This is a genomic window from Caulobacter sp. GW821-FHT12D05, assembly GCF_058807295.1.
Window position 1 is genome coordinate 894,670 of sequence record NZ_JBXAQO010000003.1, and the last position, 111,124, is coordinate 1,005,793.

A 111,124-nucleotide genomic window follows, 5' to 3' on the forward strand; every position below is an offset into this window, starting at 1 on the left:
CGTCCCACTCGACCACCAGCAGGTAGCCCTTGGGCGAACCCTTCAGCAGGTCCAGCGCCCGCAGGGTCGCGGCGCGGGTGTCGATCTGGTCGTTCTCGGTCACCACGATGGGGCGGGCGTTGGCCGCCGGGGCGTCTTCGAGCTTGGCGTAGATCGGGCGGTTGTTGGCCTTGGCCAGCTGGTCGAAGCCCGTGCCCGCCGCCGTCAGCTGCTGGCCGATCTTGGCGCGGCCGGTGCCGAACAGCACGTCGACGCCGTCGCCGAAGCGGGGCTTGAAGGCCTGCTGGAAGATCTCGCCCCACTTGTTGCGATCGTTCGAGTGGGCATAGGTCGCCGCCGGCGTGGCGTCGGTGATCGGCTGGGAGGTGACGACGCCCGTGCGAAGCCCGCGCTCCTCGGCGTATTCCAGCAGGGTCTTGGTCGGCGCGCCGTCGGCCTTGCCGCGCACGCCTTCGGGGCCCTGGCTGATCACGCCGTTGTGGGTCTTCACGCCGGTCATGATCGCCGACATGCCGTTGGCCGAGTCCGAGACGAACTGGTCGACCGGCGTGGTGTCGCTGAGGCCCAGGTTCGGCCACTGCTGGACGTGCAGCTTCAGCGGCTGGCCATAACCCAGCAGGCTGGCGGCGTTGACCGACGGCACCCCACCGGCGTCGGCCAGGAAGACGATGACGTTCTTGGCTTTGGGAGCCTCAGCCAGCGCCGGGGAGGCGAGCGCCAGCGACAGCAGCGAGGCGGCGGCGAAAAGACCTCTGAACATAGGCGTCTCCCAAGCGAACATGTATCGATGGGAAGGCCTTCTAACCGCTGCCGGGCGCGGTTGGTGTGAAAGAAGTGCGACAGCGAGGCCGGCTATTGCCGGACCCCGCCCTTGGTGTTGAAGCACCGCCGCCGGCCCAGCTCGCTGCCGCAGAACCCCGGCTCCTCCGTGCCCGCGTGCAGCATCACATACTGGTCGCGCCGGCACTGGAACCAGGCGTGCTGGAAGGGGATGTGGTCGACGTCCTGGTGGAACACCGGGCGCTGGTCGACGGTGTAGAACCGCACCATGCTGGACAGGCCGCCGAAGCTGCCGCGCCCGTTGACGATGCCGCAGATCTGGCCCCTTCGCGTGGCCCACACCGCGCCCAGCTCCAGCGGGCTGCGCTGGTCCAGCCGGGTCTCCAGATTGGCGTGGACGATGCGCCACTCGGCCTGGGCCCGGGGACGGTAGCGGGCCGCCTGCTCGGCCGAGGGCGGGGGCAGCAGGGCGTTCTCGCGCTCGAACTGCAGGAAGTCGACGCCGGTGAAGGCCATCGCCCACAGCGTCCCGGCCACCGCCACCGTCGAGATGGCCAGCGCCACCCACGAGCGCCGCACCTTGCGTGTCCCGAAGTCCTTGATCGCCACGACGTCGTCTCCCCTGATCAGCGTCGTGCTTATGAGATTACAAGTCTAAACTAATTACAATCGTAATTGTGTGTGGCGTCGACGGTGGGGCGACCTCCGGCGCGGGGGTGTCCAACCTTGGGTTCAATGCTATGCAGCGACCCTCGTACCGGGGGAATCCATGCGTCTTTCAAGCCAGCTTTCGCGCGCGCAGATCGAGACGCTCGCCTTCGCCGCCATCGTCACGATCGTGCCGATCCTGCTGTGCGGCTTCATGTTCGGGTTCGACATCCCGCTGGCCTCGGCCAAGTTCTGGAGCAATCCCAAGAACGACATGCTGGCCATGACCACGGCCTACGAGGCCTATGTCCGCCAGCCCTGGGGCTTCCCCCTGACCATGATCTCGGGTCTGACGCCCAAGCCGGTGTCGATCGTGTTCAGCGACAGCATTCCCTGGCTGTCCCTGGTGCTGAAGGCCTCGGGCCTGGGGCCGGTGTTCAACCCGCTGGGCGTCTTCCTGATGCTCTGCTACCCGCTGCAGGCCTGGGGCATGATCGCCCTGTTGCGGTCGCTGGGCGTGAAGAGCCGGGTCGCCCTGGTGCTGGGCGGTTTCCTGGCGCTGCTGTTCCCCAGCTGGATCGCCCGCCAGTTCGGCCATATCGCCCTGTGCGGCCACTGGCTGCTCTTGTTTGCCTTGAGCGTGACCGTCTCGTCGGTGCGCGAGGGCCTGACGCCCCGCCGGATCGGGTGGTTCGCCGCCCTGGCGGCGCTGGCCACCGGCGTCCACGCCTACCACCTGCCGCCGATCGCCGCCTGCTTCGGCGCGGCCCTGCTGTCGGAGCTGCTGCAGCGCCGGGCCGGCGCGTGGAAGCGCGTCGCCATCGCCGCCGTCGCCGTGCTGGCCGCCGTGGCGGCCTCGGCCGTGGTGCTGGGCTATGTCGGCGCGGCCCAAGTGTCCGCCGGCGCGGACGGCCTGGGCTATTACGCGATGAACCTGCTGGGTCCCGTGTGGCCGCAGGGCTCGAACCTGTTCGGCCAGACCTGGACCGGCGCCTGGTTCAAGGGGACCCTGGCCCCGAACGGCGAGTATTTCGAGGGCTTCCAGTTCCTGGGCGTCGGGTCGCTGCTGCTGGTGGCGACCATGCTGGGCCTGGCGATCCGCGACCGCCTGGCTGGCCGCCGCCCCGAGCCCGGCTTCTGGCTGCGCTGGACGCCGCTGATCCTGGCCATGCTGGTCCTGACGGTCTGGTCGATCGGCTGGTCGGTCTATGCCGGCAAGGCGCTGCTGGTCACCTTCCCCAAGCCGGACGGCAAGGTCGCCGACCTGCTGTCGATCTTCCGCGCCCATGGCCGGTTCTTCTGGGCGCCGGGCTATCTGGTCCTGGCCCTGGGCATCGCCGCCGTCGCCCGCCTGCCGGGACGCGTCGGCCTGGCCGTCCTGGCCGCAGCCCTGGCCGTGCAGGCCTATGACAGCAGCCCGGTGCGCCAGGGCGTGCGGACGACCTTCGCCGTCCCCGACGAGCTGGACATCCCGCAGGCCCTGATCAACGCCCCGGCGATCCGCGGCCGGACCTGGACGTTCCGCCCGACCTATTTCTGCTCGAACTCGCCGCTGGACCTGCGCGGCGTCGCCCAGCTGGTGAGGACGGCGGCCCGCAGCGGCGGCACGACCAACACCTTCGGCACCGCCCGCAACAACGACCTGCCCTGCGACGTCATCGACCCGACCCTGGTCCAGGACGCCGCGCCGGGCGATCGCCGCATCACCGTGATCATGGGCGGCGGCGCGATGGAGGGCGGGGTGCTGGAGACCGTGAACCAGCGCCACGACTGCTACCGCTTCAAGCGCGGGGTGCTGTGCGGCCGCGACCTGGGCGGGATCGCCGGGCTGGAGCCGATGGAGCCCGGCCAGCTGGGCGCCAAGGCCCAGCTGCTGTCGGTGCGTCTGGACCAGCCGCTGACCGCGCCGGTGCTGGGTGAAGGCTGGTCGAAGCTGGATCCGGGCGGCAAGGGCATCTGGACCCTGGCCCACAAGGCGACCTTCACCCTGACGCCGCCGGCGACCCTGAAGCCCGGCCCGTTCCAGGTGGACATCGTCGCCATCGGCTTCTCGGACCAGCCCCTGCGGCCCCAAGCCCTGACCCTGTATGCCGAGGGGCGGCGCCTGGAGACCCACGCCGTCGATCCGACCGCCTTCATCCTCTACCGCTTCACCGTGCCCAAGGACGTGGTCAAGCCGGGCCAGCCGATCCGGTTCACGCTGGACGTCCCTGACGCCCGCGTGTCCAGCATGGACCCGCGGATGCTGGGCGTGGCGGTGCAGGAGATCCGCCTGGCTCAGTAGGGGGCGGGCTGCTCTTAAGCCTTCTTGCGGGCGACCACGGCGATCGACATGCCGAACGGCAGGCCGGCGCCCGTCGCCAGCGGGCCTTCCAGGGCGAAGACGGCCGTCAGCGCCTTGTTCAGCCACGCCGGCGGCATGGCGTCGTCGGCGCTCTCGTCGCCCAGCAGGCGCTTGAGTACGCGCTGGGCCGCCGCCGGCGCGAACAGCAGGGTGTTGAAGTAGGTGGCCGCTTCGATCTCCAGCCCCGCGTTCTCGAACAGCGCCCGGTAGGCGGGCAGCTGGTAGCGGCGCTTGTGGTGATGCAGCACGTCGTGGTGGCCCCACATCCACTGATAGGCCGGCACCGTGGTCAGGATCGCTCCGCCCGGCTTGGCCAGCCGCGCCAGGGCCGCCACCGCGCCGGCGTCGTCGTCGACATGCTCGACCACGTCGAAGGCGCAGACCAGGTCGAAGGTCTCGGGCGCGAACGGCAGGCCGTCGGGCAGCAGGCCGTGCTCCACCGGCTGGCCCAGGCGCTCGGCGGCGTATTCGCGGGAGTCCTGGTCGGGCTCGACGGCGCTGACCGTGCCGAACTCGCGCAACAGCGGCACGTTGCCGCCCGCGCCGCAGCCGACCTCCAGGATCCGGGCGCCGGCCGGGACGCCGGTGCGGGCGATCAGGCGGCGCAGGATCCCGCGCCGGGCCACGAACCACCAGTGCTCGGTCTCCAGCTCGCGGATGCGTTCGTAGATCAGGCGTTCCATGCGGCCCCCTTGTCGGTCGGAGCGCCCTTGTGCGCGAACACCCAGAAATGGCTCAGCAGGAACAGCACGCCGGTATAGCTGACCGCCGCCGCGCCCTGCGCCGCCACGCTCCAGATCGCGCCGTGCGGCGGCAGCAGCAGGGTCGCCAGGGCCAGCACGCCCTGGTTCAGCGCGAAGGCGACGCCCACGGCGACCGCGTAACGCAGCGGGGCCGAGCGGTTGGTCGTGCGGGCCTTGAACACGAAGAACTTGGACAGCAGGAAGCTGACGCAGATGCCGATCGCATAGCCGATGGCGTTGGCCAGATGCGGATCGACATGCAGGCCCACGTCCAGGGCCACGATGATCGAGAAGCCGACCAGGGTGTTGAGCACCCCGGCCAGGCCATACCGCAGGGCCGAGGCCAGGAAGGCCCGGCGCTCGGGGGTCAGCAGACTGTGCGACATCACGCGTCAGGGCCTTGGCCGTCGAAGCCGTGACGGTCCATGACCACGTACAGCGGGCGGCCCTTCACCTCCTGATAGATGCGGGCCACGTATTCGCCCAGCGAGCCGATGGCCAGCATCTGGATCGCGAAGCCCGTCAGGATCACCACCATCAACGACGGATAACCGGGGACGTTGTTGCCCTGCAGCAGGGTGCGGGCCACCAGGAACGCCGCCGCCAGGGCCGCCAGCACGCCGGCGATCAGGCCGACATAGCTCCACACCCGGATCGGCGCGGTGCTGAACGAGGTGATGCCGTCCAGGGCGAAGTTCCAGAGCTTCCAGTAGCGGAACGAGCTGGTCCCGGCCGCGCGCTCGGGGCGGGCGTAGGGGATGGCCTCTTGCTTGAAGCCGACCCAGGCGAACAGGCCCTTCATGAAGCGGTTGCGCTCGGGCAGCTGGCGCAGCACCTCGACCACCCGCTTATCCATCAGCCGGTAGTCGCCGGCGTTGTAGGGCAGGTCGACATCCGACAGGCGGTTGAAGGCGCGATAGAAGCCCTGGGCCGTCAGGCGCTTGAGGAAGCTGTCGGCGCTGCGGTCGACGCGGACGCCATAGGCGACGTCGGCCCCGTTCTCCCAGGCGGCGATGAACTGGCCGATCAACTCGGGCGGGTCCTGCAGGTCGCAGTCGATCGGCACCACCATGTCGCCGGTCGTGGCGTCCAGCCCGGCCGACATCGCGGTCTCCTTGCCGAAGTTGCGGGCCAGGTTGATGACCTTGATCTTCGGGTTGCGCTGGTGATGGCGCAGCAGCACCGCCAGGGTGTGGTCGCGGCTGCCGTCATTGACGCAGACGATCTCGTAGTCGACGCCCAGCTTGGCCAGCTCGTCCTCGATCCGGTCGAAGAACAGGTCGAGGACTTCCTGCTCGTTATAGCAGGGGGCGACGATCGAAAGGCGCTTGCCGGCGCGGGTACGCGTGACCGGAGCGGGTACGACTACGGGTATAGGCGACTGAACCATAGCTCTGGTTTAGCCGCGTTGCGGGCAAAGGGGGAGGGGTCTACTTCGCGATGAGCCGCGCGACGGCGTAACCGACCATGGCTGCCAGCATGGTGGCGACGGCGCCCCAGGCGATGTCGACCAGGGTCAGCTTCGTCGACCAGGTCCGCAAGGTCGCCTGATTGGTCAGGTCGTAGGTGGCGTAGGCGACCGCCCCCAGCACCAGCCCGCCGACGGCGGCGCGGGAGAGGCTGGCCTCCTTCAGCGCCGGCGCGACGGCCAGCACCACCAGGCCGACCGCATAGACCAGGTAGAAGGCCACGGCCGCGCCCATCCGGGGCTTGGCGGCCAGCAGGTCGCCAAGGGCCGGGCGATAGATCCGCTCGACCATCAGGCTCAGCCACACGAAGTCCAGCGCGACGAACGCGACCAGCGAGGCGGCATAGGCGGCCAGCATTCTCATGACGAACTCCATCCGGGGACGATGCGAGGGTTACGCGCCAAAAAACCGATCGGATGCATCCATCCGTTCGCCGGCTTCGCCCGTAACCGTCTTCGAACCAGGGAGACTTCCGATGCAGGCTGGCCCGTCCGACTCCAAAGTTGCCCCGCAGCGGATCGCCGTGATCGGGGCCGGCATATCGGGCCTGTCCTGCGCCTGGCTGCTGAGCCAGCGCCACGACGTCACCCTGTTCGAGGCCGGCGACCGCCTGGGCGGCCATGCCCACACCGTCGAGGTCGCCACGCCGCGCGGCCCGATCCCGGTCGACATGGGCTTCATCGTCTATAACGAGGTCAACTATCCCAACCTGACGGCGCTGTTTAAGCACCTGAGCGTCCCGACCAAGCCGGCCGACATGTCGCTGGCCATCTCGCTGGACGACGGGGCGCTGGAATATGGCAGCAAGAGCCTGGCCTCGCTGTTCGCCCAGCCGGGGGCGTGGCTGCGCCCGCGCTTCTGGTCGATGCTGCGCGACCTGCACCGCTTCTACCGCACCGCGCCGGGGCACCTGGCGACGCTCGACCCGGTGGTGTCGCTGAGCGAGTACCTGCGCGAGAACGACTATGGCGCGGCGCTCAGCCAGGACCACCTGCTGCCGATGGCGGCGGCGATCTGGTCGGCCAGCATCGAAGGGGCTGGCGAGCACCCGGCGGCGGCCTTCATCCGGTTCTTCGAGAACCATGACCTGCTGCGCTTCGTCGGTCGCCGCAGCTGGCGCACCGTGGACGGCGGCAGCCGGCGCTATGTCGAAAGCCTGGAGCGCGCGTTCAGCGGCCGCCTGCGGCTGTCGGCCCGCATCCAGGCCGTGCGTCGCACCGAGGATGGCGTGCGCATCCTCGAGGCCGACGGCAGCGAGACCGGCTTCGACCAGGTGGTGTTCGCCACCCACGCCCCGACCACCCTGTCGCTGCTGGCCGACGCCGACGCCCGCGAGCAGGCCCTGCTGGGCGCGTTCCGCTACACAACCAACGAGGTCGTCCTGCACCGCGACCGCCGCCTGATGCCGCAGCGGCGGATGGCCTGGGCCAGCTGGAACCATCTGGGTCGCCGCGACGACCCCGCCAGCGGCTGCGTCAGCTACTGGATGAACCACCTGCAAAGCCTGCCCCAGACCCCGCCGCTGTTCGTCACCCTGAACCCGCACATCCAGCCCCGCGAGGAACTGGTGCACGAGGTCCGCAGCTTCGAGCACCCGCACTATGACGCCGCCGCGTTGACCGCCCAGCGCGACCTGTGGGCGCTGCAAGGCGTGCGCCGGGCCTGGTTCTGCGGGGCCTGGTTCGGGGCGGGCTTCCACGAGGACGGCCTGCAATCGGGTCTGGCGGTGGCCGAGCAACTGGGCGGCGTGCGCCGGCCCTGGACCGTCGACGACGAGAGCGGCCGGATCTTCGTCGGACCCGGACCGGGCCTGGTCGAGTTCGCCAGGGCCGCCTGACCATGGGCGCCTCGGCTCTGTACCAAGGGGTCGTGACCCACGCGCGGTTCTCGCCGCGCCGCCATCGGCTGCGCTATCGCATCTTCATGCTGCTGCTGGACCTGGACGAGCTGTCGTCGGTGCTGGGGCGGCTGAAGCTGCTGGCCGCCGGGCGTTTCGGCCTGCTGTCGTTCCGCGCCGCCGACCACGGCGACCGTACCGGTAGCGACCTCAAGGCCTATGCGCAGGGCGTCTTGGCCGAGGCCGGCATCGTCGCCGACGGCCCGGTGCGGCTGCTCTGCATGCCGCGCATCCTGGGCTACGGCTTCAACCCGCTCAGCCTCTATTTCTGCCATCGCGCCGACGGCGAGCTGGCGGCGATCCTCTACGAGGTGCGCAACACCTTCGGTGAGCGGCACAGCTATCTGGCGGCGGTCCCCGTCCAAGGCGCAATGGTGCGCCAGACCGCGCCCAAGCGCTTCTACGTCTCGCCGTTCATGGACATGGATCTGGCCTACGACTTCGAGATCAGCCCGCCCGGCGAGGCGGTGTCGGTCACCGTCGGCGTCCGTCGGGGCGATGATCCCGTACTGACCGCTACCTTCTGGGGCCAGCGCTCGGCCCTGACCGACGCGGGCCTGCTGAAGGCCTGGCTGCGCCACCCGCTGCTGAGCTTCAAGGTCATCGCCGGCATCCACTGGGAAGCCGTCCGCATCCTGGCGCGCGGCATCGGCCTGCGCCGCCGCCCGCCGCCGCCCGCTCACCCCGTCACGCTGGGAAAGCCGGCGTGAGCTGTTTTTAGTCCAATCCTGGCTTCGTCCCGTATCATGGCCATGCATGCGATTCAGGCACGTTCCTCAGGCATCCGGAGACCCCGCGCGGTGAGCGCCTCGCGGGACTTCGACGGCTGCGTGACGCGGATCGCCCTGGACGGCGATCGCGAGGCCTTCGTGCGGCTGTTCGACCACTATGCCCCGCGTGTGAAGGCGCTCCTGGTCCGCACCGGCTCAAACCCCGTGGCCGCCGAGGAACTGGCGCAGGAGACCCTGCTGGCCGTCTGGCGCAAGGCCCACCTGTTCGATCCCACCCGCGCCTCGGCCGCGGCCTGGATCTTCACCATCGCCCGCAACCTGCGCATCGACAGCATCCGCCGCAGCGACCGCGCCGTCTATGCCGAGGACCAGGCCCCGCCCGGCGACGACCCGCCCCAACCTGACGCCATCCTGGCCGGCGTGCAGGACGGCCAGCGCGTCCGGGCCGCCATGGCCTCCCTCAACCCCGACCAGGCCCAGGCGATCGAGATGGCCTTCTTCCACGAACAGACCCACACCCAGATTTCCGAAGCCCTGGGCGTGCCGCTGGGCACCATCAAGGCCAGGATCCGGTTCGGCATGATGAAGCTGCGCGCCTTCATCGAGCGCGAAGCGGGAGGCCGGTCATGAGCCTGCGCCGCCTGCCCAGCGAGGAGCGTCTCCTCGCCTACGCCGCCGGGACCCTCAGTCCGCCCGAAGCCGTGGTCGTCGCCACCCACCTGGCCTTGCGCCCGCAGAGCCGCGCCTGGACCCAGCTGGGCGAGGCGGTCGGCGGGGCGATGCTGGACGACTTGGCGCCGCTGGCCCTGAACGAGCGCGCGCGCGACGACGTCCTGGCGCGGCTGGACATGGCCACGCCCGTTCCGGCGCCGGAGATCGTGAAGGGCAGTGACCCCACGCTCCCCGAACCGCTGCGCCACTTCCCCCTGAGCCGCTGGCGTTGGGTCGGCCCCGGCGTGCAGGTGCGCGACGTACTGGGCCCTCGCGACGGCGACAGCCGGGTGATCATGCTGCGCATCGCGCCGGGCCAATGCACCCCGGTCCACACCCACGGCGGCGTCGAACTGACCTGCGTGATCGAAGGCGCCTACGCCACCAACGACGGCGTGTTCGAACCCGGCGACTTCGAAGAAGCCGACGCCAGCATCACTCACCAGCAACGGGTGGTCTCGCCCAAGCCTTGCCTGTGCGTGGCGGCCCTGGACGGCCAGATCCAGCTGCCGGGGCGGCTGGGCCGCTGGCTGGCGCCGTTCGTGAAACTCTAGAGCCCCGCCGTCAGCAGCCCGTCCTGCTTGATCGCCTTCATGCACACCGTGCTCGTATAGCGCTGCACGCCGGGCAGCTGGCTGAGGTCCTTGCGCAGCAGGTGGTCCAGGTCGGCGACGTCGGCCGCCACGATGCGCAGCAGGTAGTCGCCGTCGCCGGCCGTCGAGTGGCACTCGGTGATGGCCGGGTGGCGCAGGACGGCCGCTTCGAACGCCTCGGCGCGGGCGAACTCGACCGTGGCCAGGGCGTAGACGGTCAGGCCCTTGCCGACGGCCTTGGCGTCGATGCGGGCGCGGTAGCCGGTGATGACGCCCTGCTTTTCCAGGGCCTGGACGCGCGACCAGCAGGGCGACTTGGACAGGCCTACCCGCTCGGCCAGGGCCGCGAACGAGATGCGGGCGTCGGCCTCCAGGATGCGGAGGATCGACAGGTCGACACGGCTGAGGATGGACATTCGTTCTGTCTGTGGCGGCTGGATCGGAACATTGTTCTAGCCCGCTCGCCATCGCCCGCGCAAACGAGGACAATGTGCCGTCGCGAACAGCCTAGGGTTCTTCCATGGCGCAAGACATGACCTACGCGCGGTACCTCGCGCTCGACACCCTGCTGGCGGCGCAACAGCCGCAGAGCGATCGGCACGACGAACTGCTGTTCATCGTCATCCACCAGACCAAGGAGCTGTGGCTCAAGGAGATCATCCACGAGGTCGGCCTGGCCATGCGGCTGATCGCGGCGGGCGATGTCGAGCCGGCCTACAAGGCCCTGGCGCGGGTGTCGCGGATCCAGACGGTGATGACCCTGTCGTGGGACATCCTGGCGACCATGACGCCGGCCGATTACCTGAGTTTCCGGGGCTCGCTGGGGACCAGCTCGGGCTTCCAGTCGGCCCAGTTTCGCACCCTGGAATATATGCTGGGCCTGAAGGACCAGAGCTTCCTGAAGTTCCAGGAGGAGGGCTCGGACGGCCTCGCTTTGCTGCAGGCGGCGCTGGCCGCGCCCAGCCTCTACGACGTCGCCATCGCCCAGCTGCCGCGGCACGGGCTGACGGTTCCGGACGCGGCTTTGCATCGCGACTTCACCCAGGCCTATGTCCCGTCCGAAGCGGTCGAGGCCGCCTGGCTGGAGGTTTATCGTGACCCGCAGCGCTATTGGGAGCTGTACCAGCTGGCCGAGAAGCTGGTCGACCTGGACGACGCCCTGGTCACCTGGCGCCACAAGCATGTGCTGACCGTCGAGCGGATCATCGGCGGGCGGCCAGGCACGGGGGGCACCGACGGGATCGGCTACCTGGCCTCGACCCTGCGGCGGCGGGCGTTCCCGGAGCTGTGGACGCTGCGGGGCAAGCTCTGATGACCGCGCGCAAGGATCTCTTTTCGCGGGCGCTGGGTGTCCCCGGCCGACTGCATATGGCCGCTCACAGCCACCATCTGTGGCCGGACGTGACGCTGGACGCCCAGGTCGATGTCTGGCGCGACGCCGCCATGCTGGCCGACCACAAGTGGGACAAGGCGCTGGGCGAGGTCTATCCGGCGGCGCAAGGCCTGGTCGCCCGCGAGCTGAACTTGCCGTCGCCGGACTCTGTGGTCTTCGCGCCCAACACCCATACCCTGCTGGCGGTGCTGAAGTCGGCTGTGACGCGCAAGCCGGTCCGCATCCTGTCGACCGACGGCGAGTTCCACTCGTTCCGCCGCCAGGCCCAGCGCTGGGTCGAGGCCGGCGAGATCGAACTGACCCTGGTGGAGAGCGAGCGACCGGACTTCGCCGAGCGGTTCATCAACGCCGCGCGCACGGGGCAGTACGACCTGATCTTCGTCAGCCACGTGTTCTTCAAGATCGGTTTCGTCTTCGACCGGGTCTGGGAGCTGGCCGAGCTGTCCAAGCCTGAAGGCCCGTGGCTGGTCGTCGACGGCTATCACGGCTTCCGAGCCGTGCCGACGGACCTGTCAGCCGTGGCGGACCGGGTGTTCTACCTGGCCGGCGGCTACAAATACGCCATGGCCGGGGAGGGGGCGGCGTTCCTGCATGCGCCGCCGGGCTTTGGCCCGCGCCCGGTGCTGACCGGATGGTACGCCGAGTTCGGCGACCTGGAAGGCCCGCCGGGCGGGGTGGGCTACACCACCGACGCCCAGCGCTTCATGGGCGCGACGTTCGACCCGTCGGGGCTCTATCGCTTCGTAGCGGCCGGCCGGATGCTGGAGGCGGAAGGCCTGACCACGGCGGCGATCGCGGCGTATGTGGGTGGGCTGATGCGGAGCCTTGTGGCCGCCGACCCGCTGAAGGGCGCGCTGGTGCTGAACCCGCCGGAGAGCGGCCCGCAGGCGCGGTTCCTGGCGCTGCGGCATGAAAAAGCCAGCGCCTGGAAACAGGCGCTGGCCGAAAAGGGTGTCGTGGTCGATGTCCGCGATGACGTGCTGCGGATCGGCCTCTCCGTCTATCACGACGAGGCCGATCTCACGGCGTTTTGCGCGGCGTGCGCGGAGCTGGAGGCTTAAGCCGCCAGACGCTCCAGCGCCTTCAGCATGCTGCCCATGGCTTCGTGCACGGGCAGGCCGTCGCGTTCGTAGTTGCCGGTCTCGAAGATCTGCAGCAGGTCGGCGCGGGCGCGGCTGACGCGGCTCTTGACCGTGCCGACGGCGACGCCGATGACCTCGGCCGCCTCTTCGTACGAGAACCCGCCGGCGCCGATCAGTATCAGCGCTTCACGTTGGCTCTCGGGCAGCATCATCATGGCCTGGCGCAGGTCGTCCAGGGCGATGGCGCTGTCGAAATTGGTGTTGGCCACCAGGGTGCGTTCGGCGGTTTCCTGGTCCAGGCCCACCGAGCGCCAGCTGCGGCGCTTGTCGGAATAGAACTGGTTGCGCAGGATCATGAAGGTCCAGGCCTTCATGTTGGTGCCCATGGTGAAGCTGTTGCGGCTGGCCCAGGCCTTGGCGACGGCGTCCTGCGCCAGATCGTCGGCGGCGGTGGCGTCGCCGCACAGCGAGCGGGCGAACGCGCGCAGGTGCGGGATCAGGGCGATCAGATCGCGTTCGAAGGTCTTTTGGTCTTGATGGTCCATCACGGCCCCCTTCGGGAAGAAACACTCAAGCTCAAAACGGAACGGGAGAGCTAAGGTTCCAGCCGAGGGGCAAATGAGGTCCTCGTTTCGAGTCTTTAGTAGTCCTCGTCGACCACGGCCGGGGTCGCGTAGATGATCGGCATGACGCAGCCGCGATAGCCGGTCGGCGGAGCCGGGACCTTGATGCGCTGCATCAGGTCGCCGGCCGCGACGCGGAAGGTCTGCGTGGGCTGCGAGGCCAGCACCTCCACCGAGCCGACCTGGCCCCACGGGGCGACGTCGAACCGCACGATCGCCCAGCCGCCGACGCGGCGCTCGGCATAGGCCGGCGGGTAGGGCATGACCTCGGGCAGCGGGACCTTCTTCAAGGGGCAGGCGTCGCCGGGGCGTTCGAAGGACGAGGCGTCGGGACGCTTGGTGGCCGGCGAGGCCTTCAGGCCGGCCTTGAACACCGCGTGGCAGCCGGTGCGCGGCGAGCCCGTCTGGAAGCGGCTTTCGGCGACCGAGGCGGCCGCGGCGTCGGCGAAGGCTTGTTCGCCGTGCTGGGTGACGATGCGGATATTGCGCACGGCGCCGTCGGCGTCGATGTCGTAGGTCATGCCCGCCCAGGCCGGGTCGACGGTGCGGTCGCCGAAGGGACGGATGTCCGGATAGGCGATGTTCTGCGGCCGGCGGCGCGGGGTCTGTCCGCAGTTGCCCAGCGCGTCCAGGGCCTTGCGCACATAGGCCGGCGTGTTGCGCCACTCGGCGATCTGGGCCTGCAGCAGCTGGGCGGGCGAGGCCAGCTCCAGCGGAACGACGGTGGCCGTCAGCGGTAGCTTGCAGGCCGAGGCCGGAGCGCCGGGCGCGAACCGCCAGCTGGCGATGAGGGCGGCCTGGCTGTCTATCGCCCGGGGCGTGCCGGGTTTCAGGTCGATCACCCGGCCTTCGGCATCGACCCCGAAGGTGTAACGCTCGGGCGCGGGCGAGCCGAACTGGCCCTCGATCGAGACGTAGCTCTGCTGCGTCCGGATCGGCACGGGCGCGCCCTCGAGCAGGCGGGCCTGGCCCTTGCCGCAGGTAAAGGTGGTCGGCGTCGGGCCGTAGGTGACCAACTGCGGCTGGGGTTTGGGCGGTGGCGGCGGGATGACGGCGTGCGCTGCGGCAGGCGTCAGGAAGGCCAGGGCCACAAGCAGCATGCCGCGCATTGAACGCTCCGCGATCTAAGGTTGAGGTTATCTCCTCACATCGCGGCGTTCGGTCAAGTGAAGGTTTCTAAGCCGCGCGCCGGATCGCCTCGCCCAGGCGGCCCAGGCTGTAGGGCTTGGGCAGGAACGGATCGTTGGCGGGCGGGCGGCGGCCCGAGGTCAGCAGGCAGCGCACCGCCGGGCGACGGCGGTGGATCTCGTCGGCCAGTTCCAGGCCGCTCATGCCGGGCATGTCGATGTCGGTGAAGACGACGCCGACCTCCTGGTGGTCTTCCATGACCTCCAGAGCCTCGCTGGCGTCGGCGGCTTCGTAGACGGTGAAGCCCTCGTCGCGCAGGGCCTCGGCGGCGCTCATCCGGACAAGCGGTTCGTCTTCGACGACGAGAACGACTTGCAGGCTCATGGCCGGGCCTCCAAGGCGCGGCCCAGGGCCTGCAACAGCTCCCACGGCGCGATCGGCTTGGCGACGAACTCCGAGCGGCTGACGCCTTCGCTGGGGAAGCGGTGGGCGCAGCGGGCCGAGACATAGACCACCGGCAGGCCCGGATCGGTCATCCGCGCCCGGTGGGCCAGGTCGAAGCCGTCGGCTCCGGCGCCCAGATTGATGTCCGTGACCAGGGCGGAGAGCGGCTCGCTGCCCAGGCGCAACAGCGCCTCGTCGGCGTCGGCGGCGACCCGCACGCGATATCCCGCCGCCGCGAGCATGGCCTGACTCATCGCCCGCAGGGCGGCGTTGTCTTCGACCAGGAGCACCGAAATCTGTTCCATGCTCATCCTCCTGAGCAATGGAATGTGTGAAGTGCTAGCTGGTTTCAGGTCTACTAGAATTAATTTCTTGTAAATACTGGTTAATATTTGGAATTTGACCGACTAATCGAGTGGAGGCTCGTCGTTTTCCGGCGAGCCCTTCACCGGCTCAGCCGCCTCGATCGCGTGCTTGGCCGGCTGGTCCAGGACCGCGCCGAAACCCAGCAGCACCGAGGCCAGCATCAGTCCGCCTTTGGCCTTCGACCCGAACCGGTGGGCCAGCCACGCGACCAGCGGGGCCAGCACCACCAGGGCGGCGAACGCGATCAGATATTGCAGCCAGATAGCCATGTTGTCCTAGGTAGGGCGTTGTTGACGCCGGCCAACGGGTCGCCTCTCAAAGTCCCAGCAGCCCCGTCGCCAGCAGCAGGGCCGCGTTCTCGCTGGTCTGGCCCTCGTTGGAGGCCCAGGAGCCGTCGTTCTCGCAGGCGTCGACGAAGCACTTGGCCGGCGGGGTCTTGGCGTCGATCAGGACCTTCAGGCGTGGATCGGCGCCGGGCGCGCCGCCGTTGGGGCCGCCGCTGGCCCAACCCGGCATGACCACGCCCCAGACCCGGCAGGTCCAGTGATAGGGCCGCCGCGTGGCGCGCTCGCCGTGACCGGTGACGAAGCTGTGGTCCAGGGTGTTGCAGCCCAGCACGTAGTCCATTAGGCGCTGAGCGGTGTCGCGGGCAGACGCTTCGCCCAGTTCGGCGGCGAACAGGCAGATGACGGCGGTGTTCAGCGCCACTTCGACCGAGCCCCAGTAATAGGCTTCTGGCCGGGCCGAGAAGCCGTACGGATCGGCCCGGACGTCGGCGGCGAGGGCTTTGGCCGTCTCGACGATCGCCGCGCGGGCCACGGCGGCGGCCTCGCCCTTGCCGCGCGCCAGGCTCATCGTTCCTAGCACCTGGGGCGAAGGCCAGAAGAACGGGAAGACGCCGATCGCCTTCAAGGTCTCCGCCGCCCGCGCGCCCAGCGCGGCGTCGCCGGTGGCCGCGGACATCTCGCAGGTCGCCCACAGGATCTCCTGGCGCGGATCGGGATCGGCGTAGTTGACGTCGTTGCGCATGACCTCAGGATTGGCTTCCAGCCAGGTCCAGGCGCGCTGGGCGGCGGCGCGGCAGCGCGCGGCGAAGGCGGGGTCCAGCGAGGCGAACACCCGGGCGGCCTGCATCATCGCCCCGACGAACACGCCCGCGTCCAGGCTGCCGCCCGCCTGGACCACGCGCGGATGCGGATCGCGCTCGGGCGGCTGGCCCCAGGCATAGACATTGGGTCCGGAGTCGACCTTGTGCAGCACCGAACCGTCGGGGTTCTGCATCTTCAGCAGCCACTCCAGCCCCCAGCGGGCCTGCTGCAGCAGGTCGGGAAGGTCGGGATAGAGGGGCGTGATCCCCAGCTTCAGCGCGCCGGCCTGGGCGGGGCGCAGTTCGTGCAGCCACATCATCTGGCTGACGCTGATCGCCGCCATGTGGGTCCACTTGCCGTAGTCGCCGGCGTTGTACCAGCCGCCGGTCAGGTCGCGGGTCTGGCCGTCGACGATCAGTGCGGCCTCGTCGCGATGGCCGGCGGCGTGGCGGATGCCGGTCACCGGATCGTCGATCGCCACGCTGGCGCGGATCAGGAAGAAGGCGCGGGCGGCGTCGCGGACCAGCGGTCCGTACAGCCCCTCGGCCACGCCGAACGGTGCGGAGGCCTGCTCGCCCACCTTCACGCGATAGCGGCCGGGCTTGGTCAGGGCCGAGAAGTCGCCCGTCCGCACATGCTCGCCGGCGGTGACGGTCAGGTCGTGGACCTTGTCGTCCAGCCTGCCGGTGAAGATGGGCTTGCCGGTCAGGGTCTCGACCGTGAAGGCGCGTGGGACGATGTCGCCGGGCGCGGCGGTCAGGACGAACCGCTTGGCCGCGCCGGGGGCGTAGCCCACCTGGTTCAGCTTCGGTCCCGGCGTGGAGGGCGCGGCGTGGGCGCAGCCGGCCTGCGCCGCCGCCAGCAGGCCGATCGCGCCGCCAGCCGCCTGACGACGGGTGATCCCCTTGTGGGTCTTCGACATGCCGCCTCCCGCGTGGTTGGCGGACGCTAGCGTGCGGTCGAGTTGGCGACAATCTCCGGTGGAGACATGGGCGCCGGTTCAGCTCACCGTGAACGTCGCCGCGCCGACGTCGCCACCACCCACGACCACCACGCCGTCGCGATGCCGCAGATGCCCTCCGCCCAGGGCCGCGAAGGACACGCCCTTGCCGGCCAGGCCCACGCCGCGCTTGAAGCTGGCGCGCTTGGGGTCACCGCTCCCGGCCGGGACGATCTCCACCGCCCCGTTGACCCCGACCGCCAGCACCGAGCCCGGTTTCAGGATCGGCTCCAGCGACACCGTTCCGGCGCCGGCCAGTCCTGGCTTCTGGCGGAACTGCGTCGTCGGCAGCGGGCCCGCGCCCACCAGCAGCCGATCGCCGTCATGGCGCAGGAAGCGCCCCGGCCGATCCAGCGGGCTGAACCGGTCCGGGACCTCGCCCGCCCCCACCGGAACCCCGAAGTCCGGCGTCCCGTCGGGCTTGTAGTACAGCCGCTGCACGCGCGTGTGGCGGTTGGGGTCGAACAGGGGATCGCCCTTGATCTCCTTGTAGTCGCGGCCGTGATAGACGAGGACGTCGCGGCCCTGCTCGTCGACGGTGAAAGAGTTGTGGCCCGGCCCCCAGATCTTTGTCTCCTCGCAGGTCTTGAAGACCGGCTCGGGCGACTTGCTCCAGACATCGGGCGACATCAGGTCCGCGTCCTCGTCGGCGCTCAGCAGGCCCAGGCAGTAGCGGTCGTCGGTGGCGCTGGCCGAGTAGCTGATGAACAGCTTGCCGTTGCGGTGCAGCGGGGCGGGGCCCTCGGCGACCTTGAAGCCGCGGATCTCCCAGTCCAGCGTCGGCACGGTCAGGCGCGCCGGCGGCCGGGCCAGGGTGGTCGGGGTCTTCAGGGGCGCCAGATAGAGGTTGCTGTTAGTCTTGATGCCCGGCTCGGCCTGGGCCCACAGGATGTAGCGCACGCCCTTGTGGCTGAAGACCGTCGAGTCCAGCGTGAAGGTGTCCCAGGGGGTCTGGAACTGGCCGACGGCCTCCCAGCGGCCGGTCATCGGATCCTTGTCCAGGCAGCGCAGCACATAGGTGCGGATATGGAACGGCTCGCCCGCGTCGCCGGCCGCGAAATACATGTGCCAGCGGCCGTCGATCTCGTGCAGCTCGGGCGCCCAGATATAGCCGCCCAGCTTGCCGGTCTTGGGCCTGCGCCAGATCACCGCCTCCTTGGCGGTGGAGAGGCCCGCCAGGGTGGGCGACCGGCGAATGGCCAGGCGGTCGTACTCCGGCACCGAGGCGGTCATGTAGTACAGGCCGTCGTGGTGCTTGAAGATCAGGGCGTCGGCCCGCTGGCGCACCAGCGGGTTCGACGGAATGGCGGGCGAGATGCGGGCGGCGGCGGGGCCGGCTGCCGCGAGGACGCTTGCGCCGGCCAGCATCGTCCGGCGGTTGAGGTCGAGGGTCATGCGCTTGGTCTCCTCGATCAGAACGAATACCGCAGGCCGACCGCGAAGGTGCGGCTGAGGATGGTCGAGCCGAAGTTGTCGGTGGTCGGCCCGCCGGCGTCGCCGAAGGCATAGTACGACTGGCTCATCTCGTCGGTCAGGTTCACCGCGTCGAAGGTCACCGAGATGTTCGGACGCACCTGGTAGCTGAGCTGGAAGTCCAGGCTCTTTTCCGGGCGACGCCAGATGCCGATCGGGTTGGCGAACAGGGCGGCTTCGTTGTTGTTCAGGAAGTCGTCGCGCCAGACATACGACAGGCGGGCGCCGATCGGGCCGCGCTCATAGGCCAGGGTGACGTTGTACGAGAAGTTCGACACCCCGAAGAACGAGGTCCGCTGCTGGCCGGTGATATTGCCGGCGGCGTCGGTCGAGGGGACGTTCTGCGACGACTCCAGCTTGGTCAGGCTGGCCTGCACGCCCAGGCCCTTCAGCACGTCGGGCAGGTAGTCGGGGAAATAGACCAGGCCGACCTCGAAGCCCTTCAGCACGCCGTCCGAGGCGTTGACCGGCTGGGTGATGACGAACGAGTTGGTGTTCTGGCCGCTGTTGGCGATGGTCTGGCGGCGGCGCAGGCCGACGACCAGCCCGTCGATCTCGCGCCGGAAGACCGTGCCGTAGAGGGCGCTGCCAGGCTGGAAGTACCACTCGGCGGTCAGGTCGTAGTTGGTCGCGCGCGTGGCTGCCAGGTCCGGATTGCCGCCCGTGCCCGAGCCGTAGCCGACATTGGTCAGGTCGCCGGTCAGGTTGTAGTTCGGATTGAGGTCCGTGAAGTTGGGCCGGCGTAGGGTCTTGCCGTAGTTGAAGCGCAGCGTGAAAGTCTTTGCCAGGTCGTAACGGACCGTGACGCTGGGCAGCAGGTCGCTCACCTTGGCGGTGTCCAGCTTGCGCGCGCCGGTCAGCTGGTCGTTGAAGGCCATGTCGGTAATGACGCTGACATAACGCAGGCCGGCCTGGGCCTTCAGCGGGCGGCCGAACAGGTCCTGCTCGAAATCGGCCTGGACGTAGGCGGCGGTGGTGGCCTCGTCGACGCTGAAGTTCTTGAACAGCCGCAGCTGGTCGGTGGTCTTGAAGTTGGGATTGACCGTCTTGTACAGCGCCCGGATCTCGGTGGCGTGGTCGTGCAGATAGTAGCCGTTGGCCAGCACCCACGAGGTCGGCACGTCGGCCTGGCCGTCGAAGAAGCCCTCGTTGGTGAACTGCAGGCCCTTGTCCAGGGTGCTGAGCGGCCGGCCCAGGAAGCCGTCCTGGGTGCGCTGGGATTCCGAGGCCCCGCGGAAGTCGTAACGGCCGCCGAACTTGACGGTGCGTAGCGGCCCCCAGTCGGCGTCATAGGTCCCGTCGAACGACAGGGTGATGGCGTCGCCTTCGTTCTTGTTGGCGTTGTCGTAGAACTGGGCGACGTTCCACTGCGCCGGGTCTTTCAGCAGGGCGTTGTTGTCGAACTTGAACGCCGTCACCCCGTTGCCCGGGTTGAAGTCGACCGTGATCGAGTTGGCCACCCGGTCGGTGCGCATGGCCAGGAACTGGCTGCTGTAGGTGCTGTCCTGATAGGCGAAGTCGGCCGTCAGGTGCAGGCGATCGCCGACCTCCCACTTGCCGTTCAGGGCGTACACGAAACTATCGGTCTTGGCGGTGGTCAGGTCGCCGCTGTTGAAGCCATAGACCGCGCCGACGGTCCGGGTCTTCATGATGTTGGTGTCGGGGAACAGGGTGTAGGTCGAGGCCGGGTTCGGGCCCAGGTTCCCCCACCAGTCGACAAACGAGAACAGCAGGCTGTTGAAGGTCTTGTTGCGGTAGCCGTCGTAGAAGAACTCGAAGGTGTATTCGCTGCGGTCGTTCGGAGCCCATTGCAGGGCGGCGTTGACGGCCGGGCGCTTGCGGTCGCCGTAGAAGTCGCTGGCGAACACCGCGTCGCGTGACAGCAGATAGGGCGTGGCGACGCCGTTGATGGTCAGGGTCGAGCCGGCCTTGCTGGGCAGGCCGCTGTTGCTGCCCGGCACCCACAGCTGCTGGCCGGGCGCGCGGCCGTCGGTGGGCTGGATGCGTTCCAGCGGCGTCCAGCCGGCGGCCGGCGTGGCGGTCATGAACGGCACCACGGCCCCGGCCGTGACGCTCTGGTCGCGGAACTTGGTGCGGGCGAAGCTGACGCTGAGCAAAGCCCCGACGTCGCCGGCGTTGGTGGTCCAGCGGTTGCTGACCAGGGCGCTCAGGTTGGGGTTAAACTTGTCGGCCTGCTCGTGCCAGATGCCGCGCGCGGCCAGCGAGAAGGCGGGGCCCTGGAAGTCGAAGGGGCGGCGGGTCTGGACGTCGACCTGGCCGGCGATGCCGGTCTCGATCTGCTCGGCGGCCCGGGTCTTGTAGACGTCGATGCGCTTGACCAGGTTGGCCGGGATGTCCTGCAGGGCCAGCTGGCGGCCAGAGGCCGTGAAGACGTTGCGGCCGTTCCAGGTGGTGGTGATGTCGGGCAGGCCGCGGATCGAGATGGCCGAAGCCTCGCCGCCCGAGCGGTTGGTGACCTGCACGCCAGCGACCCGCTGCAGGGCCTCGACGACGTTGTTGTCGGGCAGCTTGCCGATGTCCTCGGCGACGACGGATTCGACGACCTGGGTTGCTTGGCGCTTTACCGCGAGGCCCTTCTCCAGGCTGGCGCGGATGCCGCGCACCACGACCTCCTCGACCTGGTTGTCATTGGACTGGGTGGCGGTGGGAGCGGCGTCGGCGGCTTGGGCGTTGGCGCCGGTGGCGGCGCCCAGAACCAGCGCGGCGGCGCCGGCCGAAAGCAGCCAATAGGCGCGCGGAGTCGTGGACCGGTTGGTCATTGGTGTTCCCTCCCTGAATTACACGGCCTCCGTCTGCGCGGCGGCTTCATTTGTATTATTGTCGGACAATATAGGTTTCGACAAGAGGGTTTGCGAGGGAGGGGTTTGGCTGGCGGCGGAGAAAGGTGCTTAAACGCTGGGTTTGAAAGCGCGAGCCAGGCTGCGAAGCCTAGTCGGACAAATTGTCCTGGCCAGTTGTCTGTCCTCGTGCGAGCGGCCGTAAAGGCGCGTGGACGCTACGGAAACTCGGCGTTTTGGCCGGGGTTCAGAGGAGTGAAATCGGATTTGTCAGGGGATAGGCCGGCGCACCAAACCCTCTCTCTAAGAGAGAGGGAGCGTTCATGACTTCCGGAAGAACCCGTGGATCCGCTCGGCCAGGGCCTGGCTGACGCCCTCGACCTTCACCAGGTCCTCGACGCTGGCCCGACCCACGCCCTTGGCGGAGCCGAACGCATGCAGCAGCGCCTTCTTGCGTCCCGGACCCACGCCCTCGATCTCGTCGAGCGGGTTCTTCTTTAGGTCCATGGATCGGCGGGTGCGGTGCGCCCCGATCGCGAACCGGTGGGCCTCGTCGCGCAGGCGTTGCAGGTAGTAGAGCACGGGCGACTTCGGTTCGAGCATGAACGGCGTCTGGCCGGGGATGAAGAACCGCTCCAGGCCGGCGTCGCGGTCCGGGCCCTTGGCGACCCCCACGACGGCGATGTCGTCGACGCCCAGGTCGGCCATGATCTCCAGCGCCGCATCCAGCTGGCCCTTGCCGCCGTCGACCAGGACAAGGTCGGGGCGGTTGGCGTCGTCGCCGTCTTCCTCTTCCTTGACCAGGCGCGAGAAGCGGCGCTTCAGCACCTCCTTCATCATGCCGTAGTCGTCGCCGGGCGTGAGCTCGGTGCTCTTGATGTTGAACTTGCGGTACTGGCCTTTCATGAAGCCTTCCGGCCCGGCCACGATCATGCCGCCGACGGCGTTGGTGCCCTGGATGTGGCTGTTGTCGTAGACCTCGATCCGCTCGGGCGGGGCTTCCAGCTTGAAGGCCTCGCAGACCCCGGCCAGCAGCTTGGTCTGGGCGCTGCCCTCGGCCATTTTCCGGCCCAAGGCCTCCCGGGCATTGGTCAGGGCGTGACCGACCAGGTCGGCCTTCTCGCCGCGCTTGGGCACGCTGATCTCGACCTTGCGGCCGCTCTTCAGGGCGAAGGCTTCGGAGAGGAGGTCGGTCTCGGCCGGCTGGAGGTTGGCCAGGATCAGGCGCGGGATCGGCTTGTCGTCGTAGAACTGGCCCAGGAACGCGGTCAGGATCCGCTGTTCCTCGGTGGTGGTCTCGTCCTCGGATTCATCGGCATTGCCGGTCACCCGCGGGAAGTAGGCGCGGTTGCCCCAGTTCTGGCCGGCGCGGAAGAAGAACACCTGCACGCAGGCCTGGCCGCCCTCGACGTGCAGGGCGACGACGTCGGCCTCGTCCACGGTCTCGGGGTTGATCTGGGTCTCCTGCGCGACGCTGGAGAGGGCGCGGATGCGGTCGCGCAGGCGGGCGGCGCGTTCGAACTCCAGCTCCTCGGCGGCGGCCTCCATCTCCTTGGCCATGGTCGCCATCACCGCACGGGACTTGCCGCGCAGGAAGGCTTCGGCCTGGTCGACCAGCGCCTGGTAGTCGTCCTTGCCGATCAGGCCGGTGCAGGGGGCGGCGCAGCGCTTGATCTGGTGCAGCATGCAGGGCCGGTCGCGGGCGTCGTAGACGCTGTCGCTGCACGAGCGGAGCAGGAACGCTTTCTGCAGGGTGTTCAGCGTGCGGTTCACCGCCCAGGCGCTGGCGAACGGCCCGAAATAGTCGCCCTTGATCGTGTGGGCGCCGCGGTGCTTGCGCAGCTGGGGCGCGTCGTGGTCGCGGCGGATGACGATCTCGGGGAAGCTCTTGTCGTCGCGCAGCAGCACGTTGAAGCGCGGCTTCAGCTGCTTGATCAGGTTGATCTCGAGCAGCAGGGCGTCGGCTTCGGTGCGGGTGGTGACGAACTCCATCGACCGCGTCGCGTCGACCATGTGGGCGATGCGGTTGGTATGGAAGCGGCCCTGGGCGTACTGCACCACGCGCTTCTTCAGGCTCTTGGCCTTGCCGACGTACAGCACCTCGTCGGCGTCGCCGATCATGCGGTAGACGCCCGGCGCGTCAGGCAGGCGCGTGACCTCGTCCTTGATCAGGGCGGCGCCGATCAGGCGGGGGGAGGCGTCGGTGTCGGTGGTGGTGTCGGTCACGGAGGGAGATATAGGCGAGTCCCGGACGTTCAGCGATCTTCCAGGGTGTGGAAGATACGCAGGATGATCACGTTTTGAGGCTGCACGTCGTACTGGATCACGTAGCTTGTCGCGCCGAAGGGAACGATAAGTTCGCGGAGGTTCTCTGGGATCGAACGGCCGCGTTCTGGGAATTCGCCTAGGGATCTATAGGCCGTGATGATGGTTTCGACCGCCCGGTGCGTGACGTGCGGCGCGCGCTCCTCCAGCCACTGCCTGAGGCGGTCCAAGTCACGTCTCGCCGTCGGCGAGAATCGACAGTCCTCATTTCCGGATGCGAGGGCGAGGCTCCGGCGGAGGAAGTTCGGCGTCGGTTCCCCAGGACCGCATCCACCGCTCGATGTCCTCAAGGGGAATACCGCCATTGCGGAGGGTCTCATCCGCCTCGCGCCGGAGCTCCGCCCAATAGGCGTCGTCTTCCCTGCGGGCGTCGAGACGGGTCTGGGGGCGATCACCATCGGCCATGTTCTGACTATGTTCCATCCATGGTTTGTCGTCAACGCGCTCCGGCGCTATGACGCGCTTCATGACCACGCGCAGCCTCTTTGTCACGCCGCTCTATGAAGCCTCTCTCGCCGGCGAGAAGGACTTCGAGACCTTCATCGACGAGCTGCACGACGCCTGCATCGCCATCGCCGAGGACGACGACGCCGGCCAGGCCTGGGCCTACAACAAGGGCTATCTGGGCTACACGTCCTACGCCTCGCTGAACGACCTGCCGCAGCGCGACAGCCTGTTCGCCGACCTCAAGAAGAAGCTCGACAAGCACGCCGCCGCCTTCGCCAAGGAGCTGCGTTTCGACCTGGGCGCGGGCAAGCTGGTCATGGACAGCTTCTGGATCAACATCCTGGAGACCGGCGGGCAGCACACCGGCCACATCCACCCCCACAGCGTCATTTCCGGCACGGTCTATGTGACCATCCCGCCGGGCGCCTCGGCCATCAAGTTCGAGGACCCGCGCCTGCCGATGATGATGGCGGCGCCCACCCGCGAGGCCGACGCGCCGGAAGGCCTGCAGCCGTTTGTCTATGTCCAGCCGTCGCCCGGCGCGATCCTGATGTGGGAGAGCTGGCTGCGCCACGAGGTGACGCCCAACCAGGCCGACGAGCAGCGCATCAGCATCAGCTTCAACTACGCCTGGCGGTAGGGCGAATGTCCTTCGGAACCGTTCGGTAAGCGCGGCGCGACTAGAGTGCGCCTCCACCCCGGGGGCGAACCGTGCCGCAACATGTCCAACAGCTCTGGTTCGGCGGCCTGTATCTGGCCGTACTGACGCTCGTTGGTGTGTGGATCCTGCTCGGCGGAAATCCGCACCCGTTCAAGCCGCCGTTCTGGCCCAATGCCAGCTTCCACGGCTATGCCTGCTACGACGCCTGTAAAGACCATCGGCGCGCCTATGCCTGGGCCGAGCGCGAGGGCGTGACCGACCCCGCCGAGTGCCGCCACCTCTCCCGCGCCTTCTCGGAAGGCTGCAAGGCCTGGGTCCGCGACCGCGCGCCATCCGCGTCGTGATGATCAACGGTTAAGCCGGGAAACTTGACTGGACACTCGAGGGTTGCGGCCCTCGAAGGAGACCCGTCATGGCTCAAGCGCCAGATCACGCCCCCGACCATTCCGGCGACGCTCTCATCATCCAGAAAGTCCAGCCGTTCGGTGAGGGGCAGATCGTCCTGACCACGCCGTCGCTGGACCCGGACGGTCGGCTGGAGGATCGCCACTCGGCCTATCACGAGAACCGCTCGCCGCCGCTGGTCTGGACGCCGGTAGACCACGTGGCCGCCTACGCCATTATCGTCGAGGACCCCGACGCGCCGCGCGAGCATCCGTTCGTGCACTGGCTGATCTGGAACATCCCGGGCGAGGCGACCAGCCTGCCCGAGGGCCTGCCGAACGAGGCCGGGCTGGGCCGGATCGGCGGCGCGACCCAGGGCGTCAACGGCGCGGGCAAGATCGGCTGGTACGGGCCGCGCCCGCCGCCGGGCCACGGCCTGCACCGCTATCACTTCCAGATCTTCGCCCTGGCCGCGCGCCTGACCTTCGGCCCCAACGTCCCGATGGAGACCCTGGTCAGCGCCCTGAAGGGCGACACCCTGGCCGAGGGCCTGCTGGTGGCGACCTATGAGGCGCCCGAAACGCAGTAGAGCCTACGGCCCGCAGGTCCAGGTCCCCTCGATAACCCGCTTGGCGCCGTCGGCCCGGTCGTAGGTCAGCGCAGCGGGGTAGGGCGGAGACTCGCCGCCGCCGGTGGGCTTGCCGGTGATGGCGATCTTGATGGTCTTGCCCTGGCCGCTGAAGGTCGTGCCGTTGACCATGGCGTCGTAGCCGCCGGGCGCGACGATGCGCTCGACATAGGTTCCGACCTTCACCAGGCCGTAGCCTGGCTCCTTGATGCCCGAGAAGCCCATGGCGTAGAGCAGCGGATCGCTCCCGCCGCTGTTGAAGCTGCAGCCCAGCTCGCCCTTCAGGGAATTGGCCTCGAAGTCGGCCCGCAGCAGGGGCGACAGCTGGATCTGCGAGCCGTCGCCGCCGACGGTCCCATTCGAGGGCACGCCGTCGTTCGGCGCTGCGGTGACGGGCGCGGGCACGGCCGGCGCCACGGCCGGGGTGCGCACCTCGTCCGGCGCGGGCGGGGCGGCGGGCTGGTCCTCGGTCTTCTGTTGCGAGCAGGCGCTGAGCGCCAGGGCGGCGGCGATCACGGCGGCGAAGCGGTAGGTCATGGCGTCCCCCAATATCGTTGAGAACGACGTTAGACGGTCGCAGGCTCCGCCGCCACCGCACTCGCCTTCCAGCCTCTCTCCAGGACCCAGGCGGCGATCGCCAGCCACAGCAGGCCCAGGAACGCGTGGCCGCGCTGCCAGTAGCCGACGTCATAGCCGGTGCGGATGTTCCACACGCCGGTCAGCAGGGCGAAGACCAGGAACAGGCCGAAGAACCAGCCCAGCGAGAAGTGGGCCAGCCGCCGATAGCCCGGCTTGCCCCACAGCGCCCACGCGGTGAACAGCGGCGCGAACTGCATGGCCAGGCCCACCCCGCAGGCGCGGTGCATGGGGTCTGGCCAGTGGAACACGCCGGCGAAGAAGGCTCCCAGTCCCGTCAGCGCCACGAACAGGCCCGCGAAGGCCGAGACCCGCCGCCGGCCGCCGGCCTTTTCCAGCGCATGGGCAAAGCCCGCCCCGGCCAAGAGGCCCGCGATACCCGCGATCATCATGCCGTAGTTGAAGACCTCGGGCAGGGGCGCCTTGGGGCCGCCCAGCTCGCTGATGAACTGGGCGCCGGCGTCGAAGCCGGGGAACAGCCGCTGGGCGATCCACACGTCGGCCACCATGATGGCCGGCGCGATCACGCCGATCTTCAGGAAGGCGCCGGTGCGGACGGTCAACGCTTGGATTCCGAGGTCACAAAAGAAGAGGGCGGCAGAATCCCTTCCGCCGCCCTTCGGGTCAACAGCGCTTTGAAGCGAAGTTTACTTCGCGGCCGATGGGTGACCGGCCGGGGCGAAGACGTTGCCGAAGAAGTCGCCCTTCTTCCACACCGGGCGCGCCGGGGCGTTGGCCAGCTCGCGGGCGATCTCGTAGTTCACCAGGGCGAACTTGGCGGCCGCCTGGTAGTCGATCGGCTGGTTCAGGTCGTCACCCGGGTGGTGGTAGTTGGTCTTCAGGAAGGTGGTGAAGGCCTTCTCGCCGCCGTTCTGGAAGCCGGTCATCAGGAACACCGAAGGGATGCCCTGCTCGACGAAGCGGTAGTGGTCCGAGCGGGTGAATAGGCCTTCTTCCGGCAGCGGGTCGCCCGACAGCGCCACGCCCACGCGGGCGCCGGCGTGCTTGACGGCGTCGCCCACGGTCGAGCGGTCGGCGCCGAACGCGATCACGTCGGTGAACGGGTACAGCAGCACCGGCATGTCCAGGTTCACGTCGGCGGCGATATTGGCCTTCGGCACGGTCGGGTTGTTGGCGAAGTAGTCCGAGCCGACCAGGCCCTTCTCTTCACCCGTCACGGCCAGCAGGATGATCGAGCGCTTGGGGCGCATCTTGCTGTTCTTGAAGCCGCGCGCGACCTCCAGCAGCGTCGCGATGCCCGAGGCGTTGTCCAGGGCGCCGTTGTTGATGCGGTCCTCGCCCGGCTTGGCGTTGTCCTTGATGCCGATGTGGTCAAGGTGCGCCGACAGGATGATGGTCTGGGCCTTCAGCGTCGGGTCCGAACCCTCGATGACGCCGACGACGTTGCTGCTTTCGCGCTTCTCGATCTCGGTCTTCAGGCTGATCTTGACCTTGCCCGGCAGGGCGAAGCCCTTGACCGCGCCGGCCGGGGTCTCGGCCTGTTCCAGGATGGTCGCCAGAGGCGTGGCCGAACCGGCGAACAGCTTCTCGGCGCCGGTCAGGCTGATGGTGGCCAGCGACGGGGCCGACGGCGCGCGGATGGCGCCGACGTCCTGGGCGTTGCGCCAGATCACCCGCCATTCCTTCATGCCCGCCAGGCCGCGCGCGAACGGACGGCGCTTTTCGCTGCTGGTGGTCGGGATGATCAGCACGCCCACGGCGCCGCGCTTGGCGGCCTCGACGCGCTTGGTGTTGGGGTTGCTGAAGTGGGCGCGTTCCTCGGTCTGGATCGAGGTCGGGGCGCCGGTCAGGATGACGACGACCTTACCCTTCACGTCCAGGCCCGCGTAGTCGTCGCGACCGCGCGAGGGATCGACCACGCCAAAGCCCGCGAACACCAGCGGCGCGTCGACATTGACGTCGGCGGCCTGGGCCTGAGAGCCGGGCAGGTAGTCTTCACCGTACTTCAGGGCGACGGCCTGGCCGTCGGCGCCGATGACGCTGATCGCGCCGTCGGTGGCCGGGCGGTGGGCCAGCAGCGGAACGTGCTGCTGGTAGCTGACGCCGGTGGTCAGCTTGTCGCCGGCCGGCTTGACGCCCAGCAGGGCGTATTGGGCGGCGACATAGTTGGCGGCGATGTCGTAGCCGCGCGTGCCGGCCTCGCGGCCTTCCATGGCGTCGTCGGCCAGGAAGGTCATGTGAGCCTTGATGGCCTCGGCCGACGGCGTGAAGTCCGAAGCCGGAGCGGCTTTCTTAGCAGCGGCCGGAGCCGGCTTGGCGGGCGTGGCGGCGAGGACCGGTTGAGCGGCCATGAGCAGGGCGGCGCTGGCGAGCGCGGCGCGGCGCGTAAACGACATGTCTGTGATGAGCCTTCTTGAAAGGCAGGCCGCCCCCGGCCCGCGTCAGGGGGCGAACCATGTCGGCGCTGTGACGGCTTGTCGAGACGCGCGGACCTGAACGTTTTGTAATGTTGGGCAGGATTTCCCGCCGCGAACGGCGTTCTCGCAACAGGGCTCGCGCGGCGGGCGAGGCCAAGGCCAGCAACGGCCCCCGCCGGTTCGGTTAGCGGCAGATTCACCCTGTTCGCAACCTCGATCTGGGGCCCCGAAACATGGTTAACCCGCGTAAAAAATTATGACCAAGGTGTGAATTTTACCATTTTTGGTTGCAACCGCTTAACCCAACCGGCGCGATAACCAACGTCAACAACGGCAATTCCTTTGGGGGACAAACCGATGCAGGCAATTTCGATCGCAGCCTCCGGCATGATGGCCGCCGCCGACCGCCTCCACGCCTCGGCCCAACGCGTGGCATCGGCGGACGCCCAGGCCGATCGCGCCCAGACCCTCGGGGACGTCGACTACGTCAACGAGCGCGTCCAACAGATCGGCGCCGCCACCGACTTCAAGGCTAATGCGGCGGTGATCCGCACGGCCGACGAAATGACCGGAGCCCTGCTCAACCTCAAGGTCTGAGCCGGTTCCTGAGCAGGGCCTTTAGGCCCGCTCCCACGTAGTTAGAGCCCGGTCAGCCGGTGCGGTCTCTGCCGCAGCGGATGGGCTCTAGCGGCCGGACGCCCAAAGCGCGCCCCCCTTGCAGAGGGCGTTCGGCAGCCGCCTCCCGCTTTGCCCCCTAGTCTTGCGGGAGGCGGCCCCCACTTTCGGGGTCGATTAATCTCGGGGCTGTAAATCTCCGTCGAAGTTTCCGGAGGTTGAATTGCGCCACCTCGCCGTCGCCTTGCTCGCGTTTCTGGTCTTGCCGCTTTTCGGATGCGAAGGGCGGAGCGACCATCGCGTCGACCTCGCCGTGCCGCATATCGCCCAGGAAACCCTGCTGTGCGTGCCGACCTCGGCGGCCATGGTGCTGGCCTTCTATGGCGACCGCCAGGAACCGCGCCGGCTGAAGGCCTTGTCGCGGGGCCGGACCTATGACCCCGCCGCGCCGTTCGACGACTTCACCATCACCCTGTTCGCCGACATGAAGCGTGGCCTGGCCAGCCAGGGTTACGTCTGGAGCGACGCGGGTTTCCCCGATACGGCCGAAGGCTATGCGGCGGGCCTTAACGTGATCGAGGACGAGCTGCGGCAGGGGCGACCGGTGCTGGTCGACATCACCGCCGCCGGCGTCGGCCATACAGTGGTGGTCAGTGGTTTCGACGACCGGGCGCGCCAGCTGTTCATGGTCGATCCCGCCCAGCCGGCTCCGGGCAAGGTCACGATCGGCTACGACGGCTTCGCGGGCTTGTGGAACGAGCACGCCTATGGCGGCCAGTTCCGTGCCCTGATGAAGACCGCGCCGAAGGGATAGTTTCTATCCTCCCCCTCTGGGGGGGGGGAGAGAAGTAAGCGCCCTGGCGCTTACTTCGCCTTGTCCATCAAACCCGCAAACCGCTCGAACAGGTACAGGCTGTCCGTCGGGCCCGGCGAGGCTTCCGGGTGGTGCTGGACCGAGAAGACCGGCTTGTCGGCCAGCTGGATGCCGGCGTTGGTGCCGTCGAACAGCGAGACGTGGGTCTCTTGCACCGGGGCGGGCAGGCTCTCGCTGTCCACGGTGAAGCCGTGGTTCATCGAGACGATCTCGACCTTGCCGGTGGTTAGGTCTTTCACGGGATGGTTGGCGCCATGGTGGCCCTGTTCCATCTTCACGGTCTTGGCGCCCAGCGCCAGGGCCAGCATCTGGTGGCCCAGGCAGATGCCGAACACCGGCTTGCCGCTTTCGACCAGCTTCTGGATCTCGGGCACGGCGTAGGCGCCGGTCGCGGCCGGGTCGCCGGGGCCGTTGCTCAGCAGCACGCCGTCGGGGTTACGGGCCAGGATGTCCTCGGCCGAGGTGTTGGCCGGCACCACCGTGGCGCGGGCGCCGACATGGGCCAGGGCGCGCAGGATGTTGCGCTTCACGCCGTAGTCCAGGACGACCACTTCGTACTTGGGCTTGTCCAGCTTGGCGTAGCCTTCCGGCCACGACCACAGGCCCTCGTCCCAGGTGAAGGTCTGGGTGGTCGAGGCGTCCTTGGCCAGGTCCAGGCCTTCCAGGCCGGCCCAGGCCTTGGCCTTGGCGACCAGGGCGTCCAGGTCGAACTTGCCGTCCGGCGCGTGGGCGATGACGCCGTGCGGCATGCCGGTCTCGCGGATCTTACGGGTCAGGGCGCGAGTGTCGATGCCGGCCAGGCCGATGACGCCGCGGATCTTCATCCAGCTGTCGAAGTCGCCGCCCGCGCGCCAGTTGGCGTGGTCGGTCGGGACGTCGCGGAACAGCGCGCCGCGGGCGGCCGTCTCGGCCACGCCGGTGATCTGCTCGACGTCCTCGACATTCGTGCCGACATTGCCGATGTGCGGGAAGGTGAAGGCCACGATCTGGGCCATGTAGGACGGGTCGGTCAGGATCTCCTGATAGCCCGTCATGGCGGTGTTGAAGCACACCTCGCCGACCGCGTCGCCGACCGCGCCGCAGCCCACGCCTTGCAGGATGGTGCCGTCGGCCAGGGCCAGAACGCCGGTAACGCCGGGGAGAAGGTCTTGGGACATTCTTGGGAGCGCTCCTACACGCGGTGGGGTGGGACTATTTTTGCAAAAAAGCGGGCAAGGGGTAACCCCGGCCCGCCGCGCAAACGGCGCGGTGTATAGGGGGTTAGGGGAGGGGGGGCAACCCCACCTGATCACGCGGATTTCGCTTGGCTCCACATTCCCGTGATATGCGACCGCGCACCCTCGCGCGGGGGCCTGAAAAGCCCTTATGGTAGAAGGCTTCCAAGCAAAACGAACAGCCGAACACGGGAGGACGGACCCATGCTCGAACTGCGCCCGAATTGCGAGTGCTGTGACGCCAACCTGCCGCCCGACAGCGACGCGGCCCGAATCTGCACCTTCGAACACACCTTCTGCGCCGACTGCGCGGACGTGCGCTTCGAGACGGCGTGCCCGGATTGCGGGGGCGGGCTGGTGGCGCGGCCGATAAGGCCGGAGAGCCAGCTGCATCGATATCCGGCGTCGTTGCGGCGGGTGAACCGGGGGCATCGGTATACGGTGCGCCGAAGCGAGGATGAGCGGCCGGCGGGCTGGGCTTAGAGGCTTTGGTTTAGCGCCCCCTCCGTCTCGCTGCGTATCCGCAGCGATCCACCTCCCCCGCTTCGCAGGGGAGGAGAAACAGCTCCCTCCTGCCCCGTTTGCGGGGGAGGTGGCGCGGCGCCGATAGGCGACGTGACGGAGGGGGCGCTGCTAGCCGCGTCTGCTCCGCGCCAGCGCCACGCACGTATCCCAGATCCCATCCGCCACACCGGTCGGATCTCGCATCACCTCGTCCGCCGGGTAACGCACCACCGTAAGCCCGTGCTCGGCCATCCAGGCGTCGCGCCGCTCATCCCGTTGCGGCCGATCACCCATGTTATGGCCCCAGCCGTCGACCTCGATCACCAGCCGCGCGTCGGCGCAGTAGAAGTCGGCGATGTACGGGCCGATCGGGTGCTGGCGGCGGATGCGAGGGTCGCCTGGCTGGCGAGAGCGGAGACGTGTCCAGAGGATGGCTTCGGGCGGGGTCAGGGTTCGGCGCAGGGCTTTGGCTTGCGTGTGGGTTTTCGAGTGCGACCGCATGGGTTGAGTTTAGCGCTTTTGCGCCCCCTCCGTCACGTCGCTTCGCGACGCGCCACCTCCCCCGTTTCACGAGGGAGGAGAAGAGCACACCATCCTGCCCCGCTTGCGGGGGAGGTGGATCGGCGCCGATAGGCGACGAGACGGAGGGGGCGCTCCGCGTCCACTCACCGCCGTCATTGGTCTGACATTTTTGTCTGAGTAATGCGCCGTACGCTTGGCTGCGCTGCCCAGGGCCGGACTCGCCATCCCATAAGGTCTGCCAGATCGCGCGCCCGCCTATCCTCCGACCATTCCCGAATGTTCGCGCGAACATTCGCCCAAAAACGTCAATCTCACCCTCGGTTACCTTCTCCGCACACGCCCTGTAGCGTGGCGCCGGCGCCGCAGCCCTGTGTCAAAGGTCCGACGATAATCTGCGGATAAGGTCTGACCACCTTGACCTAATAGGACTTACCTCGTAACGCTGTTCATTGTGACCGCTACCATCGCCGTGTGGGGCGTGAACGTTGGCATGGGAAGGCCAGCGGACCCCACGGCGGCAACGAACAAGTGCGCAGAGCACCGTCTCTTAGGGGAGAAACATGCCGTCCATTCGCCGCCACTATTCCGCCCGCTCCACGACCATGCGTCTGGCTCTGATCGGCGCGACGTGTCTGACCACTATCGCCATGGCCCAAGCCGCCCAGGCGCAGACCGCGCCGGCCGCCGCCTCCGACACCGTCGAGGAAGTGGTCGTCACCGGCTTCCGCAAGTCGCTGGCCGACTCGACCAACGCCAAGCGTGACAGCGTCGCCTTCACCGACTCGGTCTTCGCCGAAGACATCGGCAAGTTCCCGGACCTGAACATCGCCGAGTCGCTGAACCGGATCCCCGGCGTGCAGCTGACCCGCGAGATCAACGGCGACGGCCTGAACGTCGCCATCCGGGGCCTGGGCACCAACTTCACCAAGATCCTGCTGAACGGCGCCCAGGCCGCCGTCGCCTCGTCGGGCCGCACCGACGGCCAGAACCAGAACCGCGAAGTCGACCTGGATCTGTATCCGACCGAGCTGTTCACCCGCCTGGACGTGTCCAAGACCCCGACCGCCGGTCAGGTCGAGGGCGGCGTCGCCGGCGTGGTCAATATGCGCAGCGCCCGGCCGTTCGACTACAAGGTCGGCCAGCAGCTGGTCTATTCGATCCAGGCTGGCGAGAACTCGGAAGACGGCCGCACCAGCCCGCGCGCCTCGCTGCTGGCCAGCAAGACGTTCGAGACAGCCGCCGGCGAGTTCGGCATCCTGATCGGCGGCGCCTGGGCCCGCAACAAGTCCACCACGACCGGCTTCGAGACGATCGGCTGGACCAACGCCAACATGACCTGCGCGGGCTGTAACGTCACGGCGGGCAACGGCTTCAACTGGGCCGGGACGGTTCCGGTCGGCGTGACCGGCAATGGTCTGACCCCCGGCCAGACGATCGACAACGCCCTGCTGGCCTCGCTGAACCCGGGCACCACCCTGGTCCAGCTATCCGACGCGCAGCTGCCGCGCCTGGGTCGTGACTCGTGGAGCTCGGGCGAGCGCAACCGCAACAGCTACATCGCCTCGCTGCAGTACCGTCCGAACGACAATCTCGATATCTACCTCGACACGATGTACTCGGAAGCGCATCGCGAGTTCGAGCGCATCGACATGAACTGGTCGGTGCGGAACTCCAACTTCATGGTCCCGGTGGGCGTGAAGGTCGACAGCAACAACGTCGTCACCGAAGGCACCTTCCTCAACTCGCAGTTCTTCCTCGAGTACCGCCCGTACGTGGAAGACGTCGAGGTCCTGAACGTGAACCCCGGCTTCAGCTGGAAGGCCAATGACTGGATCAAGGTCGACGGTCAGGTGAACTGGAGCCGCTCGGTCTTCTTCCGTGAAGCCCCGACGGTGCTGTTCAACAGCCCGCTGAACAGCGGCCTGAACGTCACCTACAAGAACGATGGCAACAAGCCCTCGATCACCCCGTCCAAGAGCCTGAACGACCCGAACCTGGGTTGGACCTGGGCCGGCGGCCGCGTGAACGTCCAGAACGAAAAGCGCGTCACCTTCACCAAGGGCGCCCACTTCGACGTGACGTTCGGCGAAGACAAGAACATCAACTTCAAGGTCGGCGCGGCCTATGACGACGTCGGTCGCCGCATCACGGCCATCGACAACTCGGGTCGCTGGCAGACCTTCACCTGCGGCGGCGGCGGCGTCACCCCGCAGAGCCCGGCCCCGTCGCCGACCCCGGCCTGCGACGGCCGCGCCGGTTCGGCCGTCACCTCGGCCACCCTGGCCAGCTTCATCAAGGCCGGTCCGATCGGCTTCGTGACCCTGGACAAGGACAAGTTCTTCGCGGCCACCAACTACGACGCGTTCAACGCGGCCGCGCCGTTCTCGTCCTCGGCCGCCACCGGCGCGGCTTCGGGCTACATCCGTGAGAAGACCTCGGGCGCCTATATCGAGATGAACGGCGTGGCCCAGATCCTGGACCGCGACCTGCGCTTCAACGCCGGCGTCCGCTACTACGACACCGAGCAGACGATCGAAGGCCCGCAGACCGTCAACGGCGTGCTCTCGTTCCTGCAGCGCACGACCAAGTACGACGGCATGCTGCCCTCGTTCAACGCGGCCTTCGACCTGGCCGACAACATCGTGCTGCGGGCCAGCGCCTCGCGGTCGATGACCCGTCCCAACCCGTCGGCCATGCTGCCGGGCACGGTGTTCTCCGACCCCTCGGCCCAGCAGGCCACGCAAGGCAATCCCAGCCTGCAGCCCTACTTCTCGAACAACTTCGACCTGGGCGGCGAGTGGTACACCGGCGGCGCTGGCTATGTGGGCGTCGCTTTGTTCCGCAAGGAGCTGACCGGCTTCACCATCAACGGCAACAACACCATCCCGTTCGCCCAGCTGGGCGTGCCGTATGACCAGCTGACCAACCTGCAGCAGCAGGCGATCACCAACCGTGGCGGCCCGAACGCGGCCACCGTGACGGTGACCCAGCAGGTCAACGCCGACGGCGTCCTGACCATCCTGGGCCAGGAAGTCACCTGGGTGCAGCCGCTGGACTTCCTGCTGAAGGGTTCGGGCTTCACGGCCAACGCCACCCACGTCGAGCAGAACCCGCGCGGTAACGGCGCCCCGGCCCAGGCCGTCGGCATCTCGCCGTGGACCTACAACATCACCGGCTACTACGAAGACCACGGCGCGACGCTGCGACTGTCGTACGTCTGGAACGACGCCCAGATCTCGTCGGGCAACAACCAGAACGGCATCCCGTTCGCGACCCTGAACACCGAGGCCCGCGGTCAGTTCGACTTCTCGGCCAGCTACCAGTTCAAGAACCTGCCGACCCAGCCGCGCGTCACCCTGGATGTCATCAACATCACCAAGGAAGAGCAGCGCAGCAACTTCTACTGGGAGAACGCCATGTTCACCCAGTACCAGCCCGGCCGTCAGGTCATCCTGGGCATCCGGGGCAAGTTCTAGGTCTTTGTTTGGCGCGCTTTCCGACGACGAACCGGTATCCACTTCGTCGGGAAGCGCTTGAAGTTCCCTCTACCCGCCGGCCGCGTTCCCTGGCCGGCGGGATTCTTTTCGACCTCCCATTCGCGCGCGGGTTCCTAGTCGGCGCCTCCCCCTCGCGCGTGGCCTCCGCGGCGTGCCTTCCTACCGAAGGCGCGCCGTTCTTTTTGGGGCGAAAGGACAATGTGTCGCGGTTGTGTGACTGTGGCGGAATCTGGGCGTTAACTACCACGGGTGCAGGGTCGGGCTTGCAAGGAGCCCCCATGACCCACCTCGACCCCGCTGCCGCCAAGATCGCCGCGATGTCCGCCAAGATCGCCCTCGGCGTCGGCGAGACCGTGCTGAACCTGGCCCTGTCGGCGGCCGTCCCGGTCAGCATCGTGGTCTTCGTGGCGCTGACCTTCTAAGGCGTCCGGCGCCGGCTCAGCCAACTTTTTTCCATCGCGAAAACCCAGGTCCGACAAGGGCTTGGCATTTATTTGTCGCGAAATAGATTATCGCGACATCTTTTTCTCTGGACAAGTGGATCGTCTCGGGTTTATCCATTTCGTTATCGCGATAAACATTGTCGCTAACCGAAATCCGAGGGAGATCCAAATGACCCAGTTCCGCACCCTGATCGCTTCCGCCGCCGCCCTGACCCTGGCCGCCGGCTTCGTTCCCGCCCAAGCTGCTCCGAAGGCGCCCGTGAAGAACGTCGTGCTGGTGCACGGCGCCTTCGCCGACGGCTCGGGCTGGGCCGGCGTCTACAAGATCCTCAAGAAGGACGGCTACAACGTCACCATCGTCCAGAACCCGACCACCTCGCTGGCCGACGACGTGACGGTGACCAAGCGCGCCCTGGCCCAGCAGGACGGTCCGGCCATCCTGGTCGGCCACTCGTACGGCGGCGTGGTGATCTCGGAAGCCGGGACCGACCCCAAGGTCGCGGGCCTGGTCTATGTCGCCGCCTTCGCTCCGGACGCCGGCGAGTCGATCGCCACGCTGACCGCCAAGCCGGTCCCCGGCGCCCCGGTTCCGCCGATCCTGCCGCCGCAGGATGGTTTCGTGTCGCTGGACCGCGCCAAGTTCGCCGCCGCCTTCGCCGCCGACGTCGATCCCGTCCAAGCCGCCTTCATGGCCGACAGCCAGGTGCCGTGGAGCATCAAGGCCGTCAGCGGCGCGGTCACCCAGCCGGCCTGGAAGGTCAAGCCCAGCTACTATCTGCTGGCCACCGAAGACCTGATGATCCCGCCCGTCGCCCAGCGCGCCCAAGCCACCCGCGCCGGCGCCAAGATCACCGAGGTCGCCGGCAGCCACGCCGTCTTCATCTCCAAGCCGGAAGCGGTGGCCAAGCTGATCGAGGACGCCGCGCAAGGTAAGTAAGCTCGGCGCAGGCAAAGAAGCCCCGGAACGTAAGGCGTTCCGGGGCTTGTCCGCGTCTAGAGGTCGCCTCGGCCGCGCAGGCGCGACCAGTGGTCGGTGTCGGGCGCCTCATCGTAGAGCGCCTGGTCCAGATGGACGAGGATCCGCGCGGCGCCGAACACCATCAGCCAGACCAGCGCGAAGAACCGGATCAGGTCGGCGTGGGGCGGCGCGTGGGCGCTCCAGGCGATCAGGCCGGCGAAACCGCTTAGGCCCACGATCATCAGGACCAGCAGCAAGCGGCGATGGGCGGGGGATCGGGCGGTCATGACGCTTGAGATACCGCCGGGCCGCGTAAGGGCGCTGTTCGGAAAACCGGCCTCGCGCATAAACGCAACATAAGCTGTGACGGACATAAGGATATCCTTATGTGATTTTTGTGCTAGGCTCGGGGCCATGACCACGATCACCACCGTCGGCGTCGACGCCGACGACACCCTCTGGCACTGCGAGAGCAAGTTCCGCTTGTCGCACGCCCGGTTCCTGGACCTGCTGTCCGACCACGGCGACCCAGAGAAGATCGAGAGCCAGCTGCTGGCCGTCGAGAAGCGGAACCTGCGGGTCTATGGCTACGGCGCCAAGGGTTTCACCCTGTCGATGATCGAGACGGCGCTGGAGGTCACCGACGGCCGCGTCGACACCCGGGTGATCCGCGAGATCCTGGCCGTGGGCCGCGAGATGCTGACCGAACCGATCGAGCCGCTGCCCGGCGTCGAGAAGGCGCTGTCGGCGCTGTCGGATCGCTATCGCCTGATCCTGATCACCAAGGGCGACCTCCTGCACCAGGAGCAGAAGCTGGCCTCGTCGGGGCTGGGCGACTTCTTCGTGGCGGTGGAGATCGTGTCCGAGAAGGACGCGGGGACGTACCGCCGGGTGTTCGAGCGCTACGGCACGGGCGCCGAGCAGGCGGTGATGGCGGGCAACTCGATGAAGTCCGACATCCTGCCGGCGCTGGAGGCCGGCTGCTGGAGCGCGTTGATCCCGTACCCGCTGGTGTGGTCGCACGAGGCCGCCGAGGCCCCGGTGGGGCATGAGCGGTATGTGGAGCTCTCCAGCATCAGCGAGCTGCCGGCGTGGGTGGACGGGCTGAAGGGCTAGCGCTTCCCCAGCTTCGCCACCCAGTCGCGCGCCGGCCGCTCGAAGCCGATCAGCGACAGATAGGCGATCGGAAACAGGGCGACGATCCACACCAGGCACCACAGGCGCATGGCGTCGCCGTTCAGACGCCACATGCCGAAGCCGACCCAGTTCAGGGCGATCTTCAGGGCGATCGGGTGGAGCAGGTAGAGGCTGAAGCTGAGCTGCGCCCACGGGGCCATGGCCTTGCTGACGCCGCCCTGGACGCCTTGCGCGTCGGCGGCGACGCCGGCCAGGCCGACGGCGTAGATCACCAGCAGCAGGCTCGTCCGCGAGGCCCCCATGCCGGACGCGACGACGAACGCCGCCAGCAGCGCCCACATCACGAAGCGGGCGTAGGGCAGCTTCCCGAGCTGGTCCCGCAGCTGGAACGCCAGCATGCCCAGCATGAAGCCCGGCACGGCGCGGGCCACGCCCATGTTGAAGGTCCACTGCGAGAAGGTCTCGCCGGTGCGTGAGATCCACAGCAGGAGCAGCAGGCTGCCGATCGCCGTGGCGGCGGTGGCCCAGGCGCCGCGGGCGGTGATCCAGAAGAGCAGGGGCAGGGCGATATAGAGCCCCATCTCGGCGCTGATCGCCCAGCTGACGAAGTTCCACGTCTGGGCCTTGCAGGTTCCCCAGGCGTGGATGAACAGCACGTTCTGCGGGATGCAGGTCACATCGTAGCGCGACGGGTCCCGCTCGTTCAGCACCCCGACCCAGCCCAAGGCGGCGATGACCACGAACACCAGCATGGTCGCCCAGTGCAGGGGACCCAGCCGCGCGACGCGCTTCTGCAGGAAGTCGCGGTACTTGGCGGTGGTGGTCAGCTTGCCGGTATAGATCGCCGCCATGACGTAGCCGGAGATCAGGAAGAACAGGTCGACGATCAGGCTGAAGCTCTTGATCGTGTCGTCGGCGACTTGCCACTGACCGTCCAGATTGATGAACCGGTTGAAGTGGAACACCACGATCATGACGGCGCCCACGATCCGCAGGGCGTCCAGGTGCAGCATCTGGTCGGAGTCGGGTTTCAGGGGCGGCAGGCGGAGCATTGTAGAGCTGTGGCATGATCCAGATCCTCCCCCAAGGGGGGAGGTGGCCGAAGGCCGGAGGGGGAAGTTGTCCTGGCCCGGTCTCTTCCCCCTCCGTCGCCTGCGGCGACACCTCCCCCGCTAGGGGGAGGATCTGAAAACCTAAGCCGCTGCTCTCCACGCCCCCGGCGTCTTCCCCGTCAGCGCCTTCACATCCCGCGTCATGTGCGCCTGATCCGTAAACCCCACCTCCGCCGCGATCCCCGCCAGCGTCTCCGCCGTCCCGGTGATCATCCCCCACGCCCGCCGCGCCCGCGCCTCGACCCGGTAGCGCGACGGCGCCACGCCATAGGCCTGGCGGAACCAGCGGAAGGCGGTCTCGCGGGTGACGCCGTGGTCGCGGGCCCAGGTCTCGATGGCCAGGTCCGAGGCGTCCGACAGGGCGGCGGCCATGCGGTCGGGGGCGTCGGCGAGGGCGGCCCGGCCGGCCTCCCAGTGGGTGACGAGGTAGGCCGTGGCGGCGACGGGATCGCGCTCGGCCAGGCGGACCAGCGTGTCCGGATCGGCGAGGCGAGCGATGGCGAAGGTCGGCGCGGCGGTCAGCGGCAGGTTCAGCACCACGGCGCGGCGACCCGGCGCGGGGTTGAAGTGCGCGCTGAAGGCGGCGTGGACCAGCACGTCGCCGGCCTCGACGCGGTAACGACCGCGCTCGCCGGCTTCCTCATAGCCGCCCTCCAGGACCACGGCGGCGTAGGGGGCCGCGTGCAGGTGGCGGGGAATGGCGTCGGCGGGGAGGGTATGCCGGAGGGGCGGATGCATTGGGCGAACGTAGTGCGCCGAACGCCTCGCGCCAGTTAAACCCGTGTCATGGGGGTTAGATCGCCACCCGCTTGGCGATCGCGCTGCGCCGCGCCTTCGTCTCCTGCTGCGCCCGCTGCACCGCTTCGGTCTCGGTCGCATGCAGCAGGTGGTCGATCACCCGCTCCAGGTGATCCCGCATCGCCTGCCGCGCCGCCGCCGGATCACGGGCCTTCAGCGCATCCACCACCCGACGGTGCTCGACGATCCGAGGCTCCAGCCCCATGCCGCGCGCCCGCGTCAGGATGTTCCGCGCCAGGGGCGAGCGGTTGCGCCAGTCCCACAGGTTCTCGATCGTGGCGATGATCGCGCCGTTGCCGGTGGCGCGGGCGATGGTCAGGTGGAACTCGCGGTCGGCGTCCTCGCCGCTGATTTCCTCCTCCTCGTGCATGCGCTGAAGGAGGGCTTCCAGGCCCTCGATCTGCTCGTCGCTGATCGAGGTGGCGGCCAGGGCGGCGGCCTCGCCCTCGAACAGGCGGCGGGCCTCGATCAGCTCGAAGGCGCCGATCTCGAAGTCGATCTCGGCCGAGGGGGCGATCGGGCGGACATTGCCGGTGACGTAGATGCCCAGGCCATGGCGGGCCTCGATCATGCCCAGCATTTCCAGGGCGATCATGGCTTCGCGGAGGGTCGGGCGGGAAACCCCGAACTGTTCGGCCAGCTCACGCTCGGTCGGCAGGCGGTCGCCCAGCTTGTACTGCCCCGCCTCGATGGCGTCGGCCACGGAGTCGGCGATCTTGCGGTAGAGCTTGACGTTGTCTGACATGGCTCGGAGGGGCTTTTAGAGACGCTGGCGGGGGCGGATTCCATGAATCACTACCACGGAGATCCGCGCGAATTGTCCTACTTTCTCTCCCTTTTCGCCGAATGGTCAGATCACCAGTCGTGCATGGAGCCGTCCAGGCGGCGAGCGACCGGCAGATAGGCGCGCTGGTAGGGATATTTCGCGGCCAGCGCTTCATCGATGTCGACGCCCAGGCCCGGCGCCTCGCCCGGATGCAGCATGCCATCCTGGAAGGTGTAGGCGTGCGGGAACACAGCATCCGTCTCGGGCGTGTGGCGCATATATTCCTGGATGCCGAAGTTCGGGATCGACAGGTCGAAATGCAGGGCCGCGCCCATGCAGACTGGCGACAGGTCGGTGGCCCCATGGCAGCCGGTGCGCACGTGATAGAGGTCGGCGAAACTGGCCAGCTTCTTCAGGTGGGTGATCCCGCCGGCGTGGACCACGGTGGCGCGGATGTAGTCGATCAGCTGTTCCTCGATCAGCTGCTTGCAGTCCCAGACCGAGTTGAAGATCTCGCCCACGGCCAGCGGCGTCGTCGTGTGCTGGCGGATGATCCGGAAGCTGGCCTGGTTCTCGGCCGGGGTGGCGTCCTCCATCCAGAACAGGCGGTAAGGCTCGAGATCCTTGCCCAGGCGCGCGGCCTCGATCGGGGTCAGGCGGTGGTGCACGTCGTGCAGCAGGTGGACGTCGTCGCCCAGGGCCGCGCGCGCCGCCTCGAACAAGGCCGGGGCGCTGCGCAGGTAGCGCTCGGTCGACCAGACGGTCTCCTTGGGCAGGTCGCTGTCGGCCGGCTCGTAGAAGAAGCGGTCCTTGGAGACGCCATAGGCGCCCTTCATGCCGGGCACGCCGGTCTGCAGGCGGATGGCCTTGTAGCCCTGGCCGGCATAGTGGCGGGCGTTGTCGATCGTCTCCTCGATCGTCTCGCCATTGGCGTGGCCATAGACCATGACCCCCGTGCGGCAGGCGCCGCCCAAGAGCTGGTAGACCGGCAGGCCGGCGATCTTGCCCTTGATGTCCCACAGCGCCATGTCGACCGCGGCGATGGCGGCCATGGTCACCGGGCCCCGGCGCCAATAGGCCCCGCGATACAGGAACTGCCAGATGTCCTCGATCTGGTGGGCGTCGCGGCCGATCAGGCAGGGGATGACGTGTTGCGAAAGATAGGCCTCGACCGCCAGCTCGCGGCCGTTCAGCGTGGCGTCGCCGATGCCGTAGACGCCTTCGTCAGTCACGATCTTCAGAGTGACGAAGTTGCGCCCCGGACACGTGACGATGGTCTTGGCGGCGATGATCTTGGGCATGAGACGCTTTTGCTGAAATCCGCGGGCGGGACGAAAGACCGAGGGCGCGCCAAACTTGCGGGCGCGGGCGTCCAATCTTCCTCCCTGTCTATCGGTTTACCGCTACCATGAGGCTTGTCAACCCAGTGGTCTGACCACTAAGGAGTGGAGACCCGACCTTTGAGATCGGGCGTGCGTGGGAGTGAAGCGAATGCGGTTGCTGGCTTTGGTGCTGGGCCTCGTCCTGGTCGGTTCCGCTGCCCGGGCCGAGGACGGCTATGACCTGTGGCTGCGCTATAAGCCGGTCGAGGCCGCCGCCAAGGCGCCGTACGCCGCCCGCGCCGCCGCCATCGCGCCGGTCTCCAATACCCCCACGCTGAAGGTTGCTCGCGCCGAGCTGGAACGCGGCCTCACCGGCCTAGTCGGCAAGCCCGCCAGCGCCGCCGCCGGCTCCCGCGACGGGGTGATCCAGCTGACCGTCGCGCCGCAGAAGGACCTCGGCGACGAGGGCTACCGCATCCGCACCACGGCGGTTAACGGCAGGAAGACCACCGTCATCGCCGCCTCCAAGGACATCGGCGTCCTGTATGGCGTGTTCCGCTACCTGGAACTGATCCAGACCCGCCAGCCGGTCGAGAGCCTGGACATCGCCAGCGCGCCCAAGGTGAAGCTGCGCATGCTGAACCACTGGGACAACCTGAACCGCACGGTCGAGCGCGGCTATGCCGGTCAGTCGATCTTCGACTGGTGGCGGCTGCCGGGCCACGTCGATCCGCGCATGGTCGACTATGCCCGCGCCAACGCCTCGATCGGCATCAACGGCACGGTATTGAACAACGTCAACGCCAAGGCCGACAGCCTGACCCCGGCCTATATCGCCAAGGCCGCGGCCCTGGCCGACACGTTCCGGCCCTACGGCATCCGCGTCTACCTGTCGGCCCGCTGGTCGGCCCCGGTCGAACTGGGCGGCCTCAAGACCGCCGACCCGCTGGACCCGGCCGTCGCCGCCTTCTGGAAGGCCAAGGCCGACGAGATCTACAAGGCCATTCCCGACTTCGGCGGCTTCCTGGTGAAGGCCAATTCCGAAGGCCAGCCCGGCCCGCAGGACTATGGCCGCACCCATGTCGACGGGGCCAACATGCTGGCCGACGCGGTCGGTAACCGAGGCGTCGTGATCTGGCGCGCCTTCGTCTATTCGCACGAGCAGCCCGACGACCGCGCCAAGCAGGGCTACAACGAGTTCAAGCCGTTCGACGGCCAGTTCCGCGACAACGTGGTCATCCAGGTCAAGAACGGCGCGATCGACTTCCAGCCGCGCGAGCCGTTCCACCCGCTGTTCGGGGCCATGCCGAAGTCGAACCTCGGCATGGAGTTCCAGATCACCAAGGAATATCTCGGGTTCTCGACCCACCTCGTCTATCTCGGCCCGATGTACGAGGAGACCCTGCGCGCCGACACCATGGCCAAGGGCAAGGGCTCGACGGTGGCCAAGGTGGTCGACGGCCAGCTGGACGGCCGCAAGCTGACGGTGATGGCGGGGGTGGCCAATATCGGCAGCGACCGCAACTGGAGCGGCTCGCAGTTCGACCAGGCCAACTGGTACGTCTTCGGCCGCCTGGCCTGGGATCCGGACGCCTCGACGAAGGACATCGCGACCGACTGGGCGAAGATGACCTTCAGCAATGACCCGCGCTTCGTGAAGCCGGTCGTCGAGATGATGATGGGCTCGCGCGAGGCGACGGTGGACTACATGACCCCGCTGGGCTTGCACCATCAGATGGGCCGCAGCCATCACTACGGCCCCGGGCCGTGGGTCGCTGGTGGCGAGCGCGCCGACTGGACCAGTGTCTACTACGCCAAGGCCGGGCCGGACGGGGTTGGCTTTGATCGCACGCCGACGGGGAGCAATGCGACGGCTCAATACGCGCCGGCGGTGGGGGCGTGTTTCGCCGACCTTAAGTGCGTGGATGAGAAGGACCTGCTGTGGTTCCACCACCTGAGCTGGGACTACCGCCTGAAGTCTGGTGACACGCTGTGGGATGGCTTGGTCAAGCGCTATGGGCTGGGCGTGAAGTATGTCGACGGCATGGAGACGACCTGGGCGGGCGTGGCGCCGTACGTCGATGCCCAGCGGCATGCCGAGGTAGCTGACTACCTGAAAATCCAGCGCGACGAAGCCCAGTGGTGGCGCGACGCGTCGGTGGCGTGGTTCGGCAGCTTCTCCAAGCGTCCGCTCCCGGCGGGGGAAAAGGCGCCGCCGAAGACGCTGGAGGAATACGAAGCGATGAAGTTCCCCTACGCGCCGGGGATCTGACGGCGACGCAGATCCTCCCCCTAGCGGGGGAGGTGTCGGCGCAGCCGACGGAGGGGGAAGGGACCGGAGCCAGGACTTGTTCCCCCTCCGGCGCTTCGCGCCACCTCCCCCGCTAGGGGGAGGATCTACGGGGTCACTAGCGGTTAAGCCGGACTCGTGCGTCGATCCCCTGACTCACCACCTCGGGGCTCCGCATGAAACTCCTCACCGCCACGGCCCTCGCCGCGCTGCTCGCCACCGCCGCGCATGCCGCCCCGCTCAACGTCCCCGCCGCAAAGAAGGCCATCGACGCCCAGCTGGACCGCGACTACCCGACGCTGGAGGCGCTCTACAAGGACATCCACGCCCACCCCGAGCTGGGTTTCCAGGAGGTCGAGACGGCCAAGAAACTGGCCGCCCAGATGCGCAGCCTAGGCTTCACCGTCACCGAGAACGTCGGCAAGACCGGCGTCGTGGCGGTGCTCAAGAACGGCGACGGCCCCAAGATCCTGATCCGCACCGAGCTGGACGGCCTGCCGATGCAGGAGAAGACGGGCCTGGCCTACGCCAGCCAGGCGACGGCGATGTACCGCGAAGAGAAGGTCTTCACCGCTCACGCCTGCGGCCACGACATCCACATGGCCGCCTGGGTCGGGACCGCCAAGCAGCTGGTCGCCCAGAAAGCCAGGTGGAAGGGCACGCTGGTCTTCGTCGCCCAGCCGGCCGAGGAGCTGACCAGCGGCGCGCGGGCCATGCTGGCCGACGGGCTGTGGGACAAGATCGGCGGCAAGCCGGACTACGGGTTTGCTTTGCACGTCGGCAACAGCCCGGCCGGCCAGGTGTCGTACAAGGCGGGCGTGCTGACCTCGACCTCGGACGGCATCGACCTGACCTTCATCGGCCAGGGCGGCCACGGCTCGATGCCCAGCGCCACGATCGACCCGATCCTGATGGCCAGCCGCTTCGTGGTCGACGTGCAAAGCGTGATCAGCCGCGAGAAGGATCCCAGCCAGTTCGGCGTCGTCACCATCGGCTCGATCCAGGGCGGCAGCGCCGGCAACATCATCCCCGACCGGGTCCGGCTGCGCGGCACGATCCGCACCCAGGACGCGGCCGTGCGCGACAAGATCCTGGCCGGCGTGCAACGCACCGCCAAGGCCGTCGCCGCCATGGCCGGCGCGCCCGAGCCCGAGCTGAAACTGACCCCGGGCGGCAAGATGGTGGTCAATGACGCCGACCTGACCGCGCGCACGGGCGCGGTGTTCAAGGCCGCCTTCGGGGCCAAGGCGACCCTGGAGGAAAAGCCCGGCTCGGCGTCCGAGGACTATTCGGAGTTCGTGCTGGCGGGCGTGCCGTCGGTCTATTTCGGCATCGGCGGCTATGCGCCGGACCAGATCGAAAAGCTCAAGGCCGAGGGCAAGCCCGTGCCGACCAACCACTCGCCGTTCTTCGCCCCGACGCCGGAACCGGCGATCCGGACGGGGGTCGAGGCGATGACCTTGGCGGTGCTGGGGGTGGCGGGCCGCTAGAGCCCCAGCAGCCTGCGCACCACGAACTCCAGCGCCTCCGCCGTCACCGGCCGGCCGGTGGCGTGGTTGTTCATGGCCAGGCCGCTCAGCACGTCGATGATCAGGTCGGGATCGATGCTGGCCGCGATCTCGCCCCGCGCCATGGCCCGCTCGACGATGGCGCGGCTGTGGGCGCGGCGGATGGGGAAGACCTTCTCGTGCCAGGCGACCAGCTTGGGGCGCACGCGGGCCTCGACGACCAGGAAGCTCATGCACGAGCCCATCACCGGGTCGTTGTAGAGCCGCACCATGGTCTGGCCCAGGATCACCAGGTCGGCCACGACGCTGCCGGTATCGGGCTGGGTCTCGAAGCTGAAGGCCTCGGTATAGGCCTCGGTCACGGCGTCGACCGGATCGCTCCAGCGCCGGTAGAAGGTGGCGCGCGGCGCGCCGGCCCGCTCGCAGATGCGGTCGACGGTCAGGCCTGAGAAACCGCGTTCGGACAGCACTTCCAGCGTCGCGCGCCGCAGCCGTCGCTCGACCTCCGGATCGCGCGGCCGGCCTGGACCGCGTTTCGAGGCGGCGGGGGAGTCGGTCGTCATCACGGCAGCATAGGGGGCTCAGCCCGCCGCGCAATTCTCCGCGATGAACGCCATGTGATCCGGCATCACCTGCGCCGACTTGGCGATCACCGACTTGATCTCGGCCATCCGCGCGCGGAACAGCCCTTCGTCCATCGGATCGGCCATCGGGTCCCAGCTCTCGGGATGGATCCCCTGGCCGATGAACACCGCGAACCACGAGGTGTCGTTGAACAGCTCCTCGTTCTCGCGGAACACCCGGCCCGAGCCTCGGAACAGGTCGATCTTGTCGGCCAGGTAGTCGGGGATCGGCATCTCGCGCAGATAGTCCCAGTACGGCGTGTCGCTGCGCGTCGTGGCCTTGAAGTGGAGGATCAGGAAATCCCGGATCTTCTCGTACTCGAAGGTCATGGTGCGGTTGTAGCGGTCGATGTCGGCCTGGAAGAACCGGCGGTCGGGGAAGTGGGCCATCAGGCGCGAGATGCCGACCTGGATCAGGTGGATCGACTGGCTCTCCAGCGGCTCCATGAAGCCGGCCGACAGGCCGATGGCGACGACGTTCTTGTCCCAGCTCTTCTTGCGGCGACCGGCGGTGAAGCGCAGGAAATTCGGATCGGCCAGGGGCGCGCCGTCCAGGTTGGCCAGCAGGTCGGCCAGGGCCTCGTCGTCGCTGACATGGGCGCTGGAATAGGCGTAGCCGTTGCCCAGGCGGTGCTGCAGCGGGATGCGCCACTGCCAGCCGTGCGGCCGGGCCGTCGCCCGCGTCACCGGAGCCAGCGAGCCGCCCAAGGCGCAAGGCATGGCCACCGCGCGGTCGTTCAGCAGCCAGTGGGACCAGTCCTCATAGCCGGCCTTGAGCGTCTGCTCGATCAAGAGGGCGCGGAAGCCCGAGCAGTCGATGAAGAGGTCGCCCTCGATGACCTGGCCGCTTTCGAGGGTAACCGACGAAACGTGCCCGCTCTCGCCGTCCTGCTGGACGGACGCGATCTTGCCCTCCTGGCGCACCACGCCGCGCGCCTCGGCATACTCCCGCAGGAACTTGGCATAGAGCCCGGCGTCGAACTGGAAGGCATAGGCGATCTGGCCCAGCGGCGAGTTGGCCTGGCCGTTGGGGCGCATGAACTTGCTCTGCCGGGACGCGACCGTCTGCAGGCTGAACTCGCCCAGGTCCGGCGCGATGCCCATGGCGTGGGCCTTCAGCCAATAGGCGTGGAACGACACCCCTTCCATGTCGACGCCATAGGGACCGAACGGGTGGTGATAGCTGTGGCCGATTGCCTTCCAGTCGACGAAGTCGATGCCCAGCTTGAAGGTCGCCTTGGTCTTCTTGACGAACTCGTTCTCGTCCAGCCCCAGCATGCGGTTGAAGATGTTGATCTGGGGGATCGTCGACTCGCCGACGCCCACGGTGCCGATGGCCTCGGACTCGACCAGGGTGACCTTCGTGTAGCCGTCCTTGAGGAAGCGCCCCAGGGCGGCGGCGGTCATCCAGCCGGCGGTGCCGCCGCCGACGATGACGACGCGGCGCAGGCGGTGGTTCTGGGTCATGCTTTGAACTCGGGGGCCGCGCAGTAGCGGGCGATGAAGGCTTCGTGGGTCGGCATCGATTCAGCGGTCCGGCGGATCAGGCTGGCGAGCCGCTCCATCTGACCCTTCACGAAGGCGCGGTCGTACTGGTCGACCAGCGGATCGTGGCGCTGCGGCGTCACGCCCTGGCCCAGCAGCACGGCGATCCAGCTGGGCTCGGCAAAGAGGTCGTAGTCCGACTGGAAGAGGCGCCCGGAGCTGCGGAATAGCTCGATCTTGCGCGACAGGTCGGCCGGGATCTCCATCTCGCGCAGCTGCTTCCAGTACGGCTCGTCGCGCTGGTTGGCGTGGAAGTGCAGGATGATGAAGTCGCGGATCAGCTCGACCTGCAGGATGGTCAGGCGGTTATATTCGGCGATCTCGACTGGGTTGAAGCCGCGGTCGGGGAACAGGGCGAGCAGCTTGGTGATGCCGGCCTGGATCATGTGGATGCTGGTGCTCTCCAGCGGCTCCAGGAAGCCCGACGACAGGCCGATGGCCACGACGTTCTTGTTCCAGATCTGCTTGCGGCGGCCGGGGCGGAACTTGATGAAGTTCGGCTGCTGGGTGGGGGCGCCGTCCAAGGTCTTTTCCAGCGTCTTCAGCGCGTCCTCGTCGCTGATGTGCTTGGAGGAGTAGACGTAACCCGTGCCGATCCGGTGCTGCAGCGGGATACGCCAGACCCAGCCGGCCTCGTGGGCCGTGGCGCGGGTGAAGGGCGACAGGCCATCGCCGCCCATCTCGCATTGCAGGGCGACGGCGCGGTCATTGGCCAGCCAGTGGCCCCAGTCCTCGAAGCCGGTCTTCAGGGTCTGCTCGATCAAGAGGGCGCGGAAGCCGGTGCAGTCGACGAACAGGTCCGCCTCCAGCACCCGGCCGTCTTCCAGCGTCACGCCGGTGAGGAAGCCGGTCTCGCCGTCCTGCTCGACGCTGCCGACCTTGCCCTCGATGCGGGTGACGCCGCGCTTTTCCGCGTAGCCGCGCAGGTACTTGGCATAGAGGCTGGCGTCGAAGTGGAAGGCGTACTTCAGCGCCGACATCACCTGGCCCGGATCCTTGGACGGCAAGGCGAACTTGCCGAGATTCACCGCCGTGGCCGGCAGGTTGTAGTCGTCGATCGGCTGGGCCCAGCCTTCGTGCAGGGACCGCAGCCAGAACTGGTGGAACTTCAGCGCCTCGATATCCAGGCCGAAATTGCCGAACGGGTGCTGGTAGCGGTGGCCCTTGTGCTTCCAGTCGATGAACTCGATGGCCAGCTTGAAGCTGCCCTTGGTCGCCCGCATGAACTCGGCTTCGTCGATGCCGAGGATCTGGTTGAAGGTGGTGATCGGCGGGATCGTCGCCTCGCCCACGCCGACCGTGGCGATGGCGTCGGACTCCACCAGCGTGACCTCGACGCCCTTGGTGTCGAGGACCTTGGCGAGGGCGGCGGCGGTCATCCAGCCGGCGGTGCCGCCGCCGACGATCAGGACCTTGCGGATGGGGTTGGTCATCGCGGCATCTCCTCCGCCGTACGCTCGATCACAGCCTTCATCCGCCCCAGCATCTCCCGCGTCTGCGCCAACGGCGCGCGCTCGACCAGCGGGTCCCAGCGCTTCGGCGTGATCCCCCGCGCCAAGAGGGCATGCACCCAAGCCTGCTCGGGCCAGGTCTCCTCGTCGTAGCTCACCACGCGACCCCGGCTCTCGAACTGGGCCATCTTCCAGGCCAGCTCTTCGGGAGGCGCATCCAGCACCCCCCACCGCAGGATCGCCATATCCCGCGCCCGCTCGACGGCGAGAGCGGTCAGCCGGTTGAACTCCGCCACGGCAGCGGGACCCGTCGGCAGCAGGGCCGCCAGGCGCGAGACGGTGGTCTGCAGCAGATGCAGGTCACCGCCATCGGCCGCGCCGATATGGGCCAGAGCGCCGCCGACGGCCACGACATCGCCCTCGACCGCCTGAGCCCGGCGGCCGGCCTTCAGCGGCGCGTCGTGGGTGAAGGTCGCGATGCGGTTCTCGACGCCCGTGAGCCGCGCGCCCGTCGGGAGCCAGGCGCTCCAGTCGATCCACTCGCCGGCCTCGCCCGAGGCGTCGACCACGAGGTCGGCGTCGGGGCGGCCACCGACCTGCGTGGCGCCGGCTTTCAGCGCCACGGCCTTCAGCGTCTCGGCGTACTCCGCCGCGTCCAGCAGCAGGCCGTGATCCAGGGTCGAGAGCGGCGACCTCGGATCGGCGCTCCTCTGCGCGAAACGACCACGCGCGGCGGCTTGGGCGGTCAGGCTCCAGGCCTCCAGCGGCGCGCCGTCGCCGGCCCGCAGCCAGTAGTGGTGGAAGGGCAGGCCTTCGAGCACCGCGCCGGTGTCGCCGAACGGCTCGACGCTCGCGCCGTGGCGCAGGCCAAGCAGCGGGGCGCCCACCTCGATGCCCAGCCGCGTGTGCAGACCCCGCAGCGCGGGCAGGGCGACCAGCTGGCCTTCAGCCGCAGGACCGGTCTCGGCCACCGAGACCTCGACAGTCCCCCGTGCGGCCGTCGCCAGCACGGCGGCGGTCATCCAGGCGTCGACGCCGCTTCCGACAATGAGGATCCGTGTCATGCCGAGACCCTCGCGTCCGCGACCGAGCGCAGATAGTCCTCATGCGCCGGCATGGCCTCCACGGTCCGCGCCACGGCCGCCTTCAGCTCGGCCAACACGCGGGCCGACTCGGCGGCGGGGATGGCCTCGACCATCGGGTCCCAGCCCTGCGGCGCGATGTTCTGACCCAGATAGACGGCCAGCCACGACGGCTCCTTGAAGAACCCGTCCTTATAGGCCGCCACCACGCCGCGCTCGCGCCACAGGGCGATCTTGTCGGCCAGGCTGCTCGGGATCGGCGCGGCGGCGCGGTCGCGCCAGAACTCCGAGTCGTCGCGCTGGTTGGCGTGATAGTGCAGCACCAGGAAATCGCGGATGCGCTCGAACTCCAGGTCCATGACCCGGTTGTACTCGTCCTGGTCGGCGGGATCGAAACCCCGGTGCGGGAAGAGCTCCAGCAGGGTGCTGATCGCCACCTGGATCAGGTGGATCGAGGTGCTCTCCAGCGGCTCCAGGAAGCCGGACGCGAGACCGATGGCCACCACGTTCTTGAACCACTGCTTCTTGCGGCGGCCGGTGACGAACCGCAGGAAGCGCGGGTCCTGCTGGGCCTTGCCGTCCAGCTTGTCGACCAGCACGCGGGCGGCCTCGTCGTCGCTGATATAGCTGGAGCAATAGACATAGCCGTTGCCCACCCGGTGCTGCAGCGGGATGCGCCAGCGCCAGCCGGCCTGGTCCGACGTGGCGCGGGTCAGAGGCGTGGCGGGCTCGACCGAGTCGCACGGCACGGCGGCGGCGCGGTCGCAGGGCAGCCATTGCGTCCAGTCGTCATAGCCGGCCTTCAGGGTCTGCTCGATCAGCAGGCCCCGGAAGCCGGAGCAGTCGATGAACAGGTCGCCCTCGATCGCCTGGCCGCTCTCCAGCGTCACGCCGCTGACGAAGCCGTCGTCGGGGCGCTGCTGGACGCTGGCGATCTTGCCCTCGGTGCGGGTGACGCCGCGCGCCTCGCTATAGGCCCGCAGGTACAGGGCATAGAGCGCCGCATCGAACTGGTAGGCGTAGTTGAAGGTCGAGCCCAGCGAGCGCGGGTCGGGGGAGGGCGGCACGAACTTGCCCGCGAACCCGGCCATGATCGGCAGGCTGTAGGCGGTGATGGCGTCGGCTTCTCCGCGCGCCTTGGCCCGCAGCCAGTGCTGATGGAACGGGACGCCGCCGATCGGATGGCCGAACGCCCCGAACGGATGGACGTACCGCTCGCCCTTGCGGCCCCAGTCGCGGAACTCGATGCCCAGCTTGTAGGTCGCCTGGGTCTTCTTCATGAAGTCGGCTTCGTCGAGGCCGAGGCGGGCGTTGTAGTTGCGGATATGCGGGACCGTGGCCTCGCCGACCCCGACCGTACCGATCTCGGCCGACTCGACCAGGGCGATCTCGATCGGCAGGCCCTTGAGCATCGCGACCAGGCCGGCGGCGGTCATCCAGCCGGCCGTGCCGCCGCCGACGATGACGATCTTGCGGATGGGAGCAGGAGTCATGCGGCGACCCTACCCATCTTGGGGTCTGTTGCGACCCCCGCGCGGACGTTTTCGCCCGTCATTCCACCGCCTCCCCCGATACCTTATCCCCGTTCAGGTCTCGTCAGATGACCCGGGAGGACAAGACTAAATTGACAACGCTGTCTTGCGTTGTCATCCTTGTTTTAAGCCGGACGTCGAGATCTGGTTCGTCGTGGCCAGACCACGAATGGGGAAGCGACCAGATCAGGAATAGAGGCTGCAGGACCGCGGTAAACCGCGAGGCCTCTACCCCAAATGGTAACGTTCCCATTCCTACGGCTACTCGAACCGAACCCGTGTGACAACGGCTTGACGAGCAGTGGTCTATCATGTGATCTGACAACAATGGTCACGGTAACATGACCGATGGTAGCGCTACCTTGCTGCCATAACGAACAAAAGGGGAGGTGGACTAATGGGAACGGCCAACAGGCCGTCCGCGGCTCGCGGACGCAATTCTATCGCCGACAATCTGAAGTACGGGGCCTCGGCGCTTGCGCTGGGCATGCTGATGGTCGGCGCGCCGGCCATGGCGCAGGACAAGAAAGAGGCGGACACGGTCGACGAAGTCGTCGTCACCAGCATCCGTCAAAGCCTGAAGAGCAGCCAGCAGCTGAAGCAGTCGTCCGACATCATCGGCGACTCGATCACCGCCGAGGACATCGGCGCCCTGCCGGACCGCTCGGTCACCGAAGCGCTGTCGCGCGTGCCGGGCGTCTCGATCAACCGTTTCGCCGCCGGCGTCGACCCCGACCACTTCTCGGTCGAAGGCTCGGGCGTGGTCGTGCGCGGCCTGAACTTCGTGCGTTCGGAACTGAACGGCCGCGACACTTTCACCGCCAACAACGGCCGTATCCTCAGCTTCGCCGACGTTCCTTCGGAACTGATGGGCGGCGTGGACGTGTTCAAGAGCCCCTCGGCCGACCTGATCGAAGGCGGCATCTCGGGCACCGTGAACCTGCGCACCCGCCAGCCGTTCGACGCCAAGGGCGAGGTGCTGTCGCTGTCGGGTGAAGTCACCTACGGCGACATGATCAAGAAGTACCGTCCGTCGATCACCGGCCTGTACAGCAACCGCTGGCAGACCAGCATCGGTGAAGTCGGCCTGCTGGCCTCGTACGTCAATTCGCGTCTGGCCAGCCGCAGCAACGCCATTCAGGTGTCGAACTTCGGCTGCCGCACGAACCTGGGCCAAGCCGTCTCGAACTGCGGCAATGGCACGAAAGGCGTGTGGTTCCCGCGCGGCGCGGCGTTCCGCTCGACCGACACCGACCGCAAGCGCGAAGGCCGCGCCTTCGCCGCCCAGTGGAAGAGCAACGACGGCACCATGTCGGCCGCCTTCCAGTACCTGCGCTCCAAGGCGGTCAGCGAATGGACCGAGCACGCGATCGAAATCGCCACCGACAACGTCACCAGCAACGGTGACTCGCGTCCGGTCGCCGGCACCAGCTTCACCTTCGACGACCAGGGCATCTTCACCAGCGGCGTGATCACCGGCACCACCGGCTGGCGCGCCGACCAGCAGGGCGCCGACCCGCGCACGCCGATCGACGGCCTGCAGTCGAACAACGTCCGCCGCGACGAGAAGCAGACGACGATCACGTCGGACTACGGCTTCAACTTCAAATGGACCCCGAACGAGCACTGGGGGATCCTGTTCGACGCCCAGCACGTGGACTCGTCGGTCGACGCCATCAGCATGGGCATCTGGGGTTCGACCTTCCAGAACGCTTCGATCAAGCTGAACGGCAACAAGCTGCCGGACGTCAGCTTCCTGGCGCCGTCGAACGGCACGTCGATCTCGAACTGCACGCCGTTCAACGCCAACTGCACGTCCTACATGCGCGCGCCGCATGACAGCTTCAGCGACCCGTACAACAACTTCTGGCGCTCGGCGATGGACCACATCGAGCAGTCGGAAGGCACGGAAGACGCCGTCAAGCTGGACGTCGAATACAAGTTCAACGACGACACCTGGTTCGACTCGGTGAAGGCCGGCGTGCGCTGGTCGGAACGCGACCAGACCACCCGCTTCTCGGCCTACAACTGGGGCGTGGTCTCGGAAATCTGGGGCAGCGGCGGTCCGGTCTGGATGGACGACCCGATCAACGGCAACCCCACCACGGCCGGCGGCTTCAACAGCACCTCGCAGGTCGAGACCTACGCGTTCGACAACTTCCTGCGCGGCAAGATGGCCTCGCCGACGGCGGGTCAGCCGCGTCTGTTCTACACGAACAACACGGTCGACAATTACGCCGACCTGTCGAAGTTCCTGCTGTCGGTGGGCGACGAGTGGCGTGACCGCCTGGCCGGGGGCTGCCCGCAGAACTGGGTCCCGCTGGCCATGCGCTGCGACGTCATCCCCGGGACGCCCTTCCGTAAGCAGGAAATCAATCCTGTGAACGAGAAGACCCAGTCGGCCTACGCCATGCTGCGCTTCAAGGGCGACATGGGCGAAGCCCGCGTCAGCGGCAATATCGGCCTGCGCTACACCAGCACGGACCGCGTCGCCGATGGCTTCATGGCCTATCCGCTGTCGACCAGCCTGCCGTCCGACGCCGACTGCGCCGCCGTTCCGGCCGGCCAGACCCCGTCGCCGTTCTGCCAGCTGACCCCGGCGGTCCGCGCCGCGACCCGCGCCTGGGCCAACGGCTCGGTGACGCCCAGCAGCGCCAAGTCGAAGTTCGACTACTGGCTGCCGAGCTTCAACCTGAAGGTCGTCATGCCGCACGGTCTGCAGTATCGCCTGGGCCTGTCCAAGACGATCACGCCGCCCGACATCGGCCTGACCCGCAACTACTACAACCTGGCCCTCAACACGAACGCCGACGGCATCACCAATGGTCGTCCCAGCGGCAACGTGACGGTCGGCAATCCGTACCTGAAGCCCACCCAATCGAAGAACATCGACGCCTCGGTCGAATGGTACTTCGCGCCGGTCGGCTCGCTGACGGTCGCGGCCTTCTGGAAGCAGCTGACGGACGTCGCCTACAACTCGACCGCCCGCGTGCCGTTCACCAACAACGGCGCCACGTTCGATGTGCTGGTGACCACCCCGGGCAACTCGACCAAGAAGTCGACGGTCAAGGGCTTCGAAGTCGGCTACCAGCAGTTCTACGACTTCCTGCCCAAGCCGTTCGACAAGCTGGGGATCAACGCCAACTACAGCTACATCGACAGCTCGGGCGTGCCGCAAAGCACGCTGTCGGCGACCGACCCCGACGTGGCCGCCGGCCGCATCACCACGGTCGACACCAGCAAGCTGCCGCTGCAGGGCCTGTCCAAGCACAACGCCAACTTCGCGGTGGTCTATGAGACCAGCAAGCTGTCGGCGCGCCTGGCCTACAACTGGCGTTCGGACTTCCTGCTGACCGTCCGCGACGTGATCGTGCCGTTCGCGCCGATCATGAACGAGGCCACCGGCCAGCTGGACGGCTCGATCTTCTACAACGTGACCCCGAAGATGAAGGTCGGGATCCAGGGCGTGAACCTGACCAACGAGACGACCCGCACCACGCAGGTCCTCAACAGCGACCTGCTGAAGACCGGTCGTTCGTGGTTCATGGCCGACCGCCGCTACACGCTGGTGGTTCGCGCCAGCTTCTAAGTTCCGCTGCTTGTCGGTCCGAGGGTCTCCCCCTCGGGCCGGCGGGTACGGATGGATGGGCTTTTCCGGCTTCCGATCCTCGTTTCGGAAACTGGCCGGGGAGGCCTGGTTACTCCTGCCAACTGTCTTTGTTTTGGCGCGCATCGGTCCTCCAAGACGGTGCGCGCCTTTTTCTTGGGAGCCTGACGAATGAGCCTCTCTCGCCGAGATCTTCTGGCCGTGGGCGCGGCCGGAACCGCCGCCGCCTATGCCGGCTCCGCCTATGCGGACGAGACCCCGCTGCGCGACCTGGCCAAGGCCAAGGGCGTCTATTTCGGCAGCGCCGTCGGGGCGGGTCCCAAGGGCGCGATCACCGGCTCGTTCGAGGATCCCAAGTACCGCGAGATCCTGGCCCGCGAGTGCGGCGTGCTGGTGCCCGAGAACGAGCTGAAGTGGTACGTGGTCCGGGCCCGCGGCCCGCAGGCCTTCGACTTCGAACGCGCCGATCGCATCGCCGAATTCGCCAAGCAGAACGGCCAGGCCCTGCGCGGCCACACCCTGCTGTGGCACCACCCGCAGTGGTTCCCGGAGTGGACCAAGACCTATGACTTCGGCTCGCGCCCGGCTGAGGCCGCCGCCAAGATGGTCACCGAGCACATCCAGGCCCTGTGCGGCCGGTATCCGCAGATGATCTCGTGGGACGTGGTCAATGAGACCGTCGACCCCAAGGACGGCTCGATCCGCAGCACCTTCTTGTCCGACGCCATGGGCAAGGAGCAGGTGCTGGACCTGTCGTTCCAGGTCGCCCGCCAGGCCGCGCCCAAGGCCCGGCTGGTCTACAACGACTATATGAGCCAGGAGAACGGCAACGAGCAGCACCGCTATGGCGTGCTGAAGCTGCTGGAAGGCTTCAAGAAACGCGGCACGCCGGTCGACGCCCTGGGCGTGCAGAGCCACATCGGGGCCGAAAACGCTGACAGCTTCACGGGCTTTGGCAAGCCGCAGTCCCAGGAATGGACCGCGTTCCTGAACGAGGTCACCGGAATGGGCTACGACCTGCTGGTCACCGAGTTCGACGTCCACGACAAGGGCCTGCCGGCCGCGTTCGGACCCCGTGACGCCGAGGTCGCGGCCTATGCCAAGGCGTTCCTCGATCAGATGCTCAGCTACAAGCAGACCAAGGAGGTCCTGGCCTGGGGCATGGTCGACAAATATTCGTGGCTGCAGAACCAGTGGTACCGGCAGGACAAGCTGCCCAAGCGGCCGACGCTGTATGATGACGCATATCGGCCGAAGCCGCTGCGGGAGGCGGTGGCGGCGGCGTTCCGGGCGGCGCCGGCGCGGTAGGTTTTGACACGCAGGAGCGCCCCCTCCGTCACGATGCGTATCCGCATCGCGCCACCTCCCCCGCAAGCGGGGCAGGAGGGGAAGCTTCCTCCTCCCTCGTGAAACGGGGGAGGTGGCGCGGCGCCGATAGGCGACGTGACGGAGGGGGCGCTAAGCTCGGTAAGGAGTAACGCGATGATCGGTCCCGCACTGGCCCTGGCGCTCGCCGCCGCCCCCAACACCGCCCAGTTCACCAACTTCGTCTACAGCGGTTCCGACCCGTCGGACTCGGTGCAGCGCGCCCCCGGCCAGTACCGCAACCCGATCGTCCAGGGCTTCTACCCCGACCCCAGCGTCACCCGCGTCGGCAAGGACTACTACCTGGTCAACTCGACCTTCGCCTGGTTCCCCGGCCTGCCGGTGCACCACTCGACCGACCTCGTCCACTGGGAGCAGATCGGCAACGCGCTGGACCGCCCCGGCATGCTGGACTTCAAGCGGCTGGGCCTGTCGCGGGCGGTGTTCGCGCCGGCCATCACCCATCACGACGGGCTGTTCTACATCCTCAACACCTGCGTCGACTGCGGCGGCAACTTCCTGATCACCGCCAAGGACCCCAAGGGGCCGTGGTCGGATCCGGTGTGGCTGCCGGACGTCGGCGGCATCGACGCCTCGCTGTTCTTCGACGATGACGGCAGGGCGTGGATCGTCAACAACGACAGCCCGCCCGGACCGGCCGAGTACCAGGGCCACCGCGCCATCTGGATCCAGGAATACGACCCCAAGACCCAGAAGACGATCGGCCCTCGCAGCGTGCTGCTGGACAAGGGCGTCGACCCGTCGACCAAGCCGATCTGGCCCGAGGGGCCGCACATCCTGAAGAAGGACGGCTGGTACTATCTGGTCGCCGCCGAGGGCGGCACGGCCGAGGGGCACAGCCAGGTGGTGCTGCGGAGCAAGGCGGCCACTGGGCCTTACGTTCCGTATAAGGACAATCCGATCCTGACCCAGCGCGGCCTGCCCAAGGACCGCCCGCTGCCGATCACCTCGGCCGGTCACGCCGACATCGTCGACGCCCCCGACGGCTCGTGGTGGGCGACGTTCCTGGCCGTGCGCCCCTACGGCGACGACACCTACAACACCGGCCGCGAGACCTTCCTGCTGCCGGTCGAGTGGAAGGATGGTTGGCCGGTGATCCTGCCCAAGGGCCAGACGATCCCGTACGTCAGCGCCGCGCCGAAGCTGCCGGCCCTGAAGGCGCCGCCGACCTCGGGTCCGTTCCGAGCGGCCGAGATGTTCGCCGGGCCCGAGCTGCCCAAGAACTGGATGACCATGCGCATCCCGACCTCGCGCTGGTGGTCGGTGAAGGGCGGGATCCTCAGCCTGGAGGCCCGTCCGGCCAAGATCGGCGACAACGACCAGCCCTCCGTCTGGGCGCGACGCCAGCAGCACATGAACGCCATGGTGACGACGACGGTGCGGTTCGAGCCCAAGGCCGACGGCGACAAGGCCGGCCTGGTGGCGGTGCAGAACGACGACTTCTACTGGTTCGTGGGCCTGGTGCGGGCTGGCGGCAAGACCGTGATGCGGGTCGAGAAGCGAGCCGGGAAGGGCGATCCGGTCGACGGCGTCGTGGTGGCGGAAAAGCCGGTTTCCCTCAAATCCGGCGATGGCTTGAATTTGAAGATCGTCGTGAAGGGCGGGGCCTTGGACTTCGCCTGGGGCACGGCGCCGGGGACGTGGGAGACGCTGACGGTGGGGGCGGATGGGACGACGCTGAGCACCAAGGTGGCCGGTGGGTTCGTCGGGACGATGCTGGGCGTTTATGCGCATGGCGCGGCGCAGTAAGCCCGCAAAAATAGCGTGTCATCCCGGCCGCAGCGTAGCGGAGAGCCGGGACCCAGGGGCTACCGCACTGCGCTCGGCCCCTGGGTCCCGGGTCGGCTTCGCCGCCCGGGATGACACTGAATTATCGGTACTTATAGAGCTTCACCCGCTGCACCCCGAACTCCGTCGGCGGCAACCGCACGTGCCGGCCCTGATGCGTCTGGTCCCCGTTCAGCCAGCGCCCATCGACCCACTTGCCGTCCTGGAAGCTAACCTCCCGCACGCTCTCCAAGCCGACGCTCGCTCCCTCGGTCGCGAAGGTGATCGTGATCCCTCGACCCGCCACCAAGAACTCATCGGCCGCAAGCTGGATCACCAACCCGCCATGGCTCGCATAGTCCTGCGCATCCTTCGGCGTCCACGGATCGACCACCGTCACGGTGAAATCCCAAGCCCCGAAGCTGGCCTTCCGAGGCGTCAGGTCCACGGTCCCGTCATAGGCCACCGGCGCGCGGAACCCGCGCATGGTCTTGCCGCCGTCGTGGGTGGTGATCAGCGGCGTCAGCTGGTCCAGCAGCTTGTACGCCGCGCCCAGGGTCTTCACCGCGCCTTCCGGCAGGTGCTCGATCGAGAAGGGCGAGAAGCCGATCGCATCGTGCTCGCCGATCGCCCAGAAGGCGTTGCCGGGGGCGGGCGTCTTGCCGGCCTGGTCGGCCTCGGGGATGAACAAGGGCTGGTCGGCCCGGTCGTAGGGCGGCATCCATTTCACGAAGTCCGCGAAGTAGATGTCCGGGCTCAGCATATCCAGCGACGGCGCCGCCGCGCGCCACAGGTCGATCAGGTGCGGCAGCGGCCCGGCGCTGGGATAGCCGCCGGGCACGGTATTGGGCCGGGGCAGGGCGGCGTTGACGTACATCGGCAGCGGATACGCCTTCTTGCCGGCCGCCGTGACGGTCTCGACGTAGCGCCCGAACGTCCAGGCCTGCCACAGCTCGTCGGTGGCCGCCGAGACGCCGAACACCTCTTCCCAGGTCCCGTTCTTCTTGGCGCCGAGAGCCTTCAGGGCCGTCGCCGGAACGGCCTTCTTGAAGTCGTCCTCGGCCGCTTTGCTGTGATCGCGCGCCTGCGGCAGCATGCCGATCTCATTCTCGACCTGGACCATCAGCACCGTGCGCTGCTCGCCGTCGACCGCCTTCAGGTGGGCCATCATCGCCGCATAGGCCTTGGCGTCAGCGTCGCGGGTGGCCGGGTAAGAGGCGCTGAGGATTTCGACGGCCTTGCCCTCCGCCGTGCGGGCCAGCGGGAAGCGGACCTGGTCGCGTTTCACCCAGGCCGGCGTGTAGGTCGACATGCTGTTCTTCCACGCCCCGAACCACAGCAGCACCAGCCGCATGTCGTTCGCCCGCGCCTGGGCGATCATGCCGTCCAAGACGGTGAAGTCGAACTTCCCCTCGACCGGCTCCAGCTGTTCCCAGGTCACCGGCGCCAGCACCGTGTTGAGGTTCGCCGCCTTCAACACCGCCCAGTGGCCCGACAGGTCCTTGAGGTCCGAGCTCGAGGAATTGCCCAGCTCGCCGCCCAGGATCAGGAACGGCTTGCCGCCGACCAGCAGGCGATGCGCGCCGTCCTGGCGGGCGATGCGGGGCAGCTCTTCGGCGTGGGCGGGAACGGCGAGGCCCAGGGTCAGGGCGGCGCTCAGAACGGTAAGAATGTTTCGCATGGTAGAGGTCAGATGACGTCATGACACTTGTAAGATCAATGCTCAAAGTGGTCGTAGCGGCTGCGTTTGTGACCGCTACCCCGGCCGCCGCCCAGTTCCCCCAACGCGACGTCGCCGCCGGCCAGGCCGAGCACGCGCGGATGCTGAAGAGCCTGGGGATCACCAAGCCCCTGCGGCCCGGCGTCGACGGCTACAACAAGGCCGCGCCCAACGCGGTGAATTATGACGAGGCCAAGGCCGGGCCGTTCAGCCTGCTGCCCGATCCGCTGGCCTTCCCGGACGGCCGCCCGGTCCCCGACGCCGACGCCTGGTGGAAGACCCGCCGGCCCCAGCTGGTCGAACTGTTCGAGCGTGAAGAGCACGGGCGGATCCCCAGGAACGCGCCGAAGCTCACCTGGAAGGTGGTCAAGGAAACCCGCTCGGTCCGGGCGGGCGTGCCGGTCGTGGAGAAGCGCCTGGCCGGTGTCGCCGACAACCGACGGGCGCCGTCGATCAGCGTGACCCTCGACCTGCTGGTCGTCACCCCCGAGGGCAAGACCGGCGTCCCGCTGATCCTGGAGCTGGGCTTCCCCGATGGTCCACCGTGGGCCCGCAATCGTCCGCCGCCGCCCGGTCCCGACTGGCGCGACCTGGTCCTGGCGCGCGGTTGGGGCTACGCGATCCTCGACCCGACCAGCGTCCAGGCCGACGAACCGGGCAAGCTAAACCAGGGGATCATCGGCCTGACCAACCGAGGCCAGCCCCGCAAGCCCGACGACTGGGGCGCCCTGCGCGCCTGGGGCTGGGGCGTCAGCCGGGTGATCGACTACTTCGAGACCGACCCGGCGATCGACGCCAAGCGGGTCGGCATCGAGGGCTTGTCGCGTTACGGCAAGGGCGCGCTGGTCGCCATGGCCTACGAACCGCGCCTGGCCGTGGGCCTGATCGCCTCGTCCGGCGAGGGCGGCGCCAAGCTGCACCGTCGCAAGCGCGGCGAGCAGGTGGAGAACCTGGCCGCCGAGGGCGAGCACCACTGGATGGCCGGCAACTTCCTGAAATATGCCGGCCCGCTGACCGCCGACGACCTGCCGGTGGACAGCCACGAGCTGATCGCCCTGGTCGCGCCGCGCCCGCTGTTCATCAGCGTCGGCAATGACGAGGCCGACGCCTGGACCGACCCGCGCGGGATGTTCATGGCCACCGTGGCGGCCGGGCCGGTCTACCGCCTGCTGGGCAAGAAGGACCTGGGCGCGACGACCTTCCCCAAGCCCCTGACGCTAATCGCGGACGGTGATCTGGCCTTCCGCCAGCACGAGGGCGGCCACACGCCGGGCCCGAACTGGCCGTTCTTCCTCGACTTCGCGGCGCGCTACCTGGAGGCGCCCAGATAACGGGCGTCTCAATTCACGTGCTCGCTTTGGGTGTATTCGTGCTTCTATCTTGCTAAGGCTGTGTTAACCTTTGCCGTGGGCGAGCTCGCGAGCATCAGTGCGGCGTAGCTGCAGGTCGCCATAAGTCCTTCGGGGGGAGGCGGCGATGCCGATCAAGATCAATTGGGGTGTAGTCTGGAGGTCCTTGGGCGTCTTCGCGACGTTCTTGGGCCATGCCCTTGGCGCTTTGGCGGTAACCTACGGCTTTCTTCTGGTCTTGGTGACGGCGGCGGCTCAGCAGCGCGTGATCACGCGACTGGAGGCGTTCAACAACACGCCCCCGCCGGCGCAGGTTGTACCGCCGGCCAAGGACGAGGAAGCCGATGAGGCCGATGAGACGGATCCGGCCGCCGACGCCGCCAAGCCGGTTGTCACGCCAGTGCGCGAGCGGCTCGACTACAGCTCCGGACGCGTGCGTCTTGAGGCAGCGATCGAGGCTGAGCAAAAGATTGAAACGATAAGGGGGCGGTATGCTACTGAGCAGGCGACAGCCAGAAAAGCAGTTAAAGATTACGATACTTCTCGAGAAAATGTAAAAACTACTGCGGCAAAGATTACACCGCTCTTTGAGCAGGTGCAGAGGTTGTGCAGTAAGGTTGTTCCAACATCCTTATTTTTCGTTATCTCTTATGAGGGGCGTTGGGATAGGGCGCGTCAATGCGGGAACTCAAATCCCACCGTGGCTACGACGTTCGCTGGTCAAGTCGACAACTATCGCGCGCTTGAGGCTGCGCTTGCTAGCCAGCGTAAGGCAGCATCCGATCTAAAGACGGCGACGGATACGTTGGAGGCGACCGGCAGGGAGCTGTCGGAGCTGCAAAATATTCTGAAAGCCGCCGAACCGCTCGGAATGATCTTCAGCGATGTCACGGCGCTCAAGGATACGTTTATTCTGAGCCCCTTCGTCGCCAGGATACCGCCGGCGATCCTTCAGATCGTGATGGCCTTTGTCTCCGGCCTGTTCGGCGCCTTGCTGGTGACGCTGGTGCTGATCGTCTATCCGAACAACTCGATCTCGGCCTCGGCCGGGGGCAAGATCCTGTCGCGGATCTTCCTGGGCGGGCTGATCTCGACCGGGGTCTATATCGTGCTCGGCGGCGGCACGGCGCTCTTGGGCGGCAACATCGCCTTCGACGAAAGCAAGGCCAACTTCATGACCTTCTGCGCCGTCGGGGTGCTGGCGGGCATGTTCTCGGACCGTGTGGCGCTGTGGCTGTCGAAGCGGGCCGACACCTTCTTCGGCGAGCGCGACAAGCTGACGCCAGAGTCCTCGTCCGAGGCCGGCGGGACCACCACGACCGCCGCGACGACCACCGAACCCCATACGTACGGGTGATCCATGGCTTTCACCGCGCTCTATCCGGTCACCGAGATTCACGCCCCGATTTCGAAGCGCCGGTCCGGGCGGCGGGTCACGCCCGGCGTCAAGTTCCTGGTCGCCCACGACAGCGGCAATCCCGGCGCCACCGCCGCCGGCCACGCCCAGTGGTACCGCAACGACCCCAACCCCAAGATCGTCAGCTCGGCCCACCTGTTCGTGGACGACAAGAGCATCGTCGAGACGATCCCGGCCTTCGCCAATGCCGAACAGGCCCTGCACGTCCTGTACTCGGTCCCGAACGACAACCGGATGTTCGGGTACGACGCCAACGATGCGGCGATCGGGGTCGAGTACTGCTATGGCGGCGGGATCGACGCCGACGCGGCCTATGCCCGTTATGTCTGGGTGCTGGCGGCGCTGTGCGACCATCACGGCCTGGACCCGGCGCGGCACGTCGTCGGCCACTCGGTGCTGGATCCGGCGCGCCGGCAGGATCCCCAGATGGGGCTTTCGGCCAGCAACCGCTCCTACGCCCAGCTGCTGAAGGACGTGGTGAAGGTGTTCCAGCAGAACAGCAGCACCCCGGCGAGCGTCGGTTCCGGCGCGGTGAAGGTCGGCCCCGTCACCACCTCGGTCTGGCTGCAGATCCGCCCGACGCCCGACCGCAGCCAGCGGCCGATCCGCAAGGTGGCGCCCAAGACCAGCCTGGTCTGCCAGGCTGTCGTGAGCGGCGAAGAGGTCGAGGGCATCGACCAGTGGTGCCAGGTCGGCGCCGCCGAATTCTGCTGGAGCGGCGGCGTTACTTGAGGCCCGCGCAACCCCCAATCCTGGGGGTGTCCCCGTAACGGTGTTCCGTGAGAGTTGCGGCCGTGCTTGTCCTGCCCCAAGCTCGGCTCATTCATGCGTACATCGTCACCCACCACCCTGTTGCTCGGCGTCGTCCTGCTGTGCGTGGCGACCGCCCTGGTCGGCGTGTGGATGGCGCTGAGCCCCGCCTGGCTGGGAGGCGGCTTCGACAGCCGGCCGGACGGCGCCATCGTCATCACTCGCCTGGACCCCGAGGGGCCCCTGGCGCGGGCCGGGGCCAAGGTGGGGGATCGGCTAGCCGGAATCGGCGCCGACCCGACGGCCCCGGCCTTGCGCGCCGCCGAGATCGGCGGCCTCGACACGCCCGCCACCCAGGTCCAGGCCCGCGAGCAGCACCGCCTGCAAGGCGCCTTCGCCCAGGCCCTGAAGGCCCGGCCGCTGGTCGTGCGGCTGGAAGGTCCGGATAAGGTCCAGCGTCCGGTGACCCTGGATGATCGGCCCCGGCCGCTGACCACCCTGAACGCCGAGTTCTGGGCCAACCTGGCGTTCGGGCTGATCGCGGCCCTGATCGTCGGCTGGGTCTGGGCGCTGCGGCCGCGCGAGCTGTCGACTCAGCTGTTCGCGGTGACGGGCCTGTCGATGCTGGCCTTCACCTTCGGCTGGGCGGTCAATTCCAGCGTCGAGCTGGTGACCGACCGGGTCCTGGCCCAGGCCGCGGCCCTGCTGAACATGATCGGCGCGGTGGCGTTCGGCGGGGCGATGATCGCCTTCTTCCTGGCCTATCCCAAGCGGGTGACGCGGGCGCCGCTGATGCTGCTGGCGCCGCTGTGGGTGCTGGGTTGGGCGCTGACGCCGTTGTTGCCCGGCAATCCCTCCGTGGAGAGCACCGGCCAGGCGATCACCTCGATCGAGATGGCCCTGATCATCGTCGCCATCGCCGTCCAGGTCTTCGCCAGCCGCAAGGACCCCGCCGCCATGGCCGCCGCCCGCTGGCTGGGCCTGTCGGTGATCGTGGGAGCCGGCGCCTTCATCGGCAATGTCGCCGTGCCCATCGCGCTGGGCCGCGCGCCGTTCCTGGACCCGCGCTACTCGCTGGGCTTCTTCGTGATCATCTATGTCGGCATGGCCGTGGGCCTGCGCCGTCACAAGCTGTTCGAGCTGGACCAGTGGGCGTTCCGGATCCTGTTCTATCTGAGCGCCGGCGCGGCCATGTTGGCCCTGGACGGCCTGTTGATCACCGCCCTGGGCGCGGCCCCCAGCACGGCGCTGGGCGTGTCGCTGCTGATCGTCGCCTTCGCCTACCTGCCGTTCCGCGACGTGTTGTGGCGGCGCACGATCGGCCGCAAGACCATGAAGGACCACGAGATGTTCGCCGCCGTGGCCCAGGTCGCCCTGATCCACGACGCCGAGGCGCGGGCGGACGCCTGGAAAGCGCTGCTGTCCAAGGTCTATGAGCCGCTGGAGATTTCCGTCGGGGCGGCGCTGCAGACGAAGGCCGAGATCCTGGACGAGGGCGTGGCGCTGGGCCTGCCCGCCGCCGCCGGGACCACGGCCCTGACCCTGCGGTTCCCGTTCCGCGGCCGGGGCCTGTTCGGCGCGGCCCAGGCCCAGCTGGCCGACCAGCTGGTGGGGCTGCTCAGCCAGATCGAGGAAGGCCGTGACGCCTATGCCCGCGGCGTGGTCGAGGAGCGCCTGCGCATCGCCCGCGACCTGCATGACGACGTCGGCGCGCGGCTCTTGTCCGGCCTGCACCGCCAGGACCTGTCCCAGACCCGCGAGGCCATGCGCGGGGCGATCGGCGACCTGCGGGCTATCGTCTCGGGCCTGTCGGGCCACGACCTGCCGCTGGAGGCGGTGCTGGCCGACCTGCGCCACGAGACCGCCGAGCGGCTGGAGGCGGCGGGCCTCGCCTTGGACTGGCCGCCGGTCGAGCTGGCCGATCCCGACCGCACCGCGCCCTACCGCGTCTACAAGAACCTGACCTCGGCGGTGCGCGAGGTGGTCTCCAACGCCATCCGCCACGCCGGGGCGACGACGGTGGCGGTGACCGTGCATGAGCACGGCGGCCGGCTGGAACTGACCCTCAGCGACGACGGCGTCGGCCTGCCCAGCGAGGAGGGCGGCCGGCGCAGCGGCCTGGCCAACCTGGAGCGCCGCCTGGGCGAGATCGGCGGGGCGGTCGAGATCCCCGAGACGGCCAAGGGCACGGTGATCCGCCTGTCCGCGCCGATCGATGTGAGCGCGACCGCATGAGCCTGCCTTCCACCGCATTGGTCCTCGAAGACCAGGCCGAGACCCGCGAGCACCTGCTGGCGGCGCTGTCCGAGGCCTTTCCGGGCGTGGTGGCGAGAGGGGCGGCGGACCTGGCCGAGGCGCGGTCGTTCCTGAGTGATGGCGCGCCGGACCTGGCGCTGGTGGACTTAGGGTTGCCGGACGGACGCGGCGTCGACTTCCTGCGGGACCTGGCCGAGCGCTCGGGCGGGACGACGCGGTCGGTGGTGGTGACCATCTATGCCGACGACCACCACCTGTTCGACGCCATCGCGGCGGGGGCGGGCGGCTATCTGCTCAAGGACATGGGCCGCGACGAACTGGTCCGTTACCTGCGCCGCCTGGAAGCTGGCGAGACCCCGCTGTCGCCGGCCGTGGCCCGGCGGATGCTGGACTACTTCCGCAAGCCCCAGGCGGCGGTCGAGCCCGAGGCCGCTTTGACGCCCCGCGAGACCGAGGTGCTGCGCCTGATCGGCCGGGGCCTGCGCTCGGGCGAGGCGGCCAAGGTCATGGGCGTCACCGAGCTGACCGTGGCGGGGTACGTCAAGGCGATCTACCGCAAGCTCAACATCTGCTCGCGGGCGGAAGCGGCGCTGGAGGCGGCCAAGCGGGGGCTGGTCTAAGCTCTACCCAGGCGCGCGGCGGACCTCTAGGGTCGCAGGGGGTAAGCGTCCCGACGGAGTGTTGCGTGCGGCAGGGTAGGTTCGGGGTCTGGCCGCGCGTGAGCGCGCTGTTGCAGATCATGGCGGTGATCGCCGTGCTGATGGCGGCCTCGCTGGCGCTGACGATGTACGTGGCGCCGTTGCTGCCCACGTCGGTGCGTCTGCCGGTCATGACGCTCGCGACCCTGGTCGCCGTGGTCTCGGGCGGGCTGTTCCTGCTGCGCGACGGGATCTCGTACCGCGACCTGGGCCTGCGCCGGCCCGCGCGGTGGCGCGCCGTCCTGGGCTGGGCGGCGGCCGCCTTCGCGGTCGCCGAGCTGGGCGCCATGCTGCTGGGCGTGGTGTTCACCCGGGTCTTCGGCTGGCCCGCGCCGAACGTCGAGTACATCCGCGCCGTGATCGTCGCCGAGCCCGTCGCCTATGTCGCCTGGATCGCGGCGGCCTGGATCTGCGCGGCGCTGGGCGAGGAGCTGACGGCCCGGGGCTTCTTCATGAACCGATTGGGCCGCGTGTTTGGGAACAGCCGGCGCGGCCTGGCGCTGGCGGCGATCGGCCAGGCGCTGATCTTCGGCCTGCTGCATGCGCCGCAAGGTCCGTCGGGGGTGTTCATGACGACCTGGGCGGGCCTGGTGCTGGCCTGGGCCTACTATGCCTCGGGCCGCAACTTCTGGGCCGCGATCCTGGCCCATGGGGCGATGGACACCTTCGCGCTGACCCTGCTGTTCCTGGGCTACTGGCCACCCGGCGCCGCCAGCTGACGGGGCGAAATTTCGCCGCGAAGTTCCGGTCAAGGACGGCTACGGTGTCGCTGACTGACACCAGCGTTCGAAAGACCCTTGATGCGCCTTCTCGCTCCTCTGGCCCTCGCGGCCTTCCTCGCCGCCGGTGCGGCTCACGCCCAGGTGACGCCGACCGCGCCGCCGCAGCTGAACGCCGGACCGTCGGCTAACGCCGTCGCGGGCAAGGCCTTCCTGGAGAAGAACGCCAAGGCGCCGGGCGTCGTCACCCTGCCGTCGGGCCTGCAGTACAAGGTGGTGACCTCGGGCCCCAAGACCGGCCCGTCGCCGAAGCTGGGCGACATCATCAAGGTCCACTACGAGGGCAAGCTGCTGGACGGCACGGTCTTCGATAGCAGCTTCGCGCGCGGCAAGGCGGTGATCATGCCGGCCGACGGCCTGATCCCAGGCTGGCTGGAGGCCCTGCCGCTGATGAAGGTCGGCGACGAGTGGACACTGTATATCCCGGCGGAGCTGGGCTACGGCGGGCGGGACATGGGCGAGATCCCGCCGGATAGCGTGCTGGTGTTCCGCTTGCAGCTGATCGGGATGCTGGCGGTCGACTGATCTCCCTTCCCCCTTGATGGGGGAAGGGCCGGGGATGGGGGTGATGCGGCGGTTCAGCCGCCGACGCCGTAGGTCACCCCCACCCAACCCTCCCCCATCAAGGGGGAGGGCTTTAGTTTCGCGACTTCATCAACGGCTGGATCTTCTCCCCGAAATCCTCGACCCCCTTCACGAAGTCGTCGAAGGTCAGCAGCACCCCGGCCGTCCCCGGCACCGCGGCGATCTCGTCCATCATCCGGGCGATGCTCTCATAGCTCCCGACCAGGGTTCCCATGTTCAGGTTCACCGCCGACTCCGGCGCGGCCAGCTGGGTCGTGTTCGTCGTCGCTCCGGCCTTGGCATTGGGCGCCGCCTGGTTGGTCAGCCACGCCAGCGCCTCCTGGTCCGCGCCCTCGCGGTAGGACTGCCACTTGGCCATCGCCTTCTCGTCGGTCTCGTCGGCGATGATCATGAACAGCAGGAACGACTGCACGTCGCGGCCGGTCTTTTCGGCCGCCGCCTCCAGTCGCTTGTTGACCGACGCGAACGCCGTCGGGGTGTTGGTCCCCTTGCCCAGGGCGAAGCTGTAGTCGGCATATTGCGCCGTGAAGGCCAGGCCCTCGTCGGACGAGCCGGCGCAGATCAGCTTGGTCTCCTTGGGGTGCGGGCTGACCCGGCAGTCGTCCATGGTGAAGTACTTGCCCTTGAAGTCCGAGACGCCGGTCTCCAGCAGCTCCTTCAGCACGGTCGTGTATTCGGCCAGGTAGTTGTAGCGGTCGGTATAGTGCTCTTCGCCCGGCCACAGGCCCATCTGGCTGTATTCGGCCTTCTGCCAGCCGGTGACCAGATTGATGCCAAAGCGCCCCGGGGCGATCGAGTCGATGGTCGAGGCCATGCGCGCCACGATGGCCGGCGGGATGGTCAGGGTGGCGACGGTGGCGAAGATCTTGATCTTCGAGGTCACGGCGGCCAGGCCCGACATCAGGGTGAAGCTCTCGAGATTGTGCTCCCAGAACTGCGTCTTCCCGCCGAACCCGCGCAGCTTGATCATCGAGAGCGCGAAGTCGAAGCCGTACTTCTCGGCCTTCTGGGTGATCTCTTTGTTCAGCTCGAAGCTGGGCATGTACTGCGGAGAGTTCTCCGAGATCAGCCAGCCATTGTTGCCGATGGGGATGAAGACGCCGACCTGCATTGGGTTATTGCCCCTCTAGAAACTTGATGAGGCCTTCGTTGAAGGTCTCGGGATCGGTGACGGTGAAGCCGTGGCCGCCCCAGGCGATCTGCTGGAAGTCGGCATTGGGCAGATGCGCGGCCATGCGCTGCGAGCACAGCGGCGGCACCAGCATGTCGTCGGCCGAAGCGCTGATCAGCACCTTGTGGGTGATCTCCTCCAGCCGCGCGTCGATGTCGAAGGCCAGCAAGGCGTTGATCCGCGCCAGCATCACCTCGCGCGGCGGGAAGCCGGCCACGTGGTGGGCCTCCTCGGCCTGCAGGCGCGCGTGGTTCCGCGAGATCCAGTCGGCCGGATAGAGGAAGATCGGCTGGGCGTGGACGTAGGCTTCCGGCCCCGTGTCGTTCAGCAGATGGATGCGGGTGTCGAAGCAGCGGCGGATGTGCGGATCGGGCCGGCTCCAGCCGTTGACCACGACCAGCTTGGCGAGGCGGTCGGGATGGTTGAGGGCCAGTTGCAGCCCGGCATTGCCGCCGGCGGCGTGGCCGACGACATGCGCTTTCGCGAGGCCAAGCGCGTCCATGACCTTGACCATGTCGTCGGCCATGTGGGCGACGGTATAGTTCGGTGGCAGCTCGCGCGTGCTGCGGCCCGTGCCCCGATGGTCGTAGGTGACGACCGGCCAACGCTCGGTCAGCGCCGCCATCTGCGGCCCCCAGAACGCGCCGGAACCGCCCAGGCCCGACGACAGCAGCACGACCTCGCGGCCGGCGACCGGGCCGCCGTGCAGTTCGTAAAACAGGCCGTCGACCATTCCCGTGCTCACGACCCCACCCTCCATCCGCTCATCCCCGCGAAAGCGGGGACCCAAGCCGAGTCAGCGGATTTCAGCTCGGCCGCGCCACGCCCCGAAAGGCCGCTTGGGTCCCCGCTTTCGCGGGGATGATCGGGGGAGGGGGAGGTCATGGGTCTCAGCGCTTCCCGATGTGCGCCACGGACGCGATCTCGACCACGAAGCCGGGCTTCACCAGGCCGCACTGGATGCAGTAGCGGGCCGGTTTGTCGCCGGGGAAATACTCGGCATAGACCTTGTTCATCGGCGCGTAGTGGGCCCAGTCGGTGACGAAGATGTGGTTCATGGTGATGTCTTCCATCGTCCCGCCAGCGGTCTCGATGACCGACTTGATGGTCTCCAGCACCTGCCGGGTCTGGGCCTCGGCGTCGTCGGGGAAGGCGACGTTGTTGTCCTTGTCGAAGGCCAGGGTGCCCGAGACGTAGACGATCCCGTCGGCCAGCGTGCCGGGCGAGAACGGGGCGATGGGCGTGCCCGTGCCGGGCGGGGTGATGACGGTCTTGGGCATCTTTTCTTCTCCCTAGGTGGTCGGCGCCAGCTGCCCGAACGCCCCCTTGAAATCGGCCGTCGTCGACACCCAGCCGAAGAAGGTCTCGATGTTGAACAGCGCCGCCTTCTGCACGAACTCCGGCCCCGCCTGATGCGTGGCGTCCTCCAGCACGGTTCCGAAATATTCCAGCATGAAGCCGTCGCGCAGGGTCGACTCCACGCACACGTTCGTCGCGATCCCCACGAAGACCAGATGCCGGATCCCCCGCGCCCGCAGCACGCTGTCCAGCTGGCTGTTGAAGAAGCCGGAATACCGCGTCTTGTGCAGCTGGATGTCGCCCGGCTGGGGTTTGAGCTCATCGACCAGCTCGTAGTCCCACTGGCCGCGCGCCAGCAGCTTGCCGTGCAGCTCGGGCTTGGCGCGCATGGTCTTCAGGGCGTTGGATTTCCACCAGTTGGGCGAGCCCGGACCGCCGGCTTCCACGTACTGGTCGTCCCAGCCGTTCTGGAAATAGACCACCTGCATGCCCGCCGAGCGGGCGACTTCCAGCACGCCCTTGATCTGCTGGATCACCGCCGCCGCGCCCGAGATGTCGAAGCCGGCGAGATCCAGATAGCCGCCCGGCGAGGCGTAGGCGTTCTGCATGTCGATGACGATCACCGCCGTGGTCTTGGGGTCCACGGGGATCGGCTCGGGCCGGGCCGGCAGCATGACGGCGCCCGGCGAGAGCGGCGTGATCGGAGAGCTCATCGACGCGGCTCCTTGTGGTTCTCAGCGGGTATGGAATACCATCTCGCCGAACGTTGCAATCCGAACCATTCGGTCCATGTTTGACCAAATGGTCCAAGTTCGAGATCGCATGACCGACCTGGCGACCAAGACCGTCAAGGCTCCGCGCAAGACCGCGCCGAAACCGGCTGCGGGCGCCCGCAAGCTGGTCAAGGCCGCCCAAACCGTGGGCGACGCTGGGCCTGTGGATAACTTTCCGAAGGGCCGCCGCGCCCAGGCCGGCGAAGCCCGCAAGGCCGCGATCCTCAAAGCCGCCCTCGCGGTGTTCGCCCGCCAGGGCCTGGACGGTACGAGTGTCGAGGCCATCGCCCAGGCGGCCGGGATCTCCAAGGCCAACCTGCTCTACTACCACCCCTCCAAGGAGGCCCTGTACGTGGCGGTGCTGGAGCAGGGGCTCTCCCTGTGGCTGGCCCCCTTGAGCCGCTTCACCGCCGAGGAAGACCCCGCCGACGCCATCGCCGCCCTGATCGGCGCCAAGCTGGTCCTGAGCCGCGACCACCCCGAGGTCTCGCGCCTGTTCGCCCTGGAAATGCTGCGGGGGGCGCCGTTGTTGAAGCCGGTTCTCTCGGGGCCGCTGAAGGCGGTGTTCGACGCCAAGTGCGCGGTGGTTCAATCCTGGATCGACTCCGGAAAGCTCTTCCGGGTCGATCCGCCGCACCTGATCTTCGCGATCTGGGCCCTGACCCAGCACTATGCCGACTTCGCCGTCCAGGTGCGGGCGCTGGCCGGCAAGTCCTTGTCCGACAAGGCTTTCATGGACGAGACGCAGGCCGCCTTGACCGCCCTGGTGCTGGACGGCGCAAGGCCCCGCTAGGCTGGCTGCGGCCACGCGCCACGTTCCCCTTATAGGCGAGCGTCGTCAGGGTGTCGCCATGGCGGGGACGACTTCCAACACCCAGGCTGCCGGCGCTCAAACCGCCGGTGAGCGGCAGACGCGACTGATCGTCGGCATTGTCGGCGCGGCCGCCGTGCTGGTGCTCGTCTCGATCCTGGGGGCCCTGGCCCTGATGGCCCTGGCCGCCCGCGCGGTGGACCACAACGAGGCCAAGGACGAGATCGCCCTGGTCGACCGGACGATGTCGCGCACCCTGGACCGCATGGAGCGCGAGACGACCTCGGCCACCATCTGGGACGCGGCCTATCTGGCCACCGGCTGGACGATCGACCACGACTGGGCCGACCTCAACTTCGCCAAATACTATCGCACCCAGTTCAGCCACGACCTGACCTTCGTGATGAAGTCGGGCCAGGTGGCCTATGCCTCCAAGGCCGGCCTGCCGGTCAAGGCGGCGGACTTGGGCGGCTTCCCCGCCGAGGCCGCCCGCCCCGCGGCCGACGTCGCCGCCGACGCCCGCATCGCCCGCCGCGCCGGCCGTCTCAGCTCGGCCGCCCAGGTGACCCGAACCGGCCTGATGCGCGTGGACGGCGCGACGTATCTGGTGTCCCTGGCCGCCGTGACCCCGGAGAGCCAGGCCGGCGCCGACACCTATGACGGCACCTCCGCCGTGGTGGTCACCGCCCGCCGGATCGACGCGGCCTTCGTGCGCCGCCTGGCCGACGACCTGGGCCTACAAGGCCTGGCCTTCTCGAACGACGCCCACGGACCCCAGCCCCGCGTCGTGCTGCGCGACCTGAACGGCCATCCGGTCGGCGCCCTGGCCTGGGCCGCCGAGAACCCCGGCCTGTCGCTGGTCAAGGGCGTCGCCCCCTGGATCATCGCCGGCTTTCTGGTGCTAGCCGCCGCCGGCGTGGTGCTGCTGCGCCGCGTGGCCGAGGCCCTGCGCAAGCTGGAGACCGGCCGCATCGCCCTGATCGCCGCCAAGGAAGAGGCCGAGGCCGCCAACGCCGCCAAGACCCGCTTCCTGGCCAATATGAGCCACGAGGTCCGCACCCCGCTGAACGGCGTCTTGGGCATGGCCCAGGTGATGTCCGTCGACACCCTGAGCGAGCCCCAGGCCAAGCGCCTGCGGATCCTGGAGGAGTCGGGCCAGTCGCTGTTGGCCCTGCTGAACGACATTCTGGACATCGCCCGCCTGGAGACCCGCGCGGTGCGCTTGCGGGCCGAGATCTTCGACCTGGCCGGCCTGGTCGAGGCCTCCTGCGCGGCCTTCTCGGGCGCCGCGGCGGCCAAGGGCCTGAACCTGACCGTCGACATCGCCCCGGACCTGCGCGGCCGCTGGACGGGCGATCCGATGCGCCTGCGCCAGGTGCTGGGCAACCTGGTCGCCAACGCCGTCAAGTTCACCGACGATGGCGGGGTCACCGTCCGCGTGCGTCCGGCGACCAAGGGCGGCCTGCGCTTCGAGGTCGAGGACACCGGCATGGGCGTCGCGCTCGAGCACCAGACCGAGCTATTCAAGACCTTCTCCCAGGTCGACAGCTCGATCACCCGCGCCCACGACGGCGCCGGCCTGGGCCTGTCGATCTGCCGCGAGCTGGTCGAACTGATGGGCGGCACGATCGGCATGCACAGCTCGCTGGGCCTGGGGTCCAGCTTCCACTTCACCGTGCCGCTGACGCAGGCGGCGGCCGAGCGGCCGGCGCTGCGGGTGGTGCGGTAGGGGCGTTGCGTGGCCCTCGTCCTTCGACAAGCTCAGGATGAGGACCAAGGTTAGGCCGGTTCAGTAAGAAACCTCATCCTGAGCTTGTCGAAGGACGAGGTTTCGGTCCCGCCACCTGCACACTTCGCACGCAGACCGACGTTCCTTGTGCCGATAATTCGGAGCCTCCGGCCCGACCTTGCCCATTTAATCGCCGCCGCCCCTGGCCCCGATCGCACGGCTGTTACCCCCTAACACCGCACCGCTGGACTCAGGTCTCGGGCGGTTCAGTAGGGGATGGGCTTTCAAGATGGATTCGCGTTCAGGGGCGCCGACCCGGCGTCAGCTGCTTTCCGCCATCGCCAAGGTCGGCGGCACGGCGGCCCTCTATCAGGCGATGACCACGCTGGGCCACGCGGCCGAGACCCAGTTCCACGGGCCGCCGAACCTGCAAGGCGCGCGCTCGGGGGCCAAGGTGATCGTGCTGGGCGCGGGCCTGGCGGGCATGCTGGCGGCGTTCGAGCTGCGCAAGGCCGGCTACGAGGTCCAGATCCTGGAGTTCCAGAACCGGGCCGGCGGCCGCAACTGGTCCCTGCGCGGCGGCGACACCTACACGGAACTGGGCGGCGCGACCCAGAAGGTCGGCTTCGCCCAAGGCAACTACCTGAACCCCGGCCCCTGGCGGATCCCGCACCATCACCGGACCCTGCTGCACTACTGCAAGCAGTTCGGCGTGGCCCTGGAGCCGTTCATCCAGTTCAACCACTCGGGCTGGGTGCACTCGTCCCAGGCCTTCGGCGGCAAGCCGGTGCGCTTCAACGCCGCCGCCGCCGACTTCGAGGGCAATATCGCCGAGCTGCTGGCCAAGTCGGTCAACGCCAAGGCCCTGGACGACACCGTCACCCAGGAAGACCGCGACAAGCTGCTGGAGGCCTTGAAGGGCTGGGGCATGCTGGACAAGGACTACAAGTACTCGGCGTCCTTGCGGGCGTCCTCGCACCGCGGCTTCGAGCGGCCGGGCGGCGGCGGGGTCAACGGCGCGCCGATCCCGTCCAAGGACCTCTACAGCCTGCACGACGTGCTGGACCCGCAGGTCTGGACCTCGATGGCCTTCTTCATGGGCAGCGAGATGCAGACCACCATGTTCCAGCCGGTGGGTGGCATGGACATGATCGGCAAGGCCTTCGCCAAGCAGGTGGACGGCCTGGTCACCTACAACGCCAAGGTCAGCAAGATCGCCCAGGACGACAAGGGCGTCGTGGTCAGCTGGACCGACACCGTCACCGGCAAGACCGCCGACGCCAAGGCCGACTACTGCGTCTGCACTATCCCGCTCAGCATCCTGGGCCAGATGGACCTGGCCGTGACCGACGAGATGATGGCCGCCGTCAAGGCCGTGCCGTACTCGGGCCAGGTCAAGATCGGCCTGGAGATGAAGCGTCGCTTCTGGGAGGAGGACGACTACATCTATGGCGGCCACAGCTTCACCGACCAGGAGATCGGCCTGATCTCGTATCCGAACAACAACATGTTCGGGAACGGACCGGCGGTGCTGCTGGGCGCCTTCGCCCGCGACCTGGGGGCCTTCCGGCTGGCCGGCATGACGCCCGAGCAGCGGATCGAGGTGGCCTTGGCGCAGGGCTCGGTGCTGCATCCGGAAAGCTACCGCAAGGAGTTCTCCAACGGCGCTTCGGTGGCCTGGAGCCGCGTGCCCTGGACCCTGGGCTGCTGCGCTCGCTGGAACGAGGAGACCCGCAAGGAGCACTACCAGACCCTGGTGGCCATGGACCGCCGGATCGTCCTGGCCGGCGAGCACGCCAGCTATGTCGGCTGCTGGATGGAGGGCGCTCTGCTCTCGTCCATCGACGCCATCACCCGTCTGCACAAGCGCGCGCTGGAGGCTTGAGGCTCATGAAGAAGTTCGTTGTTCTGACGGCGCTGCTGCTGGCGTCTCCGGCGGTGGCCCAGGACTCGGCCGGCGGCATTGTCCGTGTGCCCAAGCCGGTGACCGGCGAGCAGGTCTACAGCCAGGTCTGCCAGGCCTGCCACATGGGCGACGCCAAGGGCGCGACGGGGGCGGGGACGGTTCCGGCCTTGGCGTCCAACCCGAAGCTGGCCGGGGCGGCGTATCCGATCATGGTCGTGGCCGGCGGAAAGGGCGGGATGCCGGGGTTCTCTGGCACGCTGTCCAACGCCCAGATGGCGGAGGTGGTGACCTATGTGCGGACCCACTTTGGCAATGCGTACGCCAAGCCGGTGACGGAAGCGGACGTGGCGAAATTGGCCAAGCCACCGCCGGCGGCGAGTCACTGAGGGCTCAGCGGTCGCGGGTAACAAGATCCTCCCCCTAGCGGGGGAGGTGTCGCCGTAGGCGACGGAGGGGGAAGTAGCGGGTTATCCGGTTACTTCCCCCTCCGGCCTTCGGCCGCCTCCCCCACGGGGGGAGGGTCTGGCGCGTTACGCCGCCGCCTCCACGATCGGCGCGATCGAGTCCAGCTGCCAGCGGATGCCGTGCTCACGCCCCTCGGCCGAGTAGTACCCGTCCAGGAACGCCCCCACCTCAGTGATCACCAGCCGGGTCTTCTCCCCCTCGGCCCGGAACTCCAGCGTCGCCACCGAGGCCGAGGCCAGCGGCTCGCCGTGGTGCATCCAGTACGCATAGACGATCCGCTCGTTCGGGATGATCTCCAGATAGCGGTTGTAGAACCGATGCGGCGGTTCTCCCGGCGGGCCGCCGATGCTGTGTTCCTCGCCGCCGACGCGGAAGTTGTACTTCTGGTCGGGGACGCCCCATTCGTCGGGGCCCTTGAACCACTTCTTCTTCTTTTCCGGGTCGGCGAAGGCCGCGAACACCCGGGCGGGCGAGGCGGCATAGGTCCGCTCGACGACGAAGGTGGCGTGGATGGCGTTTCTTTCCGTCTTGGTAGGGGCGGTCATTTCAGATCCTCGTCTTCGGCCGCCAGGAAATCCCCCAGGCGGTCGAGGCGTCGCTCCCACTGGGTGCGCCTCTGGTTGATCCATTGTTCGGCCAGACTCAGGACGTCGGGGTTCATTCGGCAGGTGCGCACCCGGCCGACCTTCTCCGACGCCACGATCCCGCCCGCCTCCAGCATGGCCAGGTGCTGCATGACCGCCGGCAGGGACATGTCGAGCGGCCTGGCCAGTTCGCTCACCGAGGCGGGGCCTTGGCTGAGCCGCTCGACCATGCTGCGCCGCGCGGGGTCCGCGAGGGCCTGGAACATGAGGTCGAGCGAGGGTTGTTGGTTAGGCATGGGGTTAAGTATCGAGGCGTGGCTCAATAGTCAAGTGATTGCCTAAGTATCGCGACAAACAAAAAGCCCGCCGCTCCGGAAGGGGCGGCGGGCTCTTGTTTTAGGCCGTGCGGACCTTGCCATCGACCCGGCGGGCGATGCCCAGCGGGTTTTCGGTCTTCAGCTCGGCCGGCAGCAGGGCTTCGGGCAGGTTCTGGTAGCTGACCGGGCGCAGGAAGCGGGCGATCGCCAGGGTGCCGACCGAGGTCGCGCGGCCGTCCGAGGTGGCCGGGAACGGGCCGCCGTGGACCATGGCCGGGGCCACTTCCACGCCGGTGCCGAAGCCGTTGACCAGGATGCGGCCGGCCTTCAGCTCCAGCGCCGGCAGCAGGGCGGCGGTCAGGGCGTGGTCGGCCTCTTCCAGGTGGATGGCGATGGTCAGCTGGCCTTCCAGGGCGTCGATGACCTTGGCCAGCTCGGCCTCATCAGTGGCGCGCACCACGATCGAGGCGGCCCCGAAGACCTCCTCGTGCAGGCGCGGATTGGCCAGGAAGTCGGCGGCGGCGACGCTGAACAGCGCCGCGCGGCCGGTGTGGCTGCCGTCCGGACCCGGAACGCCGCGCGCCACGGTGGTGACTTCCGTGGCTTCCGTCAGGGCCGCGACGCCGTGGGCGAAGGCCTTGCAGATGCCGGGGGTCAGCATGACCGAGGCCGGGGCGGCCTCGACCGCCTTGCCGGCAGCTTCGACGAACGTGTCCAGCTCCGGCCCGTCGATGGCCAGGATCAGGCCGGGATTCGTGCAGAACTGGCCCGCGCCCAGGGTCAGGGCGGCCACGAAGTCCGGGGCGATCTTGTCGGCGCGGGCCTTCAGGGCGCCCGGCAGCAGGATCACCGGATTGATGCTGCTCATCTCGGCATAGAACGGGATCGGTTCGGGACGGCCCTGGGCGATGGTCAGCAAAGCCAGGCCGCCACGGCGCGAGCCGGTGAAGCCGGCGGCCTTGACGCGCGGATCGGCGACCAGGGCCTGGCTGACCTCATAGCCGCTGTCGTGGATCATCGAGAACACGCCCGGATGCAGGCCGACCGAAGCCGCGGCCGCCTGGATGGCGCGGCCGACCAGCTCCGACGTGCCGGGGTGCGCCGGGTGGGCCTTGACGATGACCGGGCAGCCGGCTGCGAGCGCGGAAGCGGTGTCGCCGCCGGCCACCGAGAAGGCCAGCGGGAAGTTGCTCGCGCCGAACACGGCCACCGGGCCCAGCGGCACATTGCGCAGGCGCAGGTCAGGACGCGGCAGCGGCTTGCGCTCGGGCAGGGCGGGGTCGACGCGGGCTTCCAGGAAGCCGCCGTCGCGCAGCACGCTGGCGAACAGACGCAGCTGGCCGGTGGTGCGGGCGCGCTCGCCCTCCAGGCGCGGACGGGGCAGGCCGGTCTCGGCCATGACGCGGACGATCAGGTCATCGCCGATCGCCTCGATGTGCTCGGCGATGGCTTCCAGGAACGTCGCGCGGGTCTCGTAGGGCAGGGCGCGATAGCCGGCGAAGGCCTCGTGCGCCAGGGCGGCGGCCTGCTCGACATCGGCCTTGGTCGCGCCGCCGAACGCGGGCTCCAGGATCTCGCCGGTCGCGGGGTTCTCGCCGCGGATCTCGCCGTTGGTTCCCTTGCGGCTCTCGCCGCCGATCAGAAGCTCGCCCGTCAGGTGCACGTTCGTCGTCCTCGCATTTCAGTCTCGAGCGCCATATGGGCGCGGTACCATGACAAGTCCAATGCGATTGGCGGATCGGTGGGGTGTGGGCGGTGGATCGTCCACAGGAAGGCACAAATCCTCCCCCCAGCGGGGGAGGTGGCGCGAAGCGCCGGAGGGGGAAGTTCTCCTGGCGCCGGTCTCTTCCCCCTCCGTCGGCTGCGCCGACACCTCCCCCGCTGGGGGGAGGATCTGGGAGTACGGGGATTGAGGTCGCTGAACGCTCTGAATTCGCGAGATCGACTCCGGCGAATTCAACGACTTGTCACTTTTACGCCGGCCTCAATCATCCGCGCCCGCTGGCGCCGTATCTTTGTGTCATGGCCGAGAGAAGCAACGGAGCGCAGGGCTGGAGCGAGACGCTGCAGACCCGCCTCAAGGGCAAGATGGACGCGTTGATCGACGCGTTCCTGACCACCGACGATCCCGCCGAGAAGGTTCAGATCGAGAAAGACGCCCGCACCTGCGGGGTGTTCGCTCGGTCGGCCAAGGCAATCGAGACCATGGTCCCCGAACCCAAGATCAAGCCCGCCGCCGACGAGGCGGCCAATGACGATGAGGCTTCCATGCATGACGGCATCCCCGACGATCCCGAAGAGCTTCAAGCCGCTCTTGCCGAGCGCTTCACCCGCATGGCCGACCTCATCGAACGCAAGCGGCGCGCCGCCGTGGATGGGGCTGGAGGCGCTGGACCGGCAACGTCTGCTGAGTGCGTGGCTGGCCGACCCGCTGGAGCACCAGCAGAGCCCTGACTACGAGCCCTGGACCACCTGGTTGATGCTGGGCGGACGCGGCGCGGGCAAGACCTTCGCCGGCGCCCGCTGGATCACCCACAAGGCGCTGGTCCATCCGACCCTGGCGCTGGTTGGTCCCACCCTGCACGACGTGCGCGAGGTGATGATCGAGGGGCCGTCGGGGCTGAAGGCGATGGGCGGGCCGTTGTTCCGCCCCCGCTGGGAAGCCTCGCGTCGCCGCCTGGTCTGGCCCAATGGCGCGGTGGCCTACGCCTTCTCGGCGGAGGATCCCGACAGCCTGCGCGGCCCGCAGTTCCACGCCGCCTGGGCCGACGAGTTCTGCGCCTGGCGCCGGCCCGCCGAAACCCTGGCCATGCTACGGTTCGGCCTGCGCCTAGGGACCGACCCGCGCCTGGTCGTGACCTCGACGCCCAAGCCCAACCGGGCGCTGAAGGCCCTGATGGCCGAGCCCGGCGTGGCCCTGACGCGCGCTGGGACGTCCGCCAATGCCGGCAACCTGGCGCCGGCGTTCTTGCGGACGCTGGAGGGGTTGTACGGCGGCACGCGCCTGGCGGCTCAGGAGCTGGACGGGATCATCGTCGAGACCGACGGCGGCCTGTTTCGGGCCGAGGACCTGGCAAGGTGTAGGGCGGCGAGGCCCGCGCGGCTGGACCGCGTGGTCGTGGCCGTGGATCCGCCCGCCACGGCCGGCGGCGACGCCTGCGGGATCGTGGTCGTCGGGCGCCGGGACGACCGGGCGTTCGTGCTGGCCGACGAGACCGCGCGGGGCTTGTCTCCGGCGGGGTGGGCCGGGAGGGCGGTTGCGGCTGCTCGCAAGTTCAATGCTGACGCCTTGGTCGCCGAGGCCAACCAAGGTGGGGACATGGTGCGCTCGGTGCTGGCTCAGGCCGACCCGCCTTGCCGGATCAGGCTGGTGAAGGCCAGCATTGGCAAACGCGCTCGCGCCGAGCCGGTGGCGGCCTTGTACGAGCAGGGGAGGGTGTTGCACTGCGAGGCATTCGCGGCGCTGGAGGAGGAGCTGATGGCGCTGGGGTCGGGGGATCTGGAGCACAGTCCCGACCGGGCGGATGCGCTGGTGTGGGCGGTGAGTGAATTGATGCTGGGACAGGCGCGGAGGCCGCGGTTGCGATCCTTATAACGGCGGCCACCATCACGATCCTCCCCCGCGATGCGGGGGAGGTGGCCCGGAGGGCCGGAGGGGGCGAGCTCTGAGGTGTTCCAGAATGCTCCTGGCTGCACCCTCTGGAGTCTCAAACACCTCGCGGGCTGGGATCCGGAGCGTGACGATCCCCTGTGCCGCAAGCCAAGCATCGCGCCTAGCATCACGTACGGAATGGTCATCAAGCGTGTGCTGCTGGCCGTCGACTTCAACGGCCAGCCTTTGGCTCTCGCAATAGAAGTCCAGAATGTAGGGACCCACCGGATGCTGGCGGCGAAACTGAAGTCCGCCAAGCCGGCGTCCCTTCAGTTCCAGCCACAACAGCACCTCCGGCAGCGTCAGCTCCCGACGAAAGCGTTGCGCCGTCAGTCTTCGCTCGAGTGGCGGTCTCATCTGTTCTGCACGCGCTAGCCCCCTCCGGCCCTCTGGGCCACCTCCCCCGCATCGCGGGGGAGGATCTGGATCGTGTCGCGCCTTCCGCACCACTATAAATTGTTCCCCTTTTGTTCTCAACTCCGAACGCGGAGCCCTCAGCCATGCCCCTCTTCAAACCCCGACCGCCGGAGCGCAAAGACTCCCGCGCCGCGCGCCTGATCGCCCTCACCACCGGCGGCCGGCCGCAATGGACGCCTCGCGACTACGGCGCGCTGGCCGCCGAGGGGTTCGCCAAGAACCCCGTCGCCTATCGCTGCACCCGCCTGATCGCCGAGGCCGCCGCGTCCACGCCGCTGGCCGTGTTCGTCAACGGCCAACGCGCCGACGACCATCCGCTCAAGAAACTCGTCGACCGCCCCAACCCAGAGCAAGGCGGGCCCGACCTGATGGAGGCGTTCTTCGGCAGCCTGCAGGTCGCCGGTAACGCCTATCTGGAAGCGGCCGGCGACGCTCAGCCGTCGGAGCTCTACGCCCTGCGCCCCGACCGCATGACCCTGGTCCCCGGACCGCGCGGCTGGCCGCTTGCCTATGACTACCAGGCCGCCGGCCGCACGGTGCGGATCGCCCGCGACGCCGATGGCTGGCTGCCCGTCCTGCACCTGAAACTGTTCAACCCCACGAGCGACCACTACGGCTTCTCGCCGCTCGAGGCCGCCGCCTTCGCGATCGACGTCCACAACGCCTCCAGCGCCTGGAACAAGGCGCTGCTGGACAACTCAGCCCGCCCGTCGGGGGCGCTGGTCTACTCGTCCAAGGACGCCGGCGACCGGCTGACCGACGAGCAGTTCGACCGGCTGAAGACCGAGCTTTCCGCCGCCCACTCGGGCCAGGCCAACGCCGGCCGCCCGCTGCTGCTGGAAGGCGGCCTGGACTGGCGGGCCATGTCGCTGACCCCGGCCGAGATGGACTTCACCGAGGGCAAGCACGCGGCCGCCCGCGAGATCGCCTTGGCGTTCGGGGTCCCGCCGCAGCTCTTGGGCATCCCCGGCGACAACACCTACGCCAACTATCGCGAGGCCAACGCCGCCTTCTGGCGCGGCACGGTGGTCCCACTGGCCGAGCGTGCCGCCCGCGCCCTGACCGGCTGGCTGGGCGCGAAGTTCCCTGGCGCGCGGATCGCCCCCGACCTGGACGCCGTGCCGGCCCTGTCGGCCGAGCGCGACGCCCTGTGGAGCCGGCTCCAGGCCGCGAGCTTCCTGACCGATCCCGAACGCCGTCGCCTGGCGGGGCTGGAACATTGAGCGGGCCGGTCAACCGCTGGCGGTTCGACCGCCAGGTGTCGCTGGGGCTGGTGATCACCGTCTTCCTGCAAGCTGCCGCCGCCCTGATGTGGGCCGGCCGCGCCTCGGCCCGGATCGACGACATGCAGCGCCGTCTGGACGCCCAGGCCCCGGTCGCCGAGCGCCTCGCGCGCCTGGAAGCGCAGGCCGACGCCAGCCGCCAGAGCCTGGCCCGCATCGAAGCCCGCCTGGAGCGCAGCCATGAGCGATGAGCTGAAAATCGAGGGCTATGCCTCGCTGTTCTGGACTCGCGACCTCAATGACGACGTCACCGCCGCCGGCGCCTTCGCCGAGAGCCTGGCGGACGGCGCGCCGGTTGTGATGCTGCACCAGCACGACGAGGCCGAGCCCGTCGGCGTCTGGGACGCGGTCGTCGAAGACGCCAAGGGGCTCTTCGTCCGTGGCCGCATCCTGAAGACCACGCCCCGCGGTCGCCTGGTCGCCGCGCTGGTCGAGGCCGGCGCCCTGGACGGCCTCTCCATCGGCTTTCGCCAAGTGAAGGCCCGCACCCAGGGCCGCCTGCGCGTGCTGTCCCGCGTCGAGCTGTGGGAGGTGTCGATCGTGACCTTCCCGATGCTGCCCGGCGCGCGGCTCACCCGATCCGCCTAGCGGATATCTGCTCCCAAAACCCGGAGATCCCCATGAAGGAAACCAAACACGCGGCCTCGCCCGAGGCCCGCGCGGCGCTGGCTGACGTCCTGACGGCGTTCGAGAGCTTCAAGGCCGCCAACGACCAGCGGCTGTCGGCGATCGAGACCAAGCGGGCCGACGTCCTGCTGGAAGAGAAGGTCGGCCGCATCGACGAGGCTATGTCTCGCGCCCAGGATCGCCTGGACCGGATCATGGCCGACCTGCGCCGGCCCGGGCTCGGCGGTGACGCGCCGGTCGCCCAGGTCGACGAACGCAAGGCCGCCTTCGACCGCTATGTGAAGACCGGCGAGACCCCCGCCGCGCTGCTGGAAGCCAAGGGCCTGTCCGAAAGCGTCGCCACCGCCGGCGGTTATGTCGCCCCGCCGGAGCTGGAGCGGCTGATCCTGCGTCGCCTGGCGGCCACCAGCCCGATGCGCGAGATCTGCCAGGTCCGCACCATCGGGGCCGGGACCTTCCGCAAGCCGGTGTCGCCCACGGGCCTGGCCGCCGCCTGGGTCGCCGAGACCGCCGCGCGGCCCGAGACGACCGCGCCCACGCTGGACGTCATCGACTTCCCGGCCGGCGAGCTCTACGCCAGCCCGGCCGCCACCCAGGCTCTGCTGGACGACGCCTATGTCAGCATCGACGAGTGGCTGGCCGAGGAGGTGCAGGACGCCTTCGCCGCCCAGGAAACCACGGCCTTCGTGACCGGCGACGGGGTCAACAAGCCCAAGGGCTTCTTGGCCTATACCGCCGCGCCGGACGCCAGCTACACGTGGGGCCAGGTCGGCTACCTGGCCACCGGCGTCGCGGGCGCCTGGCCGGCCAGCAACCCGACCGACAAGCTGATCGACCTGATCTACGCGGCCAAGACCCAGTACCGCCAGAACGGCCGCTTCGTGATGAACCGCCGCACGGTCAGCGCGGTGCGCAAGTTCAAGGACGCGCAAGGCAACTACATCTGGAACGCGGCCCTGCAGCCGGGCCAATCGGCTTCCTTGCTTGGCTTCCCGGTCACCGAGATCGAGGCCATGCCGGACGCCGCCGCCAACGCCTGTCCGATCGCGTTCGGCGACTTCGAGAAGGGCTACCTGATCGTCGACCGCGCCGGCGTGCGAGTGCTGCGCGACCCGTACTCGGCCAAGCCGCACGTGCTGTTCTACACCACCAAGCGCGTCGGCGGCGGGGTGCAGAACTTCGACGCGATCAAGCTGCTGAAGTTCGCGGCCTCGTAGCCGCTTCAGCGTCCCGCCGCATCGCGGCGGGACGCGCCTTCCAGGAAATCCTCCATGCCCCAATCCCTCACCCTGGCCGAGGCCCGGGCGTTCCTGCGCGTGCCTGACGCCTCGGAGGACGCCGTCCTCACGATCCTGATCGACGCCGCCGAGGCCCGTATCGCCAGCGCCGCGTCCGTCACCCTGAGCCCCACGAGCCCGGCGCCGCTGCGGCTGTCGGTCCTCACCCTGGTCGCCCACGCCTACGAGCACCGTGACGCCGGCGAGCCCTCGCTGGCCCTCGTCGAGCCGTGGCTGACGCCCTATCGAAAGGCGCGGCTGTGAGCGACAAGCCCCTGATCGACGCCCTGGTCGCGACCCTGAAAGCCGCGCCCGCCGTCACCGCCATAGCGGCTCAGCGGATCCACGGCGCCGCCCCGCGTCTGCCGACCTATCCCTGTGTCGTCGTCACCCGCACCGAGAACCGGCCGGTGGGCGAGAACGACGCGGTCGAGCACCTGCTGACCGTCACCTGCGCCAGCCGTTTCGGCGGACCCGAGGAGGCCCGCGCCCTGGTCGCGGCCGTCCGCGCGGCGCTGCATGACGCGCGGCCGACGCTCACCGGCCGGCGGCTGGTGAACCTGCGCGTCCCCTATGCCGATGTCTTCGCCGGCGCGGATCGCGAGACCACCCTGGGCGTCGTCCGGGTGCGCGCCGTCACCGAAAACCCCTAGACCGAGGAGCTCGCCATGGCCACCCAAGCCGGCAAGGACATGCTGCTGAAGATCAGCGACGGGGCCGCGACCCCGACCTTCCACACCGTCGCGGGCCTGCGCGCCCGGACCATCAGCCTGAACGCCAAGACCATCGACGCCACCGACAGCGACAGCGCCGGCCGCTGGCGTGAGCTACTGGCCGGGGCGGGAGTGAAATCGGTGGCCGTGTCGGGCTCGGGCATCTTCCGCGACGCCGCCTCGGACGCCCAGGTGCGGACCAGCTTCTTCGACCAGTCGGCCCGCGTGTGGCGGCTGGTGATCCCCGACTTCGGCCAGTTGGAGGGCGCGTTCCTGGTCGCCGCCCTGGACTATGCCGGCGAGCACGACGGCGAGGCGGCGTTCGCGCTCAGCCTGGCCTCGGCCGGCGTCGTGACCTTCACGGCGATCTGATGCTGTCGCCCAACCCCGCGCGCGGTGAAGTGGTCGTGACGATCGCCGGCGCACCACGACGCCTGTGTCTGACGCTGGGCGCCCTGGCGCGGATCGAGGCGACGTTGGGACTCTCCGATTGGAGTCAGCTGCCGGACAGGATCGCTACGCTGAGCGCATGCGATCTCTCGGCCGTCCTCGCCGCGCTGCTGGACGGTGGCGGCGAGCCTCCCGAGATCGCGGCCCGCGCCACGGTCCCTGAGGCCGCCAGCGCCCTGGCCGCCGCCTTGGCGGCCTGCGCGTGAGCTGGGGCGCACCGTTGCGGTTGGCGCTCTCCCTGGGCATCGCGCCCGAGACCTTCTGGCGCCTGTCGCTCAAGGAGTGGCGGGCGCTGACCGAGACGCCGCCGGCGCCCGTGCTCACCCGCACCGACCTTTCCGCCCTGATCGCCCGCTATCCCGACGAGGACATCCGATGAGTTTCGAAGACGATGGACTATCGACGATCCCCGCCAAGGCCGCTCAAGCCGCCGCCGCGCTGGAGACCCTGAAGGCCCCCGCCGAACGCGCCGCGCGTTCGATCGACGAAGCCTTCACGCGGGCTGGCACCTCCTTGGCCCGGTCGCTGGCCAGAGCGGCGGCGGACGGTCAGGTGTCGCTGGGCGAGCTGGCGAGAGCGGTGCTGGGCGCGGCGAGCACCGCGCTGAAGGGCGGCCTGACCGAGGCTTTGTCGAAGAGTTTCTCGGGCGCTCGCGCCGACGGCGGCCCGGTGCTGCCCGGCGGCGCCTACCTAGTCGGCGAGCGGGGACCGGAGGTGTTCCGCCCGACCTCGGCCGGCGCCATCGAGCCGGCGGGCGGAGGAGGGGTCTCTGTGACCGTCAATGTCCAGGGCGGCGAGGTCAGCGGCCTGGTCCGCTCCGACGCCCAGCTGGCCCAGGCTCTGGCCCGGGCCGTGTCGTTGGGCGCGAGACGCCTCTAGAGCGCCACCGCAGCGGTGTTCGGCGGCACGGGGCCGTACTTGTTTTCGCCGGTCACGCCGGTGCTGCAACCGACCCACAGGGTGAAGGCCAGCCAGATGGCGAAGGCGATGAAGAACGACATGAACAGCCCGCCGATGCTGGCCAGCAGGGCCGCCGTCGGCTCGCCGTCGTGGAAGGCGGTCATCAGGGCCGAGATCCCGACCGAGGCGATGGCGCCGAACACCAGCACCGGGCCCAGCACCCACGGCAGCACCTGCCACCAGCCGGTCTGACCCATGTCGTGCAGGCGCTTGGTGTGGATGCAGATGCTGGAATAGATCACCAGCAGCATCAGCACGTGGCCGATCACGGGCAGCGCGTTCAGCACGATGCTGGCCCCCAGAAGGCAGAGCCATCCGATCCAGAACGCCTGGCGGCCGATGCGGCCTTCCGGCGACAGGAACAGGGTCTTCCAATCCATTTCGATCTCCAATCTCAGGCTCAATAGTTAGAGCCCGACGACCCGCCGATGAAGTGAAAAGCGGGTCATGACGCAGTCTTAATGGCAATCGCGCCCAACGGCTCCGCTTGCGCGCGATTTTTCTGCAAACCTTTTCCGAGAATAGGGGATCGCGATGAGCGAGTTCCATGAGGCGCGCTTGCCCGCGCGCCTGGCGTTCGGCTGCACGGGCGGGATCGAGCGGCGCGTCGACATCGTCACCCTGGCGTCCGGCTTCGAGCGCCGCACCAGTCCTTGGACGTCCGGCCGTCGCCGTTACCTGATCGCCACCGCCGCCCGGCCGCTGGACGAGGTCGCCGAGCTCTTGGCGTTCTTCGAGGCGCGGGGCGGGCGGCTGGCGGGGTTCCGGTTTCGGGATCCGACGGACTTCAAGTCCTGTCCACCGTCGGCCCAGCCTGCGGCGGGCGACCAGGCGATCGGGACCGGCGACGGGACGCGCAAGGTGTTCCAGCTGGTCAAGGCCGGGCGGACCATCGCCAAGCCCGCAGCCGGGACCGTGAAGGTCGCCGTGGCCGGCGTCGCCGCGCCGTTCTCGGTGGATGTGACCACGGGCCTGGTGACCTTGGCGACCGCCCCGGCCGCCGGCGCGAGCGTGACGGCGGGGTTCGAGTTCGACACGCCGGTGCGCTTCGACCTCGACCGCCTGGACGTGACGCTGGAGGGCTTCGCCGCCGCGCGGGTCACCGCCTGCGCCCTGGTCGAGGTGCGGGTCTGATGCGCGCGCTTCCGGAAGGGATGGACGTCGGCCGGCTGTGCCAGGCCTGGATCGTCACGCGGACCGATGGGGTGAGGCTGGGCTTCACCGACCATGACCGCGACCTGATGGTCGACGGCGTGGTGTGTCGCGCCAGCGGCGGCTGGAGCCCCGGCGCGAGCGAGACCGCCGCCGGCTATGCGCCGGGGCAGGCCGCGGCGCTGGGGGTGTTGGACGCCGACGGGATCACCGAGGCGGATCTGACGGCCGGGCTCTATGACGGCGCGCGGGTGGCGGCGCTGCGGGTCGACTGGAGCGCGCCGAGCCGGCTGGTGCGGCTGTGGACGGCGAAGATCGCGGCGGTGTCGCGGGAGGGCGAGGCGTTCACCGCGACCTTGGCCGGGCCGTTGGCCGAGCTGGAGCGGGTGGCCGGGCGGACGTTCACGCGGCTGTGCGACGCAAGGCTGGGGGATGCGCGGTGTGGGGTTTCTCCGCCGGCGGGCGCTGTGTGTGACAAGCGCTGGGCGACGTGTGTCGGGACGTTCGGGAATGGGGTGAACTTCCGGGGTTTCCCGACGGCGCCGGGGGAGGATTTCCTGACGCTGTACCCGGTTGAGGGTGAGCGGAATGATGGGGGGCGGCGGTGAGTCAGCACTGGCCCCCACCTGACCTGCTGACGCAGGTCTGTCCGCCCCCAAGCGGGGCGGAGAAATCTCTCCTCCCCCTGTTGGGGGAGGGGGACCGGCGGAACGCCGGTGGAGGGGCCAGCGCCGTCCTCGCCCACACCCGCCCTTGGCTCGGCACTCCGTACCGCCACCAGGCCTCCGCCCTGCACGCCGGCTGCGACTGCCTGGGCCTGGTCCGAGGCGTCTACCGCGCCCTGCACGGCGCCGAGCCCGAGCCCCCGCCGCCCTACCGCCCGGACTGGGCCGAGACCGGCGGCCGCGAACTGCTCCTCGAAGCCTTCCACCGCTGGCTCATCCCCACCACCACCCCAATCCCCGGCGACGTTCTCGTCTTCCGCATGGCCCCCGGCGCGGTCGCCAAGCATTGCGCGATCCAGTCCGGCCCCGACCGCATGATCCACGCCTATTGGGGCCGGGCCTGCGTCGAGAGCGTGCTGGGCCGCTGGTGGCGCGAGCGCCTGGTCGCCGCCTTCAGATTTCCCCCTCTCGCCCCTTGAAGGAGCCGCCATGGCCCAGATGATCCTCACCAGCGTCGGCGCGGCCGTCGGCGGCGTGTTCGGGGCGGCGGCCGGGGCCGTGGTCGGCGGGTTGATCGACCATGCCGTCGCCAGCGGCGGGACCCGGGTCGGCCCGCGCATCCCCGAGCTGCGCCTGACCGGCGCGGCCGAAGGCGCGGCGCTGCCTTGCGTGTTCGGGCGGGCCCGGGTCGGCGGCCAGGTGATCTGGGCCGCGCGCTTCCGCGAGAAGCGGGTCGAGGCCCGCGTCGGCGGCTCCAAGGGTCAGAAGACGGCCAGCTACGCCTACAGCCTGTCATTCGCCGTGGCGGTGGCCGAGGGCCCGATCGACGGCGTCGGTCGCGTCTGGGCCGACGGCAAGGTCATGGACATGACCGGCGTCGTCATGCGCGTGCATCGCGGGACCGAGGACCAGGCCCCCGATCCGCTGATCGCCGCCATCGAGAGCGCGGCTCCAGCCTATCGCGGCGTAGCCTATGTGGTGTTCGAGGACTTGGCCCTGGAGCCCTACGGCAACCGCCCGCCGCAGCTGTCGTTCGAGGTCTATCGTCGGCCGCGCGCGCCCGGAACGCTGGGGCTGGAGGAGCGGCTCAAGGGCGTCTGCCTGATCCCCGGCGCGGGCGAGTTCGTCTATGCGACCGAAGCCGTCCTGCGCCGCGAGGGCCTGACCCGCACGGCGTCCGAGAGCGTGCACAATGCCGAGGGCCGGCCGGACCTGGTGGTGGCCCTCGACCAGCTGCAGGCCCAGCTGCCGAACGTCGACCACGTGACCCTGGTGGTGTCGTGGTTCGGGACCGACCTGCGCTGTGGCCAGTGCCAGATCAAGCCGGGCGTCGAGGGCGCGGTGAAGGACACCCTGCCGCTGACCTGGAGCGTGGCCGGCGTCAGCCGCGCGGGCGCGCACAAGATCTCGCTGAAGGACGGCTCGCCGGCCTATGGCGGGACGCCGGCCGATGCGGTCGTGCTGCAAGCCATCGCCGAGCTGAAGCGGCGTGGCCTGAAGGTGACGCTCTATCCCTTCATCCTGATGGACACGCCGACCTATCCCTGGCGCGGTCGGATCACCTGCGAGGCCGCTACGGATGGCACCGCGAGCGCTGCGGCCCAGGTCAACGCCTTCTTCGACGGCGAGTGGGGCCTGCGCCGGATGGTGCTGCACCAGGCGTCGCTCGCCGCGCAGGCGGGCGGCGTGGACGGCTTCGTCATCGGCTCGGAGCTGCGTGGCGTCACCGCCATCCGTGGCGCGAGCGGGACCTATCCGGCGACCGCCAAGCTGAAGACCCTGGCCGCCGAGGTGCGCGCGGTGGTCGGTCCAACGACCAAGCTGGGCTATGCGGGCGACTGGTCCGAGTACTTCGGCCACCAGCCCGGCGGCGGCCATGCGGTCTTCCATCTCGACCCGCTGTGGGCCGATGCGAACATCGATTTTGTCGGCATCGACTGGTACCCGCCGGTGACCGACTGGCGCGAAGGCGAGAGCCACCTGGACGCCGTCGCCGGTTTCGACGGACCGCACGATCCGGCCTATCTGCGCGCCGGCCTGACCGGCGGCGAGAGCTTCGACTGGTATTATCCCAGCCAGGCGGCCCGTGACGCCCAGGCCCGCAGCCCGATCACCGACGGCGCCCATGGCGAGCCGTGGATCTGGCGGGCCAAGGACCTGGTCTCGTGGTGGAGCAAGCCGCATCACGACCGCCCCGGCGGCGTGCGCTCGGCGACGCCCACGGCCTGGATCCCCAAGTCCAAACCCATCCGCCTGACCGAGTTCGGCTGTCCCGCCGTCGACAAGGGCGCCAATTCGCCCAACCTCTTCATCGACCCCAAGAGCTCCGAGAGCTTCCTGCCGCCGTACTCCACGGGCGAGCGCGACGACTTCGGCCAGCGGCGTTACCTGGAGGCCGTGCTGGCCTGGCTGGACGAGCCGGCGGCCAATCCGGTGTCGCCGATCTATGGCGGGGCGATGGTCGAGGCCGCCAGCGCCTGGTGCTGGGACGCGCGGCCGTTCCCGGACTTTCCGGCCCGCTCGGACGTCTGGAGCGACGGCGGCAACTGGGTGCTGGGCCATTGGCTGACGGGCCGGGCCGGGATCGCGCCGCTGCCTGAACTGATCCAGGCCCTGGGCGCGCGGGCGGGCGTCACGATCGACCCCGGCGAAGCGGGCGGCGCGGTGGGCGGCTATGTCGTCGACCGCCCGATGCGGCTGCGCGACGCCCTCTCGCCCCTGACCGAGGCCTTCGCCCTGGATCCCGTCGAGCGCGGCGACCACGTGAAGATGCTGGCCCGCGCTGGCCGGGCGATCGGGGCGCTGGACGCCGACGACCTGGCCCTGCCCGATGACGGTCCCGCCGAGACGGAGAGCCGGGCGCTGGAGCCCGCCGCCGAGGCCCTGCGCCTGCGCTTCATCGACGCCGCCCGCGACTACCAGGTCGGCGCGCTGATGGTGCGGCGCGAGGCGGGGCAGGGGACCCGCGACGCCGACGCGCCGATCGTGCTGGCCAGCGCCGAAGCCGAGGCCGTCGCCCGCCGCATGCTGGCCGCCGACGAGGCCGCTCGCCGCGCGCGGATCGTGCGTCTGTCGCCCTCGGCCGCCCTGCGGCTGGAGGCCGGCGACCGTCTGGCCCTGGACGGTGCGACTTGGCGCGTGCAGCGCCTCGACCTCGACGAGCGGCCGCGCGCGACCCTGGTCCCGGTGCTGACCGGGATCGGCGTAGTCGGCGGCGTCGACTGGACCCCGGCCCCGCCGCGCGACCCGGCCGCCCCGCCGGTGCTGCACGTGTTGGACCTGCCTTCGGACGGCGCGCTGGCGGATGACGCAAGGCCCCTGGTTGCCGCCGCCTGCGAGCCCTGGCGGCCGCTGGATGTCCATGCCGGCACGGGCCTCGAGACCCTGAAGGTCCGCGCCCGCCTCGCGCAGCCCGCGACCCTGGGCGAGACGCTGAGCGACCTGCCGCCCGCCTCGCCGCATCGACTGGATCGCGGCAGCCTGACCGTCCGCCTGGAGGGCAAGACCCTGACCTCCGCGCCGCTGGCCGCCGTGCTGGCCGGCGACAACGCTCTGGCGGTCCGCGCGCCGTCTGGCGACTGGGAGGTCATCGCTTTCCAGAGCGCCGAGTTGGTGGCGGCCGATACGTGGACGCTCTCCGGCCTGTTGCGCGGTCAACGCGATGGCGTCGCGACCGAGGTCATGATCCCGGCCGGCGCACCGGTGGTGCTACTGGACGAGGCGGTGGTCCCGATGGACGTCGCCGCCTTCGAACGCGGGACGCTGCTAGTCGTCCGCGCGGCTCCAGCGGGTGGACCGCCGGCCGGCTCGGCGATGACGGAAGTTACAGCGACTTGGACCGGTCGCGCTCTGCGTCCGCTTTCGCCAGCGCACCTGAAGGCCCGCTTCGTCTCGGGTGACCTCCAGCTCACCTGGATCCGTCGCGCCCGCGTCGGCGGCGATGTCTGGGAGGGCGAGGTCCCGCTGGGCGAGGGTTCGGAGCGTTATCGGATCCGGGTGCTGGACGGCGCGATGGTGTTGCGCGAGGCCGAGGTTTCGACGCCCGCCTTCACCTATGCCGCCGCCATGCGAACGGCCGATGCGCCCTCGGCCGCCGCCCGGATCGAGGTCTGTCAGGGCGGCGCGCTCTACGGCTGGGGCGCCCCTGCGACGACAGGTCTGTGATCTAGAAGTCACAGGTGGGCTTGCGCGCGCCTCTGGACGTTCTAGATGGAGGGCGTTACCCAACCTGCCCACTTCTTAAAGGACCTTCCTTGGCCCGCGACCCGTATCAGGAACTCGGCGTTTCCCGCACCGCGACGGCGGACGAGATCCGCAAGGCGTTCCGCAAGCTGGCCAAGGCGCATCACCCGGACGCCAATCCGGGGGACAAGAAGGCCGAGGAGAAGTTCAAGCAGGTCAGCGCCGCCTTCGACATCGTCGGCGACGCCGAGAAGCGCAAGAAGTTCGACCTGGGCCAGATCGACGCCGACGGTCGCGAGACCATGCGCGGCGGCTTCGGCGGCCAGCCCGGCAACGGTCCGTTCAACGCCGGCGGCTTCGGCCAGGGCGGGTTCCATCGCGACCAAGGCCCGGAGATCGATCTGTCGGATCTGTTCGGCGGGATGTTCAACCAGGGCGGCGGCCGTGGCCCGTTCGGCGGCGGCCAGGCCGGCGGCGGCTTCTCGGCCAAGGGCGCCGACATCAAGGCTCGCCTGGACATCGACCTGGAAGAGGCGATCAAGGGCGGCAAGAAGCGCGTGGCCTTCTCGGACGGCCGCACGATCGACGTCAGCATCCCGGCCGGCGCCCAGGAAGGCCAGACCCTGCGTCTGAAGGGCCAGGGCAGCCCCGGCCGTGGCGGCCAGGGCGACGCCCTGATCGAGCTGGCCATCAAGCCGCACCCGATCTATCGCCGCGAAGGCGACGCGCTGGTCATGGACCTGCCGATCTCGATTCCCGACGCGGTGCTGGGCGGCAAGGTCGAGGCCCCGACCCCCGACGGCAACGTCATGCTGAACGTGCCCAAAGGCAGCAACAGCGGCCAGACGCTTCGCTTGAAGGGAAGAGGCATGCCCGACGCCAAGGGCAAGCGCGGCGACCTGCTGGCCAAGCTGATGGTCAGCCTGCCCGAGACCGTTGACGAAGACCTGGAAAAGTTCGCCCAGGCCTGGCGGGATCAAAAGCCCTACACGCCCAAGCGGAAGTAGTCTTGCCTCAAAGCCCCACCCGTCTTAGGGGAATTATGGGCTTTCAGATAACGGCGTCGGGTCGGCTTTCATGGTTCTGGTCAGCGTACTGGCGCTCTTGCAGGTCGCTGCGCCGATGCAGGAGACACCGGTTTCCCCCTTGCCGCCGGAGAGCGAGCAGACGGGGCTGCTCGACAGCCTGGTGATCAAGGCCACGCGCGGCAAGGCCAATGGCCCGGCCCAGCCCGAATTGACCCTGGACGCTTCGGAGATCCAGGCCACCGGGGCCGGCACCGTGCAGGATCTGGTGACCCTGCTGGCCGCCGAGATCAGCACCGGCGATCCCGACAGTCCGCCGCCGATCTACCTGGCCAACGGCCGGCGGATTTCCGGCTTTTCCGAGATCAGCGGCCTGCCCAGCCAGGCGATCGAGCGCATGGACGTGCTGCCGCCGGCGTCCGCCATCGCTTACGGCTACCGGCCCAACCAGAAGGTTGTGAACTTCGTCCTGAAGAAGCGTTTCCGCTCGGCCGCGGTCGAGCTGGAAGAGGTCGCCACGACCGCCGCCGGGCGCACGGTCGAGCGCTTTGACGGCGACGTCTTCCGCCTGGCCGGCGACGAGCGCACCACGGTCGGCCTGGACTGGCGCCAGGAGTCGGCGCTGTTCGAGACCGAGCGCGACATCTACCGCGTCCCGTCCGCGACCTCGCCCTATGGCCTGGTCGGCAATGTCGCCGCGACCAGCTTCGGGCGTGAGGTCGACCCGGCGCTGTCGGCCCTGGCCGGCGACCTGGTCACGGTAGCGCGCGCGCCGGATGTGGCCTGGAATGGGCCAGCGGGGCTGTCGGCCTTCTCGGCCGGGGCGGGCGATCCGGAGCTCTCGGGCGTCATCGCCAACCGCAGCCTGTTGCCGTCGCTGGGGCAGGGCAACTTCAAGGCCGCCATCACCCGCGACCTGGCCCGCAAGGTCAGCGTCACGGTCAGCGTCGACCTGGAAGACGCCCAGCGCACCAGCTTCCTGGGGCTGCCCGCCACGTCCGTGCGGCTGCCGGCCGGCAGTCCGTTCTCGCCGTTCGCGGGCGACGTCACGGTCTATCGTTACCTGGACGCTCCCTGGTCGCAGCTGCGCGTTCAGGACAATTTCCGAGGCCAGCTGGCCATGGCCGCCAACGGCTATGTCGGCGACTGGCGCTGGTCGCTGACCGGCAACTACGACCGCAATGACAGCGAGACGGCCACGGGCCGGGGCGTCGACAGCGCCCCCTGGAAGGCGGCGATCGCGGCGCGGGATCCGGCGGTCAATCCGTTCGGCCCGATCGCCCGCGCCCTGCTGAAGGTCAACGCCCGCGAGATCGCCAAGTCGAAGTCCCGCGCCGCCAAGGCCGAGCTGGTCCTCAACGGCGACGTCGCCGAGATCCCCGCCGGCCGCGTGTCCTCGACCATCAAGGTCGGCGGCGAGCGGGTCGAGCAGACCTCGGACGCCCTGCGCAACGGCGCGCCGGTGCGCAGCAACTACGACCGCCGGACGATGTCGGTGCAGGGCGACATCGACGTGCCCCTGGCCAGCCGCTCGCACGAGGTGCTGCCGGTGCTGGGCGAGCTGACCGCCAGCGTCAACGCCGGCTACAATGTCGAGACCTTCAAGGATCGCCTGGCGATGGGCGCAGGCCTGAACTGGTCGCCGGACAAGCTGGTCAGCGTCAATCTCAGCCTCAGCGAGGAGCAGTCGGCCCCGGCCGCCAACCAGATCGTCGATCCAGTGCTGCAGACCGCCAATGTCACGGTGTTCGACTTCAGCACCGGGACCAGCGTGACGGTCAATCGCACGGAAGGCGGCAATCGCGGCCTCGAGAACGACCGCCGCCGCACCCTGCGGGCCGGGGTCAATCTGCGGCCGGTCGGACGCGACGGCGGCGACACGCGGGTGACGGTCAACGCCAACTATGTCCGCACCCACATCGAGGACCCGATCTCGAACTTCCCGGTGATCACCCCGGCGCTGGAGGCGGCCTTCCCCGAGCGGTTCACGCGCAACGCCGACGGCGTGCTGACGGCCATCGACAGCCGGCCGCTCAACTTCGACGCCATCGACCGCGAGGAGCTGCGCGGCGGCCTGAACCTGACCCGCTTCTTCGGTCGCCCCAAGAAGAACGCGCCCAAGGGGACCAAGCCAGACCCGAAGAAGGTCGGCCAGGTGCAGGTGTCGGTGAACTACACCTTCCGCCTGCGCGACGAGACCACCTTGCGCCACGGCCTGGAGCCGCTGGACCTCTTGAACGGCGCCAGCACCAGCCGCCGCGGCCAGCCGAAGGAAGAGCTGAACTTCCGCGTCAACGCCTTCCGGCAGGGCGTGGGCCTGAACCTCAACGGCGCCTGGCGCGGCGGCAGCGTCATCGACGCCGGCCCCACCACCGGCGCCCTGCGCTTCGACGATCAGACCACGGTCAACCTGTCGGCCTTCTATGAGGTCCCCCGCGACGTGAAGGCCGGCCCGGGCTCCAGCTGGTTGGCTGGCGCCCGCGTGACCCTGGCCGCCGACAATCTGTTCTACAGCCGCCCCGTGGTGCGCGACGCCAAGGGTGCGACGCCGCAGGCCTATCAGCCGGACTATCTGGACCCGCTGGGCCGAACGGTGAAGCTGACGTTCAGGAAGAGCCTGATCGCGCTGTAGCGTGTCGACATTTGTTGACACATAGGCAACTCGAACCGATCTTCGTGGCAGGAGGTCGGCCATGCATGTCGTCGTGAAGAAGTGGGGTAACAGCGCTTCGGTGCGCATTCCGGCTCGGGTGATGGCCGCCGCGGATATCAGCATCGATCAAGCGGTTGATGTTCGAGAGGAAAACGGTCGGATCATCATCGAACCGATCCGGGCTCCAGAGTACGACCTTGATGCGATGTTGGCCGAGATGGAGCCCGAGACCTTCCACGAAGATGTGGATTTCGGTGCTCCCGTTGGCAAGGAAGTCTGGTGAGCGCGCGTTATGTCCCCGATGCGGGGGATATCGTCTGGCTGGAGTTCGATCCGCAGGCAGGACACGAACAAGCGGGCCATCGTCCGGCGCTCGTTCTGTCGCCGGCCGCATACAACGGCAAACGTGGGATGATGCTGTGCTGTCCGATGACCAGCCGGATCAAAGGTTACCCGTTCGAAGTCGTCGTGCCGGGACCCTCGCCCAGCGCCGTGCTTTCCGACCAGATCAAGAGCGTGGACTGGGTCGCCCGGCGGGCTCAGCGGAAGGACGTCGCCCCGCCTGGCGTGCTTGCAGAAACCCGCGCCAAGCTGAAAACGTTGCTGGGCGTCTGATCGCTTTGTGACCGCTATCGACGGAACTGGGCCGGTCGGTTCGTTCCAAGCGTGTCCGCCCGTGACAGAACGCCACAGCCCGTTCATAACCCCTGCGTTCAGTCTCCATTCAGCCGAGGTCCGTTAGACCGGAGAGCATGAAAACGATCCGTGTCCTTCTCGCCGCCGTCGCGCTGGTCGCCGCCCTTCCGGGCGCGGCGTCCGCGCAGCGTCACGACCGTGGTCCCGACTCGCTGGGCGCCGACTGGCGCGCGCAGTCGGACCAGGCGCGTGGCGGCGTGCAGTCGGGTCGTCTGGTGCCTCTGGGCCGCGTGATCCAGATGATCGCCTCGCGCGTTCCTGGCCGTGTGCTGGACGCTGGGCTTGAAGGCCGCAACTACCGGGTCCGCTGGGCCGCCGCCGACGGCCGCCGCATCGACTTCATCGTCGACGCCGAGACCGGCCAGATCATCAGCGGGGGCTGAGGAGCTCTACATCCATGCGTATCCTGCTCGTCGAGGACGATCCCGATCTGTCGCGTCAGCTGAAGCTGACCCTGGGCGACGCCGGCTATGCCGTCGACCACGCCCCGGACGGCGAGGAAGCCCAATATCTGGGCGAGAACGAGCCCTATGACGCGGTGATCCTCGATCTGGGCCTGCCCAAGGTGGACGGCGTGTCGGTGCTGGAGCGCTGGCGTCGCGGCAATGTCGCCACGCCCGTGCTGATCCTGACCGCGCGCGGCGCCTGGAGCGACAAGGTCGCCGGCTTCGACGCCGGGGCCGACGACTACCTGGCCAAGCCGTTCCACACCGAGGAACTGCTGGCTCGCCTGCGCGCCCTGCTGCGCCGCTCGGCTGGCCACGCCGCGCCGTCGCTGTCGTGCGGGGCTCTGCGCCTGGACCCGCGCGCGGCGCGGGCCAGCGTCAATGGCGAGCCGCTGCGCCTGACCTCGCTGGAATACCGCCTGCTGCACTACATGATGATGCACCAGGGCCGGGTGATCGGCCGCACCGAACTGGTCGAGCACCTGTACGACCAGGACTTCGACCGGGACTCGAACACCATCGAGGTGTTCATCGGCCGCCTGCGCAAGAAGTTGGGCGCCGACCGCATCGAGACCGTCCGCGGCCTGGGCTATCGCCTGACGCCGCTCGAGGGCGAGGCGACGGCATAGCCTCCATGCTGGATCTGCGCCGCCGATCGCTGGTCCGACGGCTGGTGCTGATCGCCGGCGGCTGGACGCTGCTGGTCGTGCTGGTGGCGGGGATCTTCCTGACCGCCCAGTTCCGCGACGCGGCGATCCGCCGGTTCGACCAGTCGCTGGCCGTGCTGACCGACGACCTCTATGCCGGCTCGACGGTCGACAGCGGCCAGTTGCGCGCGCCGTTTCTGACCGACATCCGGGCCACGCGGGCCTATTCCGGTCGCTACTGGGTGATCCTGGACAAGAAGGCGGACGGGTCGATGTCGCCGGTCGTGCGCTCGCGCTCGCTGTTCGATAGCGACCTGATGCTGGCCTCCAATCAGATCGACCAGCTGGAGGCCCATCCGGGCCAGACCCAGTATTTCGACATGCGTGGGCCGCAGGACAAGCCGCTGCGGGCGGCGGCCGTGCAGGCCCGCTTGCCGGGCTATGCCGATCCCGTGGTGTTCCTGGCCGCCGAGGACCGCTCGCCGATCGACGCCGACGCGGATCGGTTCGCCGGCACGACGGCCATCGCCCTGCTGATCCTGGGCGGCGGCCTGATCCTGGCGGTGGTGGTGCAGGTGCGGTTCGGCCTGCAGCCCTTGTTCCGCCTGCGCCGCGAGGTGGCCTCGGTCCGGCGCGGCAAGGCCGAGCGGCTGGCCGACGACTATCCCGAAGAGCTCGAGCCGCTGTCGCGCGAGCTGAACGCCCTGCTGGCCCACAACCAGGAAGTCGTCGAGCGCCAGCGCACCCACGTCGGCAACCTGGCCCACGCCCTGAAGACGCCGCTCTCGGTGATGCTGACTGAGGCCAGCCAGCAGCCGGGCCAGCTGGCCGAGGTGGTCGAGCGCCAGGCTCAGACCATGCGCGAGCAGGTCGACCACCACCTGCGCCGCGCCCGGGCCGCCGCCCGTTCGCAGACCAGCGGCGAGCGCACGCCGGTCGAGCCGATCCTGGACGAGCTGGCCGTCACCCTGGAGCGGATCTTCCAGGACAAGTCCGGGGGGAGGGGGGTCGAGATCGACTGGCGCTGCCCCGAGGACCTGGCCTTCCAGGGCGAGAAACAGGATTTCCTCGAAGTGGTCGGCAACGTCATGGAAAACGCCGGCAAGTGGAGCAAGGGCCGGATCCGCGTCGACGCTGTCGCGGCCGGCGAGACCCGCATGACCGTCACGGTCGACGACGACGGCCCCGGCCTGCCGCCCGAGGAACGCGCCCTGGCGCTCAAGCGCGGCCAACGGCTGGACGAGAACGCGCCGGGCACGGGCCTGGGCCTCTCCATCGTCGACGAACTGGCCCGCGCCTATGGCGGATCGGTCAAGCTTGGTGAATCACCCCTGGGCGGTTTGCGCGTCACGCTGGATCTGCCGCGCGCCGAGACGTAACCAGGGGTTGCGGCGAACGGTCGCGACCAACCCCTGTGGGCAAGTTTGCTACCGGTCACCTAAACTTCTGGTAGGCCAAGACTTTTTCCCCCGCGACATCTCGTTCCAAGACCTTGGATTTTTGACCAGTTTCGGAAATCCTTAACCTCGTTTCGAACATGGTTGACGTCTGTCGGCCGTGTGAGTCCGACACGGGGGACCATGGGCACTATCGCCGCGCATAAATTGCAGATCATCCGGACGCTGGTGGAAACCGCTCCGGACGCGGCGCTGCGCAGCCTGGAGCTGGCGCTGTCCAGCGCCGGCGCGACCGGATCCCTGGCCGCCGTGCGCGGCCTGGTCGAGGACGAGACCGCCAACCGCTTCGTCCGCAACAACATCCTGGCCCCCATCGTGCCGCTGTGTCAGCCGCGCGGCGAGGGCTGCGTCTCGTTCCCGTCGCCCGTGCTGGGCCGCGTGTGGAAGGCGCTGAAGGTCATCGTGCCGGCGCGGGTCGAGGAAGCCTCGGCCAAGTGCAATCCGTGGGACCTGGAGCAGGGCACCCCGGAAGTCTTCGACGAACTGTGCAAGACGGCCGCCGCCGGCCTGCGCGATCCCGAGAACGCCGCCTTCGACAGCGTGCGGTCGTTGTGCGACCCCGAGCATCTGGCCCTGTGCCTGCAGCTGTCGGCCATCGCCCGCTCGTGCCTGCCCAAGCTGGCCGAATGGGTCAGCCGCATGTCGGACGAGCGCGCCTTCGCCGCCAAGCTGGCCTATCGCGACGCCTGCCGGATCAGTGAGGACGCCGGCCCGCTGCTGCTGGATATGCTGTCGGCCCACCTGCCGGACGACTGGCGGATCCTGCGCGTGATCTCAGCGGTCATGGACCGACCGACCGATCGTTATCTGGCCTCGTCCGAGGCCAAGGCGTTCGGCGAGCGCGTGCTGGCCGACATCGACGCCTCGATCGCCCGCATCGAGAACTTCAACTTCGCCGACGGCGAGAAGGTCGGCCGCGAGGCCGCCCAGGGCGCCCATCGCGCCCAGCTGCAGATCGTCGAGTTCCAGCAGTCGATCGAAGTCGCCAAGGACGGCCCGTGGGGCAAGCGCCTGGCGCGCCACAAGCAGCAGATGGCCAAGGTCTGCGAGCAGCGCATGGACCAGGCCGACAAGCAGCTGGAAGCGGCCCTGCCGACCCGTCCGCTGACCATGATGGCCAAGAAGGGCAGCAAGGGCGCGGCCAAGCTGACCGAGGAGCCGGACGAGGCGATGATCCGCCGCGCCCAGTCCGCCCTGGCCTTCATCGCCGAACTGCGCTCGTGCGCCGACAAGGCCGGCTATGGCAGCTCGCGCAACAAGATCCTGGAAAAGCTGAACAGCCGCCTGGACCCCTATATCGAAGACGTCCTGCACGTGGCCCGCACGGGCGACGGCGGGGATGCGGGCCTGGCCGTGAAGTACCTGGACGTGGCGGCGGGCTTCATCGCCTACACGCGCGACGACAAGACCGCCGAGATCGTGCGGCGGCGGGCTGCGGCGGCGATCGCGGCCTAGGCTTCGAGCCACTCCACTAGCGCTGAATTCACCACCTCGGGCCGCTCGAGCGTGATCACGTGCCCGCATTCTGGCGCGATCACCAGTTTCGCGCCCGGGATCGCGGCGGCCATCTCTTCCGACAGCGCTTGCGGCGTCAGCGGATCGGCATCCCCCACCACGATCACCGTCGGAACCTTGATCTCCGCCAGCAGCGGCCGGCTGTCGACGCGCGCGATCACCGCCTCGGTTTGCCGCGCGAAACCCTCCAGCCCGACCGCGCGGCCCATGCGGATGCTGATCGCGTTGAGCTCCGGCTCGCCCTTGCGGCTGGGGTGGGTGAGGGCGTCGGCGCCCAAAGCGAGAAAGCGCTCGAAGCCGACGGCGCGGGCCTGGTCCAGCATCTTGCGGCGGGCGGCGGTTTGTTCGGGTGTGTCGGGGCGGGCTGAGGTGCAGACGAGAGCCAGTTTCTCGACCCGTTCGGGCGCCTGGCGCATGATCTCCAACGCCAGATAGCCGCCCATCGACACGCCGACGAGGGCGAAGCGCGGCGGGGCGGCGGCCAGGATCAGGGCGGCCATCTCGGGCAGGGTGTCGCCTTCCAGCGTATGGGCGATCTGCACCGGGCCATGCGGCCACAAGGCGGGCAGTTGCGGGGCGAAGATCTCTTCCGAGCACAGCAGCCCCGGAACCAGCACGATCGGCGTCATCGTCACTCCCTGCGCAGCATGCGACATCTCCGTCCTTAAGCGCTTTTTCCGCTAACGGCGAAGGCCGGAACACGCTACCACGCGGCCATGATCGCTTTCTGGATCGCCGCGACGGGGCTGTCGGCCGTGACGGCCGGGCTGGTGCTGCGCGGAGCCGCGCGCGCCCGGCCGATCGACGACGCCCAGACGCGGCTCGAGCCGCATCGCCGCCGCCTGGCCGAGGTCGAGCGCCTGGCCATGGACGGACTGCTGGCGGAAGGCGAACTGAAGGCCGCCCGCGCCGAGGCCGCTCGCGGCCTGCTGGCCGCCGCCGACCAGACCCAGGTGTGGGAGCGCGACGGCGTCGGCCCGCGCAAGGCCGTGGTGGTCGCCGTCGGCGCGGCCTGCGTCGCCGCCGTCGGCCTGTATGTCACCCTGGGCCGTCCCGAACTGTCCGACCAGCCTTATGCCAAGCGCGTCGCCGCCTGGAAGGCCGCCGATCCGGCCACCCTGGCGCCCGAGCAGATCGCCGCCGTGCTGGAAGGCGTCGTCGCCGAGCGTCCCAAGGACCCCGAGCCGCTGGTGTTCCTGGCCAAGGCCCGCGCCGCCGCCGGCGACCTGACCGGCGCCGAGGCCGCCCTGCGCAAGGCCGTCCACGTTGCTCCCAAGCGCGCTGATATCTGGAGCCTGCTGGGCGAGACCTTCATGATGGAGGCGAAAGGCCAGGTCACCGCCGACGCCAAGCTGGCCTTCGGCGAGGCGCTGAAAGTCGATCCCGCCGACGTGCGCGCCCGCTATTATCTGGGTCGCGGCAAGATCGCCGATGGCGACGTCCAGGGCGGCTTGGCCGACTGGCGCGCCCTGGTCGCTGGCCTGCCCGCTGCTGACCCCGGCCGCGCCGCGCTGGCGCAGGAGATCGCCCAGGTCGAGGCCAAGGGCGGCCTGCCCAGCGTCGAGCCCGCCGCCGAGGCCAATCCGCAGGTCCAGGGCATGATCGCCGGCATGGTCGAAGGGCTGGCCGCGCGCCTGGCCCAGTCGCCCGACGACGCCGACGGCTGGGTGCGCCTGGTCCGCGCCTATGCCGTGCTGGGCGAGACCGCCAAGCGCGACGCGGCGCTGGCCTCGGCCTCGGCCCGCTTCAAGGACCAGCCCAAGGTGCTGTCGGCCCTGCGCCAGGCCGCCGACACGCCAGCCCAAGCTAAGACCCAATGAGTTTCTGGCCGAAATCCCGCAAGGCGCGCCGGCGTCTGACCATCCTGCTGGCCATCGCGCCGGTGCTGGTCCTGGCCGTCGGCCTGGCGCTGTACGGTCTGCGCGACAGCATCTCGCTGTTCTACACGCCGGCCCAGGCCAAGGCCGCCAATGTCGCGCCGGGCCGCAAGGTGCAGCTGGGCGGCCTGGTGCAGCACGGCAGCGTGGTCAAGCACCCCGGCGGCGACGTCGAGTTCGTGGTCGCCGACCAGCAAGCCACGGCGAAAGTCAGCTATCACGGCGACCTGCCGGACCTGTTCCGCGAAGGGCAAGGGATCGTCGCTGAGGGGACCTTTGATACGAACGGTGTCTTCGTCGCCAAGCAGGTGCTGGCCAAGCACGACGAACGCTACATGCCGCGCGAAGTGGCCAAGGCGCTGAAGAAGCAGGGCGAGTGGCGTGGCGAGGGCGCGGGCGCTCCGAGCTACGACAGACCCTCCCCCCAGGGGGGAGGTGGTCGCGAAGCGACCGGTGGGGGAAGTCCTGCTGACCCGGCCACGCCCCCCTCCGACCTTCGGTCGCCTCCCCCACAGGGGGAGGGGCGTCGATGATCACCGAACTGGGCGCCTTCGCCCTGATCCTGTCGCTGGCGCTTTCCTTCGCCCAGACTGGTCTGTCGGCCGTCGGCGGCGCGCGGCGCTCGCCGGTGCTGGCGGGGGCCGGACGCGGGGCGGCGGTGGCGACGTTCCTGGCCGTGGCCGTGGCCTTCGCGGCCCTGATCCATGCCTTCGTGACCTCGGACTTCTCGGTCGCCAACGTGGCGGCCAACTCGCACACGGCCAAGCCGTTGTTCTACAAGGTGGCCGGCGCCTGGGGCAGCCACGAGGGCTCGATGCTGCTGTGGTGCCTGGTGCTGACCGGCTACGGCGCGGCCATGGCCTTCTTCGGCGACAGCTTGCCGCCGCGCCTGCGGGCCTACGCCATCGCCATCCAGGGCGCGCTGGGCGTGCTGTTCCTGGCCTACACCGTCTTTGCCTCCAACCCGCTGGCGCGCCTGCTGGACGTCCCGGTCGAGGGGCGCTCGCTCAATCCGCTGTTGCAGGACTGGGCGCTGGCCGTGCACCCGCCGTTCCTCTACGCCGGCTATGTCGGTTTCTCGGTAGTCTATTCGCTGTCCTTGGCGGCGCTGATCGAAGGCCGGATCGACGCGGCCTGGGCGCGCTGGGTGCGGCCCTGGACCCTGGCGGCCTGGAGCCTGCTGACCATCGGCATCACGCTCGGCGCCTTCTGGGCCTATTACGAGCTGGGCTGGGGCGGCTGGTGGGCCTGGGATCCGGTCGAGAACGCCAGCTTCATGCCGTGGCTGATCGGCGCGGCCTTGCTGCACTCGGCCATCGTCACCGAAAAGCGCGGCGCGCTGCCGGGCTGGACGGCGTTCCTGGCCCTGGCGGCCTTCACCTTCTCGATGTTGGGCGCCTTCCTGGTGCGCTCGGGCGTGCTGACCAGCGTCCACGCCTTCGCCGTCGACCCGACGCGCGGCGTGCTGCTGCTGATGATGATGGGCCTGGCGGCAGGGACCGGTTTCCTGCTGTTTGGCCTGCGCGCCGGCAGCCTCAATCCGGGCGGCCAGTTCCGGCCGATCAGCCGCGAGAGCGCTATCGTGCTCAACAACATCCTGCTGTCGACGGCGACGGCGGTGGTGCTGCTGGGCACGCTGTACCCGCTGATCCGCGAGGCCATGGACGGCGAGGCCGTCTCGGTCGGCGCGCCGTTCTTCAGCCTGACCTTCGTGCCGCTGATGCTGCTGGCCTTCGCCGTGCTGCCGGCCGGGCCGCTGCTGGCCTGGAAGCGTGGCGACGCCAAGGGCGTGGCCCGCAAGCTGTGGATCGTGTTGGCCGTCGCCGCCCTGCTGGGCCTCGTGGCCTATGGGATCGTGCAGCCGCGCAAGGCCCTGGCCAGCGGCGGTCTCGCTCTCGGCTTCTGGCTGCTGGGCGGCGCACTGCTGGAGATGGCCGAGCGCCTGAAGCTGTTCCGTGCGCCTGCCGGCGAGAGCATCCGCCGCGCCCGCGGCCTGCCGCGCGGCGCCTGGGGCACGACCCTGGCCCATGCCGGCCTTGGCCTGTTCGTGCTGGGCGCGGCCTTCGAGACCGCCTGGAAGGTCGAGGCCGCCCAGGCGCTCAGCCTCAACGACACCCAGCAGTTGGGCGCCTACACCCTGACGCTCAGCGACGTCGGCACGGTCGAGGGCCCGAACTACCTGGCCGAGCGCGGCATCGTCTCGGTCAAGAACAAGGCCGGGACCGAGGTCTGCCACGCCGAACCCGAGCGCCGCTTCTATCCGACCGGCGGCCAGACGACTTCGGAAGTGGCCATCTGCCCCAGCGTGCTGGACGACATATACATCGTGCTGGGCGAGCGCCGGGCGGGCGAAGGCGGCAAGCCGGCCTGGCTGGTGCGGGCCTATGTGAACCCGTGGGTGCGGCTGATCTTCCTGGGCCCGCTGATCATGGCCCTGGGCGGCATCGTCTCGCTGTCGGACCGCCGCGTGCGCCTGGGCGTGGGCCGTCGGGCCGATGAGGTGGTGTCGTGAAGCGCGCCCTGCTGATCAGCCTGGCCTCGATCGCCCTGATGGCCGGCGCGGCCGAGCCGACTGAGCGTCTGCCCGATCCGGCGCTAGAGGCCCGCGCCCGTCACCTGTTCAAGGAAGTGCGCTGTCTGGTCTGCCAGAACGAGTCGATCGACGACTCCGAGGCCCAGCTGGCCGGCGACCTGCGGCAGATTGTCCGCGAGCAGGTCAAGGCCGGGCGCAGCGACGCCCAGGTCCGCGCGTTCCTGGTCGAGCGCTACGGCGAGTTCGTGCTGCTGAAACCGGCCTTCTCGGCCGGCAACGCTGTGCTGTGGCTGGCTCCGATCGGGGTGTTGCTGGTCGGGGGCGGCCTGATGTTCGGTCTGCTGCGCCGTCGCGAGGAGCCGCCCGTTGAGCTTTCGCAGGACGAAGAAGAGCGCGTGAAGCGCCTCTTGGAAGACGATTGACACGATTGCGCCGAAAAAGAGCCTCAAGAAGCGCCTTTCGGATGACGGAAAGATAATTCGGGAACCATTGCACCTTTTATTGTCGGGACTAGGTTCTCAGATCGACTGGGACGTCGCGCCGGGCGCGAGGTTGATGCGAAAGGGACCGCGCGCGGGTCGCGCGGGTGAGGAAGAGACGAATGACCGCTAGGAAGTCGGGATTCATTGTGGGCGCCGTCGCGGGCGCGGGCGTGGCCTGTGCGGCCCTGGCCGGCGTAGGCATGCGCATGGGCGGGGCTGACGCCGCCGAGGCGCCGGCCATCCGTCCGATCAGCGCCGGAGCGCCGGCCTTCGCGCCGCCGCCGGGCGCGCCGATGTCGTTCGCCGACATCTTCGAAAAGGTCTCGCCGGCGGTCGTCCAGATCAACGTGACCTCCAAGGCCTCGCCGCCGTCGCTGCGCATCCCGGGCCTGGAAGGCTTCGACATCGTGCCGCGCGGCCAGAAGGGCAAGCCGGGCCAAGGCCAGGGGCAGGACGGTGAGGACGGCGATTCGCCGGCCACGCCGAAGCAGCAGTCCGCCGGTTCTGGCTTCTTCATCTCGGCCGATGGCTACATCGTCACCAACAACCACGTCGTGGCCGACGCCGACGACATCCAGGTGGTGATGAAGGACGGCCGCGAGCTGAAGGCCACCCTGGTCGGTCGCGACGAAGGCACCGACCTGGCCGTCATCAAGGTCATCGACCCGAAGGCCAAGGGCGCCGACTTCCCGTATGTGAACTTCGAGAACCAGGCCAAGCCGCGGGTCGGCGACTGGGTCATCACCATCGGCAACCCGTTCGGCCTGGGCGGCACCGCCACGGCCGGCATCATCTCGGCCTATAACCGCGATCTGGGCGACAACACCTCGTCGTTCGTGAACTACATCCAGATCGACGCGCCGATTAACCGGGGTAATTCGGGCGGCCCGTCGTTCGACATCTACGGCCGGGTGATCGGCGTCAACAGCGCCATCTACTCGCCGTCGGGCGGCTCGGTCGGCATCGGCTTTGCCATCCCCGCCGACATCGCCGAGGACACCGCCAAGCAGCTGATCGCCGGCGGCAAGGTCGTGCGCGGCTATATCGGCGTGACCATCCAGGACTTCAGCGCCGAGTCGGCCGAGGCCCTGGGCCTGAAGGACGTGAAGGGCGCGATCATCGCCGAGGTGACCGCTGGCGGCCCCGCCAACAAGGCTGGCCTGCTGCCCGACGACATCCTGACCGCCGTCAACGGCGTGGCCGTGGCCAACCGTTCGGAACTGACCCGCGAAGTCGCCAAGGCCCGTCCGGGCGAAGGCGTCAAGCTGTCGATCATTCGCGACGGCAAGCCGCGCGTCGTCACCGTCGTGTCGGGCACCCGTCCGGCCGAAGGTTCGCTGCTGGGCAACGACGACCAGGATCAGGACAACGGCGCGACGCCGACCCCGGACAAGCCCGCCAGCCAGAAGGTTGACGCGCTGGGCCTGACGCTGGGTCCGATCGACCCGGCCTCACGCCAGACCTACAAGATCGACAGCGAGATCAAGGGTCTGCTAATCACCGGCGTGAAGGGCGACAGCGACGCGGGCGAGAAGGGCCTGGCCAAGGGCGACGTGCTCTCGACCATCAACGGCGCCCCGGTCGTCAGCGTGGCCGAGGTCAACAGCGCCATCGCCACCGCCAAGAAGGCCGGCCGCACCAGCGTGCTGGTCAAGGTGATCCGCCAGAACCGCCCGGTCTTCGTCCCGCTGAAGATCGCGCCGTAGGCTGACGACGCTTTAGACGATCAAGCCCCGTTCCGGTCCGCCGGAGCGGGGCTTTTTCGTATCTGTCCAAGGTTTAAGTTACGCCGGTCGTCGAAACGGCTATCAAGCCTGCAACTGTCGCGCGATGGACCAGAATCGGGAGAACGTTGATCGTTCCGCTGTTCTGCTTGAGCGCATAAGGGGCTCACTGATGCGTATTCTGATTATCGAGGACGACCTGGAAGCCGCCGCCGCCATGGCGCACGGCCTGAAGGAAGCTGGCTACGACGTCGAGCACGCGCCCGATGGCGAGGCCGGCCTGGGCGTGGCCCAGAAGGGCGGCTTCGACGTGCTGGTCGTCGACCGCATGATGCCCAAGATGGACGGCGTCACCGTCGTCGAGACCCTGCGCCGCGAGGGCGACCAGACGCCGGTGCTGTTTCTGTCGGCCCTGGGCGAGGTCAATGACCGCGTCGTGGGCCTGAAGGCGGGCGCCGACGACTACCTGGTCAAACCGTACGCCTTCCCCGAGCTGATGGCCCGCGTCGAGGCCCTGTCGCGCCGCCGCGAGACCGGCGCCGTGGCCACGACCCTGAAGGTCGGCGAGCTCGAGATGAACCTGATCAACCGGACGGTCCATCGCCAGGGCAAGGAGATCGATCTCCAGCCCCGCGAATTCCAGCTCCTGGAGTTCATGATGCGCCACGCCGGCCAGTCGGTGACCCGCACCATGCTGCTGGAGAAGGTCTGGGAATACCACTTCGACCCGCAGACCAACGTCATCGACGTGCACATCTCGCGCCTGCGTTCGAAGATCGACAAGGGCTTCGACCGTCCGATGCTGCAGACCGTGCGCGGGGCCGGTTACCGGCTGGATCCGTAGGCGGTCAGGCGAGGGCGTGGTAGGATCAGACCATGAACAAGCCTGCCAAGCCCGAGGCTGAAGATCTGGAACCGGTCGGGGACGGCCTGGGCCCAGTCCCGACTGAAGGCGAGATGGACGCCTGGTACGAGCGCAACCGCGAAGTCATCGGCCAGCTGGTCGAGGAGGCGCTCGCGGAGACCGAGCCTCCGACGCCCTGGGATCCCGAAGAGATCATGGCCGAGGTGCGAGAGCAGCTCCGCAAGGAAGGTCGCTAGCGTCGCGCATGGCGGGGACGGGGATCAGCTACAGCGCTAAGGCGCGAGGCGATGTCGTCCGGCTGTCTCTTTGGATCGCCAGGGACGGTGGAGAGGCTCGCGCCCAAGACCAGGTCGACCGGATCGCCGCGACCCTCCAGCGTTTGGCGCGCCGTCCACGGCTTGGATGGCAAGACACCAAGACGCCAGGGGAGCCGCGCGTGTTCAGTGTCCGCCCTTGGAAAATTATCTACCGGCCGCTTGCCGATGGAAGCGGCATCCACGTTCTCCGTATCCTCGACAGTCGCCAGGACATCTCGGCGCTGCTCGGCAAGAAGACCTAGAAGCCCATGCGTCTGCCGCGCCTTCTCCGCACCACGCCGTTCCGGCTGACCCTGCTGTTCCTGACCCTGTTCGCGGCGGCGGCCAGCGCCTTCCTGGGCTACATTTATGTGGCCACGGCGGGCGAGGTGAACCGCCGCTCGCAGGCCGAGATCAGCCGTGAGTTCGAGAGCCTGGAGGCGGCCTATCGCCAGGGCGGCGTCGACGCCCTGAACCAGACCATCGTCGAGCGGGCGACGGGCGAGCGGCCGTTCCTGTATTTCCTGGCCGACAAGGACGGCAAGCGGATCTCCGGCTCGATCGAGGAGTCGCCGGTCAGCAACTTCACCGGCGACGGCCCCGAATGGGCCAGCTTCAAGGTCACCGAGACCGACCTGGACGGCGCCGAGGTCAAGGCCGCCGCGCGCGGGGTGCAGCAGCGGCTCGAGCGCGGCGAGATCTTGTTCGTCGGGGCCGATGTCGACGCTTCCGAAGCCTATGTCCGCAAGATCGTCCGGGCCCTGTGGGGCGCCGGGACGCTGGTCATCCTGCTGGGCCTGGCCGGCGGGGTGCTGATCAGCCGCAATGTCAGCCGCTCGATGCAGGGGCTGGTCGACGTGGTCAACGACGTCCGGGCCGGCGACCTGCACGCCCGGGCCAAGGTGCGCGGCACGCGCGACGAATATGACGAGCTGGCCGAGGGCCTGAACGACATGCTCGACCGGATCGAGCGCCTGATGGGCGGCCTGCGCCACGCCGGCGACGCCATCGCCCACGACCTGCGCTCGCCGCTGACCCGCCTGCGCGCCCGCATGGAGGTCGCCCTGATCGACGCCGAGAACGGCAAGGGCGATCCGGTGGCGGCGCTGGAGACCGCCCTGTCCGACGCCGACGGCGTGCTGAAGACCTTCAACGCGGTGCTGGCCATCGCCCGCCTGCAGGCCGCCGGCTCGGCCCCCGACCAGCAGGCCTTCGACGCCTCGGAACTGGCCACCGACATGGCCGAGCTCTACGAGTTCTCGTGCGAGGACAAGGGCCTGGACTTCAAGGCCGAGATCACGCCCGCCCTGAACATCAAGGGCAACCGCGAGTTCCTGGCCCAGGCCCTGGCCAACATCCTCGACAACGCCATCAAATACACCCCCGAGGGCGGAGCGATCATGCTGCGCGCGCGGCGCACCTCGTCGGGCGAGCTGGAATTCTCGGTCACCGACACCGGCCCCGGCGTGCCCGAGGCCGATCGTCCCCGCGTGGTCCAGCGCTTCGTGCGCCTGGAAAACAGCCGCAGCGAGCCGGGCGCCGGCCTGGGCCTGTCGCTGGTCAGCGCCGTCGCGACCTCGCACGGCGGCCGACTGGAA

The 111,124-nt window shown here is 68.7% G+C and carries 104 protein-coding genes and 8 pseudogenes (2 of these 112 running past the window's edge); 68 read left to right on the top strand and 44 right to left on the bottom strand.

Annotated features, from left to right (window positions below; all coding sequences use genetic code 11):
- Together AC1RRR_RS17065 and AC1RRR_RS17070 are read right to left on the bottom strand one after the other, a co-directional pair.
- Positions 1-760: the 5' portion of an alkaline phosphatase gene (locus AC1RRR_RS17065; protein WP_492814932.1), read on the bottom strand. Its footprint begins 374 nt before the window's first position; the window shows 760 of its 1,134 coding nt (coding positions 1-760); its start codon is at positions 758-760; the stop codon falls past the left edge of the window.
- Positions 761-852: 92 nt separating this feature from the next.
- Complete coding sequence (locus AC1RRR_RS17070; RefSeq protein WP_492814934.1) at positions 853-1,389, bottom strand: hypothetical protein; 537 nt, start codon at positions 1,387-1,389, stop codon at positions 853-855.
- 160 nt (positions 1,390-1,549) lie between these two features.
- On the opposite strand from AC1RRR_RS17070, the gene AC1RRR_RS17075 reads away from it, so the two are divergent.
- A complete protein-coding gene (locus AC1RRR_RS17075; protein ID WP_492814935.1) occupies positions 1,550-3,712 on the top strand; it encodes a DUF6311 domain-containing protein in 2,163 nt (720 codons plus the stop codon).
- Positions 3,713-3,726: 14 nt separating this feature from the next.
- On the opposite strand, the gene AC1RRR_RS17080 is transcribed toward AC1RRR_RS17075, so the two are convergent.
- From AC1RRR_RS17080 to AC1RRR_RS17095, 4 genes are read right to left on the bottom strand one after another with little or no spacing between them, the layout of a single operon-like run.
- The gene (locus tag AC1RRR_RS17080) at positions 3,727-4,455 is read right to left on the bottom strand and encodes a class I SAM-dependent methyltransferase (RefSeq protein ID WP_492814936.1); all 729 of its coding nucleotides are present in this window, start codon (positions 4,453-4,455) and stop codon (positions 3,727-3,729) included.
- On the bottom strand, positions 4,443-4,901 hold the full coding sequence (locus AC1RRR_RS17085) for a GtrA family protein (RefSeq protein ID WP_492814938.1): 459 nt from the start codon (positions 4,899-4,901) through the stop codon (positions 4,443-4,445). Before AC1RRR_RS17085 ends, AC1RRR_RS17080 begins: the two co-directional genes overlap by 13 nt.
- Positions 4,901-5,905 (bottom strand): glycosyltransferase family 2 protein, encoded by a 1,005-nt coding sequence (locus tag AC1RRR_RS17090; RefSeq protein WP_492814939.1) that lies wholly within the window; start codon positions 5,903-5,905, stop codon positions 4,901-4,903. The genes AC1RRR_RS17085 and AC1RRR_RS17090 overlap by 1 nt, the downstream gene beginning before the upstream one ends.
- Before the next feature lie 40 nt (positions 5,906-5,945).
- Positions 5,946-6,347, bottom strand: coding sequence for a DUF2177 family protein (locus AC1RRR_RS17095; protein WP_492814941.1), 402 nt, complete (start codon positions 6,345-6,347; stop codon positions 5,946-5,948).
- 112 nt (positions 6,348-6,459) lie between these two features.
- Between AC1RRR_RS17095 and AC1RRR_RS17100 the strand changes: the two genes are divergently transcribed.
- The 4 genes from AC1RRR_RS17100 to chrR all read left to right on the top strand — a co-directional run bounded on the left by AC1RRR_RS17100 (position 6,460) and on the right by chrR (position 9,877).
- Positions 6,460-7,821, top strand: a complete 1,362-nt coding sequence (locus AC1RRR_RS17100) for an NAD(P)/FAD-dependent oxidoreductase (RefSeq protein ID WP_492814942.1) — start codon at positions 6,460-6,462, stop codon at positions 7,819-7,821.
- Positions 7,822-7,823: 2 nt separating this feature from the next.
- Entirely contained in the window at positions 7,824-8,591 is a 768-nt protein-coding gene (locus tag AC1RRR_RS17105) for a DUF1365 domain-containing protein (RefSeq protein WP_492814944.1), read from the top strand.
- Positions 8,592-8,681: 90 nt separating this feature from the next.
- The gene (locus AC1RRR_RS17110; protein ID WP_492814946.1) at positions 8,682-9,242 is read left to right on the top strand and encodes a sigma-70 family RNA polymerase sigma factor; all 561 of its coding nucleotides are present in this window, start codon (positions 8,682-8,684) and stop codon (positions 9,240-9,242) included.
- Positions 9,239-9,877, top strand: coding sequence for a cadmium/peroxide/UV radiation responsive anti-sigma factor ChrR (gene chrR / locus AC1RRR_RS17115; protein ID WP_492814948.1), 639 nt, complete (start codon positions 9,239-9,241; stop codon positions 9,875-9,877). The genes AC1RRR_RS17110 and chrR overlap by 4 nt, the downstream gene beginning before the upstream one ends.
- Here the strand turns inward: chrR and AC1RRR_RS17120 are convergent.
- On the bottom strand, positions 9,874-10,332 hold the full coding sequence (locus AC1RRR_RS17120) for an Lrp/AsnC family transcriptional regulator (RefSeq protein WP_492814950.1): 459 nt from the start codon (positions 10,330-10,332) through the stop codon (positions 9,874-9,876). The genes chrR and AC1RRR_RS17120 overlap by 4 nt on opposite strands.
- A 104-nt stretch (positions 10,333-10,436) precedes the next feature.
- Between AC1RRR_RS17120 and AC1RRR_RS17125 the strand changes: the two genes are divergently transcribed.
- Positions 10,437-11,228: a tryptophan 2,3-dioxygenase gene (locus tag AC1RRR_RS17125; RefSeq protein WP_492814952.1), complete on the top strand. Its 792-nt coding sequence runs from the start codon at positions 10,437-10,439 to the stop codon at positions 11,226-11,228.
- Complete coding sequence (locus AC1RRR_RS17130) at positions 11,204-12,370, top strand: aminotransferase class V-fold PLP-dependent enzyme (protein ID WP_492814954.1); 1,167 nt, start codon at positions 11,204-11,206, stop codon at positions 12,368-12,370. Before AC1RRR_RS17125 ends, AC1RRR_RS17130 begins: the two co-directional genes overlap by 25 nt.
- On the opposite strand, the gene AC1RRR_RS17135 is transcribed toward AC1RRR_RS17130, so the two are convergent.
- The 11 genes from AC1RRR_RS17135 to AC1RRR_RS17185 form a co-directional block, all read right to left on the bottom strand.
- Positions 12,367-12,936, bottom strand: a complete 570-nt coding sequence (locus AC1RRR_RS17135) for a sigma-70 family RNA polymerase sigma factor (RefSeq protein ID WP_492814956.1) — start codon at positions 12,934-12,936, stop codon at positions 12,367-12,369. The two genes, AC1RRR_RS17130 and AC1RRR_RS17135, sit on opposite strands and share 4 nt — an antisense overlap.
- Positions 12,937-13,031: 95 nt before the next feature.
- On the bottom strand, positions 13,032-14,123 hold the full coding sequence (locus AC1RRR_RS17140; RefSeq protein ID WP_492814958.1) for a TonB family protein: 1,092 nt from the start codon (positions 14,121-14,123) through the stop codon (positions 13,032-13,034).
- Between the two features lie 67 nt (positions 14,124-14,190).
- Complete coding sequence (locus tag AC1RRR_RS17145) at positions 14,191-14,526, bottom strand: response regulator (protein ID WP_492814960.1); 336 nt, start codon at positions 14,524-14,526, stop codon at positions 14,191-14,193.
- On the bottom strand, positions 14,523-14,891 hold the full coding sequence (locus tag AC1RRR_RS17150; RefSeq protein WP_492814962.1) for a response regulator: 369 nt from the start codon (positions 14,889-14,891) through the stop codon (positions 14,523-14,525). The genes AC1RRR_RS17145 and AC1RRR_RS17150 overlap by 4 nt, the downstream gene beginning before the upstream one ends.
- A gap of 102 nt (positions 14,892-14,993) precedes the next feature.
- Complete coding sequence (locus AC1RRR_RS17155; protein ID WP_492814964.1) at positions 14,994-15,221, bottom strand: hypothetical protein; 228 nt, start codon at positions 15,219-15,221, stop codon at positions 14,994-14,996.
- A gap of 46 nt (positions 15,222-15,267) precedes the next feature.
- Entirely contained in the window at positions 15,268-16,962 is a 1,695-nt protein-coding gene (locus AC1RRR_RS17160) for a glycoside hydrolase family 9 protein (protein ID WP_492814966.1), read from the bottom strand.
- A 78-nt stretch (positions 16,963-17,040) separates the two neighbouring features.
- Positions 17,041-18,435, bottom strand: a complete 1,395-nt coding sequence (locus AC1RRR_RS17165; RefSeq protein WP_492814968.1) for a family 43 glycosylhydrolase — start codon at positions 18,433-18,435, stop codon at positions 17,041-17,043.
- A gap of 17 nt (positions 18,436-18,452) precedes the next feature.
- Positions 18,453-21,293: a TonB-dependent receptor gene (locus AC1RRR_RS17170; protein ID WP_492814970.1), complete on the bottom strand. Its 2,841-nt coding sequence runs from the start codon at positions 21,291-21,293 to the stop codon at positions 18,453-18,455.
- 339 nt (positions 21,294-21,632) lie between these two features.
- Complete coding sequence (gene uvrC, locus AC1RRR_RS17175; RefSeq protein ID WP_492815282.1) at positions 21,633-23,549, bottom strand: excinuclease ABC subunit UvrC; 1,917 nt, start codon at positions 23,547-23,549, stop codon at positions 21,633-21,635.
- A 17-nt stretch (positions 23,550-23,566) separates the two neighbouring features.
- Positions 23,567-23,956 (bottom strand): type II toxin-antitoxin system RelE/ParE family toxin, encoded by a 390-nt coding sequence (locus AC1RRR_RS17180; protein ID WP_492814972.1) that lies wholly within the window; start codon positions 23,954-23,956, stop codon positions 23,567-23,569.
- Positions 23,841-24,104, bottom strand: coding sequence for an antitoxin (locus tag AC1RRR_RS17185; protein WP_492815284.1), 264 nt, complete (start codon positions 24,102-24,104; stop codon positions 23,841-23,843). Before AC1RRR_RS17185 ends, AC1RRR_RS17180 begins: the two co-directional genes overlap by 116 nt.
- Between AC1RRR_RS17185 and AC1RRR_RS17190 the strand changes: the two genes are divergently transcribed.
- The 3 genes from AC1RRR_RS17190 to AC1RRR_RS17200 all read left to right on the top strand — a co-directional run bounded on the left by AC1RRR_RS17190 (position 24,103) and on the right by AC1RRR_RS17200 (position 25,717).
- Positions 24,103-24,723, top strand: a complete 621-nt coding sequence (locus AC1RRR_RS17190; RefSeq protein ID WP_492814974.1) for a TIGR02466 family protein — start codon at positions 24,103-24,105, stop codon at positions 24,721-24,723. The two genes, AC1RRR_RS17185 and AC1RRR_RS17190, sit on opposite strands and share 2 nt — an antisense overlap.
- Before the next feature lie 71 nt (positions 24,724-24,794).
- Positions 24,795-25,088 (top strand): hypothetical protein, encoded by a 294-nt coding sequence (locus AC1RRR_RS17195; RefSeq protein ID WP_492814976.1) that lies wholly within the window; start codon positions 24,795-24,797, stop codon positions 25,086-25,088.
- 68 nt (positions 25,089-25,156) lie between these two features.
- Positions 25,157-25,717 (top strand): YbhB/YbcL family Raf kinase inhibitor-like protein, encoded by a 561-nt coding sequence (locus tag AC1RRR_RS17200; protein ID WP_492814977.1) that lies wholly within the window; start codon positions 25,157-25,159, stop codon positions 25,715-25,717.
- 3 nt (positions 25,718-25,720) lie between these two features.
- On the opposite strand, the gene AC1RRR_RS17205 is transcribed toward AC1RRR_RS17200, so the two are convergent.
- The 3 genes and pseudogenes from AC1RRR_RS17205 to AC1RRR_RS17215 form a co-directional block, all read right to left on the bottom strand.
- Complete coding sequence (locus AC1RRR_RS17205; protein ID WP_492814979.1) at positions 25,721-26,293, bottom strand: hypothetical protein; 573 nt, start codon at positions 26,291-26,293, stop codon at positions 25,721-25,723.
- Positions 26,294-26,322: 29 nt separating this feature from the next.
- Positions 26,323-27,020 (bottom strand): annotated as a pseudogene (locus AC1RRR_RS17210) (DUF998 domain-containing protein).
- A 19-nt stretch (positions 27,021-27,039) separates the two neighbouring features.
- Positions 27,040-28,749 carry a M28 family peptidase gene (locus AC1RRR_RS17215; RefSeq protein WP_492814981.1) on the bottom strand — a complete coding sequence of 570 codons (1,710 nt, stop codon included), beginning with the start codon at positions 28,747-28,749 and terminating at the stop codon, positions 27,040-27,042.
- A 378-nt stretch (positions 28,750-29,127) separates the two neighbouring features.
- Between AC1RRR_RS17215 and AC1RRR_RS17220 the strand changes: the two genes are divergently transcribed.
- The 3 genes and pseudogenes from AC1RRR_RS17220 (at position 29,128) to AC1RRR_RS17230 (ending at position 30,199) form a co-directional block, all read left to right on the top strand.
- Positions 29,128-29,367, top strand: a complete 240-nt coding sequence (locus tag AC1RRR_RS17220; protein ID WP_454714438.1) for a flagellar basal body rod C-terminal domain-containing protein — start codon at positions 29,128-29,130, stop codon at positions 29,365-29,367.
- Positions 29,368-29,485: 118 nt separating this feature from the next.
- A pseudogene (locus AC1RRR_RS17225) lies at positions 29,486-29,554 on the top strand (endonuclease domain-containing protein); the annotation flags it as partial.
- A 144-nt stretch (positions 29,555-29,698) separates the two neighbouring features.
- Positions 29,699-30,199: a C39 family peptidase gene (locus AC1RRR_RS17230; protein ID WP_492814983.1), complete on the top strand. Its 501-nt coding sequence runs from the start codon at positions 29,699-29,701 to the stop codon at positions 30,197-30,199.
- Between the two features lie 50 nt (positions 30,200-30,249).
- Here AC1RRR_RS17230 and carA read toward each other — a convergent pair whose 3' ends face one another.
- The gene (gene carA / locus AC1RRR_RS17235; RefSeq protein WP_492814985.1) at positions 30,250-31,416 is read right to left on the bottom strand and encodes a glutamine-hydrolyzing carbamoyl-phosphate synthase small subunit; all 1,167 of its coding nucleotides are present in this window, start codon (positions 31,414-31,416) and stop codon (positions 30,250-30,252) included.
- Between the two features lie 261 nt (positions 31,417-31,677).
- On the opposite strand from carA, the gene AC1RRR_RS17240 reads away from it, so the two are divergent.
- On the top strand, positions 31,678-31,956 hold the full coding sequence (locus AC1RRR_RS17240) for a DUF1272 domain-containing protein (RefSeq protein ID WP_454714442.1): 279 nt from the start codon (positions 31,678-31,680) through the stop codon (positions 31,954-31,956).
- Between the two features lie 150 nt (positions 31,957-32,106).
- Here the strand turns inward: AC1RRR_RS17240 and AC1RRR_RS17245 are convergent, their stop codons facing one another.
- Positions 32,107-32,478: an endonuclease domain-containing protein gene (locus AC1RRR_RS17245; RefSeq protein ID WP_492814988.1), complete on the bottom strand. Its 372-nt coding sequence runs from the start codon at positions 32,476-32,478 to the stop codon at positions 32,107-32,109.
- Positions 32,479-33,059: 581 nt separating this feature from the next.
- Here AC1RRR_RS17245 and AC1RRR_RS17250 point away from each other — a divergent pair.
- The 3 genes from AC1RRR_RS17250 (at position 33,060) to AC1RRR_RS17260 (ending at position 37,376) form a co-directional block, all read left to right on the top strand.
- Positions 33,060-35,975, top strand: a complete 2,916-nt coding sequence (locus tag AC1RRR_RS17250; protein ID WP_492814990.1) for a TonB-dependent receptor — start codon at positions 33,060-33,062, stop codon at positions 35,973-35,975.
- A 299-nt stretch (positions 35,976-36,274) separates the two neighbouring features.
- Entirely contained in the window at positions 36,275-36,418 is a 144-nt protein-coding gene (locus AC1RRR_RS17255; RefSeq protein ID WP_492814992.1) for a hypothetical protein, read from the top strand.
- Between the two features lie 190 nt (positions 36,419-36,608).
- Positions 36,609-37,376 (top strand): alpha/beta hydrolase, encoded by a 768-nt coding sequence (locus tag AC1RRR_RS17260; RefSeq protein WP_492814993.1) that lies wholly within the window; start codon positions 36,609-36,611, stop codon positions 37,374-37,376.
- A 56-nt stretch (positions 37,377-37,432) separates the two neighbouring features.
- On the opposite strand, the gene AC1RRR_RS17265 is transcribed toward AC1RRR_RS17260, so the two are convergent.
- Positions 37,433-37,684, bottom strand: a complete 252-nt coding sequence (locus AC1RRR_RS17265) for a hypothetical protein (protein ID WP_492814995.1) — start codon at positions 37,682-37,684, stop codon at positions 37,433-37,435.
- 127 nt (positions 37,685-37,811) lie between these two features.
- On the opposite strand from AC1RRR_RS17265, the gene AC1RRR_RS17270 reads away from it, so the two are divergent.
- Entirely contained in the window at positions 37,812-38,513 is a 702-nt protein-coding gene (locus tag AC1RRR_RS17270; RefSeq protein ID WP_492814996.1) for an HAD family hydrolase, read from the top strand.
- On the opposite strand, the gene AC1RRR_RS17275 is transcribed toward AC1RRR_RS17270, so the two are convergent.
- On the bottom strand, positions 38,510-39,586 hold the full coding sequence (locus tag AC1RRR_RS17275; protein WP_492814998.1) for an acyltransferase family protein: 1,077 nt from the start codon (positions 39,584-39,586) through the stop codon (positions 38,510-38,512). The genes AC1RRR_RS17270 and AC1RRR_RS17275 overlap by 4 nt on opposite strands.
- Before the next feature lie 14 nt (positions 39,587-39,600).
- Between AC1RRR_RS17275 and AC1RRR_RS17280 the strand changes: the two are divergent.
- Positions 39,601-39,684: pseudogene (locus AC1RRR_RS17280) on the top strand (NlpC/P60 family protein); the annotation flags it as partial.
- A 43-nt stretch (positions 39,685-39,727) separates the two neighbouring features.
- Here the strand turns inward: AC1RRR_RS17280 and AC1RRR_RS17285 are convergent.
- The 3 genes from AC1RRR_RS17285 to manD form a co-directional block, all read right to left on the bottom strand.
- Positions 39,728-40,384, bottom strand: coding sequence for a helix-turn-helix domain-containing protein (locus AC1RRR_RS17285; RefSeq protein WP_492815000.1), 657 nt, complete (start codon positions 40,382-40,384; stop codon positions 39,728-39,730).
- A 55-nt stretch (positions 40,385-40,439) separates the two neighbouring features.
- A complete protein-coding gene (locus tag AC1RRR_RS17290) occupies positions 40,440-41,189 on the bottom strand; it encodes a FadR/GntR family transcriptional regulator (RefSeq protein ID WP_492815002.1) in 750 nt (249 codons plus the stop codon).
- 110 nt (positions 41,190-41,299) lie between these two features.
- The gene (gene manD, locus AC1RRR_RS17295) at positions 41,300-42,511 is read right to left on the bottom strand and encodes a D-mannonate dehydratase ManD (protein WP_492815004.1); all 1,212 of its coding nucleotides are present in this window, start codon (positions 42,509-42,511) and stop codon (positions 41,300-41,302) included.
- A 190-nt stretch (positions 42,512-42,701) separates the two neighbouring features.
- On the opposite strand from manD, the gene AC1RRR_RS17300 reads away from it, so the two are divergent.
- Entirely contained in the window at positions 42,702-44,804 is a 2,103-nt protein-coding gene (locus AC1RRR_RS17300) for an alpha-glucuronidase family glycosyl hydrolase (RefSeq protein ID WP_492815006.1), read from the top strand.
- Between the two features lie 194 nt (positions 44,805-44,998).
- Positions 44,999-46,312, top strand: a complete 1,314-nt coding sequence (locus AC1RRR_RS17305) for an amidohydrolase (protein ID WP_492815008.1) — start codon at positions 44,999-45,001, stop codon at positions 46,310-46,312.
- On the opposite strand, the gene AC1RRR_RS17310 is transcribed toward AC1RRR_RS17305, so the two are convergent.
- The 5 genes from AC1RRR_RS17310 to AC1RRR_RS17330 are packed head-to-tail and all read right to left on the bottom strand — an operon-like array spanning position 46,309 to position 52,524.
- Complete coding sequence (locus AC1RRR_RS17310) at positions 46,309-46,893, bottom strand: TetR/AcrR family transcriptional regulator (protein WP_492815010.1); 585 nt, start codon at positions 46,891-46,893, stop codon at positions 46,309-46,311. The genes AC1RRR_RS17305 and AC1RRR_RS17310 overlap by 4 nt on opposite strands.
- An 18-nt stretch (positions 46,894-46,911) precedes the next feature.
- On the bottom strand, positions 46,912-48,420 hold the full coding sequence (locus AC1RRR_RS17315; protein WP_492815011.1) for a tryptophan halogenase family protein: 1,509 nt from the start codon (positions 48,418-48,420) through the stop codon (positions 46,912-46,914).
- Positions 48,417-49,931, bottom strand: a complete 1,515-nt coding sequence (locus AC1RRR_RS17320; RefSeq protein WP_492815013.1) for a tryptophan halogenase family protein — start codon at positions 49,929-49,931, stop codon at positions 48,417-48,419. Before AC1RRR_RS17320 ends, AC1RRR_RS17315 begins: the two co-directional genes overlap by 4 nt.
- Positions 49,928-51,013, bottom strand: coding sequence for a tryptophan 7-halogenase (locus tag AC1RRR_RS17325; protein ID WP_492815015.1), 1,086 nt, complete (start codon positions 51,011-51,013; stop codon positions 49,928-49,930). The genes AC1RRR_RS17320 and AC1RRR_RS17325 overlap by 4 nt, the downstream gene beginning before the upstream one ends.
- Positions 51,010-52,524: a tryptophan halogenase family protein gene (locus AC1RRR_RS17330; protein WP_492815017.1), complete on the bottom strand. Its 1,515-nt coding sequence runs from the start codon at positions 52,522-52,524 to the stop codon at positions 51,010-51,012. Before AC1RRR_RS17330 ends, AC1RRR_RS17325 begins: the two co-directional genes overlap by 4 nt.
- A gap of 436 nt (positions 52,525-52,960) precedes the next feature.
- Here AC1RRR_RS17330 and AC1RRR_RS17335 point away from each other — a divergent pair, with 436 nt between their 5' ends.
- The 4 genes and pseudogenes from AC1RRR_RS17335 (at position 52,961) to AC1RRR_RS17350 (ending at position 59,442) form a co-directional block, all read left to right on the top strand.
- The gene (locus AC1RRR_RS17335; RefSeq protein WP_492815019.1) at positions 52,961-56,152 is read left to right on the top strand and encodes a TonB-dependent receptor; all 3,192 of its coding nucleotides are present in this window, start codon (positions 52,961-52,963) and stop codon (positions 56,150-56,152) included.
- A 128-nt stretch (positions 56,153-56,280) separates the two neighbouring features.
- Positions 56,281-57,478 (top strand): annotated as a pseudogene (locus AC1RRR_RS17340) (glycoside hydrolase family 10 protein).
- Between the two features lie 174 nt (positions 57,479-57,652).
- A complete protein-coding gene (locus AC1RRR_RS17345; protein ID WP_492815021.1) occupies positions 57,653-59,305 on the top strand; it encodes a glycoside hydrolase family 43 protein in 1,653 nt (550 codons plus the stop codon).
- A pseudogene (locus tag AC1RRR_RS17350) lies at positions 59,283-59,442 on the top strand (hypothetical protein). The gene AC1RRR_RS17345 and the pseudogene AC1RRR_RS17350 overlap by 23 nt, the downstream one beginning before the upstream one ends.
- Here AC1RRR_RS17350 and AC1RRR_RS17355 read toward each other — a convergent pair.
- Positions 59,427-61,026, bottom strand: a pseudogene (locus AC1RRR_RS17355) (GH35 family beta-galactosidase). The pseudogenes AC1RRR_RS17350 and AC1RRR_RS17355 sit on opposite strands and share 16 nt — an antisense overlap.
- A 46-nt stretch (positions 61,027-61,072) precedes the next feature.
- Here AC1RRR_RS17355 and AC1RRR_RS17360 point away from each other — a divergent pair.
- The 7 genes from AC1RRR_RS17360 (at position 61,073) to AC1RRR_RS17390 (ending at position 68,817) form a co-directional block, all read left to right on the top strand.
- Complete coding sequence (locus tag AC1RRR_RS17360; protein WP_492815023.1) at positions 61,073-62,374, top strand: alpha/beta hydrolase family protein; 1,302 nt, start codon at positions 61,073-61,075, stop codon at positions 62,372-62,374.
- Between the two features lie 145 nt (positions 62,375-62,519).
- Positions 62,520-63,749 carry a hypothetical protein gene (locus AC1RRR_RS17365; RefSeq protein WP_492815025.1) on the top strand — a complete coding sequence of 410 codons (1,230 nt, stop codon included), beginning with the start codon at positions 62,520-62,522 and terminating at the stop codon, positions 63,747-63,749.
- Between the two features lie 3 nt (positions 63,750-63,752).
- Positions 63,753-64,541, top strand: a complete 789-nt coding sequence (locus tag AC1RRR_RS17370; RefSeq protein ID WP_492815027.1) for a peptidoglycan recognition protein family protein — start codon at positions 63,753-63,755, stop codon at positions 64,539-64,541.
- Positions 64,542-64,634: 93 nt separating this feature from the next.
- On the top strand, positions 64,635-66,794 hold the full coding sequence (locus AC1RRR_RS17375) for an ATP-binding protein (protein ID WP_492815028.1): 2,160 nt from the start codon (positions 64,635-64,637) through the stop codon (positions 66,792-66,794).
- On the top strand, positions 66,791-67,435 hold the full coding sequence (locus AC1RRR_RS17380) for a response regulator (RefSeq protein ID WP_492815030.1): 645 nt from the start codon (positions 66,791-66,793) through the stop codon (positions 67,433-67,435). Before AC1RRR_RS17375 ends, AC1RRR_RS17380 begins: the two co-directional genes overlap by 4 nt.
- A 65-nt stretch (positions 67,436-67,500) precedes the next feature.
- Positions 67,501-68,232: a CPBP family intramembrane glutamic endopeptidase gene (locus AC1RRR_RS17385; protein ID WP_492815031.1), complete on the top strand. Its 732-nt coding sequence runs from the start codon at positions 67,501-67,503 to the stop codon at positions 68,230-68,232.
- 81 nt (positions 68,233-68,313) lie between these two features.
- Positions 68,314-68,817 (top strand): FKBP-type peptidyl-prolyl cis-trans isomerase, encoded by a 504-nt coding sequence (locus AC1RRR_RS17390; RefSeq protein ID WP_492815033.1) that lies wholly within the window; start codon positions 68,314-68,316, stop codon positions 68,815-68,817.
- Positions 68,818-68,929: 112 nt separating this feature from the next.
- Here AC1RRR_RS17390 and rutA read toward each other — a convergent pair whose 3' ends face one another.
- The 4 genes from rutA to rutB form a co-directional block, all read right to left on the bottom strand.
- Positions 68,930-69,988, bottom strand: coding sequence for a pyrimidine utilization protein A (rutA, locus tag AC1RRR_RS17395; protein ID WP_492815034.1), 1,059 nt, complete (start codon positions 69,986-69,988; stop codon positions 68,930-68,932).
- Between the two features lie 4 nt (positions 69,989-69,992).
- Positions 69,993-70,808: a pyrimidine utilization protein D gene (rutD, locus tag AC1RRR_RS17400; RefSeq protein WP_492815035.1), complete on the bottom strand. Its 816-nt coding sequence runs from the start codon at positions 70,806-70,808 to the stop codon at positions 69,993-69,995.
- 130 nt (positions 70,809-70,938) lie between these two features.
- Positions 70,939-71,328 carry a pyrimidine utilization protein C gene (gene rutC, locus AC1RRR_RS17405; RefSeq protein WP_454714479.1) on the bottom strand — a complete coding sequence of 130 codons (390 nt, stop codon included), beginning with the start codon at positions 71,326-71,328 and terminating at the stop codon, positions 70,939-70,941.
- A 12-nt stretch (positions 71,329-71,340) separates the two neighbouring features.
- Positions 71,341-72,060: a pyrimidine utilization protein B gene (gene rutB, locus AC1RRR_RS17410; protein ID WP_492815037.1), complete on the bottom strand. Its 720-nt coding sequence runs from the start codon at positions 72,058-72,060 to the stop codon at positions 71,341-71,343.
- Between the two features lie 109 nt (positions 72,061-72,169).
- On the opposite strand from rutB, the gene rutR reads away from it, so the two are divergent.
- The 4 genes from rutR (at position 72,170) to AC1RRR_RS17430 (ending at position 76,952) form a co-directional block, all read left to right on the top strand.
- A complete protein-coding gene (rutR, locus tag AC1RRR_RS17415) occupies positions 72,170-72,913 on the top strand; it encodes an HTH-type transcriptional regulator RutR (RefSeq protein ID WP_492815038.1) in 744 nt (247 codons plus the stop codon).
- Positions 72,914-72,971: 58 nt separating this feature from the next.
- Positions 72,972-74,660, top strand: coding sequence for a sensor histidine kinase (locus AC1RRR_RS17420; RefSeq protein WP_492815039.1), 1,689 nt, complete (start codon positions 72,972-72,974; stop codon positions 74,658-74,660).
- Between the two features lie 289 nt (positions 74,661-74,949).
- The gene (locus tag AC1RRR_RS17425; RefSeq protein ID WP_492815041.1) at positions 74,950-76,545 is read left to right on the top strand and encodes a flavin monoamine oxidase family protein; all 1,596 of its coding nucleotides are present in this window, start codon (positions 74,950-74,952) and stop codon (positions 76,543-76,545) included.
- A gap of 5 nt (positions 76,546-76,550) precedes the next feature.
- The gene (locus AC1RRR_RS17430) at positions 76,551-76,952 is read left to right on the top strand and encodes a c-type cytochrome (RefSeq protein WP_492815043.1); all 402 of its coding nucleotides are present in this window, start codon (positions 76,551-76,553) and stop codon (positions 76,950-76,952) included.
- Positions 76,953-77,096: 144 nt separating this feature from the next.
- On the opposite strand, the gene AC1RRR_RS17435 is transcribed toward AC1RRR_RS17430, so the two are convergent.
- The 3 genes from AC1RRR_RS17435 to AC1RRR_RS17445 form a co-directional block, all read right to left on the bottom strand.
- Positions 77,097-77,576 (bottom strand): SRPBCC family protein, encoded by a 480-nt coding sequence (locus tag AC1RRR_RS17435; protein ID WP_492815045.1) that lies wholly within the window; start codon positions 77,574-77,576, stop codon positions 77,097-77,099.
- Complete coding sequence (locus AC1RRR_RS17440; protein WP_492815047.1) at positions 77,573-77,881, bottom strand: ArsR/SmtB family transcription factor; 309 nt, start codon at positions 77,879-77,881, stop codon at positions 77,573-77,575. The genes AC1RRR_RS17435 and AC1RRR_RS17440 overlap by 4 nt, the downstream gene beginning before the upstream one ends.
- 130 nt (positions 77,882-78,011) lie before the next feature.
- Positions 78,012-79,595, bottom strand: a complete 1,584-nt coding sequence (locus tag AC1RRR_RS17445) for an aldehyde dehydrogenase (NADP(+)) (protein WP_492815049.1) — start codon at positions 79,593-79,595, stop codon at positions 78,012-78,014.
- A gap of 609 nt (positions 79,596-80,204) precedes the next feature.
- Here AC1RRR_RS17445 and AC1RRR_RS17450 point away from each other — a divergent pair.
- Positions 80,205-81,527: a DNA-packaging protein gene (locus tag AC1RRR_RS17450; protein ID WP_492815050.1), complete on the top strand. Its 1,323-nt coding sequence runs from the start codon at positions 80,205-80,207 to the stop codon at positions 81,525-81,527.
- A gap of 12 nt (positions 81,528-81,539) precedes the next feature.
- Here AC1RRR_RS17450 and AC1RRR_RS17455 read toward each other — a convergent pair whose 3' ends face one another.
- Positions 81,540-81,941, bottom strand: a complete 402-nt coding sequence (locus AC1RRR_RS17455; protein WP_492815052.1) for an endonuclease domain-containing protein — start codon at positions 81,939-81,941, stop codon at positions 81,540-81,542.
- On the opposite strand from AC1RRR_RS17455, the pseudogene AC1RRR_RS17460 reads away from it, so the two are divergent.
- From AC1RRR_RS17460 to AC1RRR_RS17505, 10 genes and pseudogenes are all read left to right on the top strand, one after another.
- Positions 81,940-83,224: pseudogene (locus AC1RRR_RS17460) on the top strand (phage portal protein). The gene AC1RRR_RS17455 and the pseudogene AC1RRR_RS17460 sit on opposite strands and share 2 nt — an antisense overlap.
- A complete protein-coding gene (locus AC1RRR_RS17465) occupies positions 83,221-83,475 on the top strand; it encodes a hypothetical protein (RefSeq protein ID WP_492815054.1) in 255 nt (84 codons plus the stop codon). Before AC1RRR_RS17460 ends, AC1RRR_RS17465 begins: the two are co-directional and overlap by 4 nt.
- Entirely contained in the window at positions 83,465-83,872 is a 408-nt protein-coding gene (locus AC1RRR_RS17470; protein ID WP_492815056.1) for an HK97 family phage prohead protease, read from the top strand. The genes AC1RRR_RS17465 and AC1RRR_RS17470 overlap by 11 nt, the downstream gene beginning before the upstream one ends.
- Before the next feature lie 32 nt (positions 83,873-83,904).
- Positions 83,905-85,128, top strand: coding sequence for a phage major capsid protein (locus AC1RRR_RS17475; RefSeq protein ID WP_492815058.1), 1,224 nt, complete (start codon positions 83,905-83,907; stop codon positions 85,126-85,128).
- 54 nt (positions 85,129-85,182) lie between these two features.
- Entirely contained in the window at positions 85,183-85,452 is a 270-nt protein-coding gene (locus AC1RRR_RS17480) for a head-tail connector protein (protein WP_492815060.1), read from the top strand.
- Complete coding sequence (locus AC1RRR_RS17485; protein WP_492815062.1) at positions 85,449-85,841, top strand: DUF3168 domain-containing protein; 393 nt, start codon at positions 85,449-85,451, stop codon at positions 85,839-85,841. Before AC1RRR_RS17480 ends, AC1RRR_RS17485 begins: the two co-directional genes overlap by 4 nt.
- Before the next feature lie 15 nt (positions 85,842-85,856).
- Positions 85,857-86,273, top strand: coding sequence for a phage major tail protein, TP901-1 family (locus AC1RRR_RS17490; RefSeq protein WP_492815063.1), 417 nt, complete (start codon positions 85,857-85,859; stop codon positions 86,271-86,273).
- A complete protein-coding gene (locus tag AC1RRR_RS17495) occupies positions 86,273-86,557 on the top strand; it encodes a GTA-gp10 family protein (protein ID WP_492815065.1) in 285 nt (94 codons plus the stop codon). Before AC1RRR_RS17490 ends, AC1RRR_RS17495 begins: the two co-directional genes overlap by 1 nt.
- Positions 86,554-86,730 (top strand): phage tail assembly chaperone, encoded by a 177-nt coding sequence (locus AC1RRR_RS17500; RefSeq protein ID WP_492815067.1) that lies wholly within the window; start codon positions 86,554-86,556, stop codon positions 86,728-86,730. The genes AC1RRR_RS17495 and AC1RRR_RS17500 overlap by 4 nt, the downstream gene beginning before the upstream one ends.
- Positions 86,727-87,230: a phage tail tape measure protein gene (locus AC1RRR_RS17505; protein ID WP_492815069.1), complete on the top strand. Its 504-nt coding sequence runs from the start codon at positions 86,727-86,729 to the stop codon at positions 87,228-87,230. Before AC1RRR_RS17500 ends, AC1RRR_RS17505 begins: the two co-directional genes overlap by 4 nt.
- On the opposite strand, the gene AC1RRR_RS17510 is transcribed toward AC1RRR_RS17505, so the two are convergent.
- Positions 87,227-87,691, bottom strand: a complete 465-nt coding sequence (locus AC1RRR_RS17510) for a DUF805 domain-containing protein (protein WP_492815070.1) — start codon at positions 87,689-87,691, stop codon at positions 87,227-87,229. The two genes, AC1RRR_RS17505 and AC1RRR_RS17510, sit on opposite strands and share 4 nt — an antisense overlap.
- 154 nt (positions 87,692-87,845) lie before the next feature.
- Between AC1RRR_RS17510 and AC1RRR_RS17515 the strand changes: the two genes are divergently transcribed.
- From AC1RRR_RS17515 to AC1RRR_RS17570, 12 genes are all read left to right on the top strand, one after another.
- A complete protein-coding gene (locus AC1RRR_RS17515; protein ID WP_492815072.1) occupies positions 87,846-88,445 on the top strand; it encodes a phage distal tail protein, Rcc01695 family in 600 nt (199 codons plus the stop codon).
- Positions 88,445-89,071: a phage/gene transfer agent baseplate hub protein gene (locus tag AC1RRR_RS17520; protein WP_492815074.1), complete on the top strand. Its 627-nt coding sequence runs from the start codon at positions 88,445-88,447 to the stop codon at positions 89,069-89,071. Before AC1RRR_RS17515 ends, AC1RRR_RS17520 begins: the two co-directional genes overlap by 1 nt.
- An 80-nt stretch (positions 89,072-89,151) precedes the next feature.
- Positions 89,152-89,607, top strand: coding sequence for an NlpC/P60 family protein (locus AC1RRR_RS17525; RefSeq protein ID WP_492815076.1), 456 nt, complete (start codon positions 89,152-89,154; stop codon positions 89,605-89,607).
- A 10-nt stretch (positions 89,608-89,617) separates the two neighbouring features.
- Positions 89,618-93,292: a baseplate multidomain protein megatron gene (locus tag AC1RRR_RS17530; RefSeq protein ID WP_492815077.1), complete on the top strand. Its 3,675-nt coding sequence runs from the start codon at positions 89,618-89,620 to the stop codon at positions 93,290-93,292.
- Between the two features lie 89 nt (positions 93,293-93,381).
- Positions 93,382-94,317: a DnaJ C-terminal domain-containing protein gene (locus AC1RRR_RS17535; protein ID WP_492815079.1), complete on the top strand. Its 936-nt coding sequence runs from the start codon at positions 93,382-93,384 to the stop codon at positions 94,315-94,317.
- 70 nt (positions 94,318-94,387) lie between these two features.
- Complete coding sequence (locus AC1RRR_RS17540) at positions 94,388-96,967, top strand: porin family protein (protein ID WP_492815081.1); 2,580 nt, start codon at positions 94,388-94,390, stop codon at positions 96,965-96,967.
- A gap of 61 nt (positions 96,968-97,028) precedes the next feature.
- Positions 97,029-97,271: an AbrB/MazE/SpoVT family DNA-binding domain-containing protein gene (locus tag AC1RRR_RS17545; protein WP_492815083.1), complete on the top strand. Its 243-nt coding sequence runs from the start codon at positions 97,029-97,031 to the stop codon at positions 97,269-97,271.
- Positions 97,268-97,603, top strand: coding sequence for an endoribonuclease MazF (gene mazF / locus AC1RRR_RS17550; RefSeq protein ID WP_492815085.1), 336 nt, complete (start codon positions 97,268-97,270; stop codon positions 97,601-97,603). Before AC1RRR_RS17545 ends, mazF begins: the two co-directional genes overlap by 4 nt.
- A gap of 137 nt (positions 97,604-97,740) precedes the next feature.
- Positions 97,741-98,067, top strand: coding sequence for a PepSY domain-containing protein (locus AC1RRR_RS17555; RefSeq protein ID WP_492815087.1), 327 nt, complete (start codon positions 97,741-97,743; stop codon positions 98,065-98,067).
- A gap of 14 nt (positions 98,068-98,081) precedes the next feature.
- Positions 98,082-98,759 carry a response regulator transcription factor gene (locus AC1RRR_RS17560; RefSeq protein ID WP_454714518.1) on the top strand — a complete coding sequence of 226 codons (678 nt, stop codon included), beginning with the start codon at positions 98,082-98,084 and terminating at the stop codon, positions 98,757-98,759.
- Between the two features lie 5 nt (positions 98,760-98,764).
- Entirely contained in the window at positions 98,765-100,156 is a 1,392-nt protein-coding gene (locus tag AC1RRR_RS17565; RefSeq protein WP_492815089.1) for an ATP-binding protein, read from the top strand.
- Positions 100,157-100,318: 162 nt separating this feature from the next.
- Complete coding sequence (locus AC1RRR_RS17570; RefSeq protein WP_492815091.1) at positions 100,319-101,689, top strand: hypothetical protein; 1,371 nt, start codon at positions 100,319-100,321, stop codon at positions 101,687-101,689.
- Here the strand turns inward: AC1RRR_RS17570 and AC1RRR_RS17575 are convergent.
- On the bottom strand, positions 101,686-102,378 hold the full coding sequence (locus tag AC1RRR_RS17575; RefSeq protein WP_492815093.1) for an alpha/beta fold hydrolase: 693 nt from the start codon (positions 102,376-102,378) through the stop codon (positions 101,686-101,688). The genes AC1RRR_RS17570 and AC1RRR_RS17575 overlap by 4 nt on opposite strands.
- An 87-nt stretch (positions 102,379-102,465) precedes the next feature.
- Between AC1RRR_RS17575 and ccmI the strand changes: the two genes are divergently transcribed.
- From ccmI to uczS, 9 genes and pseudogenes are all read left to right on the top strand, one after another.
- The gene (ccmI, locus tag AC1RRR_RS17580) at positions 102,466-103,569 is read left to right on the top strand and encodes a c-type cytochrome biogenesis protein CcmI (protein ID WP_492815095.1); all 1,104 of its coding nucleotides are present in this window, start codon (positions 102,466-102,468) and stop codon (positions 103,567-103,569) included.
- Positions 103,566-104,051 (top strand): annotated as a pseudogene (gene ccmE / locus AC1RRR_RS17585) (cytochrome c maturation protein CcmE); the annotation flags it as partial. The gene ccmI and the pseudogene ccmE, both read left to right, overlap by 4 nt.
- Positions 104,052-104,155: 104 nt before the next feature.
- Entirely contained in the window at positions 104,156-106,138 is a 1,983-nt protein-coding gene (locus AC1RRR_RS17590) for a heme lyase CcmF/NrfE family subunit (protein ID WP_492815097.1), read from the top strand.
- Entirely contained in the window at positions 106,135-106,581 is a 447-nt protein-coding gene (locus tag AC1RRR_RS17595) for a cytochrome c-type biogenesis protein (RefSeq protein WP_492815099.1), read from the top strand. The genes AC1RRR_RS17590 and AC1RRR_RS17595 overlap by 4 nt, the downstream gene beginning before the upstream one ends.
- A gap of 179 nt (positions 106,582-106,760) precedes the next feature.
- Complete coding sequence (locus AC1RRR_RS17600; RefSeq protein ID WP_492815101.1) at positions 106,761-108,347, top strand: Do family serine endopeptidase; 1,587 nt, start codon at positions 106,761-106,763, stop codon at positions 108,345-108,347.
- Positions 108,348-108,537: 190 nt separating this feature from the next.
- Positions 108,538-109,209 carry a two-component system response regulator UczR gene (uczR, locus tag AC1RRR_RS17605; RefSeq protein WP_291875595.1) on the top strand — a complete coding sequence of 224 codons (672 nt, stop codon included), beginning with the start codon at positions 108,538-108,540 and terminating at the stop codon, positions 109,207-109,209.
- A 32-nt stretch (positions 109,210-109,241) separates the two neighbouring features.
- Positions 109,242-109,466, top strand: coding sequence for a hypothetical protein (locus AC1RRR_RS17610; protein ID WP_492815103.1), 225 nt, complete (start codon positions 109,242-109,244; stop codon positions 109,464-109,466).
- An 8-nt stretch (positions 109,467-109,474) separates the two neighbouring features.
- Positions 109,475-109,789 carry a type II toxin-antitoxin system RelE/ParE family toxin gene (locus AC1RRR_RS17615; RefSeq protein WP_492815105.1) on the top strand — a complete coding sequence of 105 codons (315 nt, stop codon included), beginning with the start codon at positions 109,475-109,477 and terminating at the stop codon, positions 109,787-109,789.
- 6 nt (positions 109,790-109,795) lie between these two features.
- On the top strand, positions 109,796-111,124 hold the 5' portion of the coding sequence (gene uczS, locus AC1RRR_RS17620; protein ID WP_492815107.1) for a two-component system sensor histidine kinase UczS. 78 nt of this gene lie beyond the right edge of the window; only the first 1,329 of its 1,407 coding nucleotides appear in the window; its start codon is at positions 109,796-109,798; its stop codon lies beyond the right edge, outside the window.

Coding starts and splice junctions, on each gene's coding strand:
- AC1RRR_RS17075 (WP_492814935.1), top strand. CDS start 1,550: ATGCGTCTTTCAAGCCAGCTTTCGCGCGCGCAGATCGAGACGCTCGCC.
- AC1RRR_RS17080 (WP_492814936.1), bottom strand. CDS start 4,455: ATGGAACGCCTGATCTACGAACGCATCCGCGAGCTGGAGACCGAGCAC.
- AC1RRR_RS17085 (WP_492814938.1), bottom strand. CDS start 4,901: ATGTCGCACAGTCTGCTGACCCCCGAGCGCCGGGCCTTCCTGGCCTCG.
- AC1RRR_RS17090 (WP_492814939.1), bottom strand. CDS start 5,905: ATGGTTCAGTCGCCTATACCCGTAGTCGTACCCGCTCCGGTCACGCGT.
- AC1RRR_RS17095 (WP_492814941.1), bottom strand. CDS start 6,347: ATGAGAATGCTGGCCGCCTATGCCGCCTCGCTGGTCGCGTTCGTCGCG.
- AC1RRR_RS17100 (WP_492814942.1), top strand. CDS start 6,460: ATGCAGGCTGGCCCGTCCGACTCCAAAGTTGCCCCGCAGCGGATCGCC.
- AC1RRR_RS17105 (WP_492814944.1), top strand. CDS start 7,824: ATGGGCGCCTCGGCTCTGTACCAAGGGGTCGTGACCCACGCGCGGTTC.
- chrR (WP_492814948.1), top strand. CDS start 9,239: ATGAGCCTGCGCCGCCTGCCCAGCGAGGAGCGTCTCCTCGCCTACGCC.
- AC1RRR_RS17120 (WP_492814950.1), bottom strand. CDS start 10,332: ATGTCCATCCTCAGCCGTGTCGACCTGTCGATCCTCCGCATCCTGGAG.
- AC1RRR_RS17125 (WP_492814952.1), top strand. CDS start 10,437: ATGGCGCAAGACATGACCTACGCGCGGTACCTCGCGCTCGACACCCTG.
- AC1RRR_RS17135 (WP_492814956.1), bottom strand. CDS start 12,936: ATGGACCATCAAGACCAAAAGACCTTCGAACGCGATCTGATCGCCCTG.
- AC1RRR_RS17140 (WP_492814958.1), bottom strand. CDS start 14,123: ATGCGCGGCATGCTGCTTGTGGCCCTGGCCTTCCTGACGCCTGCCGCA.
- AC1RRR_RS17145 (WP_492814960.1), bottom strand. CDS start 14,526: ATGAGCCTGCAAGTCGTTCTCGTCGTCGAAGACGAACCGCTTGTCCGG.
- AC1RRR_RS17150 (WP_492814962.1), bottom strand. CDS start 14,891: ATGGAACAGATTTCGGTGCTCCTGGTCGAAGACAACGCCGCCCTGCGG.
- AC1RRR_RS17155 (WP_492814964.1), bottom strand. CDS start 15,221: ATGGCTATCTGGCTGCAATATCTGATCGCGTTCGCCGCCCTGGTGGTG.
- AC1RRR_RS17160 (WP_492814966.1), bottom strand. CDS start 16,962: ATGTCGAAGACCCACAAGGGGATCACCCGTCGTCAGGCGGCTGGCGGC.
- AC1RRR_RS17165 (WP_492814968.1), bottom strand. CDS start 18,435: ATGACCCTCGACCTCAACCGCCGGACGATGCTGGCCGGCGCAAGCGTC.
- AC1RRR_RS17170 (WP_492814970.1), bottom strand. CDS start 21,293: ATGACCAACCGGTCCACGACTCCGCGCGCCTATTGGCTGCTTTCGGCC.
- AC1RRR_RS17180 (WP_492814972.1), bottom strand. CDS start 23,956: ATGAGACCCTCCGCAATGGCGGTATTCCCCTTGAGGACATCGAGCGGT.
- AC1RRR_RS17190 (WP_492814974.1), top strand. CDS start 24,103: ATGACCACGCGCAGCCTCTTTGTCACGCCGCTCTATGAAGCCTCTCTC.
- AC1RRR_RS17185 (WP_492815284.1), bottom strand. CDS start 24,104: ATGAAGCGCGTCATAGCGCCGGAGCGCGTTGACGACAAACCATGGATG.
- AC1RRR_RS17200 (WP_492814977.1), top strand. CDS start 25,157: ATGGCTCAAGCGCCAGATCACGCCCCCGACCATTCCGGCGACGCTCTC.
- AC1RRR_RS17205 (WP_492814979.1), bottom strand. CDS start 26,293: ATGACCTACCGCTTCGCCGCCGTGATCGCCGCCGCCCTGGCGCTCAGC.
- AC1RRR_RS17215 (WP_492814981.1), bottom strand. CDS start 28,749: ATGTCGTTTACGCGCCGCGCCGCGCTCGCCAGCGCCGCCCTGCTCATG.
- AC1RRR_RS17220 (WP_454714438.1), top strand. CDS start 29,128: ATGCAGGCAATTTCGATCGCAGCCTCCGGCATGATGGCCGCCGCCGAC.
- carA (WP_492814985.1), bottom strand. CDS start 31,416: ATGTCCCAAGACCTTCTCCCCGGCGTTACCGGCGTTCTGGCCCTGGCC.
- AC1RRR_RS17240 (WP_454714442.1), top strand. CDS start 31,678: ATGCTCGAACTGCGCCCGAATTGCGAGTGCTGTGACGCCAACCTGCCG.
- AC1RRR_RS17245 (WP_492814988.1), bottom strand. CDS start 32,478: ATGCGGTCGCACTCGAAAACCCACACGCAAGCCAAAGCCCTGCGCCGA.
- AC1RRR_RS17250 (WP_492814990.1), top strand. CDS start 33,060: ATGCCGTCCATTCGCCGCCACTATTCCGCCCGCTCCACGACCATGCGT.
- AC1RRR_RS17255 (WP_492814992.1), top strand. CDS start 36,275: ATGACCCACCTCGACCCCGCTGCCGCCAAGATCGCCGCGATGTCCGCC.
- AC1RRR_RS17260 (WP_492814993.1), top strand. CDS start 36,609: ATGACCCAGTTCCGCACCCTGATCGCTTCCGCCGCCGCCCTGACCCTG.
- AC1RRR_RS17265 (WP_492814995.1), bottom strand. CDS start 37,684: ATGACCGCCCGATCCCCCGCCCATCGCCGCTTGCTGCTGGTCCTGATG.
- AC1RRR_RS17270 (WP_492814996.1), top strand. CDS start 37,812: ATGACCACGATCACCACCGTCGGCGTCGACGCCGACGACACCCTCTGG.
- AC1RRR_RS17275 (WP_492814998.1), bottom strand. CDS start 39,586: ATGCTCCGCCTGCCGCCCCTGAAACCCGACTCCGACCAGATGCTGCAC.
- AC1RRR_RS17285 (WP_492815000.1), bottom strand. CDS start 40,384: ATGCATCCGCCCCTCCGGCATACCCTCCCCGCCGACGCCATTCCCCGC.
- AC1RRR_RS17290 (WP_492815002.1), bottom strand. CDS start 41,189: ATGTCAGACAACGTCAAGCTCTACCGCAAGATCGCCGACTCCGTGGCC.
- manD (WP_492815004.1), bottom strand. CDS start 42,511: ATGCCCAAGATCATCGCCGCCAAGACCATCGTCACGTGTCCGGGGCGC.
- AC1RRR_RS17300 (WP_492815006.1), top strand. CDS start 42,702: ATGCGGTTGCTGGCTTTGGTGCTGGGCCTCGTCCTGGTCGGTTCCGCT.
- AC1RRR_RS17305 (WP_492815008.1), top strand. CDS start 44,999: ATGAAACTCCTCACCGCCACGGCCCTCGCCGCGCTGCTCGCCACCGCC.
- AC1RRR_RS17310 (WP_492815010.1), bottom strand. CDS start 46,893: ATGACGACCGACTCCCCCGCCGCCTCGAAACGCGGTCCAGGCCGGCCG.
- AC1RRR_RS17315 (WP_492815011.1), bottom strand. CDS start 48,420: ATGACCCAGAACCACCGCCTGCGCCGCGTCGTCATCGTCGGCGGCGGC.
- AC1RRR_RS17320 (WP_492815013.1), bottom strand. CDS start 49,931: ATGACCAACCCCATCCGCAAGGTCCTGATCGTCGGCGGCGGCACCGCC.
- AC1RRR_RS17325 (WP_492815015.1), bottom strand. CDS start 51,013: ATGACACGGATCCTCATTGTCGGAAGCGGCGTCGACGCCTGGATGACC.
- AC1RRR_RS17330 (WP_492815017.1), bottom strand. CDS start 52,524: ATGACTCCTGCTCCCATCCGCAAGATCGTCATCGTCGGCGGCGGCACG.
- AC1RRR_RS17335 (WP_492815019.1), top strand. CDS start 52,961: ATGGGAACGGCCAACAGGCCGTCCGCGGCTCGCGGACGCAATTCTATC.
- AC1RRR_RS17345 (WP_492815021.1), top strand. CDS start 57,653: ATGATCGGTCCCGCACTGGCCCTGGCGCTCGCCGCCGCCCCCAACACC.
- AC1RRR_RS17365 (WP_492815025.1), top strand. CDS start 62,520: ATGCCGATCAAGATCAATTGGGGTGTAGTCTGGAGGTCCTTGGGCGTC.
- AC1RRR_RS17370 (WP_492815027.1), top strand. CDS start 63,753: ATGGCTTTCACCGCGCTCTATCCGGTCACCGAGATTCACGCCCCGATT.
- AC1RRR_RS17375 (WP_492815028.1), top strand. CDS start 64,635: ATGCGTACATCGTCACCCACCACCCTGTTGCTCGGCGTCGTCCTGCTG.
- AC1RRR_RS17380 (WP_492815030.1), top strand. CDS start 66,791: ATGAGCCTGCCTTCCACCGCATTGGTCCTCGAAGACCAGGCCGAGACC.
- AC1RRR_RS17390 (WP_492815033.1), top strand. CDS start 68,314: ATGCGCCTTCTCGCTCCTCTGGCCCTCGCGGCCTTCCTCGCCGCCGGT.
- rutA (WP_492815034.1), bottom strand. CDS start 69,988: ATGCAGGTCGGCGTCTTCATCCCCATCGGCAACAATGGCTGGCTGATC.
- rutD (WP_492815035.1), bottom strand. CDS start 70,808: ATGGAGGGTGGGGTCGTGAGCACGGGAATGGTCGACGGCCTGTTTTAC.
- rutC (WP_454714479.1), bottom strand. CDS start 71,328: ATGCCCAAGACCGTCATCACCCCGCCCGGCACGGGCACGCCCATCGCC.
- rutB (WP_492815037.1), bottom strand. CDS start 72,060: ATGAGCTCTCCGATCACGCCGCTCTCGCCGGGCGCCGTCATGCTGCCG.
- rutR (WP_492815038.1), top strand. CDS start 72,170: ATGACCGACCTGGCGACCAAGACCGTCAAGGCTCCGCGCAAGACCGCG.
- AC1RRR_RS17420 (WP_492815039.1), top strand. CDS start 72,972: ATGGCGGGGACGACTTCCAACACCCAGGCTGCCGGCGCTCAAACCGCC.
- AC1RRR_RS17425 (WP_492815041.1), top strand. CDS start 74,950: ATGGATTCGCGTTCAGGGGCGCCGACCCGGCGTCAGCTGCTTTCCGCC.
- AC1RRR_RS17430 (WP_492815043.1), top strand. CDS start 76,551: ATGAAGAAGTTCGTTGTTCTGACGGCGCTGCTGCTGGCGTCTCCGGCG.
- AC1RRR_RS17435 (WP_492815045.1), bottom strand. CDS start 77,576: ATGACCGCCCCTACCAAGACGGAAAGAAACGCCATCCACGCCACCTTC.
- AC1RRR_RS17440 (WP_492815047.1), bottom strand. CDS start 77,881: ATGTTCCAGGCCCTCGCGGACCCCGCGCGGCGCAGCATGGTCGAGCGG.
- AC1RRR_RS17450 (WP_492815050.1), top strand. CDS start 80,205: ATGACGGCATCCCCGACGATCCCGAAGAGCTTCAAGCCGCTCTTGCCG.
- AC1RRR_RS17455 (WP_492815052.1), bottom strand. CDS start 81,941: ATGAGACCGCCACTCGAGCGAAGACTGACGGCGCAACGCTTTCGTCGG.
- AC1RRR_RS17470 (WP_492815056.1), top strand. CDS start 83,465: ATGAGCGATGAGCTGAAAATCGAGGGCTATGCCTCGCTGTTCTGGACT.
- AC1RRR_RS17475 (WP_492815058.1), top strand. CDS start 83,905: ATGAAGGAAACCAAACACGCGGCCTCGCCCGAGGCCCGCGCGGCGCTG.
- AC1RRR_RS17480 (WP_492815060.1), top strand. CDS start 85,183: ATGCCCCAATCCCTCACCCTGGCCGAGGCCCGGGCGTTCCTGCGCGTG.
- AC1RRR_RS17490 (WP_492815063.1), top strand. CDS start 85,857: ATGGCCACCCAAGCCGGCAAGGACATGCTGCTGAAGATCAGCGACGGG.
- AC1RRR_RS17495 (WP_492815065.1), top strand. CDS start 86,273: ATGCTGTCGCCCAACCCCGCGCGCGGTGAAGTGGTCGTGACGATCGCC.
- AC1RRR_RS17505 (WP_492815069.1), top strand. CDS start 86,727: ATGAGTTTCGAAGACGATGGACTATCGACGATCCCCGCCAAGGCCGCT.
- AC1RRR_RS17510 (WP_492815070.1), bottom strand. CDS start 87,691: ATGGATTGGAAGACCCTGTTCCTGTCGCCGGAAGGCCGCATCGGCCGC.
- AC1RRR_RS17515 (WP_492815072.1), top strand. CDS start 87,846: ATGAGCGAGTTCCATGAGGCGCGCTTGCCCGCGCGCCTGGCGTTCGGC.
- AC1RRR_RS17520 (WP_492815074.1), top strand. CDS start 88,445: ATGCGCGCGCTTCCGGAAGGGATGGACGTCGGCCGGCTGTGCCAGGCC.
- AC1RRR_RS17530 (WP_492815077.1), top strand. CDS start 89,618: ATGGCCCAGATGATCCTCACCAGCGTCGGCGCGGCCGTCGGCGGCGTG.
- AC1RRR_RS17540 (WP_492815081.1), top strand. CDS start 94,388: ATGGTTCTGGTCAGCGTACTGGCGCTCTTGCAGGTCGCTGCGCCGATG.
- AC1RRR_RS17545 (WP_492815083.1), top strand. CDS start 97,029: ATGCATGTCGTCGTGAAGAAGTGGGGTAACAGCGCTTCGGTGCGCATT.
- AC1RRR_RS17555 (WP_492815087.1), top strand. CDS start 97,741: ATGAAAACGATCCGTGTCCTTCTCGCCGCCGTCGCGCTGGTCGCCGCC.
- AC1RRR_RS17560 (WP_454714518.1), top strand. CDS start 98,082: ATGCGTATCCTGCTCGTCGAGGACGATCCCGATCTGTCGCGTCAGCTG.
- AC1RRR_RS17565 (WP_492815089.1), top strand. CDS start 98,765: ATGCTGGATCTGCGCCGCCGATCGCTGGTCCGACGGCTGGTGCTGATC.
- AC1RRR_RS17575 (WP_492815093.1), bottom strand. CDS start 102,378: ATGACGCCGATCGTGCTGGTTCCGGGGCTGCTGTGCTCGGAAGAGATC.
- ccmI (WP_492815095.1), top strand. CDS start 102,466: ATGATCGCTTTCTGGATCGCCGCGACGGGGCTGTCGGCCGTGACGGCC.
- AC1RRR_RS17590 (WP_492815097.1), top strand. CDS start 104,156: ATGATCACCGAACTGGGCGCCTTCGCCCTGATCCTGTCGCTGGCGCTT.
- AC1RRR_RS17600 (WP_492815101.1), top strand. CDS start 106,761: ATGACCGCTAGGAAGTCGGGATTCATTGTGGGCGCCGTCGCGGGCGCG.
- uczR (WP_291875595.1), top strand. CDS start 108,538: ATGCGTATTCTGATTATCGAGGACGACCTGGAAGCCGCCGCCGCCATG.
- AC1RRR_RS17610 (WP_492815103.1), top strand. CDS start 109,242: ATGAACAAGCCTGCCAAGCCCGAGGCTGAAGATCTGGAACCGGTCGGG.
- AC1RRR_RS17615 (WP_492815105.1), top strand. CDS start 109,475: ATGGCGGGGACGGGGATCAGCTACAGCGCTAAGGCGCGAGGCGATGTC.